111 protein-coding genes and 1 pseudogene are annotated in these 115,343 nt (G+C 39.5%); 64 read left to right on the forward strand and 48 right to left on the reverse strand.

Features of this window, described 5'->3' with window-relative positions:
- Positions 1–166: 166 nt before the first annotated feature.
- From ACJJVZ_RS04335 to ACJJVZ_RS04360, 6 genes are all read right to left on the reverse strand, one after another.
- Positions 167–1,081 (reverse strand): hypothetical protein, encoded by a 915-nt coding sequence (locus ACJJVZ_RS04335; protein ID WP_405598475.1) that lies wholly within the window; start codon positions 1,079–1,081, stop codon positions 167–169.
- Between the two features lie 344 nt (positions 1,082–1,425).
- Positions 1,426–2,622, reverse strand: coding sequence for a dipeptidase (locus tag ACJJVZ_RS04340; protein WP_405598478.1), 1,197 nt, complete (start codon positions 2,620–2,622; stop codon positions 1,426–1,428).
- Positions 2,623–2,679: 57 nt separating this feature from the next.
- Positions 2,680–2,934 (reverse strand): YheU family protein, encoded by a 255-nt coding sequence (locus ACJJVZ_RS04345; RefSeq protein WP_007378894.1) that lies wholly within the window; start codon positions 2,932–2,934, stop codon positions 2,680–2,682.
- Positions 2,931–3,923 (reverse strand): hydrolase, encoded by a 993-nt coding sequence (locus tag ACJJVZ_RS04350; protein ID WP_138585319.1) that lies wholly within the window; start codon positions 3,921–3,923, stop codon positions 2,931–2,933. The genes ACJJVZ_RS04345 and ACJJVZ_RS04350 overlap by 4 nt, the downstream gene beginning before the upstream one ends.
- A gap of 477 nt (positions 3,924–4,400) precedes the next feature.
- Positions 4,401–4,823, reverse strand: coding sequence for a TIGR02444 family protein (locus ACJJVZ_RS04355; RefSeq protein ID WP_405598480.1), 423 nt, complete (start codon positions 4,821–4,823; stop codon positions 4,401–4,403).
- Positions 4,807–6,729: an ATP-binding cassette domain-containing protein gene (locus ACJJVZ_RS04360; RefSeq protein WP_405598482.1), complete on the reverse strand. Its 1,923-nt coding sequence runs from the start codon at positions 6,727–6,729 to the stop codon at positions 4,807–4,809. Before ACJJVZ_RS04360 ends, ACJJVZ_RS04355 begins: the two co-directional genes overlap by 17 nt.
- A gap of 132 nt (positions 6,730–6,861) precedes the next feature.
- On the opposite strand from ACJJVZ_RS04360, the gene ACJJVZ_RS04365 reads away from it, so the two are divergent.
- The gene (locus ACJJVZ_RS04365) at positions 6,862–7,065 is read left to right on the forward strand and encodes a YheV family putative zinc ribbon protein (RefSeq protein ID WP_405598484.1); all 204 of its coding nucleotides are present in this window, start codon (positions 6,862–6,864) and stop codon (positions 7,063–7,065) included.
- A 30-nt stretch (positions 7,066–7,095) separates the two neighbouring features.
- Here the strand turns inward: ACJJVZ_RS04365 and ACJJVZ_RS04370 are convergent, their stop codons facing one another.
- Entirely contained in the window at positions 7,096–7,311 is a 216-nt protein-coding gene (locus tag ACJJVZ_RS04370; RefSeq protein WP_004335946.1) for a SlyX family protein, read from the reverse strand.
- Positions 7,298–8,296, reverse strand: coding sequence for a WD40 repeat domain-containing protein (locus tag ACJJVZ_RS04375; protein WP_077536404.1), 999 nt, complete (start codon positions 8,294–8,296; stop codon positions 7,298–7,300). The genes ACJJVZ_RS04370 and ACJJVZ_RS04375 overlap by 14 nt, the downstream gene beginning before the upstream one ends.
- A 210-nt stretch (positions 8,297–8,506) precedes the next feature.
- Between ACJJVZ_RS04375 and fkpA the strand changes: the two genes are divergently transcribed.
- Positions 8,507–9,259 (forward strand): FKBP-type peptidyl-prolyl cis-trans isomerase, encoded by a 753-nt coding sequence (gene fkpA, locus ACJJVZ_RS04380; RefSeq protein ID WP_193156451.1) that lies wholly within the window; start codon positions 8,507–8,509, stop codon positions 9,257–9,259.
- Positions 9,260–9,331: 72 nt separating this feature from the next.
- On the opposite strand, the gene ACJJVZ_RS04385 is transcribed toward fkpA, so the two are convergent.
- Positions 9,332–9,802 carry an Rsd/AlgQ family anti-sigma factor gene (locus tag ACJJVZ_RS04385; protein WP_077536402.1) on the reverse strand — a complete coding sequence of 157 codons (471 nt, stop codon included), beginning with the start codon at positions 9,800–9,802 and terminating at the stop codon, positions 9,332–9,334.
- Between the two features lie 516 nt (positions 9,803–10,318).
- On the opposite strand from ACJJVZ_RS04385, the gene hemE reads away from it, so the two are divergent.
- Positions 10,319–11,383, forward strand: a complete 1,065-nt coding sequence (gene hemE / locus ACJJVZ_RS04390) for a uroporphyrinogen decarboxylase (RefSeq protein ID WP_002961084.1) — start codon at positions 10,319–10,321, stop codon at positions 11,381–11,383.
- Positions 11,384–11,488: 105 nt separating this feature from the next.
- On the opposite strand, the gene sthA is transcribed toward hemE, so the two are convergent.
- Both sthA and ACJJVZ_RS04400 read right to left on the reverse strand, forming a co-directional pair.
- Positions 11,489–12,919: a Si-specific NAD(P)(+) transhydrogenase gene (gene sthA, locus ACJJVZ_RS04395; RefSeq protein ID WP_171037490.1), complete on the reverse strand. Its 1,431-nt coding sequence runs from the start codon at positions 12,917–12,919 to the stop codon at positions 11,489–11,491.
- A gap of 13 nt (positions 12,920–12,932) precedes the next feature.
- Positions 12,933–14,066 carry an acyl-CoA desaturase gene (locus tag ACJJVZ_RS04400; RefSeq protein ID WP_405598489.1) on the reverse strand — a complete coding sequence of 378 codons (1,134 nt, stop codon included), beginning with the start codon at positions 14,064–14,066 and terminating at the stop codon, positions 12,933–12,935.
- A 126-nt stretch (positions 14,067–14,192) separates the two neighbouring features.
- On the opposite strand from ACJJVZ_RS04400, the gene fabR reads away from it, so the two are divergent.
- The 7 genes from fabR to ACJJVZ_RS04435 all read left to right on the forward strand — a co-directional run bounded on the left by fabR (position 14,193) and on the right by ACJJVZ_RS04435 (position 21,936).
- Positions 14,193–14,804, forward strand: coding sequence for an HTH-type transcriptional repressor FabR (gene fabR / locus ACJJVZ_RS04405; protein ID WP_193156454.1), 612 nt, complete (start codon positions 14,193–14,195; stop codon positions 14,802–14,804).
- A gap of 679 nt (positions 14,805–15,483) precedes the next feature.
- A complete protein-coding gene (leuA, locus tag ACJJVZ_RS04410; protein ID WP_273046746.1) occupies positions 15,484–17,037 on the forward strand; it encodes a 2-isopropylmalate synthase in 1,554 nt (517 codons plus the stop codon).
- Positions 17,034–18,110, forward strand: a complete 1,077-nt coding sequence (gene leuB, locus ACJJVZ_RS04415) for a 3-isopropylmalate dehydrogenase (protein ID WP_193156456.1) — start codon at positions 17,034–17,036, stop codon at positions 18,108–18,110. The genes leuA and leuB overlap by 4 nt, the downstream gene beginning before the upstream one ends.
- Before the next feature lie 60 nt (positions 18,111–18,170).
- A complete protein-coding gene (gene leuC, locus ACJJVZ_RS04420) occupies positions 18,171–19,571 on the forward strand; it encodes a 3-isopropylmalate dehydratase large subunit (RefSeq protein WP_273046750.1) in 1,401 nt (466 codons plus the stop codon).
- Positions 19,571–20,170: a 3-isopropylmalate dehydratase small subunit gene (leuD, locus tag ACJJVZ_RS04425; protein WP_405598493.1), complete on the forward strand. Its 600-nt coding sequence runs from the start codon at positions 19,571–19,573 to the stop codon at positions 20,168–20,170. The genes leuC and leuD overlap by 1 nt, the downstream gene beginning before the upstream one ends.
- Positions 20,171–20,312: 142 nt before the next feature.
- Complete coding sequence (locus tag ACJJVZ_RS04430; protein WP_405598496.1) at positions 20,313–21,299, forward strand: hypothetical protein; 987 nt, start codon at positions 20,313–20,315, stop codon at positions 21,297–21,299.
- A 43-nt stretch (positions 21,300–21,342) separates the two neighbouring features.
- A complete protein-coding gene (locus ACJJVZ_RS04435; protein WP_193156459.1) occupies positions 21,343–21,936 on the forward strand; it encodes a hypothetical protein in 594 nt (197 codons plus the stop codon).
- 1 nt (position 21,937) lies between these two features.
- Here the strand turns inward: ACJJVZ_RS04435 and ACJJVZ_RS04440 are convergent, their stop codons facing one another.
- A complete protein-coding gene (locus tag ACJJVZ_RS04440) occupies positions 21,938–22,312 on the reverse strand; it encodes a hypothetical protein (protein ID WP_193156460.1) in 375 nt (124 codons plus the stop codon).
- 151 nt (positions 22,313–22,463) lie between these two features.
- On the opposite strand from ACJJVZ_RS04440, the gene ACJJVZ_RS04445 reads away from it, so the two are divergent.
- Entirely contained in the window at positions 22,464–22,907 is a 444-nt protein-coding gene (locus ACJJVZ_RS04445; RefSeq protein WP_193156461.1) for a TerB family tellurite resistance protein, read from the forward strand.
- Positions 22,908–23,176: 269 nt separating this feature from the next.
- Here ACJJVZ_RS04445 and ACJJVZ_RS04450 read toward each other — a convergent pair whose 3' ends face one another.
- Positions 23,177–24,349 carry an MFS transporter gene (locus ACJJVZ_RS04450; protein ID WP_405598499.1) on the reverse strand — a complete coding sequence of 391 codons (1,173 nt, stop codon included), beginning with the start codon at positions 24,347–24,349 and terminating at the stop codon, positions 23,177–23,179.
- 340 nt (positions 24,350–24,689) lie between these two features.
- On the opposite strand from ACJJVZ_RS04450, the gene ACJJVZ_RS04455 reads away from it, so the two are divergent.
- A complete protein-coding gene (locus tag ACJJVZ_RS04455; protein WP_193156463.1) occupies positions 24,690–25,496 on the forward strand; it encodes a helix-turn-helix domain-containing protein in 807 nt (268 codons plus the stop codon).
- Positions 25,497–25,526: 30 nt separating this feature from the next.
- Here ACJJVZ_RS04455 and ACJJVZ_RS04460 read toward each other — a convergent pair whose 3' ends face one another.
- Entirely contained in the window at positions 25,527–26,096 is a 570-nt protein-coding gene (locus ACJJVZ_RS04460) for an NADPH-dependent FMN reductase (protein WP_405598503.1), read from the reverse strand.
- Between the two features lie 126 nt (positions 26,097–26,222).
- Here ACJJVZ_RS04460 and ACJJVZ_RS04465 point away from each other — a divergent pair, with 126 nt between their 5' ends.
- Positions 26,223–27,122: a LysR family transcriptional regulator gene (locus ACJJVZ_RS04465; protein ID WP_182701683.1), complete on the forward strand. Its 900-nt coding sequence runs from the start codon at positions 26,223–26,225 to the stop codon at positions 27,120–27,122.
- Positions 27,123–27,154: 32 nt separating this feature from the next.
- Here the strand turns inward: ACJJVZ_RS04465 and norR are convergent, their stop codons facing one another.
- Positions 27,155–28,705 carry a nitric oxide reductase transcriptional regulator NorR gene (gene norR / locus ACJJVZ_RS04470; RefSeq protein ID WP_405598507.1) on the reverse strand — a complete coding sequence of 517 codons (1,551 nt, stop codon included), beginning with the start codon at positions 28,703–28,705 and terminating at the stop codon, positions 27,155–27,157.
- A gap of 159 nt (positions 28,706–28,864) precedes the next feature.
- On the opposite strand from norR, the gene ACJJVZ_RS04475 reads away from it, so the two are divergent.
- The 3 genes from ACJJVZ_RS04475 to hmpA are packed head-to-tail and all read left to right on the forward strand — an operon-like array spanning position 28,865 to position 31,573.
- Positions 28,865–29,161 (forward strand): hypothetical protein, encoded by a 297-nt coding sequence (locus ACJJVZ_RS04475; RefSeq protein ID WP_405598510.1) that lies wholly within the window; start codon positions 28,865–28,867, stop codon positions 29,159–29,161.
- Positions 29,139–30,371: an NnrS family protein gene (locus ACJJVZ_RS04480; protein ID WP_405598513.1), complete on the forward strand. Its 1,233-nt coding sequence runs from the start codon at positions 29,139–29,141 to the stop codon at positions 30,369–30,371. The genes ACJJVZ_RS04475 and ACJJVZ_RS04480 overlap by 23 nt, the downstream gene beginning before the upstream one ends.
- A 20-nt stretch (positions 30,372–30,391) precedes the next feature.
- The gene (hmpA, locus tag ACJJVZ_RS04485; RefSeq protein ID WP_405598516.1) at positions 30,392–31,573 is read left to right on the forward strand and encodes an NO-inducible flavohemoprotein; all 1,182 of its coding nucleotides are present in this window, start codon (positions 30,392–30,394) and stop codon (positions 31,571–31,573) included.
- 277 nt (positions 31,574–31,850) lie between these two features.
- Here the strand turns inward: hmpA and ACJJVZ_RS04490 are convergent, their stop codons facing one another.
- Entirely contained in the window at positions 31,851–32,504 is a 654-nt protein-coding gene (locus ACJJVZ_RS04490) for an endonuclease (RefSeq protein ID WP_193156469.1), read from the reverse strand.
- Between the two features lie 85 nt (positions 32,505–32,589).
- A complete protein-coding gene (locus tag ACJJVZ_RS04495; protein WP_405598519.1) occupies positions 32,590–33,297 on the reverse strand; it encodes a hypothetical protein in 708 nt (235 codons plus the stop codon).
- Positions 33,298–33,793: 496 nt separating this feature from the next.
- On the opposite strand from ACJJVZ_RS04495, the gene ACJJVZ_RS04500 reads away from it, so the two are divergent.
- Complete coding sequence (locus tag ACJJVZ_RS04500) at positions 33,794–34,174, forward strand: hypothetical protein (RefSeq protein WP_405598521.1); 381 nt, start codon at positions 33,794–33,796, stop codon at positions 34,172–34,174.
- Positions 34,175–34,184: 10 nt separating this feature from the next.
- Here ACJJVZ_RS04500 and ACJJVZ_RS04505 read toward each other — a convergent pair whose 3' ends face one another.
- Together ACJJVZ_RS04505 and ACJJVZ_RS04510 are read right to left on the reverse strand one after the other, a co-directional pair.
- Positions 34,185–34,625, reverse strand: coding sequence for a PaaI family thioesterase (locus ACJJVZ_RS04505; protein ID WP_273046773.1), 441 nt, complete (start codon positions 34,623–34,625; stop codon positions 34,185–34,187).
- 537 nt (positions 34,626–35,162) lie between these two features.
- Positions 35,163–36,659, reverse strand: coding sequence for a M12 family metallo-peptidase (locus ACJJVZ_RS04510; RefSeq protein ID WP_405598523.1), 1,497 nt, complete (start codon positions 36,657–36,659; stop codon positions 35,163–35,165).
- 298 nt (positions 36,660–36,957) lie between these two features.
- Here ACJJVZ_RS04510 and lexA point away from each other — a divergent pair, with 298 nt between their 5' ends.
- The 5 genes from lexA (at position 36,958) to ACJJVZ_RS04535 (ending at position 42,346) form a co-directional block, all read left to right on the forward strand.
- Positions 36,958–37,572, forward strand: coding sequence for a transcriptional repressor LexA (gene lexA / locus ACJJVZ_RS04515; protein WP_405598525.1), 615 nt, complete (start codon positions 36,958–36,960; stop codon positions 37,570–37,572).
- Between the two features lie 598 nt (positions 37,573–38,170).
- Positions 38,171–39,313, forward strand: coding sequence for a cytochrome c oxidase subunit II (coxB, locus tag ACJJVZ_RS04520; RefSeq protein WP_405598527.1), 1,143 nt, complete (start codon positions 38,171–38,173; stop codon positions 39,311–39,313).
- Complete coding sequence (gene ctaD / locus ACJJVZ_RS04525; protein ID WP_138584728.1) at positions 39,313–40,905, forward strand: cytochrome c oxidase subunit I; 1,593 nt, start codon at positions 39,313–39,315, stop codon at positions 40,903–40,905. Before coxB ends, ctaD begins: the two co-directional genes overlap by 1 nt.
- A complete protein-coding gene (locus ACJJVZ_RS04530) occupies positions 40,905–41,435 on the forward strand; it encodes a cytochrome c oxidase assembly protein (RefSeq protein WP_077536375.1) in 531 nt (176 codons plus the stop codon). Before ctaD ends, ACJJVZ_RS04530 begins: the two co-directional genes overlap by 1 nt.
- Positions 41,436–41,470: 35 nt before the next feature.
- Positions 41,471–42,346, forward strand: a complete 876-nt coding sequence (locus ACJJVZ_RS04535) for a cytochrome c oxidase subunit 3 (RefSeq protein WP_182701674.1) — start codon at positions 41,471–41,473, stop codon at positions 42,344–42,346.
- Here the strand turns inward: ACJJVZ_RS04535 and ACJJVZ_RS04540 are convergent.
- Positions 42,249–42,557, reverse strand: a complete 309-nt coding sequence (locus tag ACJJVZ_RS04540; protein WP_405598530.1) for a DUF2909 family protein — start codon at positions 42,555–42,557, stop codon at positions 42,249–42,251. The genes ACJJVZ_RS04535 and ACJJVZ_RS04540 overlap by 98 nt on opposite strands.
- A gap of 14 nt (positions 42,558–42,571) precedes the next feature.
- On the opposite strand from ACJJVZ_RS04540, the gene ACJJVZ_RS04545 reads away from it, so the two are divergent.
- The 13 genes from ACJJVZ_RS04545 (at position 42,572) to ACJJVZ_RS04605 (ending at position 55,290) form a co-directional block, all read left to right on the forward strand.
- Positions 42,572–43,312, forward strand: a complete 741-nt coding sequence (locus ACJJVZ_RS04545; RefSeq protein WP_405598532.1) for an SURF1 family protein — start codon at positions 42,572–42,574, stop codon at positions 43,310–43,312.
- Positions 43,302–43,796 (forward strand): transmembrane cytochrome oxidase associated protein, encoded by a 495-nt coding sequence (locus tag ACJJVZ_RS04550; protein WP_405598534.1) that lies wholly within the window; start codon positions 43,302–43,304, stop codon positions 43,794–43,796. Before ACJJVZ_RS04545 ends, ACJJVZ_RS04550 begins: the two co-directional genes overlap by 11 nt.
- A gap of 32 nt (positions 43,797–43,828) precedes the next feature.
- Positions 43,829–44,818, forward strand: coding sequence for a COX15/CtaA family protein (locus ACJJVZ_RS04555; RefSeq protein ID WP_405598536.1), 990 nt, complete (start codon positions 43,829–43,831; stop codon positions 44,816–44,818).
- A 12-nt stretch (positions 44,819–44,830) separates the two neighbouring features.
- Entirely contained in the window at positions 44,831–45,760 is a 930-nt protein-coding gene (cyoE, locus tag ACJJVZ_RS04560; protein ID WP_405598539.1) for a heme o synthase, read from the forward strand.
- Positions 45,757–46,374 (forward strand): SCO family protein, encoded by a 618-nt coding sequence (locus tag ACJJVZ_RS04565; RefSeq protein WP_405598541.1) that lies wholly within the window; start codon positions 45,757–45,759, stop codon positions 46,372–46,374. The genes cyoE and ACJJVZ_RS04565 overlap by 4 nt, the downstream gene beginning before the upstream one ends.
- Positions 46,375–46,526: 152 nt before the next feature.
- The gene (locus tag ACJJVZ_RS04570; protein ID WP_138584720.1) at positions 46,527–46,799 is read left to right on the forward strand and encodes an STAS domain-containing protein; all 273 of its coding nucleotides are present in this window, start codon (positions 46,527–46,529) and stop codon (positions 46,797–46,799) included.
- 8 nt (positions 46,800–46,807) lie between these two features.
- The gene (locus tag ACJJVZ_RS04575; RefSeq protein WP_405598545.1) at positions 46,808–47,170 is read left to right on the forward strand and encodes a response regulator; all 363 of its coding nucleotides are present in this window, start codon (positions 46,808–46,810) and stop codon (positions 47,168–47,170) included.
- A gap of 280 nt (positions 47,171–47,450) precedes the next feature.
- Positions 47,451–49,562, forward strand: a complete 2,112-nt coding sequence (locus ACJJVZ_RS04580; RefSeq protein ID WP_405598547.1) for a chemotaxis protein CheA — start codon at positions 47,451–47,453, stop codon at positions 49,560–49,562.
- On the forward strand, positions 49,559–50,044 hold the full coding sequence (locus ACJJVZ_RS04585) for a chemotaxis protein CheW (RefSeq protein WP_138584717.1): 486 nt from the start codon (positions 49,559–49,561) through the stop codon (positions 50,042–50,044). Before ACJJVZ_RS04580 ends, ACJJVZ_RS04585 begins: the two co-directional genes overlap by 4 nt.
- A 53-nt stretch (positions 50,045–50,097) precedes the next feature.
- Positions 50,098–52,797 carry a methyl-accepting chemotaxis protein gene (locus tag ACJJVZ_RS04590; RefSeq protein ID WP_405598549.1) on the forward strand — a complete coding sequence of 900 codons (2,700 nt, stop codon included), beginning with the start codon at positions 50,098–50,100 and terminating at the stop codon, positions 52,795–52,797.
- A 21-nt stretch (positions 52,798–52,818) separates the two neighbouring features.
- On the forward strand, positions 52,819–53,643 hold the full coding sequence (locus ACJJVZ_RS04595) for a protein-glutamate O-methyltransferase CheR (protein WP_273046977.1): 825 nt from the start codon (positions 52,819–52,821) through the stop codon (positions 53,641–53,643).
- A complete protein-coding gene (cheD, locus tag ACJJVZ_RS04600; protein WP_138584714.1) occupies positions 53,633–54,250 on the forward strand; it encodes a chemoreceptor glutamine deamidase CheD in 618 nt (205 codons plus the stop codon). The genes ACJJVZ_RS04595 and cheD overlap by 11 nt, the downstream gene beginning before the upstream one ends.
- A gap of 8 nt (positions 54,251–54,258) precedes the next feature.
- Positions 54,259–55,290: a chemotaxis response regulator protein-glutamate methylesterase gene (locus ACJJVZ_RS04605; RefSeq protein WP_405598552.1), complete on the forward strand. Its 1,032-nt coding sequence runs from the start codon at positions 54,259–54,261 to the stop codon at positions 55,288–55,290.
- A gap of 225 nt (positions 55,291–55,515) precedes the next feature.
- Here the strand turns inward: ACJJVZ_RS04605 and ACJJVZ_RS04610 are convergent, their stop codons facing one another.
- On the reverse strand, positions 55,516–56,541 hold the full coding sequence (locus ACJJVZ_RS04610; RefSeq protein ID WP_405598554.1) for a polysaccharide deacetylase family protein: 1,026 nt from the start codon (positions 56,539–56,541) through the stop codon (positions 55,516–55,518).
- Between ACJJVZ_RS04610 and dinF the strand changes: the two genes are divergently transcribed.
- A complete protein-coding gene (dinF, locus tag ACJJVZ_RS04615) occupies positions 56,521–57,855 on the forward strand; it encodes an MATE family efflux transporter DinF (protein WP_405598556.1) in 1,335 nt (444 codons plus the stop codon). The two genes, ACJJVZ_RS04610 and dinF, sit on opposite strands and share 21 nt — an antisense overlap.
- Positions 57,856–57,868: 13 nt before the next feature.
- Here the strand turns inward: dinF and ACJJVZ_RS04620 are convergent, their stop codons facing one another.
- Positions 57,869–58,138, reverse strand: coding sequence for a hypothetical protein (locus tag ACJJVZ_RS04620; RefSeq protein WP_138584711.1), 270 nt, complete (start codon positions 58,136–58,138; stop codon positions 57,869–57,871).
- 9 nt (positions 58,139–58,147) lie between these two features.
- Positions 58,148–58,723: a Fe-S biogenesis protein NfuA gene (nfuA, locus tag ACJJVZ_RS04625; protein ID WP_077536357.1), complete on the reverse strand. Its 576-nt coding sequence runs from the start codon at positions 58,721–58,723 to the stop codon at positions 58,148–58,150.
- A gap of 170 nt (positions 58,724–58,893) precedes the next feature.
- On the opposite strand from nfuA, the gene ACJJVZ_RS04630 reads away from it, so the two are divergent.
- A complete protein-coding gene (locus tag ACJJVZ_RS04630) occupies positions 58,894–61,422 on the forward strand; it encodes a M14 metallopeptidase family protein (protein ID WP_405599082.1) in 2,529 nt (842 codons plus the stop codon).
- 13 nt (positions 61,423–61,435) lie between these two features.
- Here the strand turns inward: ACJJVZ_RS04630 and ACJJVZ_RS04635 are convergent, their stop codons facing one another.
- Positions 61,436–62,113, reverse strand: coding sequence for a ComF family protein (locus tag ACJJVZ_RS04635; protein WP_405599084.1), 678 nt, complete (start codon positions 62,111–62,113; stop codon positions 61,436–61,438).
- Positions 62,114–62,187: 74 nt separating this feature from the next.
- Here ACJJVZ_RS04635 and bioH point away from each other — a divergent pair, with 74 nt between their 5' ends.
- From bioH to ACJJVZ_RS04650, 3 genes are all read left to right on the forward strand, one after another.
- Positions 62,188–62,925, forward strand: a complete 738-nt coding sequence (gene bioH / locus ACJJVZ_RS04640; protein WP_138584709.1) for a pimeloyl-ACP methyl ester esterase BioH — start codon at positions 62,188–62,190, stop codon at positions 62,923–62,925.
- A gap of 90 nt (positions 62,926–63,015) precedes the next feature.
- Positions 63,016–63,324 (forward strand): hypothetical protein, encoded by a 309-nt coding sequence (locus ACJJVZ_RS04645; protein WP_077536355.1) that lies wholly within the window; start codon positions 63,016–63,018, stop codon positions 63,322–63,324.
- Positions 63,325–63,327: 3 nt separating this feature from the next.
- The gene (locus ACJJVZ_RS04650) at positions 63,328–64,182 is read left to right on the forward strand and encodes a putative metalloprotease CJM1_0395 family protein (RefSeq protein WP_405598560.1); all 855 of its coding nucleotides are present in this window, start codon (positions 63,328–63,330) and stop codon (positions 64,180–64,182) included.
- An 80-nt stretch (positions 64,183–64,262) separates the two neighbouring features.
- On the opposite strand, the gene ACJJVZ_RS04655 is transcribed toward ACJJVZ_RS04650, so the two are convergent.
- From ACJJVZ_RS04655 to greB, 4 genes are all read right to left on the reverse strand, one after another.
- Positions 64,263–66,587, reverse strand: a complete 2,325-nt coding sequence (locus ACJJVZ_RS04655; protein WP_405598562.1) for a Tex family protein — start codon at positions 66,585–66,587, stop codon at positions 64,263–64,265.
- 168 nt (positions 66,588–66,755) lie between these two features.
- A complete protein-coding gene (locus tag ACJJVZ_RS04660; protein ID WP_405598564.1) occupies positions 66,756–67,337 on the reverse strand; it encodes a CBS domain-containing protein in 582 nt (193 codons plus the stop codon).
- Positions 67,338–67,387: 50 nt separating this feature from the next.
- On the reverse strand, positions 67,388–67,699 hold the full coding sequence (locus ACJJVZ_RS04665; RefSeq protein ID WP_077536351.1) for a hypothetical protein: 312 nt from the start codon (positions 67,697–67,699) through the stop codon (positions 67,388–67,390).
- A 98-nt stretch (positions 67,700–67,797) separates the two neighbouring features.
- A complete protein-coding gene (greB, locus tag ACJJVZ_RS04670) occupies positions 67,798–68,280 on the reverse strand; it encodes a transcription elongation factor GreB (protein WP_405598567.1) in 483 nt (160 codons plus the stop codon).
- Positions 68,281–68,451: 171 nt separating this feature from the next.
- Between greB and ompR the strand changes: the two genes are divergently transcribed.
- Both ompR and envZ read left to right on the forward strand, forming a co-directional pair.
- Positions 68,452–69,171: a two-component system response regulator OmpR gene (ompR, locus tag ACJJVZ_RS04675; protein ID WP_077536349.1), complete on the forward strand. Its 720-nt coding sequence runs from the start codon at positions 68,452–68,454 to the stop codon at positions 69,169–69,171.
- A 5-nt stretch (positions 69,172–69,176) separates the two neighbouring features.
- Positions 69,177–70,493, forward strand: coding sequence for a two-component system sensor histidine kinase EnvZ (gene envZ, locus ACJJVZ_RS04680; RefSeq protein WP_182701656.1), 1,317 nt, complete (start codon positions 69,177–69,179; stop codon positions 70,491–70,493).
- Positions 70,494–70,656: 163 nt separating this feature from the next.
- Here envZ and ACJJVZ_RS04685 read toward each other — a convergent pair whose 3' ends face one another.
- The 3 genes from ACJJVZ_RS04685 to ACJJVZ_RS04695 all read right to left on the reverse strand — a co-directional run bounded on the left by ACJJVZ_RS04685 (position 70,657) and on the right by ACJJVZ_RS04695 (position 74,409).
- The gene (locus ACJJVZ_RS04685) at positions 70,657–71,817 is read right to left on the reverse strand and encodes a tryptophan 7-halogenase (protein ID WP_405598570.1); all 1,161 of its coding nucleotides are present in this window, start codon (positions 71,815–71,817) and stop codon (positions 70,657–70,659) included.
- A complete protein-coding gene (locus tag ACJJVZ_RS04690; RefSeq protein ID WP_405598572.1) occupies positions 71,814–71,963 on the reverse strand; it encodes a hypothetical protein in 150 nt (49 codons plus the stop codon). The genes ACJJVZ_RS04685 and ACJJVZ_RS04690 overlap by 4 nt, the downstream gene beginning before the upstream one ends.
- A gap of 403 nt (positions 71,964–72,366) precedes the next feature.
- Positions 72,367–74,409 (reverse strand): glycoside hydrolase family 97 protein, encoded by a 2,043-nt coding sequence (locus tag ACJJVZ_RS04695; protein ID WP_405598575.1) that lies wholly within the window; start codon positions 74,407–74,409, stop codon positions 72,367–72,369.
- A 162-nt stretch (positions 74,410–74,571) separates the two neighbouring features.
- On the opposite strand from ACJJVZ_RS04695, the gene ACJJVZ_RS04700 reads away from it, so the two are divergent.
- Positions 74,572–75,201 carry a methylamine utilization protein gene (locus ACJJVZ_RS04700; RefSeq protein WP_193156488.1) on the forward strand — a complete coding sequence of 210 codons (630 nt, stop codon included), beginning with the start codon at positions 74,572–74,574 and terminating at the stop codon, positions 75,199–75,201.
- Positions 75,188–76,420, forward strand: a complete 1,233-nt coding sequence (locus ACJJVZ_RS04705) for a hypothetical protein (protein ID WP_405598577.1) — start codon at positions 75,188–75,190, stop codon at positions 76,418–76,420. Before ACJJVZ_RS04700 ends, ACJJVZ_RS04705 begins: the two co-directional genes overlap by 14 nt.
- A gap of 59 nt (positions 76,421–76,479) precedes the next feature.
- On the opposite strand, the gene speE is transcribed toward ACJJVZ_RS04705, so the two are convergent.
- Positions 76,480–77,343 (reverse strand): polyamine aminopropyltransferase, encoded by an 864-nt coding sequence (gene speE / locus ACJJVZ_RS04710; protein WP_182701651.1) that lies wholly within the window; start codon positions 77,341–77,343, stop codon positions 76,480–76,482.
- A 198-nt stretch (positions 77,344–77,541) separates the two neighbouring features.
- Here speE and speA point away from each other — a divergent pair, with 198 nt between their 5' ends.
- The 4 genes from speA to ACJJVZ_RS04730 all read left to right on the forward strand — a co-directional run bounded on the left by speA (position 77,542) and on the right by ACJJVZ_RS04730 (position 82,566).
- Positions 77,542–79,422 (forward strand): biosynthetic arginine decarboxylase, encoded by a 1,881-nt coding sequence (speA, locus tag ACJJVZ_RS04715; protein ID WP_077536343.1) that lies wholly within the window; start codon positions 77,542–77,544, stop codon positions 79,420–79,422.
- A gap of 63 nt (positions 79,423–79,485) precedes the next feature.
- Positions 79,486–80,364: an acyltransferase gene (locus ACJJVZ_RS04720; RefSeq protein WP_182701649.1), complete on the forward strand. Its 879-nt coding sequence runs from the start codon at positions 79,486–79,488 to the stop codon at positions 80,362–80,364.
- 25 nt (positions 80,365–80,389) lie between these two features.
- On the forward strand, positions 80,390–81,310 hold the full coding sequence (locus ACJJVZ_RS04725) for an acetyltransferase (RefSeq protein ID WP_182701648.1): 921 nt from the start codon (positions 80,390–80,392) through the stop codon (positions 81,308–81,310).
- The gene (locus ACJJVZ_RS04730; protein WP_077536340.1) at positions 81,307–82,566 is read left to right on the forward strand and encodes a mechanosensitive ion channel family protein; all 1,260 of its coding nucleotides are present in this window, start codon (positions 81,307–81,309) and stop codon (positions 82,564–82,566) included. The genes ACJJVZ_RS04725 and ACJJVZ_RS04730 overlap by 4 nt, the downstream gene beginning before the upstream one ends.
- Here the strand turns inward: ACJJVZ_RS04730 and chrA are convergent.
- Positions 82,526–83,683, reverse strand: coding sequence for a chromate efflux transporter (gene chrA, locus ACJJVZ_RS04735; RefSeq protein ID WP_405599087.1), 1,158 nt, complete (start codon positions 83,681–83,683; stop codon positions 82,526–82,528). The two genes, ACJJVZ_RS04730 and chrA, sit on opposite strands and share 41 nt — an antisense overlap.
- Before the next feature lie 385 nt (positions 83,684–84,068).
- Between chrA and ACJJVZ_RS04740 the strand changes: the two genes are divergently transcribed.
- Both ACJJVZ_RS04740 and ACJJVZ_RS04745 read left to right on the forward strand, forming a co-directional pair.
- On the forward strand, positions 84,069–84,536 hold the full coding sequence (locus ACJJVZ_RS04740; protein ID WP_405598582.1) for a hypothetical protein: 468 nt from the start codon (positions 84,069–84,071) through the stop codon (positions 84,534–84,536).
- Positions 84,537–84,549: 13 nt separating this feature from the next.
- Entirely contained in the window at positions 84,550–84,777 is a 228-nt protein-coding gene (locus ACJJVZ_RS04745; protein WP_405598585.1) for a hypothetical protein, read from the forward strand.
- 525 nt (positions 84,778–85,302) lie between these two features.
- Here ACJJVZ_RS04745 and ACJJVZ_RS04750 read toward each other — a convergent pair.
- The 7 genes from ACJJVZ_RS04750 to ACJJVZ_RS04780 all read right to left on the reverse strand — a co-directional run bounded on the left by ACJJVZ_RS04750 (position 85,303) and on the right by ACJJVZ_RS04780 (position 88,157).
- Positions 85,303–85,557: a hypothetical protein gene (locus tag ACJJVZ_RS04750; RefSeq protein ID WP_405621605.1), complete on the reverse strand. Its 255-nt coding sequence runs from the start codon at positions 85,555–85,557 to the stop codon at positions 85,303–85,305.
- Positions 85,542–85,718, reverse strand: coding sequence for a hypothetical protein (locus tag ACJJVZ_RS04755; RefSeq protein ID WP_405598590.1), 177 nt, complete (start codon positions 85,716–85,718; stop codon positions 85,542–85,544). The genes ACJJVZ_RS04750 and ACJJVZ_RS04755 overlap by 16 nt, the downstream gene beginning before the upstream one ends.
- Positions 85,719–85,922: 204 nt before the next feature.
- Positions 85,923–86,093, reverse strand: a complete 171-nt coding sequence (locus ACJJVZ_RS04760) for a hypothetical protein (RefSeq protein ID WP_405598592.1) — start codon at positions 86,091–86,093, stop codon at positions 85,923–85,925.
- Between the two features lie 195 nt (positions 86,094–86,288).
- Complete coding sequence (locus ACJJVZ_RS04765) at positions 86,289–86,483, reverse strand: hypothetical protein (RefSeq protein WP_405598594.1); 195 nt, start codon at positions 86,481–86,483, stop codon at positions 86,289–86,291.
- Between the two features lie 269 nt (positions 86,484–86,752).
- Positions 86,753–87,382 carry a DUF6058 family natural product biosynthesis protein gene (locus ACJJVZ_RS04770; protein ID WP_138586210.1) on the reverse strand — a complete coding sequence of 210 codons (630 nt, stop codon included), beginning with the start codon at positions 87,380–87,382 and terminating at the stop codon, positions 86,753–86,755.
- 197 nt (positions 87,383–87,579) lie between these two features.
- Complete coding sequence (locus ACJJVZ_RS04775; RefSeq protein WP_138586211.1) at positions 87,580–87,867, reverse strand: DUF2442 domain-containing protein; 288 nt, start codon at positions 87,865–87,867, stop codon at positions 87,580–87,582.
- An 11-nt stretch (positions 87,868–87,878) separates the two neighbouring features.
- Positions 87,879–88,157: a DUF4160 domain-containing protein gene (locus tag ACJJVZ_RS04780; protein ID WP_405598596.1), complete on the reverse strand. Its 279-nt coding sequence runs from the start codon at positions 88,155–88,157 to the stop codon at positions 87,879–87,881.
- Positions 88,158–88,574: 417 nt separating this feature from the next.
- On the opposite strand from ACJJVZ_RS04780, the gene ACJJVZ_RS04785 reads away from it, so the two are divergent.
- Positions 88,575–89,207, forward strand: a complete 633-nt coding sequence (locus ACJJVZ_RS04785) for an OmpA family protein (RefSeq protein WP_405598598.1) — start codon at positions 88,575–88,577, stop codon at positions 89,205–89,207.
- A 94-nt stretch (positions 89,208–89,301) separates the two neighbouring features.
- Complete coding sequence (locus ACJJVZ_RS04790; protein ID WP_405598600.1) at positions 89,302–90,009, forward strand: hypothetical protein; 708 nt, start codon at positions 89,302–89,304, stop codon at positions 90,007–90,009.
- Between the two features lie 134 nt (positions 90,010–90,143).
- Here ACJJVZ_RS04790 and ACJJVZ_RS04795 read toward each other — a convergent pair whose 3' ends face one another.
- Positions 90,144–91,922, reverse strand: coding sequence for an ABC transporter transmembrane domain-containing protein (locus ACJJVZ_RS04795; protein ID WP_405598602.1), 1,779 nt, complete (start codon positions 91,920–91,922; stop codon positions 90,144–90,146).
- An 88-nt stretch (positions 91,923–92,010) separates the two neighbouring features.
- On the opposite strand from ACJJVZ_RS04795, the gene ACJJVZ_RS04800 reads away from it, so the two are divergent.
- From ACJJVZ_RS04800 to ACJJVZ_RS04815, 4 genes and pseudogenes are all read left to right on the forward strand, one after another.
- The gene (locus tag ACJJVZ_RS04800) at positions 92,011–92,418 is read left to right on the forward strand and encodes a DUF3224 domain-containing protein (protein WP_138584522.1); all 408 of its coding nucleotides are present in this window, start codon (positions 92,011–92,013) and stop codon (positions 92,416–92,418) included.
- An 83-nt stretch (positions 92,419–92,501) separates the two neighbouring features.
- Complete coding sequence (locus tag ACJJVZ_RS04805) at positions 92,502–93,119, forward strand: LysE family translocator (protein ID WP_138584523.1); 618 nt, start codon at positions 92,502–92,504, stop codon at positions 93,117–93,119.
- A gap of 298 nt (positions 93,120–93,417) precedes the next feature.
- Positions 93,418–93,606: pseudogene (locus tag ACJJVZ_RS04810) on the forward strand (hypothetical protein); the annotation flags it as partial.
- 24 nt (positions 93,607–93,630) lie between these two features.
- Entirely contained in the window at positions 93,631–97,935 is a 4,305-nt protein-coding gene (locus ACJJVZ_RS04815) for an alpha-1,6-glucosidase domain-containing protein (RefSeq protein ID WP_405598605.1), read from the forward strand.
- A gap of 67 nt (positions 97,936–98,002) precedes the next feature.
- On the opposite strand, the gene ACJJVZ_RS04820 is transcribed toward ACJJVZ_RS04815, so the two are convergent.
- A complete protein-coding gene (locus ACJJVZ_RS04820) occupies positions 98,003–98,758 on the reverse strand; it encodes a MipA/OmpV family protein (protein ID WP_405598607.1) in 756 nt (251 codons plus the stop codon).
- Between the two features lie 252 nt (positions 98,759–99,010).
- Between ACJJVZ_RS04820 and ACJJVZ_RS04825 the strand changes: the two genes are divergently transcribed.
- Positions 99,011–99,556: a PH domain-containing protein gene (locus ACJJVZ_RS04825; protein ID WP_405599089.1), complete on the forward strand. Its 546-nt coding sequence runs from the start codon at positions 99,011–99,013 to the stop codon at positions 99,554–99,556.
- 86 nt (positions 99,557–99,642) lie between these two features.
- Here the strand turns inward: ACJJVZ_RS04825 and ACJJVZ_RS04830 are convergent, their stop codons facing one another.
- The 3 genes from ACJJVZ_RS04830 to ACJJVZ_RS04840 form a co-directional block, all read right to left on the reverse strand.
- Positions 99,643–101,427 carry an alkaline phosphatase gene (locus ACJJVZ_RS04830; RefSeq protein WP_193156498.1) on the reverse strand — a complete coding sequence of 595 codons (1,785 nt, stop codon included), beginning with the start codon at positions 101,425–101,427 and terminating at the stop codon, positions 99,643–99,645.
- Between the two features lie 63 nt (positions 101,428–101,490).
- Positions 101,491–101,835 (reverse strand): rhodanese-like domain-containing protein, encoded by a 345-nt coding sequence (locus tag ACJJVZ_RS04835; protein WP_077536325.1) that lies wholly within the window; start codon positions 101,833–101,835, stop codon positions 101,491–101,493.
- A 5-nt stretch (positions 101,836–101,840) separates the two neighbouring features.
- Positions 101,841–102,029, reverse strand: a complete 189-nt coding sequence (locus ACJJVZ_RS04840; RefSeq protein ID WP_193156499.1) for a DUF2892 domain-containing protein — start codon at positions 102,027–102,029, stop codon at positions 101,841–101,843.
- A 124-nt stretch (positions 102,030–102,153) separates the two neighbouring features.
- Here ACJJVZ_RS04840 and ACJJVZ_RS04845 point away from each other — a divergent pair, with 124 nt between their 5' ends.
- From ACJJVZ_RS04845 to ACJJVZ_RS04855, 3 genes are read left to right on the forward strand one after another with little or no spacing between them, the layout of a single operon-like run.
- The gene (locus tag ACJJVZ_RS04845; protein ID WP_077536321.1) at positions 102,154–102,456 is read left to right on the forward strand and encodes a metalloregulator ArsR/SmtB family transcription factor; all 303 of its coding nucleotides are present in this window, start codon (positions 102,154–102,156) and stop codon (positions 102,454–102,456) included.
- A 5-nt stretch (positions 102,457–102,461) separates the two neighbouring features.
- A complete protein-coding gene (locus ACJJVZ_RS04850; protein WP_405598611.1) occupies positions 102,462–105,734 on the forward strand; it encodes an efflux RND transporter permease subunit in 3,273 nt (1,090 codons plus the stop codon).
- Positions 105,724–106,794, forward strand: coding sequence for an efflux RND transporter periplasmic adaptor subunit (locus ACJJVZ_RS04855; protein WP_405598613.1), 1,071 nt, complete (start codon positions 105,724–105,726; stop codon positions 106,792–106,794). The genes ACJJVZ_RS04850 and ACJJVZ_RS04855 overlap by 11 nt, the downstream gene beginning before the upstream one ends.
- Positions 106,795–106,930: 136 nt before the next feature.
- Here ACJJVZ_RS04855 and ACJJVZ_RS04860 read toward each other — a convergent pair whose 3' ends face one another.
- On the reverse strand, positions 106,931–107,608 hold the full coding sequence (locus ACJJVZ_RS04860) for a nitroreductase family protein (RefSeq protein ID WP_405598615.1): 678 nt from the start codon (positions 107,606–107,608) through the stop codon (positions 106,931–106,933).
- A 177-nt stretch (positions 107,609–107,785) separates the two neighbouring features.
- On the opposite strand from ACJJVZ_RS04860, the gene ACJJVZ_RS04865 reads away from it, so the two are divergent.
- The 4 genes from ACJJVZ_RS04865 (at position 107,786) to ACJJVZ_RS04880 (ending at position 113,144) form a co-directional block, all read left to right on the forward strand.
- Positions 107,786–108,664, forward strand: coding sequence for an ABC transporter ATP-binding protein (locus ACJJVZ_RS04865; protein ID WP_405598617.1), 879 nt, complete (start codon positions 107,786–107,788; stop codon positions 108,662–108,664).
- Between the two features lie 11 nt (positions 108,665–108,675).
- Complete coding sequence (locus ACJJVZ_RS04870; RefSeq protein ID WP_405598619.1) at positions 108,676–112,251, forward strand: ABC transporter permease/M1 family aminopeptidase; 3,576 nt, start codon at positions 108,676–108,678, stop codon at positions 112,249–112,251.
- 261 nt (positions 112,252–112,512) lie between these two features.
- The gene (locus ACJJVZ_RS04875) at positions 112,513–112,824 is read left to right on the forward strand and encodes a Bor family protein (RefSeq protein ID WP_342863270.1); all 312 of its coding nucleotides are present in this window, start codon (positions 112,513–112,515) and stop codon (positions 112,822–112,824) included.
- The gene (locus ACJJVZ_RS04880) at positions 112,821–113,144 is read left to right on the forward strand and encodes a Bor/Iss family lipoprotein (protein ID WP_405598621.1); all 324 of its coding nucleotides are present in this window, start codon (positions 112,821–112,823) and stop codon (positions 113,142–113,144) included. The genes ACJJVZ_RS04875 and ACJJVZ_RS04880 overlap by 4 nt, the downstream gene beginning before the upstream one ends.
- Before the next feature lie 60 nt (positions 113,145–113,204).
- On the opposite strand, the gene ACJJVZ_RS04885 is transcribed toward ACJJVZ_RS04880, so the two are convergent.
- Positions 113,205–113,882, reverse strand: a complete 678-nt coding sequence (locus ACJJVZ_RS04885; RefSeq protein ID WP_405598623.1) for a TorF family putative porin — start codon at positions 113,880–113,882, stop codon at positions 113,205–113,207.
- 276 nt (positions 113,883–114,158) lie between these two features.
- Entirely contained in the window at positions 114,159–115,322 is a 1,164-nt protein-coding gene (locus tag ACJJVZ_RS04890; RefSeq protein WP_193156508.1) for a hypothetical protein, read from the reverse strand.
- Positions 115,323–115,343 lie beyond the last annotated feature (21 nt).

Raw genomic sequence — 115,343 nt, forward strand, 5'->3', positions numbered from 1 at the left:
CAATAGGCCCGCTATTGACGCGTAAGTTCGCCTTGTTTTCACTGAAAATCTCTGGCTAGAGAAAAATAAATTTAAATATCATTATGATTCAATATATTAGTAAATATCTTAACCAGAGTTCAGGTTACTTAGCTTGAGCTTAGGTTGCTTATTAACTCTTTTAGGCTCAGCCCTGCGAATGTTTACGTAATTCTTCTAGCATTACTTCGTCACCCACCATTTCATGTAAAAGTGATTTTACTTTTTCGTCAGAGGTATTTTGATATAGGGATAAAATTTGCTCCGCTACTTGCTGAATATCCCCATTTTTTGTGCCTTTTGCTTGGTAGTATTGATTTATCAAGCCTTGGCTAGCAAGAGTACGAACATAATCGTTATTATCTTGCTTGAGTATTGTTGAAAAGCGCTCTACTAAACGGTAATCACTTACAGGGGCCTGTGTTGTGATTTCTATCGCTTGTATCTTAAACTTCTCATCGTTGCTTACAGTGGCTAAATCTAAAATGCTGCCTACGGCCTCATAGTCGTATTCGGGCATTTGCGATTTATTCAAAATGAACATATTCATCTGTAACTGGCTCAATGCTCCCAAGCGTTCTAAATCAGTATAATGTGTACTTAATATTTTGCTTCGCAATTCTTCATTTACGCTTTTTGTGAATGCAGGATCTGATTTAATACGTAAGTCATAATCTTCAGGTAAATCAGCATAAAAGCCATATAATGGATTTTTATTTCGTAGTTCTTCAATTTCTTTTTGTTCTTTTTCTTCAATAACGGCGAGAACTAGCTCTTTAATGTCAGGAGATGATACATTCTCATTAGGACCGATATTACTTAGCTTCAAATTTTTCAGCTCTAGTTTTAAAGCAGTAACCTGTGTTTGTAAGTCTTTTAATAAAGGGTTATTGCTGACTGGTGCATCAGAACGATCAATTTCATTACTAGAGCGTGAGTCATGCATATTTTGCGATTGAAGATGAGATGTTGAAGGCGCTGTTGTAAAAAATGCACCATAGCTGGCAATAGTAACAGCTGCAATAGACAAGGTTATAGCGATAGATTCTTTATTAATTGGCATTTAAGGTACTCTTTATCAATGAGGGTCTAAATTTATCGTTTTTAAAGGTTAATGTCTGTTAAAAGATGTAAGCAATACTCATGCTCAACAAAGTGATTTTTCAAATGTAGTTCAGGCTAACGAATACTAATCCACAAGAATACGTAATCAATTTGAGGAGCTAAGCTGGGTAAAAGTCTCTGATAAACGACTGCATGGATGTAGAAACATGCAGTGGCAATTGCCGAGAGCAACTAAATAACGAAACCCTTACCTCAAAATAAACCGCTTAATTAGTAAATTGGTATAACAGTAAAAAAGACTCTATTTTTTAGAGTCTAATATCAGATTTACTTTAGGCAGTTTTAATTATTTTTTGCATACTCTTCTGCTTTTTTCCATACTCTTAACGTATTTCCGCTCAATATCTTTTTAATGTCTTTATCGCTGTACCCTCTGTCTATTAACCCTTGAACTAGGTTTGGATAGCTAGAGACATCTTTTAAGCCAATAGGTAATGAGTCGCCAACACCGTCATAATCAGAACCAATACCTACATAATCAATACCAATTAGCTTAACTACGTGATCAATATGGTCAAGTACTTGCGCAAGGCTAGCAAAAGGGTATGGGTTTTTAGCACGATACGCAGCATCAAAATCTTGACTTAATTTAGTGCCTTCTTTTTTTACCAGCTCTTTTTTACTTTTTAACTGTTTGCCCCAACTACCTGCTTTAGCAGTGACAAAACTTGAACCAAAGTTGATTTGAATAACACCGCCATTTTCTTTCAGCGCTAATAACATATCGTCATTCATATTACGTTCAAAACCTGGAGTATACTTGCGTAGTGATGAATGCGATGCAATAACTGGAGTTTTAGAGAGCTTCATAACTTGATAAAACGCATCATCCGAAATATGCGAGACATCGATTAACATACCAATATTATTCATTTCAGTGACCAGCTCTTTACCAAATGGGCTTAGGCCTTTCCACTTTCGGCGTATATCGTAGGATGAGTCAGAAATATGATTGCTTTGTGAATGAGCAAGAGTAATGTAGCGGACACCACGGTCAAAAAAGTGTTGTAGATTTTTTAAATCACCTTCAATAGGCGAGCCATTTTCCATTCCCATCGCAATAGATAGCTTACCTTGTTTAAATTGCGCTTCAATATCCGTAGTCGAACTAGCAATTGCAAACTTATCGGGTGCACGTTGAGCAATAGCTTCCATGCCATCAATGAGTTGATTGGCCAACTGATAGCTTTTACCTTTACCTTCAAATTCTAAATGTGCAGGAATATAAATCGACATAAACGGTGCATTTAAACCGCCTTTTACTGCGCGAGGGTAATCAAAATCGCCGCCGTCAGTTGCTTTAGTCACATCATCCCATTTATTGTATATTCGATAAGGGACGTCAATATGGGTGTCAATTAATATAGTTTCTTTGGTAAGTTTGATTGCTTTGTCTGATGCGCTAGTAGCTTGCTCTGCAAAGGCTTGGGGTGTTAAAACTAGTGATACGGCTACCACTAGAGTGCTGAGTTTTATCATGTTTTGGCTCTTAGGGTAAAAGGCCATTGTGTACGTTCAGTTCAAAAGTTACAAGTGCTAATCAAATGACTGTGCTTGGTGCTCTTCACTTTGCAGCGCTTTAAATTCGCCCTTCGAAATAATAGTTACAGACTCATGTAGCTCTGAAAAAAACACCATGGCTTCACCATTTTTAAGCTGTAGCTTAACTTGGTTTACTTTAGATTCAATACTTGCTTCTACTTCGCCATAATCAGTGCCTTCGCGCAGTACATAGCTTTCTATTAAGTTGTAAAGAGTATCTTTATCGAGTTGCTCAAAAGGGATGATCATAATTGCTCATTATTTACTTTATTTAGAACATGTTGCCCAAAATAGTTGGGTACGGCTTTCTCTAACCAAAATATTGGCTTAAATGGGTTTTTACCACTAATAAAACCAACGTGTCCGCCTTTTTCAGAGATGCGCAGCGTAACATGCCCACTCACATCCTGCCTACTTGGCACGGCTTTAATTGACAGCATAGGATCGTCTTTGGCATGAATAATTAATGTTGGAACTGCAATATGCTTTAAATATGGCATTGCACTGGCTTGACGGTAATAATCGTGTGCGTTTTCAAAACCGTGTAAAGGAGCTGTTAGTTGATTGTCAAATTCTAATAAGTCATCGATTTTCATTAACTGTTTAGGGGTTAACGAAATCTGCTGCTTAATTTGTGGCAGTTTACGCTGCATCGATTTTTTCATACGATCGAGCAGATATTTTTGATAAATTTTACCTAAGCTTTTGCGAATTACATCACTCGATGAAGATAAATCATAAGGAGCCGATATTACTGCAGCAGCATTGAGTGGGCATGCCAATGCTTGTTCACCCAAATACTTAGCAAGTACATTACCACCAAGTGAAAACCCCACAGCAACCATTAGTCTATTTGGGTATTGCTGTTTTAGGTGATTAATGAAAAAAGCTAAATCGGCGGTGTCGCCACTGTGATATGCGCGAGGCAAGCGATTAACTTCGGTTGAGCAATTTCTAAAGTGCATCAGCACTACTGCATAACCTTGTTTTTTTAACGCTTTCATCATGCCCTTGGCATAAAAGCTATTTATATTGCCTTCAAGGCCATGAAGTACAATGGCAAGTGGCGCTGTCTCGTTGTGTGGAAGTGACCAAGCGAGTTCAATAAAATCACCATCGGGTGTATCAAGTTGTTCAAGTTCGTAGCGTGTATGTTGAAAAGGGCGGAAAAAACGCGGCATTATGGTTTGAACGTGACGATTAGTCATCCACCATGCTGGTTTGAACTTATGGATCATATTGGTACTACACACTTAACAATAAACGAAGCACTAGTGTATCAAATTTTTAGCGGTTAAAAATAAAAAGCGCCTAATCAGTAATAGATTAGGCGCTTTGTGCGTCGTGCTTAATTTTGGTCAGGAATTTCTGCGTCATTTATCTTTTTAAGAAAGAAAAAAGCGAAAAAGATACAAAGAGAAACAACAATAGCTAAAAATCCAAAAGACAAAAATAAAACTGGATCTGTAAAAAAGTCTCTAAAGAATACGTTCATGAGTTGTTCCCCTCGTTGTTGATGGGTTAATCATAAGCGCTGTTTGTATGGTGTAACGTGATCGAGATCAAGTTATTTTATTAAGCGGATGTGGGAGCGAAGTAAAGTTGATTTAGATCATGCTTTGAGGGCTAATAAGTTTATTATTACTGAGAGCAAAGAGAGTTTTTGCACAAAGAAAAGAGAATGAGCAGTGAAAGAGCGTATAAAAACGAGCAGCCTAAGTGGCTTTCACATACAGCTCAATATTATTCGGCTCTGGATCTGCTACGAATTCAAACCCATTCACCGCTTCAATCAACATATGCTGCTGTTGTTTTTCAAGCTTCAGCTCAGCGCTTAGTAACTCGGCGCGTATTGTGGCGTAATCACTTAACGTATTCTGATTAATTTTTAAATAGCTACGTGCAGTGCGCAGAGGTTGTAATACGTGAGTATCAAACTCACTCACTACTTGTGTTAACTCGTTTAACTGTTGGGCATTAATACTTAACTTTAATGAATCTAAATAAAGCAGTAATAAGCATAAATTGACGTTTTTTCCTTGCTGGTTTTGTAGTGCCAGCAAGGTTGTTTGTTGCCCCGGCTTTGCGTACAAGGTGCACGCAAATTGCCAAAAATGGTCGCTATTGAGCAAGTTCATCGGCGAAGGCCTGTTCTTTTTCTTCCATTTCTTCAAGTGCCATCAGTAGCTCTTCTTCAACGTCGTTAAGCTTAGGTGTAAGCGTTGCTTGCTTGGCCAATAATTCTTTTAGCTTGGCTTTGTTATCGTCGTTGTAGAGTTCGTTATCACCTAGTGCGGCTTCTACTTCGTTAAGCTCTGCTGAGTATTTATCTAACTGCTTTTCAAGCTTTTCAATTTGCTTTTTAAGTGGTTGAATTGCTTTTCTAAACTCGGCTTCTAGGCGCTTTTGTTCTTTACGATTAATGCCAGAATTAGCTTTTACTTCATCAGATTGCTCAGTCTTGGTTGCCTCTTTATTGGCATTAAGCAGCCATTGATAATACGCATCTAAGTCATAACCAAATTGGGTTACCTTACCGTCATCTACTAGGTAAAATTCATCGGCGGTGTTTTTAAGCATATGGCGATCGTGCGATACGGTAACCATTGCGCCTTCAAACCCTTGCAGAGCCATAACAAGTGCATGGCGCATTTCTAAATCAAGGTGGTTAGTTGGCTCATCGAGTAGTAGTAAATTTGGTTTTTGATATACCAGCATAGCAAGTACTAAGCGTGCTTTTTCGCCGCCCGAAAAAGGCGCTACAGGTTCTAAGGCTTTATCGCCAATAAAGGCAAAACCACCTAAAAAGTCACGTAGTGATTGCTCGGTCGCTTTTGGGTTTAGTCGTTGTATATGTGTTATTGCGCTGGCTTTTAAATCAAGAGATTCAAGCTGATGCTGCGCAAAGTAACCAATATTTAATCCGTGATGCTGAATGACTTCGCCAGCTTGCGGCGCTAAATCACCAGACAGCAGTTTAATCAGTGTTGATTTACCCGCGCCATTTCTACCAAGTAATGCAATTCGGCTACCTGGCACTAGGTTTAGTTCTATATTATTTAAAATGGTAACATCACCATAACCCGCTTTGGCTTTATCTATCGTCATTAGTGGGTTTGGTAATGCGGTTGGGTCTGCAAACTCAAAATTAAACGGTGAGTCGGCATGTGCCGGTGCTAATTTTTCCATGCGCTCAAGCGCTTTCACACGGCTTTGTGCTTGTTTAGCTTTACTGGCTTTTGCTTTAAAGCGAGTTATAAATTGCTCTAAGTGAGCAATTTGCTCTTGTTGCTTATCAAACATGGCCTGTTGTTGCAGTAAACGCTCTGCTTTTTGGCGCTCAAACTGCGAGTAATTACCCTTGTACACATTGATAAGTTGCTTATCTACATGCCAAATTTGATCAACGACGGCATCTAAAAACTCACGGTCATGTGATATAAGTACCAACGTACCCGTGTAAGCACGTAAAAAGCGTTCAAGCCAGTATACAGCATCTAAATCAAGGTGGTTTGTTGGCTCATCGAGCAATAGTAAATCGGCATCGCGTATTAATGCTTGGGCAAGATTTAAGCGCATACGCCAACCACCTGAAAACGAGCTTACAGAGTTTTCTATTTGGTTATTCGCAAAGCCTAAGCCATGTAATAGTTCACCAGCTGTTGATTCAATGCTATAGCCTTTAATGTTCTCGAGTTGAATATGTACTTTGGCTTGTGTATCGCCATCGTTGTTTTGCTCGGCCTCACGCAGTGCTATACGCATTGCATAGTATTCTGGATGGCCTTGCAGTACATAATCAATTGCGCTTATTTCAAGGGCTGGAGTTTCTTGCTTTACTGAGGCAATAGACCAATCTTTTGGAATGCTGCAATTACCAGCATCGAGTTGTAATTCTGATTTTAATAGGCCAAATAAGGTTGATTTTCCGCAGCCGTTAGCGCCTACTAACCCAACTTTATGCTCCGGGAATAACGTAGCTGATGCGTTTTTTAATAAGGCTTTTCCGCCACGAAGTAGTTCTATTTCTGATATTTGGATCATGAATGCGTTACTTTACTGTGCCCTTGTTAAGTTGGCGTTATCATACCATAGAACTTAATGCGCTTATCAAGCGTATCAACAAGTGAAGTTATACGATAAAATAGCGGCAGTTCTAACCACAGGAAAAATGTTGTGAGACAAAAAAAGCGATTTATTGCTGGTGCATCGTGCTCTGAGTGTAAAGCTATGGATACTATGATGCTTTACAGAGAACATGATGTTGAAAAAGTAGAGTGTGTTGAGTGTGGTCATAAAATGGCGCAGCCAGATAACGCTGTTCAGGCATCTACCCGCCAATTTGAACAAGTCATTGGTGTGTTTAAACCGGGTGATTAACCCGGTTTTTATCGCCTATTTTTACTAGCTTTAGTAATGCGGTGGCGGTGGCTCAGGTACTTCCGACATCATAGATGACGATGACTGCGACTCTTTAATTTTTTCTGCTAGCAGCTCTGTTTGGCGTTTCATTTTTGCTAAAAGTTGCTGGTGCACTTTTATTTCATCATTTAAGACTTCAATCGTTTCGTCTTGAAAAGCCACTTTGGCTTCAAGTTCCATTAAGCGATGTTCAATTGTGTTCATTATTCTCTCGTATAATAAATCGCTCTGCGATACCGCTGGAGCTTTCGGTTAACAACGACTTACCGTTATCTGTAAATGTCACATCTAGCACCACTGCCGATTTCGGCTTACTGCCTTCGCGCGGGGTGACCTGCCAAGTTTGAATTTTTTCACCGCTTGGTATTTGCCACAAATCAACTCGCTTATTAGGAGAGCCGGTTGCCAGCAAAGTGCCTTGTTCGTTAAAACGCACCGCAGTAAAAATTTTCTGACGCGCAATATACTTCAGTTTACTCACAAGATCACCTGTAGTCAGCTTCCATACATTTGCTTGTGCCATACTATCGGCCGTAAACGCATAGCGACCTTGTGGATCGAGCGTTACTTGGGTGACACGCGTTGGGTGATTAAAGCGGTGAATTACTTGGCCAGTAAGCGTATCCCAAAAGTAAGCAACATAATCGTTAGACCCACTTAAAGCAAAGCGCCCATTCGGCGATAAATCGACAGTGTTAACTTTATCTTGGTGGCCTAAAAACTCGATGCGTCTGCCGGTTTCAAGATTTATAAATACCACTACGCCGTCGCTTCGGCCATACAATACGCTTCGGCCTTGATTGCTAATAGCAATATCGCGAATGCTGGCCTTTTGGATTTTGTAATAGCCTTTATTTTTGCCTGTGGTTATATCCCAAACGGCAAACGTGGTTTTTTCTGCGGTAACAGCAACGCTGTTATCAAAGGCAATTGCAACAGCATACACTAAGCTATCTTCAGCTTGCTGCTGAAACCATTGGTATTTGAGAGCGTTTTGTTGATTATCCCACAGGGCGACCCCATGATTGATTGAGGAGATTAAGCTGTATTTACCATCGTTTGATAATGTTGACGAAAATGCACCTTTTGCTGCATGTTCGTAGCTTGCAATAGCGTGTTGTTTTTTATCACTACAGGCAATGACTAAAAAACAGCTAAATATGATTAAAAAAGTACGAAATATCGACATGTTACAGGTATTTCCTCTTAACTCTTGTTGACTGAGAGGTTAGACTAGGATGCGTTGAATGCCTAGGTTGTTTGTCTAAGCACTGAATATGCGTTTAGTTTAGCTAACAAAAATTTAGTCATTACACAAACAGCCTACCATGTAGGCCGTTAATCTTTAACTAGTAATAATACAATAAATGACAACTGCAAAGTGTGTCGGAGATTTAAAATGAAAAAGACGATTAGATTGTCATTGATTGCAGCGTCAGTTTTAGCGCTTACAGCTTGTAATCAAGAAGCAAAAAAAGAGCAAGCAGAAGTTAAACTAGACACTGTAGAGCAGCAACAAGCATACGGTATTGGTGCATCTGTAGGTAACTTTTTAAATAAAGACCTAGCAGACAAAACTGAAATTGGTATTAAACTAGACCAAGCACTGTTAATTCGTGGTTTTGAAGATGCACTTGCTGGTAATGCAAAAATTGACGAAGAGAAAATTCGTGAAGTGTTAACTGCATTAGATGAATCAGTGCGTACTAAGCAAGAAGAAAAAGCAAAAGTTGAGTCTGAAAAAAGTAAAGAAGCCGGTGTGAAATACCTAGCTGATAATGCTAAAAAAGAAGGTGTTTCAGTTACTGAATCTGGCTTACAGTACGAAGTAATTACACAGGGCGATGGCGAAAAGCCAGTAGCGACTGATGTAGTTAAAGTACATTATAAAGGTACTTTGCTAGATGGCACTGAGTTTGATAGCTCATATTCACGCAACGAGCCTACGACTTTCCCTCTTAACCGTGTAATTCCAGGTTGGACTGAAGGTTTACAACTTATGTCTGTTGGCTCTAAGTACAAGTTCACTATTCCTTCTGAACTTGCTTACGGCGACCGTGATTTAGGTAAAATCCCTGCTAACTCAACGCTTGTATTTGAAGTTGAATTACTAGAGATTCAAAACGATGCGGATGCTAGCGCAGCACAATAATAAACTAACGCTTATAGTTTAAATATAAAAAGGGACCTTAGGTCCCTTTTTTAATATACTTAATGTAAGTAATTAATCTGTGTGATTGGAAAATAAATTATCAATCAGTTCATCTTCTAGTGCAAAGCGTGCTTCTAGTGTTTCACCAATTACAGATAAGTCATTATCAAAATCTTTCAGTAAATCGTCTTTGTTCACTTCGGCATATTTATCGTTAAAATCAAGTGCCACATCAGTAGTGCTTGAAATGCGTGGATAGATATCGTTAGCCAAGGCTTGGCTTTGTACGCCTTTTTTCTCACATGCCTTAGCAATATCATCATAAATCTCAAAATGACCTGCAGATAAATAATCCATCAAAATTTGGCAAAATGATTCAATCTGCGCAGGTTCAGGCAAAGCATGATCTTTTTTATCGTACGGTGAAAAACCAGCCATTTTACAAAAAAGCACAATGAGCTCTTGGCGTTCGTTTAACCACTTGTCGATTACAGTGTGGCTGCCACCCCATTTTTGTTGAGCTTTTTCTACACGCGTCAGCATAACTATTCTCCTAGCTGGGTTGGTCTTTCAATTGGAATATAATAAGTTTATATACATCAAGATATATTTAATTTGCGTGTATATCAACAAGTAAAATAGATGTTCTAAAAGCGGTGTTGTTTATTTGAGATGTAAGACTAAAAATTTATTGCGGGCAAGAAAAAACCACCGGTTAGGGTGGTCTAATTTCTTTCAATGACTTGTTGTAACAAGCTTTCTTATTTTTATTGTTATTATTTTAATGACTTTTATTTTTATTATTTTAAGATTTTTATTGTTGTTTTTGTTAACGCGGGACAAACAATAACAAGGTTTTTACTATGTTGCAAACATATTAATTAAAAGTTTTAAATGTTATTTTGAGGTTGTGTGTTTTATGGTCAAAATAAAATGAAAGCTTAAATAATCTTGATCTACCTTAAGGTAAGGTTGTTTTCGTCTCTAAGCAATAGAGGGGCGGTGAATATGGTGGTACAATCTCGCATAATTTATACAAGCCTTAGGATTATTTACGCCATGAGCGAATTAAAAAACGACCGTTATTTACGTGCACTAGCTAAACAGCCAGTAGATGTAACTCCGGTATGGATGATGCGCCAAGCAGGACGCTATTTACCTGAATACCGTGCTACACGTGCACAAGCGGGCGATTTTATGAGCCTGTGTCGAAATGCTGAGCTTGCGTGTGAAGTAACATTACAGCCACTGCGTCGTTATCCGTTAGATGCTGCTATTTTATTTAGTGACATTTTAACGATTCCAGACGCTATGGGTTTAGGTCTGTACTTTGAAACGGGTGAAGGACCTAAATTTGAGCGTCCTATTTCATCACTTGCGGATGTTAAAAAAATTCCAAAGTTAGACCCTACAGACGAGCTTGGCTACGTAATGAACGCAGTAAGTACTATTCGCCGTGAACTTAAAGGCGAAGTACCACTGATTGGTTTTTCTGGCTCTCCTTGGACGCTAGCAACTTACATGGTTGAAGGTGGGAGTAGTAAAGTATTTGGTAAAATTAAGAAAATGGCGTTTGCAGAGCCGCAAACACTTCATTTATTACTAGATAAATTAGCTGATTCAGTCATTGATTACTTAAATGCGCAGATCAAAGCTGGCGCGCAATCACTCATGGTATTTGACTCGTGGGGCGGGGTATTAAGCCCACGTGATTACAACGAATTTTCACTGCAATACATGCATAAAATCGTTGATGGCTTAATTCGTGAATACGATGGTCGTAAAGTACCGGTTACTTTGTTCACTAAAAATGGTGGTCAATGGATTGAAGCAATTGCAGCAACAGGTTGTGATGCAATTGGTCTTGATTGGACTATTAATATTAGCGACGCTAAGCGCCGCGTTGGCGATAAAGTAGCTCTACAAGGTAATATGGATCCGTCTATGTTACACGGTACACCAGAGCGTATTCGCCAAGAAGTAGGCACTATTTTAGAAGACTTTGGTACAGGCAACGGTCATGTGTTTAACTTAGGCCACGGTATTACACCAGATGTAGACCCTGAAAATGCCGGTGTATTCATCAATGCAGTACATGAGCTAAGTGCTAAATACCATAAGTAATGATCGCTTAATAAAGTTTAAAACAGTTTAAAAGTAAAAAGCCCGCTAATTAGCGGGCTTTTTGTTATCTATTTATAAAGGCTTTTAAATCAATTGCTTAAGCGGTTATTTAAATAAGCGATTTAAACCATTTAATGCGGCAACACGGTAGGCTTCAGCCATGGTTGGGTAATTAAATGTGGTATTTACAAAGTAGTCGATATTATTGCCACCATTTTTTTGTTCCATAATAGCTTGGCCAATGTGCACAATTTCAGACGCGCGTTCGCCAAAGCAGTGAACGCCAAGCACTTCTTTGGTTTCAGTGTGGAATAATATTTTTAAGCTACCTACTTCAGTACCCGCAATTTGCGCACGTGCCAAATGCTTAAACTGAGCACGGCCAACTTCATACGGTACTTTAGCGGCTGTAAGTTCTTGCTCTGTTTTACCTACTGAACTCATTTCTGGAATGGTATAAATACCGGCTGGAATATCAACAATCAGCCTGTCTTCGCAGTTACCACAGGCAATTGCATCAGCAGCTATACGGCCTTGATCAAACGCAGCACTTGCAAGGCTTGGGTAACCAATTACATCACCTACAGCGTATACGTTTTCAATATCCGTTTGATATGTTTCGTTAACTTTTAATTGGCCACGACTGTCGGCTTTTAAGCCAATGGCTTCAAGATTTAATGTATCGGTATTACCTGTGCGGCCATTTGCAAATAAAATACAGTCAGCTTTTACGCGTTTGCCTGATTTTAAATGCATAATAACGCAGTCGTCACGCGTCTCAATTCGGTCAAACTCTTCGTTGTGACGAATAACAATACCGCTATTCCAAAAGTGATAGCTAAGTGCGTCAGAGATTTCAGCATCCATAAAAGCAAGTAGTCGATCGCGGGTATTAACTAAATCAACTTTTGCGCCTAATCCTTTAAATATAGAAGCATACTCACAGCCAATAACACCTGCGCCGTAGATAAGTACGCGATGGGGGTCGTGCTCAAGGCCAAGTATTGTATCGCTTTCATAAATACGAGAATGCGTAAAATCGACTTCAGGTGGGCGATAAGGGCGAGAACCCGTTGCTATAACAATCGTTTTAGCGGTCAGTCGCTCGGTTGAGCCGTCATTTCTTTTTATTTCAATGGTGTGCTTATCTACAAAGCTCGCATCGCCTTGAAACATATGAATGCGGTTGCGATCATAAAAGCTACTACGTAAATTGGATTGCTTAGAAATAACCGAACTTGCGTGACGTAAAATGTCAGGGAATGTTAGACGACTAGGGCGTTCGCCAACATTAAACAATGGGTTAGCTTTGTATTCAATATAACGACTAACAGAGTGGCGAAGCGCTTTTGAAGGAATGGTTCCCCAATGCACACAACCACCACCAACTGACTCTTGGCGTTCAATAACCGCTACTTTTTTGTCGTTTTTTGAAAGGTTCATGGCGGTACCTTCACCGCCAGGACCCGTGCCAATAATGATTGCGTCATATTGGTATGTCACGGGTACTTTTTTTTGTTCTGATTGTTTGGCCACTGCCACTCCTAAATTAATTAAAAGAGGCTTTTAATAACCTCGCATTAAGTGCTAGCCATGCCTGTTTTTGATTTTCCCAGGCGGTTTCTAGCTCATGATATTGTGCCATTAATGCTGAGCGTTCACACTGCTTTGCCATGTTATTTTTTTTAACTTCTAACACTTGTTTTTGTAGTGAACAATAATTTTGCAGTTTTTTCAGCAGTAAGTCGTACTCTTGTTGTAATAATGTAAGCTTATCTTGCGCTAAAGGCAATTTTGCAAGACGCGTTTGCGTTCTACTCATTAGCGTTTCGGCTTTGGCTTTTTCGATACGTTCAACTGGTGTGCGTTTTAATTTATTGGCTAAACCAACAGCAGCTAAAGCGCGGATCATCCATTTTGTTGGGTCGTAATGAAACCATTTAATACCATTACGGTAATCGCTTGCAAAAATATGGTGGAAATTATGATAACCCTCACCGTAAGTAAATAGCGCTAAAAAGCCATTATCACGTGCTGTGTTTTTTTCCGTATATGGGCGAGAGCCCCAAATATGTGCAACCGAATTAATAAAAAAGGTAAAGTGCTGGCTCAATACTAAACGAAGTAAACCGGCAAGAATTAACATACCCCATACATCACCCACTAATAAGCCAAGAATAAGTGGCAGACCTACATTCATGGCAATCACCAGTTTTAAGTAATGCTTATGCTGCCACATAACGATTTTATTACGTTGTAGATCACGACAATTACTGTAATCACCGTAGCTATCGCCTTGGTAGTCACGTAACATCCAACCGATGTGACTATACCAAAAACCATTGGTCGCTGCGTAAGGGTCTTTTATTGGGTCATCAACTTGACCGTGGTGTATACGGTGATCGCTACTCCAGTGCAGTGCACTGTTTTGTAGTGCAAAAGCACCGCCAAGTGCAAAAATAAATTCAATGGCTGGATGCGCATTGTAGGCTTTGTGTGCCCACAATCGATGGTAGCCAGCAGTTATAGATAGGCCTGCATAAAACATGCAGCCTACAAAGGCAATCCAATGCGCGCTGGTAAACCCGTAGCTAATGGCGTACCAAGGTACAAGTGCGGCAGCCGCCAAAAAGGTCAGGCTAAAAAACAGGACGTTTGTCCAAATAATCGGTGGTTTATTCATAATTCTCAATCTCAGCGTACAACTGTAAGCTAAAATAGTATTTCAAACTCTTGTCGTCAAGTATTAGACTGTACAATTGAGCTAATATCACTAAATATTCATATAAAATAATTCAGGGAGCTGTTGATGTCGGGTGTTAGAGCGCAGCAGAAACAAAAAACACGACAAGCGTTAATTCAAGCGGCATTTAATCAGCTAAGTGCTGATCATAGTTTTTCGAATTTAAGTTTGCGTGAAGTAGCGCGAGAAGCTGGTATTGCCCCAACCTCATTTTATCGTCATTTTAAAGACATGAATGAACTGGGCTTAACTATGGTTGACGAAGCTGGTTTAACGTTGCGCCAACTAATGCGTCAAGCACGTAGACGTATCGCAAATGACGGTGGTAGTGTGATAAACACCTCAGTGGTTACTTTTATGGAGTTTATTGATAACTCAAGTAACCAATTTAGATTACTCCTGCGAGAGCGTTCAGGCACCTCTAAAGCATTTAGAGCCGCTGTAGCCCGTGAAATTAAACACTTCATTTTAGAGCTTGCTCATTACTTAGAAAGTGAAACTAAATGCAATGCTATGCATGCATATATTCAGTCTGAAGCTATGGTAACGCTGGTATTTAATGCCGGTGCAGAGGCGCTTGATATCGAAGGGCAACAACGAGATGAGCTTATTGAGCGGGTTATTTGGCAGTTGCGTTACATTACACGCGGTGCATCGCATTACGCCAGGGCGTGTTGACCTTTCGTGATTGATTTTGCAGCAGACTGTTTGGTATTTAGGCAAGGCAGAGCCTATGGTGTGTGGTTATTCCCCATAAATAGGCGATAACGCAGCATAAATGCCAAACATGCGCTGCCCTTGGGTTCTGCCTAGGGACGATTGACTCTTTGTTGTTCGGTTTTTACTTAGCCCACTAGGTTGCAAACCTCACGCCGCGATTAAATCGCCCCTAGATTGAACAAATTTCAATCTACAAAGGTTAACACACCCTAGAGAAGGTACTAAAGAAATATAGTTCAAAAAAATAACAAAAAACTAATCTAAGCACTGAGCCCTTCAGTGCTTAGTAAATTAAGCGAAAGTCATTGTTGTTTTGATTGGTTAATCTAGGTAAGTGTGATTTTTTACATAATTAATTCTTTTAATGTCCTCTTAAAAGCTGTTTTGTGGTTTTTTTATGCTTGCGCCCAATGCTCTGCAATGTTAAAAATAAACCTCATTGAACACACACAAGAAAATAAGATGCAAAATATTCGTTTAATTACACTAAAACTTAACCTCTTACTGCTATGGCAAGTAAGCGGGGATTAGTGTGTTTGCATCGAGTTGAACATTAAAACCCCGCAATTGCGGGGTTTTTTTTATCTCGCGGCAGGGATCAATTAAAAATTGAGTAACATAGGAATAAGGGGCAGTTATGCAAGAGCAAGATAAAGTGTGGATTTTTGATACCACCTTACGTGATGGCGAACAGGCGCTTAAAGCAAGCCTTACAGAAGACGATAAAATTCAGCTAGCACATACTATTAGTCGCTTGAATGTAGATGTGATGGAAGTGGGTTTTCCGGTTTCGAGCCCTGCTGACTTTCGCTCGGTGCAACGTATTGCAACTGAAGTAAAAGGTCCTATTATTTGTGGTTTAGCGCGCTCAGTTGCTAAAGATATTGAAGCCTGTGGCGAAGCTCTTCGCACAGCACAGCAAAGCCGTATTCATACTTTTATTGCTACAAGCCCTTTGCACCTTGAACATAAATTACGTATGAGCCTAGATGATGCAACGGCAATGGCCGTTAAATCAATTAAATTGGCACGTAACTATACTGATGATGTTGAATTTTCGTGTGAAGATGCCGGTCGTACGCCGCATTGGGATTTATGTAAAATTGTTGAGCAGGCAATTAACGCCGGAGCTTCAACTATTAACTTGCCAGACACCGTTGGTTTTGTAACGCCAGACGAATACGCTGCAATGATCCGCCACTTAATCAATAACGTGCCAAATATTGATAAAGCGCGCTTAAGTGTGCATTGCCACAACGATTTAGGTTTAGCAGTAGCAAACTCAGTAGCCGCAGTGCAAGCCGGTGCTCGCCAAATTGAGTGTACTATTAATGGCATTGGTGAGCGTGCAGGTAACTGCTCACTTGAAGAAGTGGCGATGATCATGAAAATGCGCCATGACCACTTAAAAGTATACACCGATATTAAAAGTGAAGAAATTTACCGCGCCTCTCGTCAAGTGGCTAAAATTTGTAATATGCCAGTACAGCCAAATAAAGCGATTGTGGGTGAAAACGCCTTTGCACACAGCTCAGGCATTCACCAAGACGGTGTATTAAAAGCGCAAAATACTTATGAGATTATGTCGCCAGAAAGCGTTGGTGTGCCAAGCAACCAATTAAATATGACTTCACGTTCGGGTCGTCATGTTATTGAGCATCGCTTAGAAGAGTTAGGCTATCAAAAATCTGACTACGATATGGATGGCTTATACAAAAGCTTTATTGAGTTGGCTGACCAAAAAGGCACCGTATACGATTACGACCTTGAGGCGATGATTTACTTTAATCAAATTAACGACAAAGACGAAAAATACCAATTAGAATTTGTTAACTCAGCCTCTAACTCACAATCGGTAGCAAGCTCGACCATTGGAATGCGAATTGATGGCGAAGCAAAACAAGAAGCAGCAACGGGCAATGGGCCAGTTGAAGCCTCGTTTGCAGCTATTGAGCGCTTAACTGGTATGAGCGTTGAAATGATTGAGTACAACTTAGAAGCAACAGGCCAAGGCGCAAGCTCACTAGGCCAAGTAAATATTATAGCTAAATACGATGGCCGACCTTACCACGGTGCGGGCATTGCAGCGGATGTGGTTGAAGCGTCGGTACGCGCCATGATCCGTGTTTATAACTTAATTTATCGTGCACAAAAAGTGTCTGATTTAAAACAACAAAGGAAAGCAGGATGAGTAAAACAAACTACAGCGTTGCCGTATTAGCAGGCGACGGTATTGGTCCAGAAGTAATGGCAGCAGCAGAGCAAGTATTGGATGCTGTGAGCAATAAGTTTGGTTTTACCCTGAACCGTGAGCATCACGCTATTGGTGGCGCAGCCATTGACGAATTTGGCGAAGCATTACCTTCAAAAACACTGAACGCCTGTGAAAACGCCGATGCTATTTTATTCGGCTCTGTAGGTGGTCCTAAATGGGAAAACTTACCACCAAACGAGCAGCCTGAGCGCGCATCGTTATTGCCGCTTCGTAAGCACTTTGGTTTGTTTTGTAATTTACGCCCTGCACAGTTATTACCTGCATTAAGTGCAGCGTCACCACTTCGCGCTGATATTAGCGAAAAAGGGTTTGATATTTTATGTGTGCGCGAACTAACCGGCGGCATTTATTTTGGTGAAAAAGGCCGTAGCGGTGAAGGCGCTGAAGAGTTTGCATTTGATACGCAAACATACTCGCGCAAAGAAATAGAACGTATTGCACGCTTTGCTTTTGAAGCTGCAAAGCTACGTAGTAACCACGTAACGTCGGTTGATAAAGCAAACGTACTTGCATCAAGCGTACTATGGCGCGAAGTAGTAACCGAAGTTAGTAAAGATTACCCAGAAGTAAGTCTAGATTACATTTACGTAGATAACGCCGCTATGCAGTTAGTTAAACAGCCTAGCCAGTTTGACGTACTACTTTGCGATAACTTATTTGGCGATATTTTGTCAGATGAGTGCGCCATGATCACAGGTTCTATGGGCTTATTACCATCGGCAAGCTTGAATCAATCAGGTTTTGGATTGTATGAGCCAGCAGGCGGTTCAGCGCCAGATATTGCAGGCAAAGGGATTGCAAACCCAATAGCACAAATTTTAAGTGCTGCATTAATGCTACGTTACTCGCTAGGGCAAGACGAAGCTGCGCGGACCATTGAAAAAGCTGTAGCAGAAGCTGTAGAAGCCGGTGTAGGCACGCCCGATATCTACCCGAACGCAGGTTACAGCACAAGCGATGTAGCAGCAGCCATCGTTTCACGCATTTAATAACATATTAAAGCTGCAGCACCGTTATGCTGCAACTCAAACAGATTAGGGAATTAGCAAGTGGCCCAAACGTTATACGAAAAAATTTGGCAAGCACACACCGTTGCCAGCATAAACGAGCAAACCGACTTACTTTATATTGACCGCCATTTAGTGCACGAGGTGACTTCTCCGCAGGCTTTTGCAGGTCTACGTGAAAAAAACCGTACTGTACGTTGCCCAGAAAAAACCTTTGCAACGATGGATCATAACGTATCGACTAAAAGCCGATCACTTGATGCCGCAAGCGAAGTATCTAAAAACCAATTAATGGCGCTTGATAAAAACTGTAAAGAGTTTGGTATTGTACTTTACGATTTAAACTCAATTAACCAAGGGATAGTGCACGTAATGGGCCCAGAGCAAGGTATTACTTTGCCAGGCACAACCATTGTATGTGGCGATAGCCATACCTCTACGCATGGTGCGTTTGGCGCATTAGCGCATGGTATTGGTACGTCTGAGGTTGAGCACGTATTAGCAACGCAAACGCTACAGCAAAAAAAGGCGAAATCGTTAAAAATTCAAATTAATGGTGTATTACGTCCAACGGTTACTGCTAAAGATTTAATTATGGCGGTAATTGGCAAGTTAGGTACCGCTGGTGGTACAGGTTATGTAGCAGAGTTTTGTGGTGCAGGCATTGAAGCGCTTTCGATGGAAGCCCGTATGACGCTATGCAATATGAGCATAGAAATGGGTGCAAAAGCGGGTTTAATTGCATCTGACCAAGTTACGTATGATTACTTAAAAGGTCGTCCGTTTGCACCAAAAGGCGCAGATTTTGATGCAGCCGTTGAATATTGGGAAACATTAAAAACAGATGAAGGTGCACACTTTGATTTAGTTGTTGGGCTAAATGCCGACGACATTCAACCGCAAATTACATGGGGCACAAGCCCAGAGCAAGTAATTGGCGTTGATGAGTGCATACCTGATCCAGACCAAGAGCCTGATTTAATTAAAGCTGATGCTATTCGCAGCGCGCTCAAATACATGGATTTAAAAGCAGGTGATAAATTATCAAGCGCAAAAGTAGACACGGTATTCATTGGCTCATGTACAAATAGCCGTATTGAAGATTTACGCGCTGCTGCAAAAATTGTTGAAGGCAAACAGGTTGTTGCAGGCATAGAGGCGTTAATTGTGCCGGGCTCTGGCCTTGTTAAAAAGCAAGCTGAAGATGAAGGCCTAGCTGATATTTTTAAAGCAGCGGGTTTTGAGTGGCGCGAGCCAGGTTGTTCTATGTGTTTAGCGATGAACGATGACCGTTTAGGTGCAGGAAAACGCTGTGCATCTACTTCTAACCGTAACTTTGAAGGTCGCCAAGGTCGTGGCGGGCGTACCCATTTAGTTAGTCCTGCAATGGCGGCAGCCGCTGCAATACATGGTCACTTTGTTGATATTAGAGGAGAAGCATAATGAGCGTATTTTTTAGTGGCTTAATGGTTCCACTTGATAAAAACAATGTAGATACTGACCAAATTATTCCTAAGCAGTTTCTAACATCAACTAGCCGCGAAGGTTTTGATGCTGCCTTGTTTTATGATTGGCGTTACCTAGATAACGACGAGCCAAACCCTGACTTTATTTTAAACCGCCCGTGTTACCAAGGCGCACAAATATTATTAACGCGCGATAACTTTGGTTGCGGCTCATCTCGTGAGCACGCGCCGTGGGCGCTTAAGCAATATGGTTTTGAAGTTATTTTGGCTGAAAGCTTTGCAGATATTTTCTTTAATAACTGTGGTAACAACCAAATGTTAGCCATTGCGTTACCAGCCGACACGCTTGAGCAACTGTTTGTGCTTAGCGAGCAGCACGACGATATTAACATTGAAATCGACCTTAAAAATCAAACACTAACAAGCAGTAAGTTTGCATCAATTAGTTTTGATATTCGTAAAGATGTAAAAGAGCGCTTATTAAGTGGCTTAGATTTTATTGGTGTAACCGAAACGCTAAATCCACAAATTGATGCCTTTGAAAAGCAACTAGCAGCTGAGCGTTCTTGGCAGTAACTTATTGAAAGTCAAACTCTCCCTCTGAGCGCGATCATATTGGTCGCGCTTTTTATTTAAGTGCTAAAAGATACAATTTTAATTGTGCTGCAATTATAGAGCTGCTATTTTCAAAATATTGAGCAAAAGTAAGTAACTAAACATGCAGTTAACGTCACCAAAGGCAGTCGGTATTTTTTTAGGTGTGCTTTATGGTATATCAATGCGAATTGTTATTGAATTTAGTACCGCGTTAAACTTTGGTAGTCTAGTAACAATTTCATTTATGTTTTTAGTACCAGTTGCTATTGGTTATATTCGCGTTCATTTTGAATATAACGAGAACCCCAACTTAACTTATCGCCAAATGATAGTAAAAGCTTGGCAGCCCATTTTTATATTTTTGTTAGTTAGTATTGTCACTCTACTCGAGGGCAGCATTTGTGTTGCAATGGCCTTACCTGCATTTATGTTTTTTGCGAGCTTAGGTGGCGTGCTTGCCGGTTTTACCCGCAGAAAAATTTCACAAAAATCAAATGCCACATTGTTGTCGATAACGCTACTGCCGTTGGCTTTATCGCCGATTGAGCTTAATTTTTTACATTTATCAAAAACGTACGAAGTAACAAATTCAATTACTATTAATGCACCAATTAATATTGTATGGCAGCAACTTACGAATGTGAGTCATATAGAGCCACAAGAAATTCCCTTCTCGTTAACTCGATTTATAGGCGTTCCTAGACCATTAGAAGCAAATATGAATGCAAGCGGTGTTGGTGCAATTCGTACAAGCACATGGCAAAAAGGTGTTGTGTTTAAAGAGATAATTACTGATTGGCAGCCAAACAAGCAAATGCTTTATAAGTTTGAAATAAACCCTGATTTAATTCCTGATAACGCATTAGATAAACACGTTAAACTGGGGGGCGAATATTTTTCACCACTTAATGGCGGTTATCGGTTAAGTGAAGACAAGAGCGGCAATACAATTTTAGCGTTAACAACTAAAGTGCAAGATAACACTAATTTTGGTGTTTATTCACGAATATGGGGAGAAGTGATATTTCAAGATTTTCATCATTCACTATTAACTTTGATGAAAAACAGGGCTGAAAAACCACTTGCCGCAGTTATTTCCCATAGCTAATTTAAATCGCTATGGTATTAAAAAACTATTATAAGAGTACTTTATGAAATTATTAACGGCAGCAACTTTGTTATTTTCCTCATCAGCAGCTATTGCACGCCCTGCGCCTTTGGTGTCTGTTCCTACTCACGATGCATTTTTTAATAGCATTGCAGCGCACTGCGGAAAGGCGTTTGAGGGTAAGGTTACAGTAGATAATGCAAAAGGGCCAAGCTCATTTGAGAATAAAAAACTAGTTATGCATGTACGTAAATGCACTGATAGCGAGCTACAAGTTCCGTTTCATGTAGGTGATGATGCGTCACGTACGTGGATCATTACAAAAACAGGTAGTGGCTTGAGCTTGAAGCATGATCATCGTCACAAAGATGGTACCGACGACGCGTCTACTATGTATGGCGGTCATACACTTGATGCAGGCTTTGCACGAATGCAGTCGTTTCCTGCTGATCAATATTCAAAAGAGTTATTTGTAGCACAAGGTATTGCACAGTCGACAGGTAATACATGGCAAATGTATATTTATCCTGAGGTATTTACGTATCGATTGATTCGTCAAGGGCGTGAGTTTAAGGTGGATTTTGATTTAACTACACCAATTACTCCACCAGTAGCGCCATGGGGCTACGAAAAATAAACTATTTTTCTTTTTTCTCGGGTGTTTCACATTGCAGTAAAACATTTAGATCGGGTTGATAGGCGCGTGGTTTAGTCGGAAAACGTTCGTATTCTTGCACGCCTTCAAGCACTTTTAACATAAATGTATTGCCTCGGCATAATCGGTCAGCATGGCGTAATAAAAATACACTTTGATTGGTAAAATGCTCATAGTCGTCGGATTTAATTTCTATTTTATAGTTTTCTTCGCCAATTTTTGTCTGATAGTAATGTACTTTATTATCAAAGTCGTAGAGCTTCTCCGTTTTGGCTTTTTCAGCAAATGCAGTGCCTACACTCGAAAGGGTTATTAGTGCGCTAGCAATTACTAAATACGGTGTATTTAATCCTTTCATATAATAACTCCTTTAATTTACGAACTTAATACCCATTAATTACTCATATAAGTTCAGTGTATTTATATTAATACCTATTATCTTATCGCTATAATAGATCACTAATTTCATGCAACTGGTATAAGTTTAACACTCAAAAATGGATAATGTGATGTTTAAACAAATCAAACAGCTATTTGCCTCATTCGATGAGCCGCAGCTCAGCATGCAAGAACATGACTTAAAAACTGCTGTTGCTGCATTATTAATTGAAGTTATGCGAGCAGACACCAAGCTTGATCATAACGAACAGCAAACTTTGACTATCACCTTAAAAAAGTATTTTAATTTAACCGATATACAGGTTGATGAGCTTACTACTAATGCGGCGAGTAGTTTAGATGAGTCTATTGATTACTTTCAATTTTCGAAACAAATTAACGAACATTGCAGCGCGGCACAGCGTATAGAAATTATAGAATTATTGTGGCGTTTAGCGTATGCAGATGGTGAAATTGATCCACAAGAAGATTATGTTATACGTAAAGTTGCAGGGCTTTTATATGTTACTCATGTTGATTTTATTGCCGCTAAAATAGCGGCGACAAATCACTAGGGCGTGTTGACCTTTCGTGATTAATTTTGCAGCAGACTGTTTGGTATTTAGGCAAGGCAGAGCCTATGATGTGTGGTTGCTCCCCATAAATAGGCGATAACGCAGCATAAATGCCAAACATGCGCTGCCCTTTGAGCTCGATCTAGGGACGGTTGACTCTTTGTTGCTCGGTTTTTACTTAGCCCACTAGGTTATAAACCTCGCGCCGCGATTCAATCGCCCCTAGATTGAACGAATTTCAATCTACAAAGGTCAACACGCCCTAGATGTTAAGCAAGACTATTTGTACGCTGTAGATGAGCGGTAATAAACTGGCTTAACACGAGTGAGCATGCGGCTAATGCTGCACCAAAGTAAAAAACGAGTGCTTGGTCGTATAACCAAATTAGACCAAAAGCGGCGGGAATGATCACTGCGGCAATATGGTTAATAGTAAAGCTAACAGAGGCTGTGGCGGCAATGTCTTCAGGTTGTGCTATTTTTTGAAAATACGTTTTTAAAGCGATCGCCATGGCAAAAAATAGATGATCAATCACATAAAGGCCAGCTGCGAATAACGGTGATTCAACCAGTGCATAGCCAATAAAGACTAAAATTAAACCGCTGTACTCAATAGTTAAGGTTTTCTGCTCGCCTATTTTACTGATCATTTGCCCTATTTTTGGGGCAATAAAAATATTAATAACGTGATTTAGCATATATAAAGCGGTGATTTGGGCAACATCGAAACCAAACTTTTCGACCATTAAAAAGCCTGCAAATACCATAAATATTTGCCTGCGTGCACCAGAGAAAAACAGCAATAAATAGTACAGGCTGTACTTCTTTCGCAAAATGATTTTTTTATGTTGTACGGAATGTATTTTAAAGCTCGGGAACGCTAAAACTAATACCACTGTTAGCACAAAGCCTACACCACCGAGTACAAAATAAAGCCATTTATAGTCGGCTGCAAAATAAGTAACACTCAAGCAGATTGTGCCATAAGTCAGCAGTGACGCCATTGACTTGATTGACAGTAACTTGCCTAATTGTAGTGGTGCTTCTTGTTTATTAAACCATTGCAAGCTTAAAGATTGATTAATGGTTTCAAAGTAGTGAAAGCCTATCGACATCAACACTGTAGTGGCATACAAGCCATAAATAGTAGGGAAGAACCCTGTGATAGCGACCCCAATTGAGAGTAAGTATAGGCTTATAAGTGCAAATGTTTGTTCTTTGAGCACAAGCAATACAAACACTGCTGTAAACGCTAAAAATCCGGGTATTTCACGCAAAGATTGCAGCATCCCCATATTAGCGCCAGTAAAATTAGCCGCCTCGATAGCAAAGTTATTAAGTAGTGCCATCCAGCCAGCAAAAGTCACTGCCATTATTACGGTCGCTAATGCTAAAAAGTTAAACGGCGATTGCCAGGTCTTATCTCCAGTGTGGTCTTTCATTTTTTTCCTTAAGCACATTTGTTGATATTGTAGCGCTAGGGCGTGTTAACCTTTTGCGATTAATTTTGCAGCAGACTGTTTGGTATTTAGGCAAGGCAGCGCCGATGTAGTGTGGTGTTCCCCATAAATAGGCGATAACGCAGTATAAATGCCAAACATGCGCTGCCCAAAGGGTTCTTCCTAGGGGCGATTAACTCTTTGTTGCTCGGTTTTTACTTAGCCCGCTAGGTTACAAATCTCGCGCCGCGATTAAATCGCCCCTAGATTGAACAAATTTCAATCCACAAAGGTCAACATGCCCTAGTGTAAGGTGTTTTTAAGATGACCAAAATTGCATAATATGACACAAAGTTTATCTGATCAGACAAATTGCTGGGTGAGTATTAAATCACGCTTTAAACGTACTAAGCTTGACAGGCCTATTTTCCCAAGGCCAGGCCCAATGCCACCTTGGCAGCATGTTCAAACTCATCAGCATACGTGGGGACAGCTAGCGTATGCCAGTAGAGGTGTAATGACGGTGGCAACATCGCAAGGGCGCTTTGTGGTGCCGCCTAATCAGGCTGTGTGGTTACCACCGCATTTACCTCACGAGACTTTTTGCCGTTACGGCGGTCAGTTTAGTAGTGTTTATATTGATGTACCTTACGTCGCACGTTTAGGTTTAAACGCTAAAGTGTTACATATTGACGACTTGTTAAAAGCGATGATTTTAATGATTTGTAGCTGGCCAGAAGATTATAATCTAGACGTGCAGACTAAGCGGTTTATTGATGTATTTATTGATCGTTTGGAGTGCGCGCCAACCAGTCAATTTTTTATACCAACAGCGCAAGATAATCGTTTGACGCCAATTTTAAGTGAACTACATGCAAATCCTGGATGCCATAAAACGCTTGAGCAATGGGGTCTTGAAGTCGGCGCATCGAGTCGTACATTAAATCGCTTATTTAATAAAAGTTTTTCTATGAATTTTAGCCAGTGGAAGCAAAAACTTAGAGCGTTGCGTGCGGTCGAAATGCTAGAAAGTGGTCACTCTCAACAATATATTGCGCAGCAGCTAGGGTTTGAATCTAGCTCGGCATTTAATACTGCTTTTAAAAAAATATTAGCAACAACGCCGGGCCAGTATTTTAAAAATAGATAGTCCGCTATTTATTTAACCTCGAGAACGAAGTTATTTATTAAGTTTGCTCGCTACACTAACAAGTTGTTGTGCAAGGCTGGCCACTTTATCGGCTGTAACGGGGTCACTGATTTTTCCGCTTTCATCAAGCACAGTATGTATAGCGGGTACTGCAAGCTGGTCAGCTAATACTAAGCTGCCAATGCCTGATAAAATATCACGTACATGATTTAAGCCACGTAATCCACCCAAACCACCTGGCGACGCTGCATATAAAGCCGTTACTTTATTGCGAAAAGCAGGAACCGCACCTTGCTCTGTTCGCGACGCCCAATCAATCGCATTTTTAAGCACCGCAGTAATTGAGCCATTGTATTCTGGGCTAGCGAGTAAAATACCATCGGCTGCGCGTAACTTGTCTTTTAATAACTGTGCGCCAACGGGTGTACCTTGTGCTTCAATGTCTTCATCAAACATGGGTAAATCTAAATCGGCAAGTTTAATAACTTCAACTTCTGCACCGCTTTCTAATGCAAAATGTGCCGCTTCATTAATTAATTTTTGGTTAAAGCTGTTTTTACGTAAGCTGCCTGCAAGGGCAATAATTTTTGGTACAGTCATGGTAGTCGCCTTTAATAGAGTGATTGGGTTTGTCTGTGAACTACTTTAGCAAATTTTTACTTGTAGAAAACCCGAATAAACGCAACACTTGTGTGCGTATACGCACATAAGTAAAAGGCAAGCAATATGGCGATAAAATTTGATGACTGGCAAGATGTTAAAGTCGCATTTGAAGTGGCTCGCTTAGGCACGTTAACAGCGGCAGCTGAAGCGCTCAATGTACACCATAGCACAGTGCTTAGGCGAATTAATAATCTAGAAAAAAACTTAAACGCAAGGCTGTTTCATCGCCATGCCCGTGGTTATAAAGTAACTGAAATTGGCACTAAGTTATTTGCGACAGCGCAAACCATTCATGGCTCATTAGAGCAGTTGCATAACGATATTGCTGCCGCCGACAGTACTCTCAGAGGTAGTTTACTGCTTACTACAGTGAGTGGTTTTATGGATTTACTTGGTGATGTATGCGAGCAGTTTCAAGCGTTACACCCGCAGGTGCAGTTAGAAGTTATTTTAGAGCAAAAAAGGCTAAGGCTCGATCATGGGCAAGCGCATATTGCAGTACGAGCAGGACCCAAACCTGATGAGGGTGATTATATTGCGCAGCACTTAGCACTGTTGTCGTCAGGTTTGTATGCTAATAAACGTTATATTAATAAGTACGGAATGCCTAAATCGTTAAGTGATTTACAGCAACATAATTTTGTATCAGGTGTGGCGGGTTTTAATGCTCGAGTACCTTATTTTGCATGGGCTGATGAACATATTCCTGCATCGCAAATAAAGCTACGCGTGTCTGAAACTGCAGAGGCAACTCGTGCAATAATTAAAGGCTTAGGTATTGGTGGGTTACAGCACAATGTAGCGGGGCAATATCCTGATTTAGTGCCTATATTACACAGTGAGTTAAGCTGGCCTACCGATGTATGGTTAGTCACGCATCACTTAGTGCATCGCACTGCTAAAGTACAAGCTTTTGCAGGGTTGCTAAAAACACATTTTAGTAAGTTAGCTGCTAATCAATAGCTTTAGCAGCATTTTAGCTATGTTTTAAATGATTATAATGTTTTTTTCACTTCTATCCCTAGGCGTTTAGCCAAGCGCACTAAGTTAGCTCTATCTAATTCAAGTACTCTTGCTGCTGCGGCCCAATTGTAGTTATGCTGCTTTAATTGCTCTGTAATTATTTGAAATTGCAAAGACTCAATAGCTTGCTTCAAAGGCTGGTTAATTGGGGCATTATTTAGAATTGTTGAAACAGGGCTTGGTCGTACATTCGATGTTAAGTCACAGTGTTCGCTGGTAATGGTTATTATTGGGCTTTGCCACTGACTTTGTTTTGCTTTAAGTGCGCTACGGCTAATTACATGTTCAAGCTCGCGTACATTACCGGGCCAATTATATTGATTTAGCAGCATCTGCGCGTCGGTACTTAGTTTTAATTGTTTTATTCCTAACTTACGAGCTGTTTGTTCAATAAAATAACCAGCTAGGAGTGTGATGTCTTGCTCGCGTTTACTAAGCGGTGGCACGGTAATGGGATAAACACTTAGGCGATGGTATAAATCGGCTCGAAAGCGCCCTTGTGCGACTTCTTCCTTTAAATTTCTGTTAGTGGCAGCAACGACGCGTACATCTACGTATTTTGGCGTGTCTTCACCTACCGTTTGTATTTCGCCACTTTGTAGTACACGCAATAGCTTACTTTGCATGGCAAGAGGCAGTTCGCCTATTTCATCTAAAAATAACGTGCCGCCATCAGCTAACTGAAATTTACCTTGGCGTGCATTTTGTGCGCCAGTAAACGCTCCCTTCGCATGACCAAAAAATTCACTTTCGGCAAGATTTTCAGGAAGCGATGCACAGTTTAGGTGAATAAGTGGTTGATCTTCTCTAGCTGAGTTTAAGTGAATATTACGTGCTACTAACTCTTTCCCTACACCGGTTTCCCCCAAAATTAGTACGCTAAAGTTAGACGCGGCGACGAGTTTAATTTCATTTTTAAGCGTTTGCATGAGCGGGCTTTGACCAATAATTTCGCCGCCGTCCCTTGTTAATGCTTCTCGATTTAACTCTTGCACTAGCGCATTTGAATGCTGTGCATGCTGTTTGTAGTGGGCAAGTTCTAAGGCTGTTTTAAAGTGCGCACTGCATAGAGTTTGTAAGGTATTGAGAGTATCTGCACTGATGTTATTAAATGCGTTGGCGTTGAGGCTATCCAATGTGAGTACACCCAATAGCGCATTTTTATCATAAAGAGGTAAACCTAAACACGCGTGCACAGGAATATCACCCGTTTTAGCTAATAACAGGCCATCGTACGGATCGGGTAATGGGCAGTCGTGAGCAAACTGCAGTGCGAGCGTGCTTTTGCAGATAGCTTCAAGGCGAGGGTGCTCTATTACTTTAAATCGTCTACCAAGGCTATCGGGCATCAACCCTTTAATTGCTAACGGTTTCAATTGTTCGCCCTGCAGTACCAATAACGCACTTGCATCACTTGGAATAACCCGCTCAACCGTTGCCAATAGCTGCTCAAAGCTATGCTCGTGCAGTGTGCTTTGCGCTAGCTCTAAAGCAACTTGTGTAAGGTTTAACTGCTGGCTCATGTCAAAATGACCTTTATGTGTTTTTATGATTTCATTTATAGTAGGTCATAAAGACTTGTTTTGTAAAGGGTTTTTATTTAACTAACTGAATTTTAAAGTTTAAATTGTTGGCACGATACGTGTAATAGCTAATTGATGTAGTTAATTATCGAGGTTGTTATGAATACAATGATGCTGAATAATTTAAATCCCCAAACACAGTCTATCTCGCTATACAAAACGCTATTGTTTGCTGCTAATACAGCCTTAGGCGTTAGTATGGTGTGTATTGCTGTAAGTATTTTAATTAGCTATCCATATGCTGAGCACTTTTCAATTCCGGTTCAAGTATCTGCTCATATTAGTACTATTGTTATCGCCGCTATTTTAAAAGTAAGTTATGTGCTGCGATGTGTTGCACAGCACAGCACGGCTTGGGGCAGGAAGTACGCTAATGCGCCCTATAAATTTAACTGAACCAATGCCCGAGCATGTCGCTATTTATCAAATATCGCAATGGCCGTTATGGATGTTGGCTTTTAGGCCTTTCTTTTTAGCTGGTGGCTTATTGGCATTTTTATCGGTGGCTTATTGGCTACTTATTTTAACAGGTAGTGTAAATTGGCACTTATCAATGCCTGCTACATTATGGCATGCACACGAGATGCTGTTTGGTTTTGCAGGCGTTGTAGCTGTTGGCTTTTTACTTACTGCGGCACAAACGTGGACAGGCGTACCCAGTATAAGTGGCAAAGCGCTCATGTGGCTTACGTTTATATGGCTGTTAGCTCGTTTAGCATTTTTTGTGGTATTGCCAGATATTGCTTATTTTAATTTATATGCAGCACTTATATTGCAAGTTGTGTGGTGGCTGGGTGCCATAATCGCGTTGGCGAATATGTTATTAAAAGCAAATAGCAAAAGTAACTATCCATTTTTAGCCATTTTAGCGGTGCTATGTGCGCTCAATACGTTGTATTTAATACTAGTGCTAGAGCAAAAAATGCAGCTTGCAATGGCTGTGGTTGATACCGCAGTACTGGTAATGACTTTACTTGTTGGCATTGTGGCAGGCCGCGTTTTGCCCTTTTTTACAGCCAAGGGATTGGGCCTTACTGAGCAAGTACGCACTCCTAAAATAGATAAAGTTGTTTTGTATTTATCTGTACTGGCTATTACTTTATTTTTTATTAGTAAATTATTTTTAAGCCCTATTAGTCCAGCTCCTGTGGTGGCGAGTGTCGCTGTATTGCACTTGGCCCGCTCTTTCTATTGGTGGAATAGTAAAGTACTTAAAATACCTTTGTTGTGGTCTTTGCATTTTTCGTATTTAGCTTTAGGTATTGGGTTAATGCTGGTGGCAATAAGCTTTATTGGCAGTACGGTTGCATTTAAAGATGCATTACACCTCATTACTATTGGCACAATAAGCATGATGATTTTAGCCATGATGACTCGTGTATCACATGGTCATACAGGGCGAACGCTCACTATTCCTCATTATATGGCCGTTGCATTTGCTCTCGTGCTAGTTGCTGCAATTACTCGTTCACTACTCCCTTTTATTATTGGGCCTCACCTAGCTTGGCAAATAAGTGCTCTGCTGTGGTTAGTGGCTTTTTTATTATTTTTAATTCACTGCACACCTATATTAACGCGGCGTCGTGTTGATGGGCGTCGTGGTTAGTTCACCTACAGGAAAACACTATGTTATCTGATAAAACCATTGAGATTGTAAAAAGCACTGTTCCGTTATTAGCGCAGGCGGGTACGGTTGTTACCGATCATTTTTATAAGCGCATGTTTAGTCATAATCCAGAGCTTAAAAATATTTTTAATATGGCGAATCAAGATACGGGTCGTCAGCAATTTGCACTTTTTAATGCACTCGCAGCGTACGCGCAAAACATTGATAATTTAGCCGTATTAAAAGAAGCACTGGCCCGTATTAACCATAAGCACACGAGCTTAAATATTTTACCTGAACATTACCCAATTGTAGGTGCGCATTTAATTGGCACACTAAAAGAGCTTATTCCCGAACAGTTTACTCCCGATGTAGAGTACGCGTGGCGTGAAGCATACGCACTACTTGCTGATATTTGTATAACTGAAGAAGCGGCTTTATATGCGCACAGTAAAAATAAGTACGGCGGCTGGGCAGGTACTCGTGAGTTTAAAATAACCAACAAGCAGGTTGAATCTGAGCTTGTTACGAGTTTTATACTTACGCCAGTTGACGGTGAGGCGGTTATCACACACAAGCCAGGGCAATATTTAGGTATTAAAGTTAAACCAGAGGGCGCCGAATATGAAGAAATACGTCAGTATTCTATTTCACAAAAAAGCAATGCTAAAAACTATCGTATTAGTGTTAAAAAAGAGCTACAACCAAAGCTTGGCATGGTGTCTAATCATTTACACGCACTAGAGCTGGGCGCTATTGTTGAGTTATATCCACCTGCGGGTGACTTCTTTTTGCGTAACAATACAAACCCTGCGGTACTTATTTCAGCAGGTGTTGGGCAAACGCCTATGCTTGCCATGCTTGAAACGTTATTAAGTGATAACTCTAATCAAGATATTATGTATTTACATGCATGTGAAAATACTCAGCAGCATTCGTTTGCAAAATATTTGAATGGACTAAATGCAGTATATAACCGTCTACAAACAATGACGTGGTTTAATCAAGCCATTGAGGGCGCTGACTTTATAGGGCTGATGAATTTAAACGCAGTACAAACACAATTACCATTAACGAATGGCGACTTTTACTTGTGTGGCCCTGCGGGGTTCATGGCATTTATAAAAAATCAATTGCTTGAGTTAGGTGTTAAAAACGAGCATATCCATTATGAAGTATTTGGTCCGCATCAAGACTTATAATACCGTTTAAAAGTGGGCATATTTTATACCAAACTGCATAAACCTTTAATCAATTTAACGAATTGAATTGCACTATAACGTCGTTAAAAATTTTTTATTTAGAACAACTAGATACAAAAATTTTTGCCTAGTTCTAGCGTAATTTTCTTAACGTTAAATAGACCGCATGTATAAGCAGATTGGTATTAGATAATTATTTAACTCACTAACTTAATTGCGCACTATAAAACTTTTTGAGTAGTGCGCAATTAAACTAACTAACCAGAGTTCAGGTTAACTATAATTTTTTAGTATCGCCTTGCGCCGCAAAAGCCTGTTGTTGCCAAGCATTAAATAGCTTTTTTTGCTTATCTGATATTTTTAAACCGTATGTTTTTTGCATATAGGCGTAGGTATCGGCTATGCGTTTACGTGCATCAACAGGTGGCTCGATCACACGCTGTTTAAAGTTTACTTTTACTTCGCAACGGCCATATTGCGTTGCTTTTTCATTAAGCATACCAAAACGATAATTAGAGCGATCTGCATTAATCTCGCCAATAGCGGGTGCTAAGTTGTTTATATCGGCTTCCATTTGTCTAAACTTAGCACTTACTTTTCGGCAGTTTTTACGCCCGCCATCTTGCCAGCATTGTAGCTGATGGCCAAACTCCCACGCTGGCACAATATGCTCCCATTCAATACGTAACGCTCGCACGTTTACTTTACCTGAGCGGGTAAGTGTATTTCGAGGAACATAGCCACAATTAGTGGGATCGGGAACAAGTTTTTTGCCTTGCTTTTTAATATCACAACCGCAATAAATACTTTTAGCGTCTTTAGGTAGGGTTTTAATTAAGTGTTTTTTAGCCGTTGAAAAGCGAGTAAATTGTTCGCCTGATACCGAAGCGCACAGAAAACAAGCCAATAAGGCCAGAATAAATCGGGTCATATCCATCACATACGTGAACTACAGGAGCTGATAGTCTAAAGCTTTGAAGGTAAAACTTAAAGACTATAAAAATTAAGGTGTTATTTTAGTTTCTAATACGTGTTAATCGCTTAACCCTGAAGCTTTGTATCAATAACATAACCCCACTTAGGCAAAAAAGTACGCTGGTTGCCGAAAAGCTAATAAGCAGTGGGTTATTAAAGTCTTCTCGCTGATCGTAATCCATAATGTGTAACATCCAAAAAAAGTCAAATATTCGCCATATTGTGCTGCGAATGGTAACAACTTTACCGTTACTGGCTGATAAATACAGTGTTGTGTTAAAGGTATCGTTAAATTGTACTTGCCAGATATCTTTTTTATAGCCTACTTCTCTTGAGCCTTGTTTTAAAAAGGTTGTGCTCATTGGTTCGGCATTAATGAGTAGGTGAGCCTTGGCATTTTCGGTAATTTGTATTTTAGTTGGCGCTTCAAAAGGGCGACCTGTTATACCGTTAAAGCTGTGTGGTTCACTTTTGCTGATGACGGTAATAAGAGGGGTTGTTAAAAAATTTTCAAAGATAATTTGTGTTGGATTTTTTACCTGAGATGTAATGTTGTCAAGTGATGCAACATAATCAGTTTGCGTAAATGGATTATTTAGAGTGCGTGTTGCTAGATGTTTACCATGAACTTTTTCAAGAGAGGTGGCACTCATGACTAAGCCGCCTAATAGCCAAGCTAAAATTTGTAATGCGAGTAAATACCCGAGCCATTTATGTAGTTTTCGAGCGGGCTTAAATGTTTTTTTCATGTGCTTCTATCTTATTATTGTTGTTGGCTAGTTTAATATACTGCAATGGTAAATAACTGCGACATAATGTCGCAGTTTATGTTTATAAAACAATCTAAAATATAGCTATAGTAACCGTTAAAAAATAGAGTTCTTCTTAGGGCGTATTGACCTGTCGTGATTGATTTTACAGCAGTGTGCTTGGTATTTAAGTAAGGCAGAGCCTATGATGTGTGGTTATTTCCCATAAATAGGCGATAACGTAGCATAAATACCAAACATGCGCTGATTGATGGTTATTTTCAATTATTGTTGTAAGCACATATTTGATATTTTTAGATGTTGAGTTGAGGTTAAAAATAAAAAGGTATGTACTAAGAGGAAGAATAAACTGCTAATAAACATTTAAAGTAGCTACTCACTATATAAAATAGCGAATACTGCATAGTTGATTTGGTATAAAAGGGAAACTGCGTTAAAGTTTGCAATGTAATCATTAGAGGATAAATACGAAACGATGTCGGAAATTCAATTTTTAAATGTAGATCTAGAGCTTGAGTCAAAGCAAGATATTAGTGTGCTTGTGGCAGATCTAAAAAAGGTCGCTACGATTTTACATCATGACAAAGACGAATACCGTCATTTAGCACGTATCGAAGCGACAGGTGAAGTAAGTACTCCAGATAAAGCAATAAATCACTTATGTGAGCTTATTGAATCGTGTTCGCGTAATGCGTTAAAGCAGTGGTTAAGCTGCTCGCGTAGAACGTTTGATATTGGTTTTGAATCAGGCCGCTCGCCTAAATGTTTTAATCAAGCTTTAGACGCAGATACATTATTGCGTATATCTGCGATTGGTGCAGGTATGGAAATTACAATTTATCCTATTGAAAAATAATACCAACTAATTATCTTCGCTCCACCACTGCTGCGGTCATTTTTGATACGCAGCACAGCTCATTGCGGCTGTTGGTAATTTTTATCTCCCAAACCGAGCTACGCTTACCTATATGAAATGCTTTTGCTGTGGCTGTTAAAGTACCGTTGCGAGATGCTTTTAAATGACTGGCGCTAATTTCTTGCCCAACACAATAAAACTTAGTGAAGTCGACTACAAAGTTAGCTGCATAACTTGCTACCGTTTCGGCAAGCACTACATTGGCGCCGCCATGTACCATACCCATTGGGTTGTGGTGCTCAGGTATGGCTGGCATGGTTGCTACTAAATAGTCTTCACCAATTTCAGATATTTCAATGCCCATGGTTTTCATGAGTGTGCCTTGGCCACTAATGCCTTCGTCTAGTTGTTTGCAAAACTCTAAAGTAATAGGTTGATACCAAATACTCATAACCGCTCCTTCTAATTGGTATTTAACCAGAGTTCAGGTTACTTAACCTGAGATCTGGATAATAAATCTATCTCAAGCTGCTATTTTCAGCGCTAACTACGTTGAACTTACTTGCAATAGGCCAGCTATTGACGCGCAAGTTTGCCTTGTTTTCACTGAAAATCTCTGGCTAGAGAAAAATAAATTTAAATATCACTATGATTCAATATATTAGTAAATATCTTAACCAGAGTTCAGGCTACTTAAAATATCGTTTAAATTTTCATAAATTTAAGATTATCATAAGGCTAAATTGAATGTTTGTCGTGCGAAACAGCCATTAACAACTTTAGATAATGTTGTTATTCGTAAAAAGGGTGATTATAAAGCTGAGTAATGGCGATTTATAATTAAGCGAAGTGAGTAATATTTGTAAAATGTGAATTTGCTTTAAACTAAGTTTAATACCAATTGCATTAAATTAATGATCATGTTTTTAATAAAATTGGTATAAGCAAGTCGCCATACCTTGACGCTTGCTTACATTAGCTATATTTTTTATTGGTAACTAGCGACTAGTTCTACATTATTAAAGGCATTAAAACCTTTGAGCATAATAGAGTAATTACCAGTACGAGTATCGCTACAACTTTCGCTATTTCCGTTTTTATAAGGACGGCAATCAAAGTTATTACTCGATGCAATTGCGTTGTATTTTACATGTAGATCAACATCACCACTACCACCTGAGGTTGTGAATGTAACTTGCGTCGCCCCATTTGGCACTGCAAAAGTAAACAACTGTTCGCTATTTCTAGCGCCACTAACTGTAATCGGTTGATTATTTTGTAGTACATTATCATTTGTTGGCGGGGGGGTTGAAGATCTAAAGTTTGCAATAATTGGATTTGTTAAATTTAATACTCTTGCATTGTCATGTTCTGCTAAAGTTCCCATTACATCACCATTGTATGATTTGTTTGGGTTCGACCAGTAATTAATGCGGGTACAATTATTGGTGCAATTATACGCCATTACTGAACGCCATTGCGATTGAGGTTGCTGATAGCCATGTCCAAATGAATATGGAGATGTTGATGGATCGTTTTCAGGGTTATGACGAGCGCCTTGTAAATGTCCAATTTCATGACCAAAAGAGTAATAACCCGTTGCACAGTCATAATCGACCATAGCAAAAGCGCTATTCGCATTTGCACCAATGGCTTTTGCCTGACCACAGTAACCGTTTACATCATTCACTAATATGACTACATCAGCACCGTATTGATCGCGTAATGTATGGGCTTCATCCATATAGCCATCATTTTTAGCGGCTAAGCGGTTTAAATCAGTCCCTGAGTTTGTAGCTTCAGTGTAATTAATTTGGCTTACATGAGCTACGCTAACAACAGCGTTAACGCCTGAGTTTTGATAACCTTGGTTGGTCTCGACAACAGCAAGATCAATTAAGCTATTTATATCCCCCGATTTTTGCGCAGCTGCAGGCGTATATAAAACTAATAAGCTAATATCGCTTTGTGCATTGCTAGCCATTGCTGTTTGGTAATTTTGTGCCGTTAAAATTTGCTCGCTGATTGAAGCTATGTTGCTATTGCTAGATTGCTTATAATCGGGTGCATGCTCAGCAGGTTGTTTTGCTGGATCCAGTTCAATGAAGTTATGACCAGAGTGTTTATTTGGTTGTAATTTGTAAACATGTTCGCCTACTTTTACCGTACCAGAAATCCCTTTTTCCGATTTGATGAGTGTAACTTCGTCACCATCTAAGCTTTTACCAACCCAAATTAGACTACCTGTTGCTGATGAGCTTGTTGTGCTTTTAATAAACTCAATATTATTACCTTTAATAGGTAAGAAAAAAGCATCTGTGTTGCTGCTTAGTTCAAAAAGTGGTTGCCCAAATTGAGATTGAGTACTTGCTTGTGCAGTCATGCTTTGTGAAATGTTAGAGTATTGAACTTCAAAAAGTGGAACTTGAGCGTGCGTATAACCACTGAACAGTAGGCCAATAAATAATGGTGAGTATTTTTTCATTTTATAATCCTTTTGAATTTATTTTGTTCTTATAAAGTGTACATGTTAATAATCTGTTTTCAACCCATTAACATTGGGGTGTGTTTAACAAGGCTATTATTGTAAATATAAAAATACACTTGTTTAATTTATGTAACCAGACTTTGTTTTTGTAAGTGTGAAAGGGGGATTTATTAATTATGAAAAACAAACGCTATTAGCTGGTAATCGCATAGTTTGTTTAGCTTAATTTAAATTTGCGATTTTTATTTAACTGTATATACTCACAGTTAAATGTACTGTATGGAAAACCAGTTATATGCGACCATTAACGAAGCGCCAAGCTCAAATACTCGAATTAGTTAAAGTTTTTATTAAAGACACTGGTATGCCCCCTACACGTGCAGAGATTGCACAAACACTAGGTTTTAAAAGTGCCAATGCTGCAGAAGAGCATCTAAAAGCACTTGCAAAAAAAGGTGTTATTAAAATGAAGCCAGGCGCAAGCCGAGGTATTCAACTTGTTGAAGAAGAACCTGAGCAATTGGGTTTGCCTCTAATTGGCCGAGTAGCGGCCGGTGAGCCTATTTTGGCGCAAGAGCATGTTGAAAGTCATTGTAAAATTGATCCATTAATGTTTAAACCTGCTGCCGATTTTTTACTGCGCGTTAACGGTATGAGCATGAAAGATATAGGTATTATGGATGGCGACTTATTGGCGGTGTATAAAACTCAAGTTGCTGAAAATGGGCAAGTTGTAGTTGCACGTGTTGATGATGATGTAACTGTAAAGCGCTTTGAAAAAGCAGGTCGAAAAGTACTGCTGCATGCTGAAAATGATGATTTTTCAGCAATTGAAGTCGATTTAGAAAACGAATCTTTTAATATTGAAGGTTTGGCTGTTGGGGTTATTCGTAACGCTGATTGGATGTAATACCAATTTTAGTAAAAACATGATCATTTTAGCGCATTAAATAACTCACTAACTACGTTAAAAATTATTTATATAGAACAACTATGTATCATAATTTTAGCCTTGTTATTGAGCTACTTTCTTATCACTATAATAAATCACTAATTAATGCAGTGTTAAATTAGTGATTTTATAAATGCGTGCTTTTTAGTACGCATTTTTAGTTACAAGGCTCCTTACTAAACAATTTTTATTGCACTCCTCTTTTATCCCCTTATGTTATTTGTAACCCCTATCAAAACTCAGTTCGCATCATTTTAAAATTTTAAAAGTGACATGTTTTTTTGCTAATCCGTTAATATCATTTGTTTAATTTTCATACTAAAACTTGCTTGTTGGTTAATCTTTAGCTAATTATTAATGGGCTGGGCTAACAGTAACTCATTGTTTTTAGTTTTGAGAATACACATATTTACAATAAAACCTTGGTTAGCGCAGTGTAATACCTAATTGTTTAATAAGGACGAGGGTATTAATACAAAAATAAAAATAACGAATTGGCGTTTAAGCCGTATGCCTCTTCGCTTTGCACTCGCAACAGCATCAAAGGAGTCGTCACATGGGTAAATTGAGCTCTACCTTGTGGCTTATACTGTTTGTTTTTCCGCAGCAAGTATTGGCAAATAGCCAATTTAATATGCGTAAAGGCGTAACTGATATAAGTAATAATGTTTATCAGCTGCACATGACTATATTTTTCATATGTTGTGTGATTGGGGTAATCGTGTTTGCCATTATGTTTTGGGCACTCATTCATCACCGCAAATCTAAAGGAGCAGTGCCTGCTCAATTTCACGAAAGCACGAAAGTAGAAATACTTTGGACTGCTATTCCGTTTGTTATTTTAATTGCTATGGCTATACCGGCCACTAAAACTCTAATTGCAATGGAAGATGCCAGTAAGGCTGATCTCACTATTAAAATTACAGGATCGCAATGGAAATGGCATTACGAATACATGGGTGAAGACGTTGAGTTTTACTCAATGCTTTCTACTCCTCAAGACGAAATTGCTAATCTTGCACAGAAAAACCCTAACTATTTACTTGAGGTAGATAAACCACTGGTACTGCCTATAAACCAAAAAGTACGTTTTTTAATGACCTCAGACGATGTTATTCACTCGTGGTGGGTGCCCGATTTTGCCGTCAAAAAAGACGCAAATCCTGGGTTTATAAACGAAACATGGACCAATATAAACGAAGAAGGGATTTACCGGGGTCAATGCGCTGAGCTGTGCGGTAAAGATCATGGTTTTATGCCTGTGGTTGTAGTTGCAAAATCAGAATCCGATTTTAAAACCTGGTTGGTAGATGCAAAGCAGGCTAAGCAGAAAGCTGCGCTGGCAGATGCCGCACTGCTTGATCAAACGTTACCTAAAGATGAGTTAATGACTTTGGGTGAACAAGTATATATGGCTAATTGTGCAGCGTGCCATCAGCCTACGGGCATGGGATTACCAGGTGTATTTCCTGCACTTAAAGGGAGTCCAATTGTATTAGGGGATATTGAAGATCACATTGATATAATTATTCATGGCCGCCCAGGCACTGCAATGCAAGCCTTTGCAAAACAGTTATCTATAAAGCAATTAGCAGCAGTTATTACTTATAAGCGTAATGCATGGGGTAACGATACGGGTGATGTTATTCAGCCGAGTCAAATACAGACAGCACTTGATGCCAAAGTGGAGGCGAACTAATGAGTAGCATAGTAGAACAACCTAACGCCGATGAAGCGCATCATGCACATCACCCTGCAAAAGGATTTAAACGCTGGCTTTATACAACCAATCATAAAGATATAGGTAGTTTATATTTAATATTTTCGCTGACCATGTTTTTAATTGGTGGCGCAATGGCCATGGTGATTAGGGCTGAATTATTTCAACCAGGTTTACAGTTGGTTGATCCCCACTTTTTTAATCAAATGACCACCGTACACGGTTTAATTATGGTATTTGGTGCAGTAATGCCAGCCTTTACTGGTCTTGCCAATTGGATGGTGCCGCTGATGATTGGTGCACCTGATATGGCACTACCAAGAATGAATAACTGGAGTTTTTGGATTTTACCGTTTGCGTTTTTAATTTTATTAGCATCGTTATTTATGCCCGGTGGTGGTCCTGCATTTGGCTGGACTTTTTATGCTCCGCTCTCTACAACTTACAGTAATGACAATACGGCGTTGTTTGTATTTGCCGTACATATAATGGGAATAAGTTCAATTATGGGGGCTATTAATGTAATTGTCACCATAGTTAACTTACGTGCTCCAGGCATGACATGGATGAAGCTCCCCCTATTTGTATGGACATGGTTAATTACTGCCTTTTTATTAATTGCGGTAATGCCCGTACTTGCAGGGGCTGTCACTATGGTGCTTACCGATAAGTACTTTGCGACCAGCTTTTTTGATGCCGCAGGTGGCGGTGATCCGGTGATGTTTCAGCATATTTTCTGGTTTTTTGGTCACCCAGAAGTGTACATCATGATTTTGCCAGCGTTCGGTATTATATCGACCATAGTGCCTACTTTCTCGCGTAAAAAACTCTTTGGTTATGCCTCTATGGTGTATGCCACATCCTCGATTGCGCTGCTGAGCTTTATTGTTTGGGCGCATCATATGTTTACCACGGGGATGCCTGTAGCAGGTGAATTGTTTTTTATGTACGCCACAATGCTTATATCTGTGCCCACTGGGGTCAAAGTATTTAACTGGGTTGCCACTATGTGGAAGGGTTCAATAAGTTTTGAGGTACCCATGCTATTTAGTATTGCCTTTATTGTATTGTTTACCCTAGGTGGCTTTTCTGGGTTGATGTTAGCCATTACACCTGCTGATTTTCAATATCACGATACTTACTTTGTTGTAGCGCATTTTCACTATGTATTAGTAACCGGTGCGATATTCTCGATTATGGCGGGCGCTTATTATTGGCTGCCTAAGTGGACGGGCAATATGTTTAATATCACCTTAGCTAAATGGCATTTTTGGTTATCACTGGTGAGCGTCAATGTACTGTTTTTTCCTATGCACTTTGTAGGACTTGCTGGTATGCCGCGTCGTATTCCTGATTATGCACTGCAATTTGCCGATTTTAACGCAATCATAAGTATTGGTGGTTTTGCCTTTGGCTTATCGCAATTGCTGTTTGTGGCTGTTGTAATTAAATGTGCTCGTGGTGGCGATAAAGTACCTGCAAAAGTATGGGATGGGGCAGAAGGGCTTGAGTGGGAAGTTGACTCACCAGCTCCGTATCATACTTTTTCTACACCTCCGGAAATAAAGTAATGACACACGCACCGCTACTTAAGCGCTTGATATTAATTTGCGTGGGTATGTTTGCATTTGCATTTGCCTTAGTGCCCTTATACGACGTGTTTTGCGACGTAACAGGGCTCAATGGCAAGCCTTCGCTAGAGCAAGCAAAGCAAAGTACACAAATAATACAAAATCGTGAAGTTGGCGTTAGCTTTACTACGCATGCTCAAAGCGGTGCGCCATTCGAAGTTAAATCAAAAGAATACAGCGTTGTGGTAAAGCCCGGTGCAATGCGTGAAGTGTTTTTTAGCGCTAAAAATAACAGCGAGCTAGATAAGGTAATGCAGGCTGTACCTTCTGTTTCACCAGGTAAAGCGGCAAAGTATTTACATAAAATTGCTTGTTTTTGTTTCGATCAACAACCGTTAAAAGCAGGTGAAGAACTTGAATTCAAATTACTTTTTTATGTTGATACTGCACTACCAAGTGACATAGAAGAATTAACTTTATCGTATACCGTATTTGATATTAGTGAACAGCTAGTGGCAAGTAATAACTAGCTTTTTAAACTAGTGTAAAACTAGGAGTAAATAAAATGAATCAAAAATATGAGCATTATTATGTACCAGATCAAAGCCCATGGCCCATTGTGGGTGCTATTGCATTGTTTTTTATAGCAGTGGGCGCAGGCTTAACGGTTATGGATGTTGGAAAAGAATCTGGCGGTGGTATTTATCTACTTTATGCCGGAATTGCTGTGCTTTTATATATGTTGTTTAGTTGGTTTAAAAATGTAATTAGTGAGTCGGACCAAGGTTTGTATTCAGCGCAAATGGATCGCTCTTTTAGGCAAGGTATGAGCTGGTTTATTTTTTCTGAAGTTATGTTTTTTATGGCTTTTTTTGGTGCGCTGTTTTATGCGCGGGTTCTGTCGGTTCCATGGCTTGGGGGGGCTGGTAATAATGCAATGACTAACGAAGTGCTTTGGCCTACCTTTGAAGCTGTTTGGCCCTTACTTTCAACACCTGCTGGAGAAACAACTCAGGCTATGGGTTGGCAAGGTTTGCCACTTATAAATACCTTAATACTACTTACCTCGTCGGTTACTTTGCATTTTGCCCATGTTGCGATGGAAAACAATAAACGCACCCCACTTAAAGTATTTTTAGGGGCTACTGTTTTATTGGGGGTTTGCTTTTTAGGACTGCAAGTTGAGGAGTATATACATGCATATAATGATCTTAATTTAACCTTAGATGCCGGTGTTTACGGTAATACGTTCTTTTTATTGACGGGTTTTCATGGCATGCATGTAACGCTCGGCACCGTACTTTTATTGGTTATACTTTTACGCATTCTAAAAGGACATTTTACTAAAGATAAGCACTTTGCTTTTCAGGCTGCTGCTTGGTATTGGCACTTTGTAGATGTGGTGTGGTTGTGTTTATTTGTATTTGTATATGTGCTGTAGTGGCCATAGGCGAGTCATTCGCTTTAATAAACCCAAGCTTAAGTGCTGCAATCACAACAACTAAAACGACCACAGAAAACACTACGCGACGACCTAAAAAGTGGGACATGGGTCGTCCACCTGTTTTCCCAGAGACCATAATAAATAATGCTCTAAATAAGTTAAAAAGTATAAATATTAACAACAGTACGATAATAATTTTAATAATCACTGAGTTGACCCTTTATGCAGTTAGTTTTATTTCACAAACAAAAGCTTAGTTCAATAATCACACTTTGTATGGTCGTGGTTGTTGTGTTGGTCTGCGTGCGCTTAGGTTTTTGGCAATTACAGCGCGGCGAGCAAAAGCAACAGCAGCTAATTGCCATTGCTGAGTTGCAAACTCGTGGCGTTATGAACTGGCCTCAATTACTTAACTTGCCTGATAGTTGGAACAAAACGGGCGTATTAGTGGAGCTAAAAGGGCAGTTTGTACAAAACCACTATTGGCTTTTAGATAACCAAGTTTACAACGGGCAAGTAGGATACGATTTACTCGCTTTGTTAAAGCCCGATAATGATCCTAAAGTGATTTTAGTTAATTTGGGGTGGATAAAAGCGCCTATATCGAGAGATATTTTGCCACAAGTTACTCTCCCAAATGGCGATTTTATTCTAAAAGCACAAATAAAAGAAAATAACCTCAGTGGTTTTACACTTGAAAATAAAGCTACAAATAATGACTTACCTACACGAATCCAATCTATTGATTTGAATATGCTAAGTGCTCAAAGCCAGCAATCATTAATTAATTTTATGGCTTATCGACAAGGTAGTGGTGATGAAATTGCTATACCTCATTACGAGGCTGTAGTGATGAGTCCTCAAAAACATAATGCTTACGCCGTGCAGTGGTTTCTAATTGCTGTTGCATGTGTTGTTGTCGCTATTTTTGCAAGTAAGAAAAGGACACATAATGAAAAGTAACCCTCTTTTATTGTTTGTAGGTTGCTGTGCTATACCGCTAATTTTGGCATATGGCGCACTGAAATTTGATTGGTTGCCAACTGCAATTACTAATCACGGTGAGTTTTTAAGTGGAAACGTTAAATTTGAAAACTGGCCGCAAAGCAATCCAAAGCAGTGGACTATTGCACTTAACTATTCAAGTCAATGTAATACACCTTGTAGCGAGCAACTTGAAGCGCTAAATAACTTATATGTAGCGCTTGGTAAAAATCAAGGCAAGGTTGATATGGCAACAATGGGGCGACCTGATGATAAAAACTCACCTTGGAAAATTATTGCTGAGCAACAAAGCTTACAACCTGCAAGTTTGTATTTAATCGATCATATGGGGTTAGTCGTGCTGGAATATCCTTTTAAGGCGCAACCACAAGAAAATCGTTTGGTGCAAAAGGGACTATTAAAAGATTTAAAAAAACTACTTAATTATTCACGTTCAAGCTAGCTAGTTCCATTTGGTTTAAGTTGGAGTATTCGATGTATAAAAATTATAAAAACTTAGTGTTAGTAACTGGACTGCTGGCTTTGATTGTTGTGGCGCTAGGTGCTTACACTCGCTTAAGCGATGCGGGGTTGGGTTGCCCTGACTGGCCTGGCTGTTATGGTTTTTTAACAGTTCCTAAGCATGAGGCCGATATTGCGCTTGCTACACAGAGCTATCCAGACATGATGTTCGAAACAGCTAAAGCGTGGAAAGAAATGATTCATCGTTATTTTGCCGGCACGCTTGGGTTACTCATTTTAGCTTTATTTATACTCGCTTTTTTAAAGCGTCAATACCCAACAACGCCAGTGAAGTTACCATTGTTATTGTTATTGTTGGTTGTATTTCAAGCTGCACTAGGTATGTGGACTGTGACTATGAATTTACAACCGTTAATAGTAATGGGCCATTTACTTGGAGGTTTTAGTATTTTATCGCTTATTACTTTGTTGTATTTAAGGTTAACAGCAAAGCTGATTATGGGCGGTGATGAGGGAGCTAAGCACTACTTTGGATTAAGTCTAATTGCGCTTGGTGTGCTTGTTATACAAATAGCGTTAGGTGGCTGGCTTGCTGCAAATTATGCCGCTCCCCATTGTAGTGGTTTGCCATTTTGTAATTATGCACAGCCGTTTTCATTAAGTAGCGTGTTTCAATTACCGTTAGAGCACAGTAGTTATGAGTTTGGCGTGCTATCGCAGCAAGCGCGAATGTCTATTCATTTATTGCACCGTATTTGGGCATTAGTTACTTGTGTCGTTTTGGCACTCGTTATGTGGAAAATATACAGCGAGGCTTACTCTCAAAAGATTAAAAATTGTGTCGTAAGTGTATTATTTTTTCTGTTTTGCCAAATTAGCTTAGGACTTATTTTAGTACATTGGCACTTTCCGTTAGGTGTTGCGCTAGCGCATAACTTAATGGCTGCCATACTGTTATTAAGTATGGTTAGGCTGTGTTATTACTTAAAATCACGCACATAAAGGGGAAATGTTATGGCACTTACAATTGATAAAAAAGCAATACTACCCGCTAATACTCAGCCGTTGGCTTTACGCAGTTATAATTTGCTACAAGATTATTTGGCAATTAGTAAATTTAAAGTGGTAGCAATGCTTGTATTAACTGCTTGGGTTGGGTTAGCACTGGCTCCCGATGTTGGGCGTGGTATAGCGGTACAATTTATTAGTTTGTTAGGCATAGGGCTACTTTCTGCAGCAGCAGCTGTTATTAATCATGTAGTTGATAGCGAGATAGATTCTAAAATGGCACGAACCCGTCACCGCCCAGTGGCTAAGGGGCGTTTAAGTAAAATGCACGCTCTTAGTTTTGCGGCTGTTATTGGGGTGGCAGGCTTTATTATGTTGATGATTTGGGCCAATACTTTAACAGCTGTCTTAACGCTGTTTGCCTTGGTAGGGTATGCTTTTGTTTATACGTCATTTTTAAAGCGTGCAACACCACAGAATATTGTTATTGGAGGGTTAGCTGGTGCAATGCCACCATTGTTAGGTTGGGTATCAGAAACAAACCAAATGGCAGCCGCACCTTGGCTATTGGTGATGATTATATTTACGTGGACCCCACCACACTTTTGGGCACTGGCTATAGCGCGAAAACGCGATTATGAACGCGCTAAAATCCCTATGTTGCCGGTAACACACGGAATTGATTTTTGTAAAACGTGTGTAGTTGCTTACTCTGTTTTACTCGCTGTTGTTTGTGTACTGCCTTATTTAATTGGTATGTCGGGATTAATATATTTGATAGGCGCATGTGTATTAAATGCAGTATTTATTTATAAAGCAGTTAAGTTAAAAATTGCCGGAAATGATGAGATTGCAATGGATTTATTTCGTTTTTCGATTGTCCATTTAATGGTACTCTTTGTGGTCTTATTTATAGATAAATGGCTCCCTTTATGAAGCAGTTATGGCTTGGATTAATTGTTGTTTTAGCTTTGTTTTTATCAGCATGTTCTAATGAGAATAGCCCTCCAGATGTTAATGCGTTGGTTTACGAAAAGGCAAAACCATTATCTGATTTTACGCTAAATGATCAGCATGGCGAATTGGTCACTAAACAGCAGTTTGTAGGTCAATGGAATTTAGTGTTTTTAGGTTATACAAGTTGCCCAGATATTTGCCCTTTAACACTGGCTAAGCTAAATGTGGTGTATAAAAATCTAAAAGCGGATTATCCATTGCAAATTTGGTTCCTATCGGTTGATCCTAATCGAGATACATCTGTAAAGAGAAAGCAATATATAGATTATTTTAACCCTGATTTTTTAGCCGTATCTGGTGAGCATAAACATCTTTTTCCGGTAGTCAGAGAGCTTGGTTTAATTTATGCGATTAGCGATAGTAGCGAGTCAGAATATGCAGTAGATCATAGTGCCTCAGTCGCGATGGTTGACCAAAGTGGTGCACTAAGAGCTATATTCAAACCTGAATTTAAGCAAGGTAGTGTACCGCTCATTAACGCGACTCAGCTTACCGAAGAATTTACAACAATAGCGAACTACTATAGAAACTAGTTTTTTACTTTTTACCAATTTTAAAGGGGCTTTATGCTCCTTTTTACGTTTTTTCACTTCAATTCAAAATTAATCATGCATTTTATGGCAATTTCATTAACTAGGTCTAAGCTTTTATTATGATCTGAATTAACAGGGAATGTGCTCATTAAATGTTAAAGCTTCCTAGCGAACTTGCCATCACACAAGTTGAAATACTGCATCAAGATTTACTACAAGAGCTTCATAGCAACGACGACATTTGCCTTGATATTAGCGATGTGATTTCTGCTGATACCGCTTCAATTCAACTTTTATGCGCTTTACAAAAACATCTACTCACCATACAGCATAAAATAATATGGGTAGGCAGTAGTGAGGCTTTAACACATACAATTAATCAGCTGGGATTAAGCCAGTACTTAATAATTGACAGTAAAGGTTAGGGGTGTATATGAAAAAAATTTTAGCGGTGGATGATTCTGCATCAATGCGTCAGATGGTGAGCTTTACTTTAAAAACCGCAGGGTTTGATGTAACTGAAGCGAAAGATGGTAGCGAGGCACTTGCTATAGCTAAGCAGCAAGATTTTGATGCCGTCATTTCTGATGTGAATATGCCAATAATGGATGGGATTACATTAATCCGAGAGCTGCGTACATTACCCAGTTATAAATTTACGCCGCTACTAATGCTAACTACAGAGTCTGGATTAGAAAAAAAAGTAGAAGGTAAAGCAGCTGGCGCGACTGGTTGGGTTGTTAAGCCATTTAATCCTGAGCAGCTGCTCGCGGTAATTAAAAAGATTATTCGATAGGGCCTGCTTATCTTTCGAGGTTAAATTTGCAGCAGTGTGTTTGGTATTTAGGCAAGGCAGAGCCTATGGTGTGTGGTTATTCCCCATAAATAGGCGATAACGCAGCACAAATACCAAACATGCGCTGCCCGGAGAGTTCTGCCTAGGGGCAATTTACTCTTTGTTGCTCGGTTTTTACTTAGCCCACTGGGTTACAAGCCTCGCGCCGCGATTAAATAGCCCCTAGATTGAACAAATTTTAATCCTAAAAGATAGACAGGCCCTAATAAAGGAGCGCAGTGTGAGTATAGATTTAAGTCAATTTTTTGAAGTTTTCTTTGAAGAGAGTTTTGAAGGCCTAGATACCATGGAGGCTGAGCTCTTAAACTTGGTGCCTGGAGAGGAAGACTTAGAAACTATAAACACTATATTTAGAGCTGCTCACTCAATTAAAGGAGGAAGCGGGACCTTTGGCTTTAGCTCTGTTGCTGATTTCACTCATGTACTTGAAACACTATTAGATCAAATCCGCCAAGGAGAGCGAGAGCTTGGCACTGAACATGTTAATTTGTTACTCAAAGCAGTTGATTGTTTACGTGGATTGCTTGCTGCACTTCAAGCAGAGCAAGACCCTGATCTAACTGAGGCAGATTCCTTACGCATGCAATTTGAAAGCGTACTAGGAATGAAAAGCGATAGCCAAGAAAGCATATCTCAAAGCGAAAATAAAAAACCAGACAGTAATACTTACCAAATTGATTTTAAGCCTCATCATCATTTATTTAAAACAGGCAATGAACCTCTATATATGATTGGTGAGCTTCAAGAGCTTGGCGACTTAGAAACGACCGTATTTTATGACGAAGTTCCTGATATTACAGATTTAAGCAGCGATGAATGTTTTTTACACTGGCGCTTTTTCTTAAATACAAGCCGTGATGAAAGCGTGATAAAAGAAGTTTTTGAATGGGTTGAAGATGACTCCGACATCACTATTGAACTATGTGGTGGCGTATTTACTGACGATGATCAAATATCAATAAGTAAAAATGCGAACGATAATACACCTCAAGCTATTGAAACTGAAACATCAAAACCAGTAGTCGTAGCACCACCAAGCGTTAAATCGCCTAGCAATCCAATATCTCCAGCAGCAAGTGCAAATAAAAAAACAGCAACAACCCCTGAATCTACTTCTATTCGTGTCGGTATTGATAAGGTTGATTCATTGATAAACATGGTTGGTGAACTCGTTATTACACAAGCCATGCTCAATCAACTGAGCGAGCAAGAAATTACGCCCGCGACTATCACGTCTTTGCAAGAAGGTTTAGCGCAACTAGCGCATAACACACGTGATTTACAAGAAAATGTAATGCGCATACGCATGCTCCCCATTAACTTTGTATTTAGTCGTTTTCCGCGTTTGGTCCGTGATATAGCGCAAAAGCTAAATAAACAGGTAGAGCTGAAGTTGATTGGAGAGCAAACTGAGCTTGATAAAACCGTGATGGAAAAAATATCAGATCCTATGGTGCATTTGGTTAGAAACTCGCTCGATCATGGTTTAGAGACGGTTGAGCAAAGAGTGCTTGATGGAAAAGATCCTGTAGGCACGGTTACTTTAAATGCATTTCATCAAGGCGGTAATATTGTGATTGAGATAATGGATGATGGACAAGGACTCAACACACAAAAAATTAGATCAAAAGCAATAAGTAACGGGTTAATTTCAGCAGATAACAGTCTTAGTGATGATGAAATTAATGAGCTTATTTTTATGCCAGGCTTTTCGACTATGGACAAAGTAAGTGATTTATCGGGCCGTGGTGTGGGCATGGATGTCGTAAAGCGAAATATTCAATCATTAAACGGCTCAGTAGAAGTAACATCTGCTCCAGGGGTTGGCTCTACATTTACGATTAGGTTACCCCTTACATTAGCTATTTTAGATGGTCAACTCGTTAAAGTGAGTCAGCATACTTATATTATTCCACTTATTTCGATTGTGGAGTCACTGCAAATAGATATAGCAAAGGTGAGCCGAGTAGGCAAAAACCTCGATGTACTTAGACTTCGAGATGAATATATTCCGATTTTAAGACTCTACGATATTTTTAATCATAACAATGCGATTGAATCATTAGATAAAACTCTACTTGTGGTTGTTGAAACCGACAATCAAAAGGTAGGGTTACTTGTTGATGATTTACTGTCTCAACAGCAGGTGGTTATTAAAAGTTTAGAGGCTAATTACCACAAGGTTGATGGTGTATCAGGGGCAACAATTTTAGGCGATGGGCGCGTGTCACTCATTGTTGATATTAGTGGTTTGATAAAACTTTCAGGTTTGAAAAAACCAGGTAGTCAAGAGCTAAGCCTTGAACCAAGCGTCGCCCTGGAGGCGTTATGATTTCCGATCAAAACCAGCTAAGTAACCAATTAAACCTTCAGCAGCAACAAGGTATAAAGCAGTTTTTAACTTTTATGATGGCCGATGAAGAGTACGGTGTGGATATTTTAACAGTGCAAGAAATTCGGAGCTGGGAAGAAATTACAGTGCTACCTAATGCACCTGAGTTCGTAAAAGGCGTTATTAATTTACGTGGAACGATAGTTCCAATAATTGATTTACGATTACGCTTTGGATTACCAAGTACTGATTATGGCCCTCTAACCGTTGTTATTGTTGTCAAAATAAAATTTGAACAAGGTAGCAAAATTATAGGCATAACAGTAGATGCTGTTTCAGATGTTTACAGCATTGCAGAGCAAGATGCTAAAGCAGTACCAAATATATCTGACTCAAATAATTGTGAGTATGTAGCTGGTTTAGTCAATGTTGGTGAAAAAATGGTGGCATTAATTGACCTGCAAAAAACAATGAACATTTAGCCAAAGAATAGCTAAATAAAGTACTCAAAATAAACTTAAAGGTGGTGATGGGCATGGGATGGTTTAGTAATCCAAAGCAGTCAAAATCGAGTAATGATTTAATTGTAGATGCATTAAATAAGTCATTAGCTGTGATTGAGTTTGAACCTAGTGGTGCAATAATTACTGCTAATACTAACTTTCTAAACGTAATGGGGTATCGGTTAGAAGAGGTTCAAGGGCGGCACCACTCTTTATTTTTGAATGATGATGATTCGCAAAGTGATAGTTATAAAAGCTTTTGGCAACGCTTACGCAATGGTGAGTTTATTTCAGATGAGTTTAAGCGTTTTGCTAAAAGCGGTAAAGAAGTGTGGATTCAGGCTACTTACAATCCAATTCTTGATTCGGAAGGTCAAGTACGTAAAGTCATTAAATTTGCTACAGATATCACTGAGCAAAAGCTTATATCGGCAAATGCTTCGGGACAGATTAATGCGATCAGCAAATCTCAAGCGGTCATTGAGTTCAGCTTAGATGGCACTATTATTAACGCTAATGAAAACTTTTTAAATGCGCTTGACTATAAGCTCAGTGAGATTGAAGGACAGCACCATAGATTATTTGTTGAACCTGAATATGCAGATAGTGATGAATATAAAGAATTTTGGGCAAAACTAGGCCGTGGAGAATTTGATTCTGGTGAATACTTAAGAATTGGTAAACACGGTAAAGAGGTATGGATACAAGCTTCTTACAACCCAATTTATGATATGAATGGTAAACCATATAAAGTTATTAAATACGCATCTGACATTAGCGTACAAAAAGAATTAGAAAAGTTATCTCGAAAGGCCGCAGATTTAGCAAGCGCTCTCAAAGTATGCCAAGCAAGCGTAATGATTGCTGATAAAGATCTTAATATTGTATTTGTGAACGATCGAGTTCAAGAAATGCTTAAGGTCCGAGAAAAGGAACTGCAATCGGTATTACCGAGTTTCTCTGTTGATAATTTGGTCGGAACTTGTGTTGATGATTTTCATAAAAAAGCATCGCACCAGCGCGAGTTATTAAAAAATTTAGAGAAACCACACAAAGCTGAATTACGCTTAGCAGGGCTTATTTTCACCTTGGTTGCATCGCCTTGGATAAGCCACGAAGGAAAAAGGCTAGGCACTATAGTTGAGTGGGAAGATATTACAAACGATGTTGCAAAGGCGGAAGAAGAACGTAGAGCAGCACAAGAAAATCTACGTGTACGTCAAGCATTAGATACAGTAGCGACGAATACAATGATTGCAGATGTATCAAACGTTATTGTTTATATGAATGCTGCTGTTAGAAACATGATGAGTATTGCTGAAAAAGATTTACAAAAAGATTTACCTAATTTTGACAGTACGAATCTAATAAATCAGAACATTGACATATTCCACAAAAATCCAGCGCATCAGCAAAATCTACTTGCCAAATTAACAAATACTTATAGCACCGAAATTAAAATGGGCGGACGCACATTTGGTTTAGTCGCTAACCCTATAATAACATCAGAGCAAGAAAAAATAGGCACAGTGGTTGAGTGGGAAGATAGAACCGCACAGGTTGCAATTGAAAAAGAAATTGCCCAGCTTATTGGTGCTGCTGGGAGTGGAGAATTAGATACAAGAGTTATGGAGGAGGGGAAACAAGGGTTTTTCCTGCGCTTGGCACAAGGGTTAAATAGCTTAATAAAAATAGTCGACGATACAGTTGCTGACACTGGCAATATGCTCAGTGCAATGGCGAGTGGTGACTTATCAAAACGAATTGAAAAAGATTATAAAGGCTCATTTGATAAATTAAAACGTGATGCTAATGCAACGGCAGATAAGTTAACTGAAGTAATTAATCGTATAAATTCATCAGCAACGTTGGTAGCCAGTGGCGCAGAGGAAATATCACAGGGTAATACAGATTTAAGTCAGCGGACAGAAGAGCAAGCTTCCTCGTTAGAGGAAACAGCATCAAGCATGGAGGAAATGACCAGTACAGTTCGTCAAAATGCAGATAACGCCAAAGTTGCAAACGATCTAGCTGAAGAAACATGTGAAAAGGCGATTCAAGGCGGTGAAGTTGTTAATAAAGCAGTAATAAGTATGTCGGCTATTAATGAGTCGAGCAAAAAGATTGCAGATATTATTGGTGTAATTGATGAAATAGCATTTCAAACTAACTTATTAGCGCTTAATGCTGCAGTTGAAGCGGCAAGAGCAGGTGAGCAAGGGCGTGGTTTTGCAGTGGTTGCTGGTGAGGTACGAAACTTAGCGCAACGCTCTGCAGGTGCAGCGAAAGAAATTAAAGAGTTAATAAGAGATAGTGTAGGTAAAGTGGCCGATGGTTCTCAATTAGTGAATGAGTCAGGCGCGACGCTAAAAGAAATTGTTGTATCGGTACAACGAGTCACGCAAATGATTTCTGATATTACAGAAGCATCCGAAGAGCAAAGTGCCGGTATTGAACAGGTTAATAAAGCTATTTCTCAAATGGATGAAATGACGCAACAAAATGCAGCTCTAGTAGAGCAAGCTTCTGCAGCTGGTGAGTCGATGGCTGAACAAGCTAATGAGATGCGCCGCTTACTTAATTTTTTCTCATTAGGTCAGCAAGATATGGCAATCATTTCGCCGACTGTGCGAACACCTGAATTATCCCATAAACCACAAAGTAGCTTTATTCGAAGTACACCCAGAGGCGATAACTTTGTTGATTCAGCTGATGAGTGGGAAGAGTTTTAACAGCTTTACTGAGAGCGAATAATGAAAGAGTTTTTATGTACGGATCGCGACTTTAAAGAGATTGCTAGTTTAGTTTATGACGCATGCGGTATTGTTTTAGGTGATCATAAACGTGAAATGGTTTACTCACGTTTAGCTAGGCGTATTAGAGAGCGAAAGCTAAATAATTTTGAAGCTTATTTAGAATACTTAAAGAGTAATAAAGATCAGGAGTTTGATGCATTTATTAATGCAATAACAACTAACTTAACGTCTTTTTTTCGTGAGATACATCACTTTGAATTTATTAGAACCCAGCTTATACCTGATCTTCTAAAAGCAAATAAGCAAAGTAAGCGAGTAAGAATTTGGTCTGCTGGTTGTTCAACAGGTGAAGAGCCTTACAGCTTGGCGATGACAATATATAACGCATTTCCAAGTACTTGGGACGTAAAAATATTAGCCACAGATTTGGATTCTAACGTACTGGAGAAAGCACAAAAGGGTATTTATACAGCTGCTAATGTGAATGGATTAGAACCGGCGCAACTTAAGCGTTGGTTTTTAACGAGTAAAGACGGTGAAAGCTATAAAGTTAAAGATAAACTACAAGAATCTATTTCATTTAAGCGCTTAAATTTGTTGCAAGACTGGCCTATGAAAGGGTCGTTCGATCTTATTTTATGTCGAAATGTTGTTATTTATTTTGATAAAGAAACAAAAGATCAGCTTTTTCAGCGCTACGCTAACATACTAAATTCGCAAGGTCATTTGTTTTTGGGTCACTCAGAGAGTATGGGTAAAGAGCATTCGCAATTTAAAAATTTAGGAAAAACTATGTACCGAAAGAGCGCTGATGCACGCTGAACTTAGGCCCGTATTACCTAGCTTTGAGCACATAAAGCGATATTGGGATTCAGGTAGAGACAGTGTTGTTGCTAAGGTGCTTCCAGGTGAATTTTATGTTTCTAAAAATAACGAGCTTATTTCTACCGTGCTGGGGTCGTGTATTGCTGCCTGTGTTTATGATGAGAGCTTGGGAATTGGAGGGATGAACCATTTTATGCTTCCTATTCAGAAAGACACAGATCTGAAAAACGCGCATAGTTTGAGTTGCCGATACGGTAACTGGGCCATGGAGTACCTTATAAATGAGGTATTAAAAAATGGAGCGTCTCGCCATAACTTAAAAATAAAATTGTTTGGGGGCGGTAAAATTATTAGTGCGATGACCGATATTGGACTGGGAAATATTAGTTTTGCAATGGCTTATATTGAAGAGGAGGCGTTAAATTTAGTTGCTCATGATATGGGCGGGCCATGGCCTCGAAAAATATTTTTTCATCCGCATACCGGTAAAGTTTATATGAAAAAATTAAGAAATTTACATAACAACACGATTGAAAAACGCGAAGTACGTTATTTGCAAAACCTTAAAAAGCAAGAAGTAACAACAGATATAGAGCTGTTTTAGGAGTATGCATGATTAAAGTATTGATAATAGATGATTCTCCTCTAATTAGGCGTTTACTCACAGAGATATTACAGCAGGCTAAAGATATCACGGTAGTTGGTAGTGCTGAGGACCCTTACGAAGCACGCGAAATGATAAAAAAACTCAACCCCGATGTGCTAACGCTTGACGTAGAAATGCCAAAAATGGATGGTATTAGTTTTTTAAAAAACCTAATGCGATTAAGGCCTATGCCTGTAGTGATGATCTCTACGCTAACCCAAAAAGGCTCTCCCATCACATTAGAAGCATTAGAATTAGGGGCTATTGATTTTATAGCTAAACCTACCAACAATATAAAAGAGCAAATGAGCCAATACGCATCATTGGTTCAGCAAAAGGTGCGAGTAGCAGCCGGTGCAAGAGTAAGAAGCGCTAAAAAAGGAGTCATTATAAATGAGCCTATTCATGTTAATGCTCAATTCTCACTAAATAAAATAATAGCGATAGGTGCTTCAACCGGCGGTACAGAAGCGATAAAAGAAGTGCTGACTAAAATGCCCAAAAATTGCCCTCCGATTGTTATTACACAGCATATTCCGCCGGTGTTTAGTACTTCGTTTGCTGAGCGAATGAATCGTACGTGCATAATAAATGTAAAAGAGGCTGAACATGGCGACAAGCTGAATGCTGGTTGGGCGTATATAGCACCTGGAGGCTTTCATTTAAGTATTAAAAAGCAAGGCATAGGATTGTATTGCCAGCTTGATGATAACGACCCTGTTAACAGGCACAAGCCTGCTGTAGATGTATTATTTAATTCATTAATCGAAATAGGAGCTAAAAATATAGTTGCCGCAATTCTTACCGGTATGGGGTGTGATGGCGCAAAAGGATTGCTTGCATTAAAACAAAATGGCGCTTACACCATAGCTCAGGATGAGTATTCATCTGTTGTGTGGGGGATGCCAAAAGCAGCTGTAGAATTAGATGCAGTTAATGAAGTAGTTGCTCTTGATAAAGTGGCTCAGAGTCTTTTAAAGCAGATTATTAAAAATTAACTTAGGCTAAAAAGCCTAAGTTATAATTTGCGCCAAATACCATCAAAATGCAAAGTACGATGTTTTACGAGAGCTTAGGGCGTGTAACTTTGTAATAATACCGTTCGGCATAAGTGTTTGAGCAACTTAATGAATTAAATCACCCCATAATGTCGTTAAAATTTTTTATTTAGAACACTATTGCAAATAAACTCAACGCAGTTAGCGCCGAAAATAGCTGCTTTGTTATTGAATAACCCAAGGCTGAGAAAACCAGTAATAGCTGCTAGGGTTTTCAATGGAAGGCGCAGTGCAGTTAAAGCGAGAGCGGCCCTTTTTAAGTGCTTGGGGTGACGTCACTTCAACCGTATTTTTATTTATCCAGTTTAAGTTTGCTTGGCCAATGCTTGATACATAGCAGGCAAATTGTGTTTTGTGAAAACTGCCCATTTTAAACTCAATAGTTAACTTGGGTGGATTGTTTTGCGTCACACTATCTTGGTAAGTTAAATTAGTAATGCTGAACGCTCGAGAATTAATTTTAGTTGTTAACGTCTCTAAATTGCTATAAAAACCAGAGGCAGGAAAACGTGGTAAACGACTGAAATTTGAGTCTTTACTTACCGCTCCAGAATGCTGTCCAATTCCAATAAAGCCAAGCTCAGTTATAAGGGTTTGCAGTTGATTACTAAATTCCCCATATGGGTAAGCTAAGTATTTGTAGTCTTGGCCAATTTCTTCTTTTATACGCTGTTGTGAGTGTAAAATATCTTGCTTAATACGTACTTTCCATTGCGCGGTGGTTTCATTTTCAAGCTTAATATGCAAATAATTGTGTTGAGCACTGTGGTTACTTATAAGCGCCCCTTTTTTACTTAATTCTTTAAGTTTATCCCAGCCCATCACATAGCTTTGACCTTCATCTATTAATTTGGGGTTTACAAAAATAGTATACGGGTAGCCAAATTGTTCTAAAATAGGTGCTGCTTCATCATAATTATTGTTGTAGCCATCATCAAAAGTGATCGCGATGGTTTTCTCAGGTAAGGTTTGCCCTTGTTGTAAAGCACTGAGTAATTTGTTTAGAGGAATAACGTTAAAGTTATTGTCTTTTAAATAATTTAAATGCTTTGTAAAAGTATCAGCGCTAACGCTAGTGACGGCTGGAAGGGTTTCACTAACATGATGGTATTGTAAAATAACGGCTGCTTGAGCGCGTAGAGATAAACTAATGAGAGTAAATAATACTAAATGAAACAATTTCTTATACATAATAAAGCACACCATAAAAGCTTGTTGTTGTTAGCCGGTCCGATGATACTATCAAACATCACAGTACCACTGTTAGGAATTGTTGATACTGCTGTTATTGGTCACTTAGGTAGCGCTCACTATTTAGCCGGTATTGCACTAGGCTCTGCTGTTATTTCTATTTTATTTTGGCTAGCAGGGTTTTTAAGAATGAGTACAACCGGCATGGTTGCTCAGGCCTACGGGCAAAATGATTTAACTCAATTAGCCGCCTTACTTAAGCGAAGCTTATTACTTGCAATTATTGTTGCTGTATTACTTATTGCTCTATCCCCATTAATAAAACACGCTATTGCATTTTTGTCTGCAGCTAATAGCGATGTACTCATTCAAGCGTACCAGTATTTCAGTATCCGTATTTTTAGTGCGCCTGCGGCTTTATGTAATTTAGTGCTGTTAGGCTGGATGCTAGGAGTGCATTACGGCCGAGGACCCTTTTATTTATTATTAGTAACAAATATTGTAAATATAGTGCTCGATATTTACTTTGTAGTTTACCTAGATTGGGCGGTTGCTGGTGCTGCATGGGCATCACTTATTGCTGATTACACAGCACTCGTCTTTGCACTTTTTTTGGTTGTTAAGTTAGCTAAAAAACAAGCAATAGAATTAAGCGTACCGAATTGGTTTAGCTTTAAAAAAATGGCGGGTTTACTTAGTTTAAACCGTGATATTTTTATTCGCTCTTTAGTACTGCAATTGTGTTTTAGCTTTATGACTTTTTACGGCGCCAGAATTGGCGAAACGACGCTTGCGGCTAATGCCGTGCTGCTTAATTTTTTAATGTTAGTCAGTTTCGCTCTAGATGGTATTGCATATGCCAGTGAGGCAAAAGTAGGGCAAGCAAAAGGTCAAAAAAGCGTATATAACATAGAGCTCTGGGTTAAAATTAGTGTATTTTGGGGGATGTTATTTGGTTTATTATATAGCTTATTTTTTGCAGTTTTTGGCGCTCAAATTATTACGCTTTTAACCAATGTACCAGAGGTTATTAATGAGGCTACACGTTATCTACCATGGGTAATTGGATTGCCCTTACTTGCTATGAGCTGTTTTTTGTTTGATGGTATTTTTGTCGGCTTAACACGTGCAAAAGATATGCGAAATAGTATGCTACTTTCAGCTACGGTAGGGTTTTTTGGAGTGTTTTGGGTATTTAGTGAGTTACAAAATAATGGGTTATGGCTAGCTATGAGCATTTTTATGTTAATGCGAGGCATAACTTTAATTATTAAATATCAAAGACTCAAAGCAAATAACCAGTTGCTAGATTAAGTGCGATGGTGGGCTATTTCCATAAATCGGGATCGTTACTCTGAGGGCCTATATTTTTAATGACCTGAGAAAATCGATTAGCAAAAATACCGCAGTAGCCCCAACCGGCAAAAAATAATGCGGGGACTAAAATTACCACGCCAATTATTTGTAAACTGTAATGGGTATAATACCCAATGCATATTAATATTACGGCTAGCACAAACAGTGCTAGGCCGCGAAAAAAGCGCGCTAAACTAAGCTTAGGATTGCTTCCTAAGCGGTAGATGAGTGGCTTTAGCATTTATAGGGCTTAATAGTAAGAATGATCGCCTGCTTCGTGATCAGTGATATCGGCAACACCGGTTATCTCTTCAAACTTAGCTATCATTTCTTTTTCAATGCCCTCTTTTAGCGTTACGTCGATCATAGAACAACCGTTACAACCACCACCAAACTGAAGGACAGCAATACCAGCTGCTGTAATCTCTACTAGGCTTACTTGGCCACCGTGGTTAGCCAGTTGCGGGTTTACTTCAGTTTCTAGCATATGTTGTACGCGTTCATTTAATGATGCGTCATCACCAATTTTACGAGCTTTAGCATTAGGTGCTTTTAGAGTCAGCTGGGTGCCCATTTTGTCAGTAACAAAATCAATTTCAGCTTCTTCTAAAAATGGAGCACTTTCTGCATCTACAACGGCATCAAAACCATTAAAATTTAGACGAATATCGCTGGCTTCAACAGCGTCTTCTGGACAATAAGACACACCACATTCCGCTTGTGATGAACCAGGGTTTACAACAAAAACACGAATATTGGTTTGTTGTGATTGATCTGCTAATAGTTTAGCAAAATGCGCTTGCGCTGTTTCGGAAATAGAAATCATAAAAAACGGCTTTATACCTGACTAAATTACTCGGATACTGCATATCATACTCCGCTCATCGTGTTGCGGCTAGTGTTGAGCGTAAAAAGTTGGCATCTATTTTAAGCAGTGGTAGCGTGCGATTAACAAACATTTTTAGAGTGATTTATATGCGGTTCATGTTAGCAGTAATGATGGTACTAGTTAGTTTTTCAAGTGTAGCTAAGCCACTTTCTTATTATTTTGAGCAAGATACACAATTTGATCCTACAATCCCAACGCCCGAAGAAGTACTTGGTTATCAAGTGGGGGAGTGGCATGTGAGGCACGATCAGTTAGTGCGCTATATGGAAGTACTTGCTGATAAAAGTGATCGTATAAATTTTGAAATCATTGGCCGTACGCATGAGCAGCGTCCATTGGTTATGTTAACGATTACCGCAGCTAATCAGTTACCAAACATTGAACAAACTCGTCAAGCGCATCTGGCACGCTTGAGTAATAAAAGTAGTAAAACCAAAGATCAACCTGCTGTAGTGTGGATGGGTTATAGCGTACATGGCAATGAATCATCAGGGAGTAACGCTTCATTGCTGGTGGCTTATTATTTAGCGGCAGCTCAAGGTGCTGAAATAGATCAGCTATTAAATAATACCGTTATTTTACTCGACCCTTCGCTTAACCCGGATGGCTTAGCGCGCTTTGCTAATTGGGCAAACAGTAATCGCGGGATGAACTTATCAAGTGACCCTAAAACTCGCGAACATGTTGAAAATTGGCCAAGTAGCCGGACCAATCATTATTGGTTTGATTTAAATCGTGACTGGTTATTGCTGCAACATCCGGAGTCGCGAGCGCGTATTGCCAAGTTCCATCAGTGGAAGCCAAATATTTTAACTGATTTTCATGAGATGGGCCCAAATAGTAGTTATTTTTTTCAGCCAGGTATTCCAAGTCGTAAACACCCAATAACACCGGATGAAAATGTGACTTTAACGAAAGCAATTGCTAACTATCATGCAAAAACATTAGATGAAAACAACGCGCTTTATTTTACAGAAGAAAGTTTTGATGATTTTTATTACGGGAAAGGCTCAACCTATCCTGATGTAAATGGTGGAGTAGGCATTTTATTTGAACAAGCGAGTTCTCGTGGGCATATTCAAGAAACTATAAATGGACCTTTAAGCTTTCCTTTCACTATTAAAAATCAACTGTTAACTAGTTTATCTACCTTTAAGGCAGCAGTTGATAACCGCCAAGCATTACTTAATTACCAGGCTAAGTTTTACAATCAAGCTACTGATTTAGCCAGCGATGAAAACTATGAAGGCTATGTTGTTGAAGGTGCAAGCGACAACACCCGCATTAAGCACTTTTTAGAGCTCTTAAAGCAACATCAAATTAATGCTTACCCGCTTACTAAATCATTACAAGCAGATGGTAAGAATTTCAGTACACATAGCTATTTTGTACCATTAGCACAACCACAATATCGTTTAGTAAAAGCGATTTTTAGTGAGCAAAAAAACTTTGCCGATAATACTTTTTACGATGTATCTGGCTGGACATTAGCGCATGCGTTTAATTTGCCATTCTCTAAAGTTAAAAGTAGTTGGGGATTAAAGGTTGCTGATAAAGCATGGGAAAAAGTAGCAACCCCATCATTTTCTTCACTCACCGAAGGTTACGCATTTGGTTTTTCGTGGGATGATTATTTAGCCCCTAAAATGCTAAATAGTTTACTTCAGCAAGGTATTAAAGCTCGTGTAGCTCTTAGTTCGTTAACTGCTAAATCAACATCGGGAGGGGTAAGCTTTGAACCTGGCAGTATTATTATACCTACAGGGTTACAAACAAATATCAACTGGGTTGCTCAGCTTAATAAAGCGCAAAATGAGTTTGGTATTGCAATTAAGCCAATTACTTCAGGTTTAACAAGTAAGGGGGCCGATTTAGGTTCACGCTCAATGGCTGTTGTTAGTGCTCCAAAAGTACTGCTTATTGGCGGGCAAGGCGCGAGCCAGTACGAAGTAGGAGAAGTGTGGTATTACCTAGATCGCTTTGTTGGCGTAGCGCCTACAATTGTTGAAATGAATCGCTTAGGCTCTCTTGAATTAAGTAACTATAGTCATGTTGTGCTTGCTCATGGCAATTACGGCAGTTTATCTGACGCTGACAAAGTGGCAATTAAAAGCTGGGTAAGAAAAGGTGGCGTTATTTGGGGTCATAAAGGTGGCGCTAAATTTTTAGCCGATCAGCAGTTGCTTAAAGCGAGCTATTTATCACGACAAGATGTAGCCAGCGCATTTAAGACGACAGGTTTAAGTTATGGCGATAAAGATCATTTAGCTGGGCGTCAGCGCATTGCAGGTGCTATTTTTAATACTAATATAGATTTAACTCATCCGCTTACATTTTCACTTAAGCGCAATACATTGCCCGTATTCAAAAACAGTACCTGGTTGCTAGAAGCTTCCGATGCGCCGTTCGTAAATGTACTTACCTATACTAAAACCCCATTGTTAGCGGGTTTTGCCGATGCTGTTAATGTTGAGCAAGTTGCTGGCGGAGCTGGTTTAATTGCTCATTCATACGGGCGAGGCACAGTGATAGGTATGACCGACGACCCTGTATTTAGAGGTTACTGGTATGGAACTAGTCGACTACTAAGCAACGCTTTATTTTTTGGTCATACGTTTCGTGCAAATGGCGAATAATACTTTTTAATAATTAAATAGGCGTTAAGCAAGTTGTAAAAGCCCACACTTGTTTAGCGCCTGCTTGTTTTAGTGTATTAGTTGCTGCGTTTAATGTTGCACCTGTTGTCATCACATCATCAATAATAGCGACTGTTTTACCACTGATATCCGCTGTACAAATAAACGCATCTTTTGAGTTTTTAATGCGTTTTGCTTTTGATAGCTCTGATTGCGCTTGGGTTTTTTTACTGCGAATAAGTACGTTACTCAATGGCGCGTAATTAGCTAAGCATGGATGCCATACTTGGCTTACTTGATTAAATCCACGATTTAAAAAGCGGCTTGTGTGTAGCGGTAAAATTATAAACATATCGGGTAATAAAGGATGATGATCAAAAAAATGTATCAGTTGCCTTTTAATAACTTGTCGCAGTGCCTTTTTATAATAAATTTGATTATTAAATTTAAGTTGTTTAAGCCATAGCTCAAACGGAGATTGATAAAATGCACATGCGAATAATTTATCGAATTCGCAATTAGGAAACATCTGTGCAATATCAGGGCGATTGAGTAAATTAGCGTGAATACTTAGATCAAACAATGGTAAGTCTGCTAAGCAGTAATCGCACAACCCTAAATGTGCATTAATGATGTTTTCACACTGCACACAAGAAGAGGGAAACAGCCAGTCAAAAATAGTATTCGTCATTGCTTTAAACCACACATTGCAATCACCTTCCTAATCGTTATTATGAGCTTAAGTTTGGTTAAGATTATGCGAATATGCAAAACGAGTTAGTATTATTACATGGTTGGGGAATGAACCAAGGGGTGTGGCAGTTGATCCAGCCAGAACTTGAGTTTTTATATTCAGGGGGGGTACGCAGCCTTGATTTACCCGGATTTGGCAACAGCGCTACTTGCCCAAGCCCCTATACATTGCACGATGCTGCAGCACTTTTAAGTGAAGAACTAAAGCCACAATCAATTTTAATGGGCTGGTCATTAGGTGGCTTATTTGCTTTATACATTGCTAAGCATTGGCCTGACAAAGTATCGAAAATAATATTAGTGGCATCAACACCATTTTTTGCAGAACAAGCACATTGGCCTGGTATTAAAGCTAATGTGCTGGATCAATTTAAAGAGCAGTTAGTTAATCACCGAGAAAAAACCATAGAGCGCTTTTTAGCTATTCAAGCTATGGGAAGTGAGTCAGCACGGGAAGATATAAAGCAACTTAAGCAATTACTAAATAAGTACAGCGCTCCTAATACTGAAGCGCTTATTGCTGGTTTAGATATTTTGCAAAACGAAGACTTACGTGACTTATTCACTCGTTGTCCGGTTTCTATTAAAGCAATATTTGGACGTTTAGATGCACTAGTGCCGTATCGAGCGATCGCAGAAATGTTAGTACTAAATCCTGAGTTTGAATACGAAGTACTCGATAAAGCATCACATGCCCCATTTATTTCTCATAAAAAAGAATTTTTATCTATTGCTAAATCAATGCTTTAAAATTGAACTAAAAATAGCACCGTTTAAAGCTTTATTTTGTGCATAACCTGAGCGATAATTAGACAATGTTTATTTGGTGGAGGTTTTAATATGCCAATCGGATCTGTATTTAATAACGGTGTTGAAGGGTTTAATCGTGCTAGCCAAGGTGTTGAAAAAGCCAGTGCTGAGATTAATCGAGCCACTATTGAACAGCAAGACGATGCGCAACTAGCGCAGCAGCGTCAGCTTACTGCAGCACGTCCTGAAGAAGCCATAACAGCTCCAGTAGCACAGCCAGCTCGTATTGATGAAGCACTCGTTAACTTAAAAGTTGAGGAGTTTAACGCTAAAGCGAATACGCAATCAATTCAAACGGCTGATGATGTACTGGGTACATTAATTGACATTAAAGTTTAGTTTATGAATATTGTCACGCCATTTCCGTCTATCAATATAAACACTGCAAATGTTTATACGGAAACCGCACGGCGTGACAACCAACTGCGAGAAGTTATACCTGCCCCTGCATCAAATAGTGCGAGTAATACAGAAACCAAAGCGCAAAGTGACGCTGAAAAAGCAAAGCTACCTGGCGGAAGTGATGGTGCAACGTATGACGCAACCGGAAAAGTTATAGACGAAAAATCAGTTCAGCAACGTGATGGAAACTCTGAGAACCCTGATGGCTCCGAGCAAGAAAGCGATTCAAGTGAGCAAAAAGAATCTGAGCAAGAAGAGCAGCAGTTAGAGCAAGAACAATTACAAATTAAAGAACTTAAGGCTCGAGATACAGAGGTAAGAATACACGAGCAAGCACATGCGTCTGTTGGCGGCCAGTATGCTGGCTCACCAAGTTATGAATATCAACGTGGTCCCGATGGCTCTAACTACGCCGTTGGCGGGGAAGTGCAAATAGATGTATCAGAAATACCCGGCGATCCACAGGCGACTATTGATAAAATGCAGACGGTGCGCGCAGCAGCGCTTGCGCCTGCAGAGCCTTCAGGAGCTGATCGTTCAATTGCCGCAGACGCTACGCAAAAGTTAGCAGCAGCCCAAGCAGAACTTGCACAACCAAAAAGTGAAAATGACGAAAAAACAAAAAATACAGCAAAGGCTTCATTTTCTAGTAATGAGAATAACGACGCTGAAATAACCAAAAGTGATGAGCCTACTCGCAATGTAGATGTTGAAGCACGTGCAGGGCGTATTGCAAACTTTTATCAAATGGCCACTTCTCCCGCGAGTCAAAGTAGTTTTTCAGCGTTAAGTTAATAATTTAGCAAAAGTAACCACAAAAAAACCGCTTACGCGGTTTTTTTCGTTTTAGTAATAATTCATCAGTAGTACGAGTATTATTTTTTCACTTTAGCGTTAGCAAATGCATCAGCAAACGCATTTCCCATTAAGGCGTTACCGTTATCACGTTTTGTCTTGGCAGCTCGAGGTTGTGAATTATTAGTGCGTGTTTGTGGCTTTTGCGAAGCTGTTGGTTTATTGCTGCTAGTATCAATGTCGTCATCTAAGCGCATAGTAAAGCTTATACGCTTACGAGAAGCATCAACTTCGACTACTTTAACTTTTACAATATCGCCAGCTTTAACTACTTCACGCGGATCGGATATAAATTTATTAGTAATTGCTGAAATATGCACTAAACCATCTTGATGAACACCTACATCAACAAATGCACCAAAATTGGCAACGTTAGAAACGACACCTTCCAAAATCATACCTGGCTTTAGATCGCTAATTTTTTCAACGCCAGCTTTAAACTCAGCTGTTTTGAATTCAGGGCGAGGATCTCGACCTGGCTTATCAAGTTCAGTAATAATATCGGTAACCGTTGGTAGACCAAATTTTTCGTCAGTGTAATCGTTGGCTGCAAGTTTTGTTAAAAAATCACTATTGCCGATTAAGCTATTTACATCAACACTATTATGCTCACAAATACGCTTAACAATTGGGTAAGCTTCAGGGTGTACTGATGAGTTATCTAGCGGATCGCTACCATTATTAATACGTAAAAAACCTGCGGCTTGTTCAAATGCTTTTGGCCCTAAACGCTCTACTTTTTTAAGCTCACTACGTTTAGTAAATGAACCGTTAGTATCACGATAATTTACAATATTCTGCGCTAAGGTTTTGTTTAAACCAGAAACGCGTGTAAGCAATGGTACAGACGCCATATTTAAATCTACGCCAACTGAGTTTACACAATCTTCTACAACAGAAATAAGGCTTTGCCCTAATTGGCTTTGCGATACATCGTGCTGGTACTGACCCACACCAATTGATTTAGGCTCAATTTTAACAAGCTCTGCAAGTGGATCTTGTAGACGACGCGCAATAGAGACAGCCCCTCGTAAAGAAACGTCTAAATCAGGAAATTCATTAGCGGCAAATTCAGAGGCTGAATATACCGATGCACCGGCTTCGCTCACCATAATTTTATTAAGTTTAAGTTCTGTGTTTGCTTTCATCAGCTCAGCAACTAGCTTATCGGACTCGCGTGATGCAGTGCCGTTACCAATTGCAATTAACTCGACCTTATGTTGGCGACAAAGTTGCTCTAACGTACGCAACGATTTATCCCAGTGGTTTTGCGGTGCATGCGGGAAAATAGTTTGTGTGGTGAGTAGCTTACCTGTGCTATCTACAATCGCAATTTTACAACCAGTACGCAGGCCTGGATCAAGTCCAAGCGTAGTGCGTGGACCTGCAGGGGCTGCCATGAGTAAATCTTTTAAGTTTTTAGCAAATACATCAATTGCGCCAGTTTCGGCTTTTTCACGCATAGCTGCAAAAAATTCATTTTCTAGGTGCAACCCTAACTTAACTTTCCATGCCCATTGGACAACGCTTAAAAGCCAAGGACTTGCCGCTTTATATTTAATATCTAAACGGTAATGCTCTGCAATCATGTTAGCGCATAATTGAGCTGGGTTTTCAGCACTCGGCTCAGGGTTAACATTTAGCTGTAGTATGCCTTCATTGCGAGCTCTGAGCATTGCAAGCGCACGGTGTGAAGGAACTTTTTTTAGAAGTTCTTGGTGCTCAAAGTAGTCGCGATATTTTGCACCAGCTTGTTCTTGGCCTTTGACGAGCGTGCTCTCAATCGCCCCATTTTGGCTAATATGGCTTCTAAATTTAGCGAGTAGCTTAGCGTCTTCCGCAAAGCGTTCCATTAAAATAAATTTAGCACCATCGAGGACTGCTTTTATATCAGCAAAGCTTTTCTCTGCATTGATAAATTGCTCAGCTTGTTGCTCAGGATCTAGATTAGGGTTTTTAAAAAGCGCATCGGCAAGTGGCTCTAAACCAGCTTCAATTGCTATTTGGCCTTTAGTGCGTCGCTTTGCTTTATATGGGAGATATAAATCTTCAAGCTCAGTTTTACTTTGGGCAGTAGTAATATCAGCCTTTAGCTCAGCGGTTAATTTATTTTGAGATTCGATAGTTGATAAAATAAAGCTACGGCGTTCTTCAAGTTCACGTAGATAGGATAAACGCTGCTCTAAAAGGCGTAATTGGGTGTCATCTAAACCACCGGTTACTTCTTTTCGGTAACGGGCAATAAAAGGAACTGTCGCGCCTTCATCAAGTAACTTTGTTGCAGCAACAACTTGGTGTTGCTGTGCATTTAGCTCACCGGCTAAACGTGCAGAGATATCGCTCATGCAAAAACCTTTTTAAACAAAAATAAGACCAGCTAACGTAGTTAACTGATACGGCTAATTGCTTGAATAATATCACAGGAGGTTGTAATAAAAAGCTCTTAAAGCAAGCTATTTCACTTGCTTTAAGATGGTTGGCTCGGGGGGAGTATTATGCTGTCAAAAGGACCCTTAATGAGGGTGCTCTATGTTTTCTAATACTTCACTGAATGAGTGAGCAATAGGGCTAATATGCAGTGGAATATGCAATGTTTTAGCAATTTGACGAGCCGAGATTAAGCCGCAAATTTCGTTATTAGATGTAGTAACTAATAAGAACATAACACCTTGATGTTCCATAGTTTGCAGCGCATCACCAATACATGAGTAGCTTAAGCTTTGCATGCTTACCCCCATCAACTGGCTGATTGGTGTCATTATATGGCGTAGACTAACTTCGCTACGGGGGGTATTTAAACGTTGGGCAATAATCGTAATTTTTGAGCTTTGCAAATCAGCGCTAGAAACAATGCCAACCAATTTATGAGTATCATCAGTGACCAAAATAAAATCAGACTGTTGGGCATTAATTTGCTTAAGTGCCGACTCAATTGTTGTTTCGTGTTGTGCACGGACAGGTATTTTTTGAGTAAAGCTGTTTACTACTTTTAGTGCTGGAGAGGTTAAATCAATTAATGGTTGCTCATCTACAAATGTGCTAGCAATAACGCCGTGAGAAATATTTTGAGTACGCAATTCTTTAAAGTTAGACATAATAGTCACCTTATTAGTTATAAAATTTAATCAACATTTAAAACAATGAGTTAAATTGAATAGCTAGGTGGTCCACGCTGATAAGCCGTGCTAAAAGGTCTGTCTAAAATTGAACTCTCGTAAAACGAGTGCGTGTCTTTAGGGAGTGGTTGAGGCGCCTTAAAGGAAGTAACATTAACGAAAGAATCTGCGTCAAGGTCTAGGTTTACTTGGTCAGGAACATCACAAGCAATAAAATGATTAGAGGTTGTTACATGATCTAAATTAGCTTCGGTAGCGTTGGCGTGCAGCGTTAAGCTTACACCCATTAAAAGTGCAAACAATACGGCATTACTTAATATGCGCTGTACTACGTTTGACATAACGACGACCTTAACTAATCTCAAATTTTGAGTAAATTCATTTATAGCTTATTGGTATAATTTAAACAATCAAAAGTTAACATGATCTGAATCAAAACCTACGATATATTTTTTTGATAGTCAATAGAATTTATATACCACTCTTTTTTACCTTGTGGCGTCATTACTGCAAAATCGTCATCAACCTGTTTTTTAATTAATGCACGTGCCATCGGTGAGTCAATAGAAATATAGTCCTTACGGTCGTAAATTTCGTCAGGCCCTACAATTCTGAATTTTTTAATGTCGCCTTGCTCGTTTTCAATTTCGACCCATGCGCCAAAAAAGACTTTTCCATCTTGAACGGAGGAATAATCAATAATATTCAGATCGGGAATGCGTTTGCGCAAATAACGCACGCGGCGATCTATTTGGCGCAGTAATCTTTTGTTGTACTGATAATCTGCATTTTCAGAACGATCACCTAAGCTTGCTGCCCAGCTCACTATTTTTGTAACTTCAGGGCGCTTTACATTCCATAAATGATCGTGTTCTTGTTGCAGCTGTAAGTAGCCTTCGCGGGTAACTAAATTTGTTTTCACGGTATATTCTTTTTAAATGCTCATGTTGGGCAAGGTAATAAAATTAGTAAAATTTGTCGAGTTTAAAATTTTTGAAATGTTCAGTAACAATCTAAGCGGGTAATTAGTTTTGATTATTAGGTTTTTCATTTATATTAACCAGTAATTGGATATAAAAATAAGAAAGAGACAATGGGACACGAAACCACAAAAGTATTGGTTGTTGATGACGACATGCGTTTACGTAGTTTGCTTGAACGTTATTTAGTAGAGCAAGGCTTTATCGTTAGAACCGCAGGTAATTCAGAGCAAATGGATAGGCTCCTCGAACGTGAAAATTTTCATTTAATGGTTCTCGATTTAATGCTCCCTGGTGAAGACGGTTTGTCGATTTGTCGCCGTTTACGTCAAAAAGAAAATGAAATCCCTATTGTTATGCTCACCGCTAAAGGTGACGAAGTAGATCGTATTATCGGCCTTGAATTAGGGGCTGATGATTACATTCCTAAGCCGTTTAATCCTCGCGAGTTGCTTGCGCGTATTAAAGCTATTTTACGCCGTCGCGCAAAAGAAGTGCCGGGCGCTCCCGCCGCAGAAGAAAATCTAATCGCATTTGGTAAATTTACGCTTAACTTAGCAACGCGCGAAATGAGTGAAGGCGATAAAACAGTTTCTTTAACGAGTGGTGAGTTTGCTGTGCTTAAGGCGCTGGTATCTCATCCGCGAGAGCCGCTTAGTCGAGATAAACTAATGAATCTAGCGCGAGGTAGAGATTACAGTGCGCTTGAGAGAAGTATTGATGTGCAAGTATCTCGACTTCGTCGGATGATCGAAATTGATGCCGCTAACCCGCGTTATATCCAAACTGTATGGGGTTTGGGCTATGTGTTTGTGCCGGATGGTGAAAAGTAATTTATATGGGGATGTTTCCACGCAGTGCATTTGGGCAAACGGTTTTTTTAGTAGCAGCATTGCTGCTAATAAACCAAATCGTGTCTTACGTAACAGTGAGTTTATATGTTGTAAAGCCGACTATTGAGCAAGTTAATTTAATGCTCGCCAAACAAATTAAAACAGTATTTATTGATTGGGAAGATGGCGTAGAGATCAATGATGAGGTTTCAGAAAAGTTTTTTGAGATCACAGGCATAGAAGTCATGACTCAACGAGAAGCTATGCGTAATGGACTTGGTCAAAGTCGCGAGTACTCAGGGTTATCACGGAGTATGTCTGAGCAGCTGGACGGTTTTTCGCGAGTAAGAATTAGCCAAACTGGCCCGCTGATATATTGGGTGGAGGCTCCACAGGCCCCTGGTTACTGGGTAAAAGTGCCATTAATTGGATTTAAAGAAAATAATCTAGAGTTTTTAACTTTTTACTTATCAAGTATCGGATTTTTAAGTGTGCTAGGTGGTTGGCTGTTTGCTAGGCACTTGAATCGCCCTTTAAAAGCATTACAACAAGCGGCGATTAAAGTGAGTGTAGGGGACTTTTCAACTAAAGTAGGAGAGCAAGGTTCCACAGAAGTAATTGAGGTAACGCGAGCATTTAATCAAATGTCGCGCGGTATTGCTGAGCTTGAAAATGACCGTCGATTATTAATGGCGGGTGTGTCTCACGATTTACGTACGCCGCTCACTCGTATTCGTTTAGCGACTGAAATGATGGCAGATACGGATGAATTTTTGCGTGACGGAATTATTTACGATATTGAAGATATGAACGGCATTATTGATCAATTTATAGAGTACTTACGTCACCATAAGCGTGAAGAGCTTATTTGCGAAGATATTAATGCTTTAGTGGCGGAGGTTGTGCACTCTGAGCTGCAGCATCAACGTTTAATTACATTTAAGAGTAATCCTAATATTGGTAAAATCCCGCTCAGTATAGTGGCAATTAAACGCGTTATAACGAATATGATAGGAAATGCTCGACGCTACTCCGAAGGGGATATTGAAGTACTTAGTTACTTTAATTCAAATAAAAAATATGCAGTTATTGAAGTGAAAGATAATGGGCCAGGGATCCCTGAAAGTGAACTTGAATCAGTGTTTGAGCCATTTAAGCAAGGTGATGCCGCGCGTGGCAGTGAAGGCAGTGGTTTAGGTCTTGCTATTATTAAGCGAATTATTGATATGCACGATGGAAAGGTCAAACTTTCTAATCGGCCTGAGGGCGGATTAAGTGCGAAAGTTTATTTGCCTTTAAAGCATATTAGTCCAAAAGAATAACTAACCTGAGCTCTGGTTAAGAGATTTTCAGTGAAAGCAAGGCGAATTTACGCGTCAATAGCTGGCCTATTGCAAATAAATTCAACGCGGTTAGCGCTGAAAATAGTTGCTCAAGATCGATTTATTATCCAGAGTTCAGGTTAACTATGATGTGGTTCATTCGTTATGCTCTATATTGATGCCTACGCTGCCAAAAAGGCATGCTCGACCAACGTTGTTCTTGATGATAAAAATAGTGCTGGTGATGTAAATAATGACGCCATATTTGCTCTATTTGTTGCTGATAGGTTTTATTAAAGTGCTGTTGTATATCGTTATCGATAACTTTTAGTATATTTGATTTTTGAAGCAGTAATGCCAATTGCATCGCGCTTGCCATTGCGTTAAAAATCCCCTGCGATGATAAGGGATCAAAGCTCATAGCTGCATCACCTAATGCGGCCCATTGTTGACCAGAGAAAGTATTTAAACGTGTTGAGTTAGCGCTTACAATGCCTTGTAGATCTAATGTTTCTTGATTGTTATCTAATAACTTTGCTAGTGCTGGTTGCTGTTGAGCATGTTGAATAAAAAACAATGGATCGCGATGCAGTTCTTTAGGAATGAGATCTGAATCGGTTTGAAAGGCTAAAACACGACGTTGGTTTGGAAGTGGCGCACTATACCACCAGCCACTCTCAGTTGAGACAATATCACCCAATTTATTTTCACTGTTATCAGCTAGCGTTGCCCAGCATGATATTAGGCGATCATTTTGCTGACGATTAGTGTATTTTTTGGCGAAATGAGCTTGACGACCTGTCGCATCAATAACGAATGGACATGCTATATTTGTTTCTTGCGCTGTGCTTGAGTCTGGATCGGAATTAACAAGGGTGATATGCCACGAATTTCCTTGGTATTGACTGTTGCTAAGTTTGACAGGCCAAATGCACTCTACACCACGCTGCTGAGCTTTTTCACGTAAAAAAAGTTCGAACTTTTTACGATCGAGCCTCCAGCCGAATCCATCGGTATTACTAAGATTATCTGCAATGTGACGTGCCTCTTGACCCCAATTTATCTTTATTCCGGCATTATGCAAATGATGGGGAAGTGCGATATCTGTTTCTAATAGGCCTTCAAACTCGTCTAACAAATTGAGCTGTTGTAAAATCCGTTTTGCTGCGGGTGCCAAACACTCTCCAATACGTTCCTCAGGAAATGCAGATTGATCGATGAGTGTTACTTTATAAGAGTCACATAAAGCAAGCGCAGCAATACAGCCAGCCACACCTGCACCAATTATTACAACACTGCTATTTAATTCATCGCTTTTAATCATGAATGTTTCATCGCTAGGTTGAGCGTGCTAGGTACATCGAGAGATAAAATAATTATAATATTCGATAAGCGCATGGCGTTTTCATTGCTTGATTTATCTAGCTTGTGATGAATGAATGAGAACGTTGATTTTTCTTTGTTAGCCACGGCGAATATTCCTTTCTCAGCGATTGAGATGTTTATATTGAATAAATATGGTATTTAGCTACCAATTTTTTAAGAATATTGACAAAGGGTAGGTGATGCACTCAGAGAAATCTATTACAGAGTATTACAGCGGCTAACATGATGTTTAGAATGGATGAGTTTTTATGCCCAAAATTCATTTAAGCAGATGAGCGTTTAAGTTTATTTTTCTCTAGCCAGAAATTTCAGTAAATTTAGCGCTGAAAATAGCTGTTTGAGATAGATTTATTATCCACAGTTCAGGTTAATTATAGAGCAAGGTTTATTGGCAAGATATCAGGCAGAAATAAATCACTACTTAAACCAGCTGCAGTAAATTTACTGCAGCTGATTCAATATCCACGATGCTTATTACATCGGCGCTTTAAAGTGCTTTAAAGCGAATCGCGACACCGCCACTGGTAGCAAGTTCAAGCGTTAGTTTATCGCTTGCAGTAACGATACGTTTTTCGATAGTTAAGTCGTATGGTTTATTTTTCCACTCTGAATTTTGACCATCTTTATAAATTTGCGCTTCAAACTTTTTACCTTGCTCTAAAAAGTCTAATGGCACTGTCATAGTACGAGCTTTTTCGTCGGTAACAGCGCCTAAATACCAGTCATTTCCTGAGTACTTATCACTTTTTCGCTCTTTGCGTGCAAACACAATAAAGTCGCCAACTTCACCATCAAGCGCAATGCTTTGTTGCCAATCTGTGGGTACATCTTGAATAAATTGAAATGCATCAGGTTTAGCTAAATAGTTTTTAGGTAAGTCGGCCGCCATTTGAATTGGGCTATATAACACCACATAAAGTGCCAGTTGCTTAGCAAGCGTAGTTTGCGGACGATTAGTATCGGCACCTAGGCCATTAAAGCTCATATCAAAAATACCAGGGGTAAAGTCCATTGGACCTGCCAGCATACGGGTAAAAGCAAGCATTGGTACGTGTTCTGGTGGGTTTGGAGGCGTGCCCCATGCATTAAACTCCTGTCCGCGTGCACCTTCGCGGGCAATCCAGTTTGGATAAGTACGACGAAGACCCGTATCTTTAATTGGTTCGTGGGTGTTAATACTAATTTTATGTTTAGCAGCCAGCTTTACGTTATAAAGATATTCGTTAACCATAAACTGGCCATCGTGCCATTCATGGCGAGCTATCCCGTTTTCGTCGATACGTTTAATATTTCCACCATCGGCTACGTAGCCTGTTTTTACTTGGCTTACATTTGATTTTTCGTAAAGAGTAAACGCATCCTCCATTTGGTTACGATAGTTACTTACACTGCCGGATGTTTCGTGATGACCAATGAGCTGCACGCCTTTTTCTTTACCGTATTGAGTAAGCGCGGCTATATCGAAGTCGTCATAAGGTTGGGTAAAGCTAAATACATCGCCATTAGAAAACCAATCGCCATCCCAGCCAATGTTCCAACCCTCAACTAACACACCATCAAAACCATATTGTGCTGCAAAGTCCATATAGTATTTAGTTGTTTGAGTGGTCGCGCCATGTTTTTCGCCGCTCCCCCATGTTTGGGTATTTATATGCATCCCCCACCAAATACCAACATATTTACCAGGCTTAACCCAAGATACATCGCCTAATTTATTCGGCTCATTTAGGTTTAAAATAATGTCAGAGTTAATTAAATCTACGGCACTTTCACCCATTTGAATCGTGCGCCATGGCGTAGTAAATGCCCCTTGCTTTTTAACTGCAATCCCATCTGACCAAGGTGTTAAATCGGCCTGAAATGTACCTGGGCGGCGCTGATTAAGTACCATTGCTGCGTAATCAACAAGGGCAGCTTCGTGGATACTAAAATGTATGCCGTCTTTATTTTTAAAAGTAAATGGCGTGTGTACTAAAGCCGCATCATTTAGCGGGGTGGTGTTATAAACATACTCATAACGGTTCCAACCACGAGCAGGGATCCACCATGCCGTGGCATCGTTACTATTGGTTATAGCAAATTCGGTCAGTTCTTTTGTTATTTCTATGTTGTCAAAACCAGCCTGTTTTGGTACTTCGTATCTAAAGCCAACACCATTGTTAAATGCTCTAAACCTAACGGTAAAAGTGCCGCCTTGAGGCTGCGTCTTGTTAAATGTTACAGCAATCTCATTATGATTATCGGTAACAGTTTGGCGTTCACCCCAAGGTAATTGCCATTGTGTATCTATAGTGCGATCTTGAGTTTTGGTGATTTTAAAGCCTTCACTAAAAGGGGCTTGTTGTTTAAATTCAAATCCAAGAGCTGAGTTGTTTATTACGGGCTTATTCTTAAAATCAATAGAGTAAGTAGGCGTACTTTGTTCATCTGATATTATAATTTTTATATTGCCGTTAGGAGATTGCAGCGTAGCTGTCTGAGCAAAGCAACCACTCGAAAAAGCTAAAAGTAAGAGTGCTGATGTTCTCATTGTTGATCCTTGGGTGTGTCAGTGTGAATTAATCAGCATAAAGGCAGTTGTTAAGGAATACGACTTTCTACATACGTATTCAATGTTATAAAAAAGAGAAAGAAATTATCAAGCTACTCGGTCTATAATGTAAATAAATTGAAAATAAGAATTAGGAAGCTAATGATCAAATTTTTCGTCTTTACCATATTAATGGTCTCAAGCTGGCAAGCCGCAGCAGTTAGCATAATAATTAAAAATACAAAAAATGAGCCCATAGCTAATGCTGTTGTGTGGTTAACTGCAAAAAATACCTCAGAGAAAATTACTTTACCCAGTACACCTTATTCAATGAGTCAAAAAAATAGAGAATTTACACCGCGTATTTTAGTCGTTCCGCAAAATGCCAAAGTGGAGTTCCCTAATGCTGATTCTATTATGCATCATGTTTACTCATTTTCTGAGGCTAAAACATTTGAATTAAAGCTTTATAAAGAGCAACCTAAAGCACCTTTAGTGTTTGAACAAACAGGCGTTGTCGAGCTTGGTTGTAATATTCACGATTGGATGCTGGGCTATATAGTTGTGGTTGATAGCACCATTTTTGCGATTACTGATGACACTGGCAAGGTTGAATTAACAGCGGTAGCAGGCGAGTACAAATTAAGTGTATGGCACTCTGGGTTTGGCGATATCAGTAATGTTGAATCAGAACCTGTAACTATAAGCTCAACACCACTTACCTATAAAGTGAAGCAGGCAATAATTGAGCAAATTGACTTCGTCACGGATGAATTTGATGATTACGAATAATTTTTTTAAGGCAACATTGTTAAGCTGTGCCGTCTTGTTTTGCTGCGCATCGAATGCACAGGTAAAAGGCCTATTACAAATTAGAGCTGTACAAGGTGATAACGTGCTTAGTTGGCAAGAAGGAGGCATTGGTTTGTATCGCCACGATACTCAAAGTGATGAGCTTACTTTGTCCCAAGGTATTTTAGATTTTAGTGTTGATTTAGCATCTAGCTGGTCGGCCCATGGTGTGTTAAACGCTAATCAAGATCCTGACGTTGGCTTGGGGTTTACGCAAGCTTATGTAAAGTATCAGCCACTCTCTAACAGTGATTATAAATGGCACGTGCGCGTAGGTGGCTTTTACCCGCTGATGTCGTTAGAAAATCCTGATATAGGCTGGACTTCTCCTTATAACTACACAAACTCAGCTATTAACAGTTGGATTGGTGAAGAAGTACGTGCTGTTGGTGCAGAAGTAACTATTAAGCGCCCAGCTAAACGCTTTAATAGCGCACATAGCTTTAGTGTTGTAGGCGCTACATTTAAAGGCAACGACCCTGCTGGCACGTTGTTATCTTGGCGAGGTTTCGCACTACATGACAGGCAAACAACGTTGAACGAAAATGTAAAATTTGCGTCTATAGCCGCCTTAAATGAATATGAGTTACGCTGGCAGGCTAACCAAGTTCTCCCATTTGAAGAAGTAGACGGACGCTTTGGCTATTACGTGGGTATGCATTGGGATTACTTAAAACAGTCACAATTTCGAGTGTATTACTACGATAATAATGGCGATCCCACTAAGGTGAATATTAGTTCTGGGCAGTATGCATGGGATACCCGCTTTGTGAGTACTGCGTGGTTATATAAATTTAGTAAAAAAACACGTTTAATTGCACAAATACTTAATGGCAAAACGGCAATGGGGGGTAACTTACTAATAAATAATGCCTTTTATAGTCATTATGTAATGCTCAGTCATAAAGAAAATAAACACAGGGTGTCGTTACGTTACGATTATTTTAAAGTAACTGACAACGACACCACTGCGTTTGACCCCAATGCAAGTTATGGCGAAGGGTTAACAGCAACATGGCGTTATGACCTTAGTAAAAAAATACAACTAGGGATAGAGGCGTCAGCACTTAAAAGCTTTGCTGCAAATAGGGCGGCAATAAACTTTAATGAACGAATCTCGCAGCAACAAGTAATGTTAAACGCGCAATGGCGATTTTAAAGCATAAAAAAGGGGAGCTTATAAAAGCTCCCCTTTTAGTTTAATAAAATGGGTATAGATTATTTTTTATCAAACGCGCGTTTCATGTAGTTAGGTGTCGCGAGTGCACCATGGTGAATACCACTGTTGTAGTATTCACTTTGCTCGGCTATTTGTGCTGCGCCGTCTTCTCTAAAACCGTCAAATGCTTGTGATTTACGTGCAAGTGTTACCGACCATAAACCACTTGGGTAAATTGGTTGCGGGAATGGCAGTGTTTGTAAATCGTTAAAGCCTACGCTTAACATTGCTTCGCGCATTTCAACTAATAATGGCATATGCATAAGTGGTGATTCACTTTGTTGCACTAAAATACCACCTGGGCGCAGTGCATTTAAACAGCTTGTATAAAATGCATGATTAAATAAACCTTCGCCTGGGCCTACTGGATCTGTGCCATCAACAATAACCACGTCAATGGATTCGCCAGCCGCTTCGCGCATATATTTAATACCGTCGTCAAACATCACTGTTGCACGGGCGTCGTTGTTAGACTCGCAAAGCTCTGGGAAGTACTTTAACGACATTTGCGTAACTACTTCATCTATGTCTATTTGCGTTACAGTTTCTACGCCTGGGTGTTTTAATACCTCGCGTAAAGTACCGCAGTCGCCACCACCAATAATAACCACGTTTTTAGGGTTTGGGTGTGCTAAAAGTGCAGGGTGGCTGATCATCTCATGATAAAAGAAGTTTTCGCGGGTTGTTACCATAGTACACCCGTCGATGATCATTAAATTACCAAAGTCTGTGGTTTCAAACATTTCTACCTTCTGAAAAGGAGACTGTTTTTCATCTAACTTTTTGTTAATACGTAATGAAAATGCGCTGCCATCGCGGTCGCTAATTTCAGTAAACCACTTACTTTGATCTAAATTTGCCATAGTTGCTATTACACTTTTTAGGTTGAGTATGAAAAAGGGGCAATTCTGCCAGTGCTTGGCGTTTTGCTCAACGACATTTTAACTGATTTAACGAATAAAGTTAGTTAGGAGTGAGTGAAAGTTCAATTTTTGTTAGCCTAGGAGATCATGACGTATTAAAATGCGCCTTTATACCTAATTGATTAAAGAAGAGTTGCCATGACCTGGGGTTTAGAAACAGCACGCGCTACTTATAACGTTGCTCATTGGAGCGATGGTTATTTTGATATTAACGCACAAGGCGAACTGGTGGCTTACCCTGATGGCGACCAAACAAAACCGGCCATTTCTTTAACGCAATTAACTGAGCAGTTTAAACAACAAGGTTTAACGTTGCCGGTTTTAGTGCGCTTTACCGATATTTTACAAAACCGTGTAGACACGCTCACAAATGCATTTACGCAAGCACGAGCAAATCGTGAGTACAATGGTAAATACACCTGCGTTTACCCAATTAAAGTAAATCAGCAGCGCTCCGTAGTCAGTAAACTATTAGCGCACCCAAGCGGGCTTGTTGGCCTAGAAGCAGGCTCAAAGCCAGAGCTGATGGCCATTTTGGGTGTAGCAAAAGAGCCAATTACTATTGTGTGTAACGGCTATAAAGACAGTGAGTTTTTACGCTTAGCGTGTATTGGTCAAGCAATGGGGCACAGCGTAAAAATTGTGGTAGAAAAGTTGTCAGAATTGACCACACTACTTGAAGAAATAGACAACCTAGGCATTGAGCCTGCTATTGGTATTCGCATTCGCCTAAATTCAGTCGGCAAAGGCAAATGGCAAAATACCGGTGGCGAAAAAGGCAAATTTGGTTTAACAGCGGGTCAAGTGCTAAGCGCCGTTGAAGTGCTTAAAAAGCATAACAAATTGCACTTAATGCAAATGGTGCATTTTCATATTGGTTCCCAAATTGCCAATATTCGCGATATTCACCGCGCTTTACGTGAATGTGCACGCCACTTTGCTGAACTTACGCAATTAAATGTACCGCTAAATACGGTTGATGTGGGTGGCGGTTTAGGTGTTGATTACGAAGGCTCTGGCTCACGCAGTGCGTGTTCGATGAACTACACGGTTGAAGAATATGCGCGTAATGTAGTGAATGCATTTGCCGAAGTGTGCGACCAGCATAACCTTACGCATCCGGCTATTATCACCGAGTCAGGTCGCGCATTAACCGCCCATCATGCCGTGTTAATTACCGATGTTATTGATGTAGAAAAAGCGCCAAATTATTTAAATCCAGAAGCACCGCTTGAAAACAGCGCATTAGTACTCGATGAAATGTGGCAGTGTTTACAGCGTTTAAATCCGCGTATGGCGCTAGAAATTTATCACGATGCTATGCACCTATTTAGCGAGGCGCACGATCAATACGTGCATGGTTTAGTGAGCATGGTAGAGTGGGCGAAAATAGAGCAGCTTTACTTTACTATTTTACACCGTGTACGTGCATCGCTTAGTAATAATGCGCGTGCTCATCGAGAAGTACTCGATGATTTAAACGAAAAGTTGGCTGATAAGTTGTTTGTTAATTTTTCATTGTTTCAGTCATTGCCAGATGTGTGGGGTATTCAGCAGTTATTTCCGGTTATGCCAATCGAAAATTTAACTCAACCATTGACGCAACGTGCGATTATTCAAGATATTACCTGTGATTCTGACGGGCAAATCCGTGAATACGTTGAAGGAGCGGGTATTGAAACCAGCTTACCAATTCCAGAATACAAGCACGGTGAGCAATATCATATTGCCATGTTTATGGTCGGGGCGTATCAAGAAATTTTAGGTGATTTACATAACTTGTTTGGCGATACTGATTCTGTGCATGTGGAGCTTAACGACGATGGTTATGTATTAACCAATGCCATAAAAGGTGATAGCGTTAAGGATGTATTAAAGTTTGTTGACTATGATAGCGCCATTTTAGCCGATAACTTTGCGTATCAAGTTAATAAACTTGATGTATCGACGCAGTGTAAAGAAGGTTACTTAGCTGAGCTTAATGCAGGCCTTGAAGGCTATACTTATTTTGAAGATTAATTTGTAAGCAACTTAAAGCGCAGCAATAAAGTTGCTGCGCCATGTTTAAAGGAAGTAGAAGTAATGTCAGTTATTCGCGGTGTACTTAGTATTATTTTGTACGCAATAAACACACTCTTTTGGTTTGTACCTATCTTTATTTGTGGGCTTATAAAGCTTATTCCAATCAAGCCATTACAAAAAATAATGAGCTGGGCTGCTAAGCAATTCGCAACTGTTTGGGTTACCTTTAATAGCTTAAATCAAAAGTTGTTTACGCCAACAAAACTTAACGTAAGTGGCCTTGAAGATCTTAAGCTAAAAGATTGGTATTTGGTTATTGCAAACCACCAAAGCTGGGTCGATATTTTAGTATTGCAGCGCGTATTTAATCGTAAAATTCCATTTTTAAACTTCTTTTTGAAAAAAGAGCTTATTTACGTGCCTATTTTAGGATTATGTTGGTGGGCGCTTGATTTCCCATTTATGACGCGTACCAGTAAAAGCCAATTAAAAAAGAATCCTAAGCTACGTGGCAAAGATTTAGAAACAACGCGTAAAGCTTGCGAAAAATTCAAAGAAATGCCGGTAAGTGTGGTTAACTTCGTGGAAGGTACGCGTTTTACAGCGTCCAAACACAAGCGTCAAGATAGTCCATTTCCACACTTACTCAAGCCAAAAGCGGGCGGTATCGCGTTTGTAATGCAAGCAATGGGTGAGCAAATAACTAAAGTAGTTAATGTCACCATTCATTACCCTGATGGTATTCCTACTTTTATGGATTTTGCTGGTGGCAGAGTAAAAAATATTAACATACACGTGGAAGTAAGGCCGGTAAGCGAAGAGTTAATTGGTGACTACACCGGTGACTCTGAATTTAGAGTGCGCTTTCAAAGTGAACTAAATCGTTTATGGGAAGACAAAGAGCAAACATTACAATCGCTTGAAAACATCCCTAAATAAAAGGTAAAAATATGAGCTTACGGTTATGCTAAAAAAATGGTTACCAAACTGGCTTAACGGCTTAATTGTAGGCTGTGTATTGTTTTCTAATGTCATACTTTTTGGCTCGCTGGTATTAATGCTGGGCCTTATTAAGTTATTGCTTCCTTTATCTATTGTTAATTCTATATTGCATAGCGCTTATCGTGGTTGGTGTAACGGCAATCGTTTAGGGCTTTGGTTAGGTTGTCCGAATATTGTGGTTGATATTAGTGGCGATTTAAACTCAAAAAGCTGGTATTTACTGATTTGTAATCACGCAAGCTGGTTAGATATAACCGTACTTAGCTCATTACATGCATTGCCAGCTCCTAAGTTTTTTTTAAAAGATGAACTCAAATACGTGCCCTTTATAGGCACTGGTGCGTGGGCTATGGGTATGCCGTTTATGAAACGGGTAAGCAAAGCACAACTTGCTAAAAATCCTAAGCTCAAAGGGCTGGATGTAGAGCGTACCAAACATAGCTGTCGTAACTTTCGTCATCACCCAACAACTATCATTAATTTTGTAGAGGGTACACGCTACACGCCAGCTAAGCATAGCTTGCAACAAAGTCCCTTTAAACATTTACTAAAGCCTAAAGCTGGCGGTATTGCTTTTGCACTTGAAGTGTTAGCCGATCAATTTGATGCCATGCTCAATACAAGTTTAGTTTACAGCGGTAAAACCGATCATGTTTGCCGTAACTTGTTAAAAGGTGAATTGGATTCTATTTATGTGTCGATTGAGGTTATCCCTATTGATGAGAAAATGCAGGGCAGTTATCAAAGTGATGACGTATTTAAAGCCAATTTTCAACATTATGTGAATGAACTATGGGTTACTAAAGATCAGCAACTTGCCGATATCTATGCGCAACAAGACTTACCAGAGCCAAAAATCAGTAAGGAAATTGAAACACTATGACCAACACACACCTGCAGGAGTTAATTGCTCCTTGGTTTGAAAAAGTACCCGATGCAAATTTTCTTAGCTCAATTACCGCCACAGCAATCGGGGTATGCTCTTTACTCATTTTATATTTGTTTACACGTCGTTTAATGCTGCCAGGCATTCAAAAGGTCGTCACCAAATTGTCTCCTGAGCGTATTGGCGCACTTTCTCCAATGTTAACCAAGCTCAACAAACGCATTGCAGGGTTGCTTTGTTGTGTTTTGTTTTTAGCGACTTTCGACAGTGTTTATCCGGTTAACGAATTGGCCGCCGAAATATTAAAAACGGTAGGGCAGGCTTTATTAATTATCTACGTTGGCTTTATTATAAGCAGCATAGTGAGTATTGCTGGCGCTATTTATAACCAGCTTGAATTTGCCCGTGAAGTGCCTATCCAGGGTTTAATTCAGGTTGTTAAGCTCATTACCTTTATTGTATGTGGCATTTTAATTGTGAGCATAGTGCTGGAAAAATCGCCTACCTATATTCTCTCTGGTTTTGGCGCAATTGCGGCGGTTACATTATTGGTATTTAAAGACACTATATTAGGCTTTGTAGCGAGCATTCAAATTGCTGCAAATCGTTTGGTAACGTATGGTGATTGGATCCAAGTAGAAAATTATGGCGCTGATGGCGAGGTGATTGATTTAGGGTTAAATACCGTAAAAGTGCGTAACTGGGATAATACCATCACAACCATTCCTACTTATATGTTGGTGGCGGGCTCGTTTAAAAATTGGCGAGGCATGCAAGAATCCGGTGGGCGACGTATTAAGCGTTCACTTAATATTGATATGAATAGCATTTGCTTGGTGGGTGACGAGTTTAGAAAGCAAATTAACGCTGCAATCCCGCTACACGAATATATTCGCATCACCACATTGCCCGATCCTGTCTCTAACTTGGGGCTATTTCGCCGCTATGCCGAAGGTTATTTAAAGCAACACAGCAAAATTAATACCTCACTGACCTTAATGGTACGAGAGCTACAACCACTTAATCATGGTTTACCGATTGAGTTTTATTGCTTTAGTGAAGATAAACGCTGGATTTCGTACGAACACTTGCAAGCCGAAATAATGGATCATTTATTGGCTGTATTGCCTATTTTTGGGTTACGAGCTTATCAAAGTGTTAGCGGGCAATTAAGCCCACCAACAAACACACCGCAAATAGATAAGCCTAGTATTAAAGTGCCCAATAATGCTGGCCAAGACCCACAGCAATAAATACGATTAATAGCCACCAAATAGGTGGCTTTTTAAATCGCAGCCATGCAAACGCGAGTATCACTAAAGCTACTTGCCAAAGGTTATGCACAGCCGAAGTCCAAATTGGCGAATACAGTGCCGCCGCTAAAAAACCGACTACTGCCGCATTAAGCGCCGCTATTGAGCTTGCAAAACGTGGCTTACTTGCCAAATTAATCCAACTCTTCTGAAACGCCAGCATAAGTAAAAAACCAGGCATAAATATAAGAAGTGTAGCTATAAGAGCACCCACTAAAGGTTGCTCTGTAGTAAGTTGTGCGCCTAAGTAAGTAGCAATAGTAAACATAGGCCCTGGCACCGCTTGTGCACTCGCGTAAGCACTTAAAAATTGATCATCAGTTAACGCAGGGACACCTGCTTGTAATACTGGTAACACTACATGCCCGCCGCCAAATACCATTGCACCTGCTTGATAAAAAGGCGCAAACAAAGCAAATTCTTGACCTAGAGGAAAAAAGCTAACGGCTAGTAGTAGTGCAAAGAGCCCCAGTGCAATCCAATTGATGTTATTTTTTTTGCTACTCGTATTTTCTGTTTCAGTTGGTGAGCCGAGTTTTAATAAAGGCCATATTGCACCCGTAATTGCAGCGGTTATTAAAATAGCGATTTGTGTACCAAGCATCGGAAACAACACCAAAGCAAGTGTACTCATTACCGCAAGTAGCTTAAGTGTAATACTAGTACAAAAGCTTTTAGCCATACTAAGTGTTGCATCAGCGACTATAACAACGGCAAATAACTTTAAGCCTGCAATAATAGCAAAGTAAACAGCATCAAACTGATGGGCACTAACCGCAAGCAGCACCATTATTAAAAACGAAGGCAGAGTAAAGCCTAAAAACGCAGCTATACCACCAAGTACCCCAGCCCGCTCAACACCAATCGCAAAACTAACTTGGCTAGAGCCAGGCCCTGGCAGTGCTTGGCTTAAACTAATAAGTTGTGCGTAACGCGTGTTAGTTAACCAATTTAACGAGTCTACAAAGTGGCGTTTAAAATAACCTAAATGCGCAGCAGGGCCGCCAAAGCTCATGCACCCTAGTAAAAAAAACTGTCTAAAAATAGCAAACAACATTGCGCTAATATCCTTTGTGAAATTCATTAAATTGTCACAAGGGAGTATGACATTTTTATTAAAATGGCACATTAGTTAGCGTATATAACTTAAAGCGCGCTGTTTTAAATTAAATAAGTCTATTTTTATTTGTCAGGCGTGGCTAATAGGGCTCCAATCCGTGTGTTGCATAGAGTGTTGAGCTTATAACAAATTGCGATAAGTCAAGCAGAAAACAGAAAAGGGCAGAATGTGCCCATTGCCCAAGAATAATGACTGACGCGCGAGTGAAGGTATAAAAAGGGATGAGCTCACAGCTTAAAAAGTAAATTTAGTGACACAATATTTATATTAGCCGTTCAGCTTAACTAAGCTCAGTACACCGTTTAATTGAATAGCAAAGGGCTTGATTGAAGGTAAATCATTTTATATACCCATTGAACCCAATTCTATTGGTGTACTTAATAGCATTAATTTTAGCTCTTTCACGAAGCTTAATCGACTCGTTTCTGAGAAAGCGATAAGTTTATATAATCGAATGATTAGTAATGACAGGCTTTGTGTTATATCTATAACAATTTTTTCACCCTTGTCTGAAGTTCAAGTTGATGCATTAAATGCTCAACGAGTTGCTATTGGGTATTCTGTGGGGGCTGCTATTGGCGGTGCCGTAGGAAAGATCCCACTTCCTTTAGGGCTTAATTTTGCTGCCGGTTCAGCTGCCGGTATGGGAGCTCGAAAGTTGACACTTAATAATTTACCTCAGCGTCATATTGATGATATTTTAATATCATTAGAAGCTTATGTGAATGGCGGGATTGGACCTCAAAAGTCATATCAATCACATACTATTTCTCGAAATCAATATAAGTAGAAGGTAAATTTCTATGGATGAGTTTACTTGGTGGGTAATCGTTTTTTCTCTTCTTTTAGGTGGGGGAGCTGCATGGTTGCTTCCCAAAACATGGTTTAAGTTAGTCGGTCGAATTATGATTGTCGTTGGTATATTTGGAGTCTTTTTTACAGACTTTGAAATATTAAGCGCTTTTTGTTTTTCCTGTATACCAATTGGCTTTGGGTTATTAACTTATAATAAAAAGTATTCAGAGTCTTAGGCAAATACTCTTTATTTTGCGCTATTACAATTACGCAGACATTCATCCAAAATTTTGTTTGATGAGTCAGGTTCCAGTAACTATATAAAAAAGGGTTAACTATTAGCCCAAAAACGTAAATTTAGTGACGCAATATTATTTGTGCAATTAGAGTGGCTGTCTAGTTTAATTTCTTTATTTGTCAGGCGTGGCTAATAGAGCTTAATCAAATCTGACAGTCTAATATATGCGGTCAGTCAAACAGAAAGTGGGAAAAGGTCGGATGCGGCCATTGCTTTTGTGGTATCGGTTACCAAAAGTGCCTTTATGCATACACCGCTAATTCAGAGAGCAAATAACGAATGCTAATACATTAAACCGCATTTACCTCAGTAAACTTTAAGCCTTTCAGGTTATGCTGTTTCACCAAGTCATGTAGGCCGTCCTTTTGATCTGTACAAAAGGTGAAAATACCGGCTCCCTTAACTTTGAATAATCCACCCTGTTGTATAGCACCTTTACTGAGGACTAACTTTTTAAAGCGCCTTACCTGTTAACACGGCCATTTTTAAAATTTAACTCTGTATGCTCTTCATTAATAGCTACTTGCTGACCTAAGATATTTAATGCAAACCAACTCTCACCATTCAAGCTTAATGGTAAAAATTCACAACAATCCTTTAACGTAAGCTCAAATACTTTTTGTAAAGCAATAGGTATAGCGAGCGACATAGTCCCCCATGCAGCTATATCTGGTTTGTTAGTCGGGGTTTCACCTTCAACTATCAACCAATCAACCAATCAACATCTACAGGATGCCAATTATCATTTTTTGGCGTACCGTCGAAAGTAAAAATATCGTTGTTTGTTAACTGCATAGATTGCTCAAACATCGTTTCTTGTAAAAGTAGATATTCACCTGCATTAACGCTAACAGCGTAGATTTTATCAAAATTTTCCATTAAATTACCTTAGGGTCTGTTGAACTTTGCGGATTAAAATTTGTTCAAACTAGGGGCTATTTAATCGCGGCGCGAGGTTTGTAACCTAGTGGGCTAAGTAAAAACCGAGCAACAAAGAGTAAATAGCCCCTAGGAAGAACCCTTTGGGCAGCGCATGTTTGGCATTTATGCTGCGTTATAGCCCATTTATGGGGAATAACCACACTACATAGGCTCTGCCTTGCCTAAATACCAAACAGACTGCTGCAAATTTAACCTTGAAAGATCAGCAGACCCTAGTACCATGTTTGAAATTTCGTCATGTATTGGGAAGTCACCACTTTGTAGTTCGCCACCAATACCTTTAAGCAGCTCAATTGTAGTGGTCAAAAACAAAAGGGATTAACATATTGCGCTAGGCAATGCCTACTTAGCTTTATAAGGTTTGTGTCATTAAGAGGTATTTGGAGCAATACTCATTACGGGAGATGAACCGCCCATTGCAGTTCTCGCTAATAAAAACGCATGATGAGTGGTGTGGAGGTTAGAGACCTTCGGCTACCCGATTAGTTGTTTGACCGAACCACACAGCTATTTATCTTCACCAGACTCCTTAATATCATTTAACATATCTTGATAATCATCTTCTGTTTTAGGGCCAATCACACATGAATCTTTTGGATGCTCTTTATCTAAAGCTTTCTCGGATTTTTTATGTATTTCGCTTTGCTCGCGCATAGATTCAATATTATCTTCTAGTATTTTCATTGCTTCTTTTCTATTCATTTAGTTAACCTCAGTTGTAATATTCAATTTTTTCCTAGCTTTATAGTCTGAACGCTCATAAACTTCAACAAGCTTACTGATTCACCGGATTACTAATTAAACAGGACATATCAATTAAACAGAAAACACAATTACACGGGCATCTATACTAAATTTTGTTTAATGAGTGATGCTTGGGTAAAGATGTAAAAGGAGATGAACTTTTAGCTTAAAAAGCAAATTAACAGCACAATATTATTTGTACAATTAAAGTGGCTGTCTAGTTAAATTCATTTCAGTTTATATTCACGTCGAACTTCATCGATTAAACGATGCCTAGAGCTCTTAAGTCGCTCATGTGGTGCAAACATAGAGCTAGATTTATCTAATAAATTAACCGCTTTAGTTAATTGTTCAAGATCTATTTTTTCTTTATTTAGTTCTAAAGTTTCACTAATCTGCAATACAGCTAACTCTTTACCTGCTATATCTTCAGGAAGTCCAGACTTTGTACATAAGCCATAAATGCCGTTTAAAAAATGGCCCCATTCTTCTTCAATATGTAATTCAAGCTTTGAATTAACTTTTGCATTATTAGAAGTAAACCCAGCTTCTTTTAACTCTGATACTGACTTGGAATACCTTTGGGTAAAAATAGGGAAAACATCTTGAAGATTAGCGGTTACCTTAAGCATATCAATCCATGATAAATATCCTTTAGCATAATATTCAATTTCGTTTTGGTTATTAAATTCACCAAAGAATGAATCGCTAGAATAATTTAACGATAATTTATATGAACAGGTTGGCATCACTTTTTTTTCTTGAAAATAAGAAAGCTCAGCTTCACTAATTTTGGTTAAATTAAGTAATTGTTGTTTAGTATAATAGTTTTCATTTAGGTAATTGATAAGATCCATTTACGTGGATACTCCTTGAAAGCTCTAACAAGCTTGTGAATTAACGCGTTTTTATTTATAAACGAACCAATTAGAGTGGCTGTCTAGTTTATTTTCTATTCATTAGGGGAGATGAACCGCCCATTGTATTTTCTGTTAATAAAAAGCACATGATAGGTGGTGTAGGGGCTGGAGGTTAGAGCTCTCCAGCTACCCGATTAGCCTTTTTGATTATTGATATCATCAATATAAATTTGTTGGAATTTTTCCCAATCATATAACGCTTCAGGGTTGAAGTCTTGCCCTTCAGGCCACTCTAGATTCCCGCCATCATTCAAAGACACCAGCTTAAAGTAATCAATGTTTTTTAAATTTTCCATCCAGCCAAAGCCTATGACTGGTTCGAAATCTATAGTTTGAACCTTGTTATCGGCAAAAGTAATTTTAATAGTGTAGTCACTAACAATTTCAAAACTTGTAATTGTCATTGAATCTAGAGAAGTCATATTATACAGCCCTATTTAAGTGGATCTATTTTAAAGAAGCTTGGTGTACCTGATGTAGTATTCAGTCTCGACCAATTTTGATTTAGCTTATCTTTTCTTATAACAAGCCATGCTTCAACTAATTTTCTTTCTTTTTTCGAAAAAGATCCCTCCATCAACTCTGCAGTCTCAATGTTAAAAACTGCTTTTCGACCCGCGTGAGAGGCATGTATATGAGGATAATGATGCTTGCCACCAATTTCACGATACATATATATTACAATTCCAAAAAACCTACATAACTCAGGCATTCAATTTTCCTTAATATTAATTATGATTAAAAGGCTAACAATTTATAGTGCGCTCATTGCGCATATTTGTGCCGATGAAACGCTCACTTTCTACTTTATATAGTTTTAACAAATTACCTAAGATATTACTATCACCAAGTTTTCTATTATCTTTGGGCAAAACTAAATGAAGCAATATGCGCGCCTCATTCATTTTTGTGAATATGCAAGCGACAGTTTGACTATTCAATTAGTTATTATATTTTGACAATACCAATGTTTGCTTATAGCTCATAGTCGCCTATCAGATGAACTTTAAACCAAGTCCTAATGACTGTAAGCGTTGGTACGAGCTGCTACATTTTAACACTCTCTTCATAGTTTGTTCATACGTGTATTTGCATACTCCGGCTAAATTCTTATTGAATAGGTAACATCATGACTTTAACTAAATCACTTTTAAGCGTAACCGTAGTAGCTGTATTGCTTTCTGGTTGTGAAATGAATAACACAGGTAAAGGCGCAGCAATTGGCGCTGCTGCAGGTGGCGTATTAGGTAAAGCTACGAGTAACCATAAAGATAAACGCTTTTTTATTGGTGCAGCAATTGGGGCACTTGCGGGCGCTGCTGTTGGCGACTACATGGATAAACAAGAAGAAGCATTTCGTGATGAGCTAGCGGGTTCTGGGGTTGAAGTTGTGCGTGAGGGCGACAACTTACGTTTGGTTATGCCATCAAATATTACCTTTGCGACGGATCAATCGTATATTTCATCAGGTTTTAACGACACGTTAAACGCGATTGCTAACGTTATGAATAAGTATGAAAAAACTTACCTTAGTGTAGAAGGGCATACTGATAGCACAGGTAAAGATAGCTACAACATGAACTTGTCGCGCGAGCGTGCACAAAGTGTAAAAGACTACTTAGTGAATCAACAAATTATGGCTGCACGAGTTAGCACTAAAGGCTATGGCGAAACTCGTCCAATTGCGACTAATGAAAGTGCAAATGGTCGTGCTCAAAATCGTCGTGTAGAAATTCAAATAGTGCCTAATACACAAGGTTAATAGCAAAAACCGCGCAAATGCGCGGTTTTGTTTATTTAATGGCACTTTTAAATCGATTAGCTGTCATAACTAGTTCTTTCACAGGGACATGTTTATGGCAAAGTGGCGTTCGACAATTATTTTATCGATACTTTTACATGGATTATTGTTGTTTTTTTTAGCAACTTTAAAGGTACCTGAAATAAAACAGCCGCAATCACCGCCAATTAAAGCCTATATGGTGAGTGTGCCAGCCAAAATTAAAGCAACACAGCAAACGCCTCAACAGAGTGTTAATAAAAGTGTGCGCATAGAAAAAAAGCCAAATGAGCCGGTAAATAAAGTAGTATTAAAATCAGTAAGCTCTTCCAGTAAAAAAACAGAAAAAGCGGCTGAACCGGTAAACTCCACTATAACAAGCTCCACCACAATAAATGCCCACTCTGCAGCATTAACGCCATATAAAAAAATCGACTTACAAAAAGGTCTTAATCGTATTTTACAGCAACAAATGGGATCTTTACCTGCTGGTACAACCTCAGCTGGTAAAACAGCTGATGAATACGCCACGGTAAACAGGATCACAGTTCCAAAAGTACACTCTGCAACGGTAAAGCCACTATTACAAATAGAGCAGCAAAGTATGCAATTTACTACCTATCGCAAAGGTGATACTTGTTTTAAAAAGGTGTTTATTGGCGCAGGGGTGATGCCAAAAAATGACTTACCAGATAGTTATTTAACCGCAGGGCAATTGTGCGGTAAAACTAAGTTAACAGAGGCTTATGATGCTGCAATGAACAAATGGCTTAGCAAAAAGTAGCAGCAAAGCCGCTGCTACTTTAATTTATTTAACCTAGCCTATTGCAAGTAAATTCAACGCAGTTAGCGCTGATAATAGCTGCTCGAGATAGATTTATTATCCAGAGTTCAGGTTATTTAATTACGTGTACCAGCTCAATCTTTATTAAACTGTAATTCACACAGTTTTTGATACAGCGGATTGCTGGCTAATAACACTTGGTGAGAACCCGTTGCTATTATTTCCCCATTTTCCATTACCACAATCACATCAGCATGTTTTACCGTGGCCAGCCTATGGGCAATTATTAACGTTGTTCTGTTTTGCATTAGGTGCTCAAGCGCCGCTTGCACGTGGTGCTCACTTTGTGCATCTAGCGCGCTGGTGGCTTCATCAAGAAGGAGTATTTCTGGGTCTTTTAATATAGCGCGGGCAAGCACAATACGTTGCTTTTGCCCACCAGATAACCTAACGCCTTGCTCACCTAAAAAGCTGTGATAGCCTTGTGGCAACTGGTTTATAAATTCATCGGCATGGGCATGTTTTGCAGCGGCATAGACTTGCTCATCGGTTGCATTTGGGTTGCCGTAGCGGATGTTATGCATAACATCGGAGCTAAATAAAATAGGGTTTTGCGCTACCATGCCCATTTTATTACGCAGAGTATTAAGTGATAGGTCTTTAATATTTATATCTTTAAACTTAATAGCTCCGCTGGCCGGATCGTAAAAACGTTGTAGCAATTCAAATAATGTAGTTTTACCAGCGCCAGAAGGGCCAACAATAGCCACAGTTTGGCCTTGCTCAATATTTAGGCTTATTTTATTAAGAGCACTTACATCTGGGCGAGAAGGATAGTTAAAGCTAATATTTTCAAGCGCAATTGCAGGGCTGCTACTTTTTTGCAGTAAATTACTATCTTGTGGGTTTAGCGGGTTTTCTATTTCACTTTTAACAGCAAGTAGCTCAAGTAATCTTGCAGCCGCGCCTGCTGCTCGTTGTAGTTCGCCATACACTTCAGCAACGGTTGCCACCGACATTGCCACCATAATAGCGTAAAACACAAATGCACCTAACTCGCCGCCAGTCATAGTACCCGCAAGTACATCGTTACCACCCACCCAAAGCATTGCGCTAATGGCACTAAAGGTTAAAAAAATCACTACGGCTATTAAAAACGAACGTTGTTTGATACGTTTTTTAGCCACGTTAAAGGCTTTTTCGGTCTCGAGTGCAAAGGCATGCTGTTCTTGTTCTTCATGGCTATAGCTTTGTACTACTTTAATATTTTGTATGATTTCGCCTGCATAGGTACTTATGTCGGCAATGGCATCTTGGCTTGAGTTTGCTAGCTTACGTACCTTGCGGCCAAATATCATCATAGGAACAAGTACTAGCGGCACACAGGCCACAACCACTAAGGTGAGCTTTAAATTGGTGAACAGTAACATGGCTAAACCGCCCACCAACATAAGTACGCTGCGCAGCGCCATAGAAAACGATGAGCCGATAATAGATTGTAATAAGGTGGTATCAGTGGTTAAACGCGACATAAGCTCGCCACTGCGGTTTTCTTCAAAGTAGCTAGGGTGTAGCGTTACAATACGATTAAACACGGCTTTTCGAATATCGTTACTGACTCGTTCGCCAATCCACGACATTAAATAAAAACGGCTAAAAGTGCCTACTGCTAATAAGCTGATTAAACCAATAAGTACTAATACGGCCTGCTGTAATTGCACCTTTGATCCTGCAATAAAGCCATGATCAATAACAAATTTAACACCTTGCCCCAATGACAAGTTAACGCCTGCCGTTACGAGTAATGCGGCTAGGGCGGCGACTACCATCCACTTATACGGTTTAATAAACGCAAAAACAGGTAACAAACTGCTAAAAGCAGCCTTTTCGGCTATAGGTGTTTCTTTTGACATAGTGGATTCTTTTTGAAGGTTAAGGTATAGATATGGCATCAAGGTAATAAAAATCAATAGTATTGAATATCATCAATAAGGATTCGTTATGACTACAAATATAATAAACGGTGAATTTACAGTCGCTTTAGCGCCAATTGAAGGTTACGCCAAAGGGCAGCAAGGCATTAATTTAGGGCGTATGTCGATTGATAAAACATTTAAAGGTAGCTTAAATGCGACCAGCCAAGGCGAAATGCTCAGTGCTATGACGCCAACGCAAGGGAGTGCAGGTTATGTTGCTATTGAGCAAGTAGTTGGGGAGCTTGAAGGCAAAAAAGGCAGCTTTGTACTGCAACACTTTGGCACTATGAATAAAGGTCAAGATAGCCTTATTTTAAACGTCATTCCCGATTCAGGTACTGATGAGCTTGAAGGCTTAAGCGGCAGTATGAAAATTCGCATAGAGCAAGGTATTCATTACTATGACTTTGAATACACTGTAGATAGTAAATAACCAGAATTCAGGTTAAATAAAAAAGCATAGGTAAATACTTATGCGGATTAATTATTGAAGACCATGAATTATAAGGAGCATAAATGGCTTTATCTGTTTGGTTGAGTTTGGCATTGGTATGCATGATGGGCGCGATGTCGCCAGGGCCAAGCCTTGCGGTGGTATTAAAGCACACGCTTAGTGGTGGCATGAAAAACGGCATGCTTGCTGCGCTCAGTCACGGTATTGGCGTTGGGCTTTATGCTGCAGCCTCATTACTTGGCTTAGGAGCATTAATGGCTCAATTTCCAACACTATACCAAATATTGGTGTATTTAGGCGCTGCGTATTTAGCCTATTTAGGTTTAAAAATACTGCTAGCAAAACCAAGTAATAACGAGCTGCAAGTACAAAAGAGTGAAGTAAGTGCGAGTAAAGCGTTACAAGATGGATTTGCGATTGCTTTTTTAAATCCTAAACTCGCGATTTTCTTTTTAGCGTTGTTCTCACAATTTATAGATCCGCAAAACCTCACTTTAAGCATTGGCATTATTATGTGCTTAACCGTGTTTGTAATTGATACTGGTTGGTATTTATTAGTTGCAGTGCTAACTGAGGTGTCTAAAAATCGTTTTGGTTTTACTAAGCAAAACCCATGGTTAGACAAAATACTGGGTGTTGTGTTTATTGCCCTAGCCATAAGGGTGGTCATTAGTTTGTAGTTTTATAATTGGTTGTTGCTGAATTATTTGTACAAAATAGCTACAGCCAAAGTTCTCTGTGGTGCATACGTATTCATCACAATTTGATTACCTTTTAGTTACACTTTGTTGGTTGTGTTTCAACGGCACTGATATACCACATAACAATAACTAAAGGATACACACATGAAAAATTCAAACTAAGTGCGCTAATGCTGGCATTATTTGCTGCAAATAGCGCGATTGCAGCCAAGTGTAGCAGCTCAGTTTATTGCTCTTGCTTACAATGACACTAAATAACGCCACTTTGCTTTACTCAAATGACAATTCTGAAACGTTTATAGATTTTCAAGCGTCATACAAATTTACCGATCCCCTAACAATGCTTTTGCAAGTTAATAACCTGACAGACAAACCGACCCAAAACTACTTTGGCACAAGCAACGAACGGGTACGACTGAGTACTTTGGTCGTCAGTTTTATTTTTGGTTTTACTTACAGTCATTAATTTAGCAAGTTGGAGCGTTTAAAAATGAAAATAATTAAAATATATAGCTACTTGCTAGCTGCGTTATACCTATTGGTTTTAACGGGCTGTGGTGGTAGCAAGGATGCAAAATCTGAGCAAGTGTTACTCACTTGTAATGCACCTCAAGTCCCAAATGAAGCTGGTACACAATGTGTCGAACCTGAACCAATAAAGTGTGCTGCCCCGACAGTTCCTGATGAAAAAAATGAAAGCTGCATTTTAGGTGCTGATCCTGCGTTACCAGAGCCCGTAGTTTTTCCTGGCGATAATGAGGCAATTTTGTTTTATAACCGCGTAACAGACGCTAACTATGAAGGTTACCGATTACATTCGTGGAATGACGATGTATGCGATGCTTTTGCACCACCTTTTGATACGAGCGATTGGGCAGATGGTCATGTTCATGATGGGATAGATCCGAATTATGGTGCATATTGGATTATAAAACTCAAAGCTGGTTACAGCGAGTGTGCTAATTTTATTATTCATATAGGTACAGAGAGCACCGGTAAGGCATTTGGTGATGTTGATTTAACAATGCCATTAATGCAAGACGACGAAAAGTTTCAACGTATGAACTTTACTTTGCATGGTGAGCCGTCTGTTTTTGAGTTTCCTATTCTAAATTTAGGTGAGCGTCCGGTCGCTATTACAGGGGCTTCTGCACATTGGATAGATTTAAATACGGTACTGTACAAACCGAGTAATGAACTGAGTCAAATCATTAAATTATATAGCTCTGCAAGCGCGGATTTAAAGGTTGATGAAGAGACTGGATTAAATGGTCAAAGCATTGAGTTGATACAAACTAATTTAACCGATGAGCAAGCATTAAAAGTACCGCACTTGAGTAATTGGACCGCGTATCAAGGTAACTGGGATACAGAGGCCGCTAAGCAATTAATTAAACAACAATTGCTAGTGGCGGGTTTTGATGCTGATGGCAAGCTTCTTGAAGCAAGTTACGTTCAAACAGCAAAGGCATTAGATGCGCTTTATACGCAAAATGAAAATGATGCTAACGAGGCGCAACTAGGCGTTAATTACAATAACAATGCAATTGATGTATCAGTGTGGGCACCTACTGCCAATAATATGATGCTTAATGTGTTTGATGCCGATAAAGCACAAGTGCATAGCAGTGCAATGTTATTTGATGGTAACACCGGCATTTGGTCTATCAGCTTAGATAGCAAATACGATCGCCATTACTACCGTTTTGCGTTTGATGTATATCACCCAACCACCAAAGCGATTGAAAGTTTATGGAGTACAGACCCCTATTCACTCAATGTATCAAGCAATGGTTTGTATTCGCAGCTAATTAATCTAAATGACGATGACACCAAACCACAGGGCTGGGATAAACGCAGTGTACCGACCATTACCAATCCAGAAGATGCGATTATTTATGAAGGGCATGTACGTGACTTTAGTGTGCGCGATACCAGTGTTAGTGCACCAAATCGCGGTAAATACCTTGCATTTACAGAGCATGAAAGCGTGCCAATGCAGCATCTTAAACAATTGGCTGATAGAGGTTTAACTCACTTTCATTTGTTACCAGTGACAGACATTGGCACCATTGAAGAAAATGCCGCAGAGCGAGTAGAAATAACCGATACGTTAGGTAAGTTATGTGAGCGTATTAACGATGAAGCCGATGCTTGTAAAACAGAAGACAAGAACAGCACCATTGTAAAATTGCTGCAAAGTTACTTACCAAATTCTGACGATGCCCAAGCACTTACCAGTGCTATGCGTGATCTAGATGGTTTTAACTGGGGTTACGATCCGCATCACTTTATTGCCCCTGAAGGGTCTTATGCCTCAACGGCTGAGGGTATTGCTCGCGTAGTTGAGACGCGCGCTATGGTGCAGTCGCTACAAGAAATTGGCTTAAGAGTCGTGCTAGATGTTGTTTATAACCATACAACAGCATCAGGTATTTGGAATAAATCGGTATTTGATAAATTAGTACCCGGTTATTACCACAGATACAGCGAAACGAGCGGCGATATTGAGCAATCAACATGTTGTGAAAACACCGCCACTGAGCATGTCATGATGGATAAGTTTGTCACTGATTCATTAGTGATTTTAGCCCGTGATTTTGGGTATGATAGTTTTCGTTTTGATGTGATGGGGCATATGCCTAAATCGTCAATTTTAGCAGCCCGTGAAGCGGTTCAAGCAATCGATGCAGATAACTATTTTTATGGCGAAGGGTGGGACTTTGGTGAAGTAGCTAATAACCGTTTATTTATACAAGCAAAACAAGCTGATATGGCGGGTTCAGAGGTGGGTACTTTTAACGACCGTATCCGCGAAGCTATTCGGGGGGGAGCACTGTTTAGCAATAACCCAACCGATGGTAATTTAGCTGAGCAAGATACATTGCGGTTATCGCTTGCTGGCAATTTACAAAACTATATTCTAAAAGACTTTAAAGGCAATTCAGCGAAGGGCAACAGCTTTACGTGGAATACTCAGCCAACAGCGTATGCACTTGATCCTGCCGATAGCATTAACTACGTTTCTAAACATGACAACGAAACCTTGTGGGATCAACTGCAATACAAGCATATTGCAAACATGAGTATTGAACAGCGTGTACGCGCCCATAATATAGCGCTCGCAGTGCCACTTGTGAGCCAAGGTATCCCATTTATGCAACTGGGCGCTGATTTACTGCGTTCAAAATCAATGGATCGTGATAGCTACAATGCCGGAGATTGGTTTAATGCAGTTGATTTAACTAAGCAAAATAATAATTGGAATATTGGTTTACCTAACGCTGAAAAAAATCAAGAAAAATGGTCTGAAATAATGCCTATTTCGGGTAATCCTCAAGCTGCTGCACAACCGCAAAATATTGCTTATGCTGGTGGGGTTTTTCAAGAGTTTTTAGCTATTCGCAGTGCTAGCCCACTATTTAGATTAACCACAGAGCAAGATGTAATAGCACGTGTTGGTTTTCATAATGTGGGCAAAAACCAGCAATATGGCTTAATTGTTATGAGTATTGATGATGGAGAAGGATTAACCGATATTGATGCAAACAACGATGCGCTTGTTGTGGTTATAAATTCCACTGGGCAATTGCTTACTCATAGCATACCAACGGCGAGTGGCTTTGAGCTACACACTGTACTTAAAAATAGTGTTGACCCAGCAATGGCTGCGGCCTCTTTTACCCAAGGCAATGGCAGCGGCAGTTTTAACCTACCAGCATACACTATGGCTGTATTTGTAAAACCGCAAGGTAGCACGCAAGGCGTAGGTTTAAGTGCAAATGCAACCGTTGGCGAACCTGATGTGCTCCCTTTTGGTAGCACAAGTGTGTATGTTCGCGGTAGCTTAAATGACTGGGGCACAGCAAATCGCTTTGAATATGTTGGGGATGACGAATATCGACTTACAGCCACGTTAGCCGCAGGTAGTTATGAGTTTAAAATTGCCTCTGAAGATTGGGCTACGGTTGATTTTGGCGCGCTTTCAGATGCTGATAAAGAGGTTGTGGAAAAACAAAGCGAGCCTTTAAAACGTTCAGGCGCAAACATGACCTTTACAGCTGCCATTGATGCGACGTATGTATTTTCATTTAATGCCAATGATAAAGAAAATCCAACCTTAAAAATTTATAATGAAGAGCCATTTGCTAGCACGCCGGTATTCGTTCGTGGCAGCTTAAACGATTGGGGCACCAGTGATGAACTAATATATCAAGGGAAAGGTATTTACACGTTTACTAAAATGCTCAGCGCAGCCAGTTATGAATTTAAAATAGCCTCTGAGGATTGGAGTCGCGTTGATTATGGCTCTGCTGATACAGATATAAGCACTACCTTAGGCAAAGCGAAACGACTAGCAATAGGCGGCGCTAATTTGATGATAGATATTGCAAATGATGGTGAATACCAGTTTATAGTGGATACGAGCGATTTAAGCGCTGTTACATTAAGCATTTTAAATGTAGAAATGTTTGCAGATACGCAAGTATTTATCCGTGGCAGTTTAAATGGATGGGGAACAGATAACCCACTTAATTACCAAGGCAATGCAACTTACACAACGTCGTTAACCCTCGAAGCGGGTAATTATGAGTTTAAAGTGGCTTCTGAGGATTGGAGTACCGTTGATTACGGCGGTATTGGTGAATCCCCAATTGTAAATATAGGTGAACAGACTTTACTGGAAGCGGTGGGTGCGAATATAACGTTGAGAATTACTGAGCAGGGAAATTATACATTTAATGTTATTGGCCCTGATAAAAAAAACATCAAGGTATTAATCAATAAAAAATAACGCTATAAGCCGGTCAACTATATTGATCGGCTTATTATGTTTTAAATTAACCAGAGTTCAGGTTAAATTAGAACTGATAGCTAACCGACATCATGGCAGTTGAAATGTTCGCCGTATCTATAATTGGTGAGTTTTCAATATCAGAGTCTAATCGTGTGTAGCTGACCATAGCGCTTATATTCCATCTTTTATCCAGCTGATAACTTAGCAACATACCAGCGTTATAATTAACGGTAGAACCGAGTTTGTAAGGGGCATACGTGTTTGATTCGTCTTTTTTAATGCCGTAATAGTAGTTTGATACCTTGCTACTATTGAGTTCAACACCAAATGAGGGTATTAACATAATTTGTTTTGATAGCTTAAATGGGTAGCTATAATTGGTATCAAACATGGCACCATCGCCGTGACCTAATACATCGTGTGATGCACTGGCACTAAAATGACCATACTTTGTGGCGTAGCTTACTTTAGTTCCTGCATAAAGAGATATCTCACGATCGTTAAGGGCCTTAATTGCAGTGATATCAGAGTCGGATGAATCAAAATTTTGCCCCGGTTCAAGTATAGCTGACCAAGTAAAGCCTTCATCTTCAACTAGCTTGTAATCCAGAGCAAAGCCTCTAAACGTTAGTTTTTCACCTTCATAGTTGATCATGGGTAAAAGCAGTATTTTGTTATCAGTCCCTGCATAAGGCGATCCTGTTGAAATAACGGCAGCACCAATCGACCACGGAGATTCATCCTGAGCTTGAGCCGTTATACTTGATAAAGCGAATGCGCCAAGCAACAGTTGCACACTATTTTTCATATAAGTATTCATGATTACCTTCACTATTTATGTAATACCAATTGTATTAATAAAATTGGTAATAAGTTTATAAAATTTACGTTATTGATTGAACGCGTTGAGTGTAGCGACTAAAGCTAAACAGAGTTGTAAGTTAGTGTGTTAAATTTTAAGTATGTGTAAGCAGTTGAACTAAAGTGTTGGATTGTACAAATTTTGACTGTAATTGCATTCAACTTTGCAATGAAGTACTTTGAGCTAATCGTTATTAAAAATCATAAAATTATGCAAGAAACTATTTTAGAAAGCGCATCGTTCGATTCTAAGGTAAAGCAGTACTGGATGGTTACAGCAGTGCTATTTAGTTGCCTAGTACTGGTTACTATTCCGTTGATACCATTAATTTTACTTATTGTATGGCTGGTGGCAGGGCGAATTTTAGCGGCTATGTCGGCTGAGTTACTGCCACAAAAGCTAGTAGTTAAACGTGGGGTATTATTTAAAGAGGAAAAGTCGATACCGCTTGAGAAAACCACTGATGTTGGATTAAGCCAAGGCCCGCTTATGCGCTTTTTTGGGTTATATCGGTTAAGTTTTGAAACAGCAGGGCAATCAGGGCACGGTGCTTTAGTCTCTTTATTGGGGGTTGTAAATGCGGGTGAATTTAGAGAAGCCATATTGACTCAAAAAGATAACCTAAACGAACAATATCCTGTTGCAGATGAGCTTGCAGATGAGCTTGCAGAAGATCACCTTAACCAAGCGCTATTAGCGCGCTTAGTTGAGGTGGTTGAACGTATTGATACACGTTTAGCAGCGCTTGAGAAATAGCGTTAACTAAGAAACTCTCTGGCTAGAGAAGAAATAAACATCATAATGATTCAACGTGTTAGTAAGCTCTTTAGCCAGAGTACAGATTATACGGTTAGTAGCTGAGGTTGGCCTGCTAGCATAATGAACCCTTTTTTACGCTCTTCAAGCATTTGGTAATCAGCCGCTTTAATAGTGCTTACATAGTTCCACTGAGCGTTTGCCTGCTCTTTAGTAAATGTTACGGTGAGGTAACCACGATTAACTAAGTTGTTGTAAGCGAGATCGTTCACTAACAGTGCAATAACTTGCTCAATTTGTGCAACTGTTTGCGCATCTTGAGTTGTCAGCGCTAAGTACTCTTCTAGGCCAGGTGAAGATACTGACGCTGTTGCAAATTCAACACCTGCGTTTTTTGATGCCGCAATAGGGTTATTTGTATCTGTTTTTAGCTGTCCAGCCCAAGCATTATGGGTATCGCCCGCTAAGACAACGAGATTTTTTTGTGCAGCAACCGCTGTACCTAGTAGCACTTCTCGCTCATAAGCATAACCATCCCAAGCGTCTAAATTGTATGGCACAGTTGTTTCTACACGAGCAAGCTCAGCTGGAGTAACGGTTGGATCACCTTTAAGTACTCGGATTTTGATTTGCGCTAACTCAGCAAAGAGTATATTTGCTTGAGCAAGCATTGCACGTGGATCACCACCGCTGGCTTGTGTAGTTTGTAAGCTTGATAAAAGCAGCATAACCTCAATAGGTAAATGCATTTTAGTCATAAGCACTTGTTGGCCAAGTACTTGCCAGCGATTATCTGAAGTTTTAATGCCATCGGTTAGCCAAGTTAGCTGCTCACTACCAAGTAAAGCACGATCGTCTGCACCAAGCGCATTAACGAACTCACCTTGTCCTGTTGCAGTGCTTAACTCAAAGTCAGCATAATCGAGTGGTTTATCGCGGGCTAGCATGCGCGTATCTAACATGTATAGAGAAACTAAATTACCAAACTCAAAACGTCTATAAATACGCTCTTTGTCGGCTACATTACGAATAGGCATCCATTCGAAATAAGCTTGCAGTGCTTGTAATTTACGTTCGCTAAAGTCGCCTTCATCACTGTTATGATTTTGAGCTCCGTCGCGCCAAGTATCATTTGCAACTTCGTGATCGTCCCATACTGTGATAAACGCGCAGTGACTATGCGCAGCTTGCAAATTGCCGTCAAGTCGATAATTTGCATAGCGTTTACGATAATCGCTAAGGGTGATTATTTCACCTTGGTTATCTTCTGGAAGCAGTCGGCCAAGTTTTGCAGCATCTTCAGTGGCATATCCATCGTTACCATATTCATAAATGTAATCACCTAAATGTATTACTGCATCCAAATCAGGTTGTTTCGCTATTTCGCCATACACATGAAAGTAACCAGCAGGATAATTAGCACACGAAACAACAGCTAGTTTTACTTTATCTATATCACCTATAGGTAAGGTTTTACCTTGCCCGACTGGTGACGTTTTACCATGTGCATTAAAGCGATAATAGTATGCAGTGTTAGGACGCAACCCTTGCAAATCTACTTTAAGTGTAAAATCTGTGGCATTACTGATTTGCGCTTCACCATCGTGGCTAATGGTAGTGAATTGCGGATCAAGCGCTACTTGCCATTGAACTTTTAGGCTATCAGTTGTTGTATCTTTTGGTGTTACTCTAGTCCAAATGATTAAACTATCATTGAGTGGATCTCCACTCGCTACACCATGATCGAAGCTCACCGGAATATGAACATCGCCATTGTCATCAAATGCGCAGCCAGTAAGGCCAAAAGATAAAACAGCAGCGCCAAAACCCGCTGCTGACGCCTTTAAAAAAGTTCTTCGTGTAAACGACATTAGTTGTACCTGTTTAATCTAAAACTAATGAGTCTACCTTATTTTTGTTACGTTTGTGTAACATTATAGGGTGTTAAGTATCTTTTTTATTTCACATGTAATAACAGTGACATCTTTGTAACCAATGCGGGTAAGTGCTTCTGCAGCTAATGTTGCTCGTGCAGCGCTAGCGCAATGTAAGTAAATTGGACGTGTCGCGTCTTTTTCTATTTCCATTAATTTCATTTCAAGCAATCCACGTGGGATGTTTATTGCTCCAACAGCCGCTTTTATTGCATGCTCAGCGGGCTCTCGTACATCAATAAGTAAACCTTTATTTTGTTCAAGCTCTTGCTTTGCTTGCTCTGCGTCAATACGGCGTTGGTTAGGTGTGATAGTTTTTAGTAAATCAGGGATTGAAGTAAGCATGAATTTTATTCCTTAACATTAAGTTTGCGTAGTAGTGCGATAGCTGGACACCAGTCGCTAAAAGCGGACTGCACTAAATTCAGTGCAATAAAAATAGTTAACCATATCCAACGAGGATCAACAAAGGTTTGTAGTAATACAGATACAATAATCATGATGCCTGCAATTAAACGCAGTAAATTATTTAGCTTCATTTTAGTTTCTATTTTTAATATTTTATTTACTATATTCGATCTTTCTATATTAGTAAATTCTAATATTAGACATTTATAATGTATCTATTTATACTTCACTTACTTTTTATAATAAGAGCGCGCTATGAATATAGATTTTACCGCAATGGCAGGCAACGTAGCCGAAGCTGAACAGCTATTAAAGATTTTGGCTAATAAAAATCGTTTAATGATTTTATGTTCACTCCAAGATACAGAAATGAGTGTTTCGCAACTAAACGAAGCAGTTCCGTTGGCACAATCTGCACTTTCTCAGCATTTAGCTGCACTGCGAAAAGCGAATGTTGTGGCTACACGTCGCGAAAGCCAAACTATTTACTACCGTGTGATTGACGATAATGCCGTGCAATTACTGAGCACGCTATACAGTTTATTCTGTAAAGGTTAATGTTTATGAGTACGATTGATAACGCAGTAAAAAGTAGCCTTAATGGCCGCATTCCTATCATTATTTTTGTGTTATCTATCTTGCTTGGTCTATTTTCGCTAAAACAAACTCCGCGAGAAGAAGAACCGCAAATTGTAGTGCCTATGCTCGATATCTACGTATCGACTCCAAATATAGAGGCTCCAGAAGTTGCTCGGCTGGTCACGCAACCACTTGAAAAGTTATTAGCCCAATTACGTGGCGTAAAACATATTTACTCAACCACACAAACTGATGGTGTAGTGGTGACACTGCGCTTTGAAGTGGGCCACAATCGTGAACAAGCCATACTTGATACTTATGCAAAGCTTTACAGTTACGAGCACACGATGGCGTCGGTTATTAGTCATTGGCAAGTACGGCCAATTGAGGTAAACGATGTTCCTATTGTTATGTTGGGGCTGTACAGTAAAGATCCAAAGCTTTATAGCGATTACGAATTAACTCGTTTTGCGAATGAGATTGCCAATAATCTACAGCGCATCGAACACACCAGTGAAGTAAAGGTCATTGCAGGGCGGGAGCGCGTTTTAACTATTAACCTAAATGCCAGTGCATTGGCCGCTCATCAAACAACATTGAGCGATGTATATTATGCTCTGAGTGTATCTAATCAGCTTGTTCGAGTTGGAAGTATTGTTAATTCACAGCAGCAAATAATACTTCAAGCGGGTGATGTACTTAGAAATAAATCAGCTATTGAGCAACTCATAGTTAATGTTGTGAACGCAAAGAGCGTATACATTACTGATGTGGCAACAGTAATAGATGGACCCGCAGAGCCTCATAGCTATCAATGGTTAGCGCAATCAAATTCACAGCAAAGCTTGCCAATGGTGACATTAAGCATTGCCAAACAAGGTGGCGCTAATGCCGTCACACTTGCTAATGATGTTCACACTGTAATGAGTGCACTTAAAAATTCATTATTGCCCAAGGAGATTGATTACACCGTACTACGAGATTACGGACAAACGGCTGACGAAAAAGTAAATAATTTAACTTCTAGCTTAGTGTTTGCTGTATTTACGGTGGTGATATTTGTTGGTGTATTTTTAGGTTGGCGAGCTGCAATTGTGGTTGGGTTGGCAGTGCCAATTTGCTACGGGATAACACTTACACTAGATTTTGCATTTGGCTACAGCATTAATCGCGTTACGTTATTTGCACTGATACTCTCGCTTGGCTTACTGGTGGATGACCCTATTACCGGTATTGACAATGTTAGCCGCTTTTTAAACAAAAAAGGAGATAAAAAGCAGCAAGTTGTAAGTGCAATGAGTGAGATCCGTACTGCATTAATAATGTCGACTTTGACAATTATGGTTGCGTTTATTCCGCTAGCATTTATTACCGGCATGATGGGGCCATACATGGCGCCTATGGCATTTAATGTGCCCGTAAGCGTTATGGTTTCTACCTTAGTTGCTTTTTTTGTAACGCCATGGCTTGCTATGAAGTTGTTAAAACCGAGTTACAACGCGCCTCAAGCAACAAATAAAATAGGTATGTATGAGCGCATACTTACCCCATTATTACTCTCTAAAGCACGTGCAAAATGGATACTTTGGATAACTCTAATTTTATTTGTGTTTAGTGCTATGTTACCCGTTTTACGATTAGTACCTCTGAAGCTCTTGCCATTTGATAATAAAAACGAGATACAAATACTAATAGATATGCCAGAAGGCACAAATTTAGAACAAACCGCAGCATTAACTCGCAAAGTACAGGCACTTACATGGCAACTTAATGAAGTAAGCGAAGTTGCAGCTTATGTTGGTCAGCCTTCCAGTATGGATTTTAATGCCATGGTACGAGGTTATTACCGCCGAGAGGCCAGTAACTTAGCTGAGCTAAGAGTGTTGCTGCTTGATAAAGGTGAGCGTGAACAGCAATCTCATGGGGTAGTAATGCGTTTGCGTGAACAGCTCGCACCTCTTTCTACACAAGGTATAAACATAAAAGTAGTTGAAGTGCCGCCAGGGCCGCCCGTTTTAAGTACGTTAGTCGCTGAGGTTTATAGCGATCCCTTTGTGGATGATCAAACTCATTACTTAGCAGCTCAACACGTGGCTCAGCGTTTAAAACAAGAGCCGCATGTTGTCGAAGTTGATACATCATTAGCCGAATCGTCGCCCCTTCAGCGTTTTATTACTGATAAGGGTAAGGCGGCCTTATCGGCAATATCCACACAAGACATAACTCAAGCTTTGCAAATTGCAGCTCAAGGTATGGACGTTGGTACGATGTATTTAGAGGGGGAAACACAGCCTGTGGCAATTCATTTACAGCTTCCCTTTGATGAACGCAATCAGTTGTCTCAATTACTCGCACTGCAAATAAGAGGTGATAGAGAGCTTGCCAAAAGCAGTAGCGAATTTGGTTTAATAAGCTCACCGCGTCCATTAGTCGCGCTTTCAGAGGTAGGTGAGTTTGTTGATTTAAACGTCGCTAAGCCTATAACCCGAAAAGATCAGCGTAATGTGATTTATGTAACGGCTGAGCTAAATGGTCGTACGCCCGCTGCGGTTATTGCCGATATAAATAGTGATTTAAAGGTAAATAATAACGACTTTGTTCAAACAAGTTGGCTGAATAGACATTTTTTTAATAACGGCGGCACCGCCGCTTGGCAATTACCGCAAGATACACATGTGACGTTTAGCGGAGAGGGCGAGTGGCGTATTACTATTGACGTATTTAGAGATATGGGGATTGCCTTTGCTTTTGCATTGAGTGCTATTTTTATAATTTTACGAATACAAACCCAATCGGTAAGTTTGTCGCTCATTATTATGTCGGCTATTCCTTTAACAGTAATAGGTATAATGCCTGGGTTTTGGCTATTAAACCAGTTTGGTGAGCGCACTATTGCAGGGGCGCCAGAGCCGGTGCTATTTACCGCTACCGCAATGATAGGAATGATTGCATTAGCGGGTATAGTAGTGCGTAACTCGCTTATTTTAGTTGAGTTTATAAATCAAGCTCGCGCACAGGGGATGGTAATCAAGGATGCATTAATTGCCGCTGGTACACATCGTATGCGGCCAGTTTTATTAACGGCAGGCACTACCCTATTAGGTAATTTGGTGATTACACTCGACCCTGTTTTTAGTGGGTTAGCAATAGCGATTATTTTTGGCATTGTGGCTTCTACATTATTTTCGCTTTTTGTAGTACCGCTTGTTTATTATTTAGTGTTTGCACACACAGAGGAAAATGCACATGCAAGGTAAATCAAAACTTTTAGGCACATTAGCTGCTTTACTAGTGGTAATTATTGCTGTGTTATATATGGCGGGTAGCTTTTCACAAAAGCAAAGTACAGGTTTAAAGCAAAATAATATAGCGGATTACAGTGGTAGTGTACTCACTATTTCATTGCAACCAATAGCAAAAGTAGAAAAAGTACCTGGAAGCGTTATCGCCAAACAAAACACACAAATATCATCACGTATCATGGCGCAAATAGAGACGTTAAAGGTACGTGCGGGCGATAAAGTAATAAAAGGAGATGTGCTTATCACTTTGCAAAAAGACGATATAACAGCTCAAGTAGCGCAAAGTACTGCACAAATAAATGCAATTAAGGCATCACTCAATCAAGCCAATAAACAGCTAATACGTATAAAAGAGCTAAGTAATAAGCATTTAGTGTCAGTAAGTGAGTTGGACGATGCACAAGCTAAGTTTGATAATTTAACGGCAAGTTTTGCGGTGGCTGAGCAGCAGCAAGCTCAAGCAAAAATAGCCCTTAGTTTTACCTCTATTACTGCGCCCATTTCAGGTGTCGTTGTTGAGCGTTTAGTGGAACCAGGTGACACCGTAATACCTGGTAATACTTTATTGGCACTTTATAACCCAAAGCAGTTACAAGTAGAGTTTAATATACGGGAGCGCCAAGCAATAAAACTAAAAATTGGTGAGCGTTTAAAGGTTATATTCCCTTCATTAAATACACAAAGCGATGCAACGGTGAGTGAAATAGTACCTGTAGCAGATAAAGCCGCACGTAGTTTATTAATTAAACTCGACTTTGATTCGCAACTAGGCTTGATGCCAGGCTTATATGCGCAGCTCATATTGCCTCTAAATAAAGCGCAAGGTGTATTAGTACCAATAAGTGCGGTACATAACGTTGGTGAACTTAATATGGTATATATTATTGAGGATGGACAAATACAAAGGCGATTTGTTCGTTTAGGCGAGGTTGTGAATGCACAGCAGCATGTTGTTGCAGGGTTAAACCCTGGCGACATAATTGCTATTGATTATAACGTTAGCCAGACTAAATAATCTGAACTCTGGATAATAAATCTATCTCGAGCAGCTATTTTCAGCGCTAGCTACGTTGAATTTACTTGCAATAGGCCAGCTATTGACGTGTAAATTCGCCTTGTTTTCACTGGAAATCTCTTAACCAGAGCTCAGGTTAAATAAAGGTTGCGATCTCATCGATAGATTTTTTATCGAGCGCGTGAGCAGGTATGGTTGCATTCTCACTTGGGTAACCTGCAATAAGCAGCATATACGGGCGTTCGTTATCTTTATCTCGGCCACAAATATCGGTTAAAAAGCTCATTGGCTTTGGCGTATGAGTCAATGTAGCAAGGCCAGCTCTGTGCAGAGCTTGAATTAAAAAGCCGGTAGCAAGGCCAACTGATTCATGCACGTAGTAATTAGTGTTTTTATCATCACTGCTTACGCCGCCCTTTTTTTGACTAAATACCGCAATAAGCCAAGGCGCATGCTCTAAATAAGGTTTATTGGCATCGGTTCCCAGTGGCTTTAATGCCTCTAACCATTCTTCACCTGCCCGTCCTTCATAAAAAGAGCGCTCTAGTTTTTCGGCCGCTTCTCTTATTTGTTTTTTAATATCACTGCTGTTTATTGCCACAAAATGCCACGGTTGATGATTTGCACCACTTGGTGCCGTGCCCGCAGCTTTAATGCAGGTTTCAATAATATCTTTGGGGACAGGGCGATCGCTAAAACTACGAATACTATGGCGGCGTTGGCTGGTTTGTAAAAACTCGTTAGCACGTTTTAGCATTTCACCGTGAGGGTATTCTATAAAATCGTTCAGTGGTTGGCTTTGATGTTTTTGCATGGCTTTTCGCTTCTTATAAATAGTGTGTAGTTTTTATACCGAGTGAATATAGCTCATGCAAGTCTTATTAGTGTTTATCTTTTGTTACAAACTTTACTGATAAGTAACTAATGTTCCTATTTTTCTTGTGATATAACAGACTAGAAAAAATAATTATTAAAATTAAAGGAAGTAAAAATGCTATCAATAAAAGGGTTATCAAAAACCTACGATAATGGCGTTCATGCATTACAAGGTGTTAATTTAACTATTCCTAAAGGGATGTTTGGTTTACTGGGCCCTAATGGTGCGGGGAAATCTTCATTAATGCGAACGATCGCTACACTGCAATCAGCCGATAGTGGCAGCGTTGTATTTGATGGTATTGATGTGCTAACACAACCTAAAAGCTTACGTGAGCGTTTAGGTTATTTACCACAAGACTTTGGTGTTTATCAGCGTGTTAGTGCTTATGATTTACTTGATCATATGGCGATTTTGAAAGGTTTAAGTAATAAGGCTGAACGTAAAGAGGCCGTTGAAGGGTTGTTAGCACAAACCAATTTATATGATCATCGAAAAAATGCGGTGAGTGGTTTCTCGGGCGGTATGCGCCAACGTTTTGGTATTGCACAAGCTTTATTAGGCGATCCTGATTTACTAATTGTAGATGAGCCAACAGCAGGTCTAGATCCTGAAGAGCGCAATCGCTTTCATAACTTATTGGTTGGTTTAGGCGAAAGTAAAGTGGTGATTTTATCAACGCATATAGTTGAAGATGTGTCTGAGCTTTGCCCAAATATGGCCGTGTTAGCAAGTGGCCAAATTTTACTTGAAGGCAACCCAATTGAGTTGACTAACACGCTGCAGGGAAAAATATGGCACAAAGCGATGAGCCAAGCAGAAGCTGCAGAGCTGGAACAATCATTACCGGTAATAGCGAAGCGTTTGTTTGCAGGCAAAACATTACTCAGTGTGTTTGCTGACGATGCGCCAGAAGGGTTTGAGTCTAAGCCTGCTGATTTAGAAGACGTCTATTTTTCAACATTGCACCAACACCGCAATAAAGCAGCATAAGGATACTGATTATGTTGTTTAAAATGATGCAATTTGAGCTGCGCTATTTTATGCGTCAGCCCTCTTTCTATATCACGTCACTTATTTTGTTTTTTCTTACTTTTATGGCATCGGTTTCTGACTCGGTGCAAATAGGGGGAAGCAGCAATGTAAATATAAATTCTCCTTACGCAATTTTGCAAGTTATTGCGATTATGTCGGTGTTTGCTATTTTTTTAGTGGTCAACTTTGTTGGAAGCTCAGCTATTCGTGATGACGTGAGTAAGCTCAATGAATTGGTACTGAGTAAGCCACTAAACATCGCTCAGTATAGAGCTGGTCGATTCATTGGGGCTTATTTAGTCACGCTATTAGTGTTTTCAAGCACTATGTTGGGTGTGTGGGTTGGCAGTGGTTTTGGTAGCTTAATGGGTTGGTTAGACAGTGAAATGATAGGTGAAAACCAACTAAGTTATTATTTAGTGCCTTTCTTTTATATTGCAGTTCCTTCTTTGTTTGTTGTCTCATCGCTCATTAATGCTGTGGCAATGCGCTTTCGTAGCATGGTAACGCTCTATCTAGTTGCTGTTGCCCTACTTATTAGCTATCTGGTTGGATCTAATATTTTCTCTGATATCCAATATCGTGAAATCTCAGCTTACCTAGATATGTTTGGTATGTCGGCAATGAGAATGCAGATGGAATACTGGACAATAGCAGAGCGTAATGTAATGGAAATTACGTTAACTGATCAGTTATTACATAATAGGTTAATTTGGGTCGGTGTTGCCTTACTAGCATTGGCAATTACAGCACTCAATACATCTCATCACTTGGCTCAAAAGCAAAAAGTGAAAGGCAAGGCGAGTAAAAATAATAATACTAATTTTGCAGCTGCACTTAAGTTTAATATAACGGCAAAAGCGACGGGAAATAATGCGTGGTGGCAATTTTTAACGCGTACTGTTTTTGAAGTCAAACAAGTTATAAAAAGCTATTCGTTTGGTATTTTACTTATTTTATCTTTAGCGACATTAATTCCAGCGTTGGTAGGCTCAATGGGTCCATACGGAACTAATGTTTGGCCAGTCACATTTAGAATGGTTGAGCTTATTCAAGGTAGCTTTGGTATATTGATGATGATAGTACTTGTTTACTATTGTGGTGAACTTGTATGGCATGATCGTGAATCACGAATGGCCGATATTATTGATGCGTACCCTGTTGCGAATTGGGTGTTCTGGGGCTCTAAATATGTAGCGCTGAGTGCTGTTTTATTATTGTTATGCGCATTTGGCTCCGTGGTGACATTGTTTTATCAAATGATGATGGGCATGGCGAACTTTGATATTGCACAATATGTAATTAGACTCGGTTATTTATTTGTACTCGGGCTGATCTTCCAAGGTGGTTTTGCCTTTTTACTACAAGTAATTAGCCCAAATAAATACGTAGGTATGGGATTATATGTACTGTACTTTATCGCTACTTTGGTGATGAGTAACTATGGTTTTGAGCATAATATGTTTGTAATAGGTGGCACGCCAGAGGCGCCTTATTCAGATATTAATGGTTATGGCCACTTTTTAACTGCGGTGCATTGGTATAATTTATACTGGTTAGGTTTTAGTATGATTATTGCTGCACTTAGCTATGCGCTTTGGCCTCGTGGTGCTGGGCAAAATTTAAAAGCACGCGTTCAGTTGTTAGGCTATCAGCTAGGCAATTCAGGTAAAGCGGTTATTGTATGTGGTACCCTTATTTTTGGTGGTGTAGGAAGTTTTATTTACTACAACACAACGGTTCTCAATCAATTTATAACCAGTGAACAGTATGAAGACTTACAAGAGCAGTATGAGCGTGAGTTTGGTCAGTTTGTAGATGCGGCTTTACCTATTCCAACAGATGTTGTTGTTACTGCTGATATCTACCCTAAAGAACGTCGTATTACAGCTACTGTGGTAATGCAGATAGAGAATAAATCGCAACAACCGATTACACGAATATTAGTAAATAAGCCTGATCATACTCATAAATGGAGTGTTGAGGTGAATGGCGCGCAACTTGGGGAGTTAAACGAGCAGTATCGTCATGCTTGGTTAGAGTTTACTAAACCCATGCAACCAAACGAAAGCCGTGAAATTACAATGAGCGTAGAGCGTTATACCGAAGGGTTTGAAGATAGAGGAAGCGATGAGCGACTTGTGTATAACGGTACTTTTATTGACAACACGGCACTGTTCCCTAGTTTTGGTTATTCCTTTGGTAAGCAAATACAAGATAAAAATGAGCGTCGTCAAAGAGGTTTACCAGAGTTAAAACGCGGTAATAAAATTGAAGAAACGCAATATTATAACCAACCTTTGTTTGCGGATAATTATGTCAGTTTTGCTGCCACTATTACCACCGATGAGTCGCAAATTGCGATGGTTCCAGGTTACTTGCAATCACAAAGTACTATAGATGGCCGTACTACTTTTGTATACGAAATGGATGCGCCTATGTTGCATTTTTACACTTTGCTCTCAATGGAGCTTGAGGTGAAAAAAGAGCTGCACAATGGTGTAAATATTGAGGTTTACCATCACAAAGATCATGCTTGGAATGTAGATGCAATGATTCAATCGACTAAAGATTCTTTAGATTACTTCTCTAAAGAGTTTGGTCCTTATCAGCATAAGCAAATGCGTATTATTGAGTTCCCTCGTTATCGTAGCTTTGCGCAGAGTTTTGCTAATACAGTACCGTTCTCTGAAAATATGGGCTTCATTACCGATACGCGTGACTCTGATAACATTAACTTTCCTTACTATGTTACCTCGCATGAGTTAGCACACCAATGGTGGGCGCACCAAGTGATTGGCGCAAACGTCGAAGGCTCTAATATTTTGTCTGAAATGTTATCGCAATATTCAGCAATTATGGTGATGAAAGAAAAGTATGGTGAAAATAACCTGCGTAAGTTTTTAAAGTATGAACTTGATCGCTACTTGTTTGGGCGCACAACTGAGTCTTATGATGAGCGTACTCTTGCACGTACAGTAGGGCAGCAATACATCCACTATAACAAAGGGTCTGTAGTTATGATGGCCATCCATGATTTACTGGGTGAACAACGTTTAAATACAGTTTTACGAGCGTTTTTACAAGATTACCAATATGCGCAAGAACGTTATCCAACCACGTTAGACTTTATTACTTATTTAAAACGAGAGGCGAGTGAGCAAGAGCAAATATTTATTGAAGATCAGTTTAATGCTATTACATTATATGAGCTAAAACTCAGTGATATTAATGTGCAAGAGGCTGAATCTGTTGATGGCGAACATATTATTACGCTAACAATTTCTGCAGCAAAAAAACATGCAGATGGTGAAGGAAATGAAGAAGATGTACCGCTAGCGCAAATGATAGATATTGCTTTATTTAGTGCAGATCCGAATGAGATACATAGTGAAAATACGGTGATCTACATGCAAAAACACGAGATAAAAACAGGTGAAAATACTATTATATTAAAGGTAACAGAGTTACCTAAATTTGCTGGTGTTGACCCTTTTATTAAATTAATTGATAAGAAAAGTGGCGATAATATTAAAGCACTTTAGTTTTTAAGTGCAGTATAAAAAATGCCAGTCGTTTTACTGACTGGCATTTTTATAGCTATTAAAAGAGGTTATTGATAGCTAACAGTAAAGTTATTTCTACTATATATAAACTCATTTAGTAAGCAGCCCTCATCCTAAACTTTGTAGAAAATTGTATAAATTTTTGTATGAACCGCTACATTTTCCCCACACCTTCTTACGAACTTAACTCTAGTTATTTTGTACACTGTTGTCATTGAGAGTAAACAACAAGAGATAAGCATGAAACAGCTAATGATAAGCGTTTTAATACTAAGTTTAACTGCTTGCTCGGCGGTGACGATTCAGCCACAGCAAGCAGCTAAAATAACAAGCAAAGCGAGTTATGAAGATAGCCGACCGTTCTTTTTATGGGGGTTGGTTGGAGAAGAACGCGTTGATGTGAAAAAAGTATGTGTAGATAAATCAGTGACGCAAATGCAGTCGCAACAGACCTTTAGCGACGGAGCACTTAGCCTAATTACGCTCGGTATATATGCACCTCACACTATTAAAGTATGGTGCCAAGATGAAATAGTGGGAGAGGCATTATGAGTATTAAGCTACTTATAACAAGTTGTACGTTAATTATATTAACGGGATGTACGAACATTTACTTTGATAATGGCGTACAAGACAACGTGAGCAATAAGGCTCAAGAGAGTTCACAATGGCATCATAACTTTGCTCTTGCATTATATGAAGGATCTAAGCCGTTAGATTTAAGTACTCATTGCCCACAAGGTGAATGGCAAAGTGTTCATACGTATAAATCCTTTACCAATGGTTTAGCTGAATTAGCTGTTAATCAAGTGGGTCCTGCTTGGTATCCTAAAACAGTTGAAGTGAGCTGTACTAAAGTGCCATTTAAATAACGTAATAAACGAGAAAAGGGCCTTGCGGCCCTTTGTGTTGCAGCAAGTAACACATTCTTTTTATAGGCTAAAGTCTACAGAGTAGGCAACGTAAGCTTTTAAATCTGAGCTATCGATATCATTATCAGATAGGCCAAAAGTGAAGCCATCCTTAGAGATTGAAACGCCGTAATCGATGATGTTGTCATCACCAATAAAGTCGCCTGAGTAATGCCCCAAATGCAGCGCTACTTCAGTTCCATTACTACCAATAGCGAATCCATAGTCTGCTGTTAAATAAAGTGAATCACCAAAGTCGGAGCCATCACCACTAGCAGCTGAAGTTGCTAATACCGAAGCACCAAAAGTGAAACCTTCTACACTGATACTCCCGTAAATCTCAGAGAAATTTGCGTCAGCTTCTGAAGCAGCATCAGGGTAGGCATAGTAAATATAACCAATATCATAGCTAACGCTTTCATTGATTGCGCCACCAAAGCCTGCATATAAGTCGAGCTCGTAGGTCATTTCATCAGCCCAAGAGGCATTTGATGCCCATGTACCGGCATAAAAGCCAGATTCGTTAGCGCAATCAATTCCGCCAGAAATAGCAGCGTCGCCTCCTGTTTGCTCTTGACCACGCCATAAGTAGTTAGAGGTTGCTGCTGCATTTGCAGTGACCTCTGCAAATGTCGTTGTTGATGCTATGCCTGTAAACGCCAGTGCACTGAAGAGTATTGTTTTGTGTAGTTTTAGCATGTTTCATTCCCGCTATATGATTTTTGCATACCAAGGTTTTATTATGTGTTGCTTTGACCTTTTAACTGGATGCATTTTTATTATTTAACTGGGAAGGTAATAGCACTGTATGTGCCAGTCTCGTTTTAATTATTTTTAAATAAAATTAATACTATTAAAACAATTGCTTATGATGGAATGATGTTTTTACAAGGAAGTATTTTGATTTTCTGTCGCACGCTGCTGGTGCATAAACTAACCTAGCTGCACTATTAAAGTACAGCTAGAAAAGGTTTTTTAGCCAAAAATAGTGCGCATTAGACTAATAGTTTCGTTAACGCCGCGACCTTTTTGTACTTCATTTATTATAGAGTCACGTTTACTGCGAATATGCTCAGGGATATCATCAGCAGCAAGTGCACGGTCTACTAATATTTCAGCCGATTCTTTACCTCTACGTTGAGTCTTACCTGTCGTAGTTGTGCTGCGCTTAGGCTTACTCAATAGTTTTATGTAATTAGAACTATCTGGTGTTTTATCATCAGCGTAGTAAAAGAAACATGGTATTAGTGCTTTAATAGCAACCAGTTGTTCTTCTAATTCGTTGCTTGCGCTAGCCATTTTGTACCATGACATAGCTTGAATACCTTTAACAATATCTTGCCAGTAGCGCTCAAAATCACTATTTTTAAGTTTAGGAACACCAAGAGCACCACATAATGCATCTAATCGATTATTAGTGATTGGAGTAAATAAATCTGGACGACGCATTGCTAGCAAACGAGTTGCAGGTGCAAGCGTTGGTTTTTCACCATTATCTGTGAATACTTTTGAATAAGCAGCAACAAATTGTTGATACTCATATTGAGTGATGTCACCTTCAAGTGGGATATTTGCAAGTGCGTCATCAAAAGCACCCGGTAGATCGGCAAGCATCTGATGAAAACTTTTTGCACTTTTCGTTGATGCAAACCATTCAACGTCAAAGTTATAAGTACTTGGATCAAGTGATGCCATATGCTTACCGCTAAACGCAAGTAAGTCTTCAGGGATCATATCTTTAAGTGATTGTTCGCGAATACTCTTAATATAGCTAACTAAACGAAGTTGTTCATCAAGTGCAATAACGTCTTTGTGTTGTTCAACAAATACACTAACTACAGGCCACGGTGCAATACGCAACGTTTTAACTTGTAAAAAGCTGATCGCTGAAATGAGCTGATCATGAAGCTTTTTAAGTACAGGCAACTGTTGTGGCTCTAGTAAATCGTAGTTCATACGATCTCTGCTTGCGCTTAATAGTTCGTAACACCAAGGTAAAAAATCATCAGGGTGGTTTTCTACTTTCACGGCCATAAGGTTAAGGCTTAACTCTGAAGATTGCTTCAGAATGTTCTGATAGATGTTATTTTCTTGTTCGCCTAGTGTCATTTTTGACGGTGAAATTAGCAGTTTTTTCATGCCTTGTAGAATCTCCGGATT

This window comes from Pseudoalteromonas sp. Ld19 (genome assembly GCF_045064135.1).
Classification (GTDB): domain Bacteria; phylum Pseudomonadota; class Gammaproteobacteria; order Enterobacterales; family Alteromonadaceae; genus Pseudoalteromonas; species Pseudoalteromonas aliena.

Coding starts and splice junctions, on each gene's coding strand:
- ACJJVZ_RS04335 (WP_405598475.1), bottom strand. CDS start 1,081: ATGCCAATTAATAAAGAATCTATCGCTATAACCTTGTCTATTGCAGCT.
- ACJJVZ_RS04340 (WP_405598478.1), bottom strand. CDS start 2,622: ATGATAAAACTCAGCACTCTAGTGGTAGCCGTATCACTAGTTTTAACA.
- ACJJVZ_RS04345 (WP_007378894.1), bottom strand. CDS start 2,934: ATGATCATCCCTTTTGAGCAACTCGATAAAGATACTCTTTACAACTTA.
- ACJJVZ_RS04350 (WP_138585319.1), bottom strand. CDS start 3,923: ATGATCCATAAGTTCAAACCAGCATGGTGGATGACTAATCGTCACGTT.
- ACJJVZ_RS04355 (WP_405598480.1), bottom strand. CDS start 4,823: ATGAACTTGCTCAATAGCGACCATTTTTGGCAATTTGCGTGCACCTTG.
- ACJJVZ_RS04360 (WP_405598482.1), bottom strand. CDS start 6,729: ATGATCCAAATATCAGAAATAGAACTACTTCGTGGCGGAAAAGCCTTA.
- ACJJVZ_RS04370 (WP_004335946.1), bottom strand. CDS start 7,311: ATGAACACAATTGAACATCGCTTAATGGAACTTGAAGCCAAAGTGGCT.
- ACJJVZ_RS04375 (WP_077536404.1), bottom strand. CDS start 8,296: ATGTCGATATTTCGTACTTTTTTAATCATATTTAGCTGTTTTTTAGTC.
- fkpA (WP_193156451.1), top strand. CDS start 8,507: ATGAAAAAGACGATTAGATTGTCATTGATTGCAGCGTCAGTTTTAGCG.
- ACJJVZ_RS04385 (WP_077536402.1), bottom strand. CDS start 9,802: ATGCTGACGCGTGTAGAAAAAGCTCAACAAAAATGGGGTGGCAGCCAC.
- hemE (WP_002961084.1), top strand. CDS start 10,319: ATGAGCGAATTAAAAAACGACCGTTATTTACGTGCACTAGCTAAACAG.
- ACJJVZ_RS04400 (WP_405598489.1), bottom strand. CDS start 14,066: ATGAATAAACCACCGATTATTTGGACAAACGTCCTGTTTTTTAGCCTG.
- fabR (WP_193156454.1), top strand. CDS start 14,193: ATGTCGGGTGTTAGAGCGCAGCAGAAACAAAAAACACGACAAGCGTTA.
- leuA (WP_273046746.1), top strand. CDS start 15,484: ATGCAAGAGCAAGATAAAGTGTGGATTTTTGATACCACCTTACGTGAT.
- leuB (WP_193156456.1), top strand. CDS start 17,034: ATGAGTAAAACAAACTACAGCGTTGCCGTATTAGCAGGCGACGGTATT.
- leuD (WP_405598493.1), top strand. CDS start 19,571: ATGAGCGTATTTTTTAGTGGCTTAATGGTTCCACTTGATAAAAACAAT.
- ACJJVZ_RS04430 (WP_405598496.1), top strand. CDS start 20,313: ATGCAGTTAACGTCACCAAAGGCAGTCGGTATTTTTTTAGGTGTGCTT.
- ACJJVZ_RS04435 (WP_193156459.1), top strand. CDS start 21,343: ATGAAATTATTAACGGCAGCAACTTTGTTATTTTCCTCATCAGCAGCT.
- ACJJVZ_RS04440 (WP_193156460.1), bottom strand. CDS start 22,312: ATGAAAGGATTAAATACACCGTATTTAGTAATTGCTAGCGCACTAATA.
- ACJJVZ_RS04445 (WP_193156461.1), top strand. CDS start 22,464: ATGTTTAAACAAATCAAACAGCTATTTGCCTCATTCGATGAGCCGCAG.
- ACJJVZ_RS04450 (WP_405598499.1), bottom strand. CDS start 24,349: ATGAAAGACCACACTGGAGATAAGACCTGGCAATCGCCGTTTAACTTT.
- ACJJVZ_RS04455 (WP_193156463.1), top strand. CDS start 24,690: ATGACACAAAGTTTATCTGATCAGACAAATTGCTGGGTGAGTATTAAA.
- ACJJVZ_RS04460 (WP_405598503.1), bottom strand. CDS start 26,096: ATGACTGTACCAAAAATTATTGCCCTTGCAGGCAGCTTACGTAAAAAC.
- ACJJVZ_RS04465 (WP_182701683.1), top strand. CDS start 26,223: ATGGCGATAAAATTTGATGACTGGCAAGATGTTAAAGTCGCATTTGAA.
- norR (WP_405598507.1), bottom strand. CDS start 28,705: ATGAGCCAGCAGTTAAACCTTACACAAGTTGCTTTAGAGCTAGCGCAA.
- ACJJVZ_RS04475 (WP_405598510.1), top strand. CDS start 28,865: ATGAATACAATGATGCTGAATAATTTAAATCCCCAAACACAGTCTATC.
- ACJJVZ_RS04480 (WP_405598513.1), top strand. CDS start 29,139: ATGCGCCCTATAAATTTAACTGAACCAATGCCCGAGCATGTCGCTATT.
- hmpA (WP_405598516.1), top strand. CDS start 30,392: ATGTTATCTGATAAAACCATTGAGATTGTAAAAAGCACTGTTCCGTTA.
- ACJJVZ_RS04490 (WP_193156469.1), bottom strand. CDS start 32,504: ATGACCCGATTTATTCTGGCCTTATTGGCTTGTTTTCTGTGCGCTTCG.
- ACJJVZ_RS04495 (WP_405598519.1), bottom strand. CDS start 33,297: ATGAAAAAAACATTTAAGCCCGCTCGAAAACTACATAAATGGCTCGGG.
- ACJJVZ_RS04500 (WP_405598521.1), top strand. CDS start 33,794: ATGTCGGAAATTCAATTTTTAAATGTAGATCTAGAGCTTGAGTCAAAG.
- ACJJVZ_RS04505 (WP_273046773.1), bottom strand. CDS start 34,625: ATGAGTATTTGGTATCAACCTATTACTTTAGAGTTTTGCAAACAACTA.
- ACJJVZ_RS04510 (WP_405598523.1), bottom strand. CDS start 36,659: ATGAAAAAATACTCACCATTATTTATTGGCCTACTGTTCAGTGGTTAT.
- lexA (WP_405598525.1), top strand. CDS start 36,958: ATGCGACCATTAACGAAGCGCCAAGCTCAAATACTCGAATTAGTTAAA.
- coxB (WP_405598527.1), top strand. CDS start 38,171: ATGGGTAAATTGAGCTCTACCTTGTGGCTTATACTGTTTGTTTTTCCG.
- ctaD (WP_138584728.1), top strand. CDS start 39,313: ATGAGTAGCATAGTAGAACAACCTAACGCCGATGAAGCGCATCATGCA.
- ACJJVZ_RS04530 (WP_077536375.1), top strand. CDS start 40,905: ATGACACACGCACCGCTACTTAAGCGCTTGATATTAATTTGCGTGGGT.
- ACJJVZ_RS04535 (WP_182701674.1), top strand. CDS start 41,471: ATGAATCAAAAATATGAGCATTATTATGTACCAGATCAAAGCCCATGG.
- ACJJVZ_RS04545 (WP_405598532.1), top strand. CDS start 42,572: ATGCAGTTAGTTTTATTTCACAAACAAAAGCTTAGTTCAATAATCACA.
- ACJJVZ_RS04550 (WP_405598534.1), top strand. CDS start 43,302: ATGAAAAGTAACCCTCTTTTATTGTTTGTAGGTTGCTGTGCTATACCG.
- ACJJVZ_RS04555 (WP_405598536.1), top strand. CDS start 43,829: ATGTATAAAAATTATAAAAACTTAGTGTTAGTAACTGGACTGCTGGCT.
- cyoE (WP_405598539.1), top strand. CDS start 44,831: ATGGCACTTACAATTGATAAAAAAGCAATACTACCCGCTAATACTCAG.
- ACJJVZ_RS04565 (WP_405598541.1), top strand. CDS start 45,757: ATGAAGCAGTTATGGCTTGGATTAATTGTTGTTTTAGCTTTGTTTTTA.
- ACJJVZ_RS04570 (WP_138584720.1), top strand. CDS start 46,527: ATGTTAAAGCTTCCTAGCGAACTTGCCATCACACAAGTTGAAATACTG.
- ACJJVZ_RS04575 (WP_405598545.1), top strand. CDS start 46,808: ATGAAAAAAATTTTAGCGGTGGATGATTCTGCATCAATGCGTCAGATG.
- ACJJVZ_RS04585 (WP_138584717.1), top strand. CDS start 49,559: ATGATTTCCGATCAAAACCAGCTAAGTAACCAATTAAACCTTCAGCAG.
- ACJJVZ_RS04590 (WP_405598549.1), top strand. CDS start 50,098: ATGGGATGGTTTAGTAATCCAAAGCAGTCAAAATCGAGTAATGATTTA.
- ACJJVZ_RS04595 (WP_273046977.1), top strand. CDS start 52,819: ATGAAAGAGTTTTTATGTACGGATCGCGACTTTAAAGAGATTGCTAGT.
- cheD (WP_138584714.1), top strand. CDS start 53,633: ATGCACGCTGAACTTAGGCCCGTATTACCTAGCTTTGAGCACATAAAG.
- ACJJVZ_RS04605 (WP_405598552.1), top strand. CDS start 54,259: ATGATTAAAGTATTGATAATAGATGATTCTCCTCTAATTAGGCGTTTA.
- dinF (WP_405598556.1), top strand. CDS start 56,521: ATGAAACAATTTCTTATACATAATAAAGCACACCATAAAAGCTTGTTG.
- ACJJVZ_RS04610 (WP_405598554.1), bottom strand. CDS start 56,541: ATGTATAAGAAATTGTTTCATTTAGTATTATTTACTCTCATTAGTTTA.
- ACJJVZ_RS04620 (WP_138584711.1), bottom strand. CDS start 58,138: ATGCTAAAGCCACTCATCTACCGCTTAGGAAGCAATCCTAAGCTTAGT.
- nfuA (WP_077536357.1), bottom strand. CDS start 58,723: ATGATTTCTATTTCCGAAACAGCGCAAGCGCATTTTGCTAAACTATTA.
- ACJJVZ_RS04630 (WP_405599082.1), top strand. CDS start 58,894: ATGATGGTACTAGTTAGTTTTTCAAGTGTAGCTAAGCCACTTTCTTAT.
- ACJJVZ_RS04635 (WP_405599084.1), bottom strand. CDS start 62,113: ATGACGAATACTATTTTTGACTGGCTGTTTCCCTCTTCTTGTGTGCAG.
- bioH (WP_138584709.1), top strand. CDS start 62,188: ATGCAAAACGAGTTAGTATTATTACATGGTTGGGGAATGAACCAAGGG.
- ACJJVZ_RS04645 (WP_077536355.1), top strand. CDS start 63,016: ATGCCAATCGGATCTGTATTTAATAACGGTGTTGAAGGGTTTAATCGT.
- ACJJVZ_RS04650 (WP_405598560.1), top strand. CDS start 63,328: ATGAATATTGTCACGCCATTTCCGTCTATCAATATAAACACTGCAAAT.
- ACJJVZ_RS04655 (WP_405598562.1), bottom strand. CDS start 66,587: ATGAGCGATATCTCTGCACGTTTAGCCGGTGAGCTAAATGCACAGCAA.
- ACJJVZ_RS04660 (WP_405598564.1), bottom strand. CDS start 67,337: ATGTCTAACTTTAAAGAATTGCGTACTCAAAATATTTCTCACGGCGTT.
- ACJJVZ_RS04665 (WP_077536351.1), bottom strand. CDS start 67,699: ATGTCAAACGTAGTACAGCGCATATTAAGTAATGCCGTATTGTTTGCA.
- ompR (WP_077536349.1), top strand. CDS start 68,452: ATGGGACACGAAACCACAAAAGTATTGGTTGTTGATGACGACATGCGT.
- envZ (WP_182701656.1), top strand. CDS start 69,177: ATGGGGATGTTTCCACGCAGTGCATTTGGGCAAACGGTTTTTTTAGTA.
- ACJJVZ_RS04685 (WP_405598570.1), bottom strand. CDS start 71,817: ATGATTAAAAGCGATGAATTAAATAGCAGTGTTGTAATAATTGGTGCA.
- ACJJVZ_RS04695 (WP_405598575.1), bottom strand. CDS start 74,409: ATGAGAACATCAGCACTCTTACTTTTAGCTTTTTCGAGTGGTTGCTTT.
- ACJJVZ_RS04700 (WP_193156488.1), top strand. CDS start 74,572: ATGATCAAATTTTTCGTCTTTACCATATTAATGGTCTCAAGCTGGCAA.
- ACJJVZ_RS04705 (WP_405598577.1), top strand. CDS start 75,188: ATGATTACGAATAATTTTTTTAAGGCAACATTGTTAAGCTGTGCCGTC.
- speE (WP_182701651.1), bottom strand. CDS start 77,343: ATGGCAAATTTAGATCAAAGTAAGTGGTTTACTGAAATTAGCGACCGC.
- speA (WP_077536343.1), top strand. CDS start 77,542: ATGACCTGGGGTTTAGAAACAGCACGCGCTACTTATAACGTTGCTCAT.
- ACJJVZ_RS04720 (WP_182701649.1), top strand. CDS start 79,486: ATGTCAGTTATTCGCGGTGTACTTAGTATTATTTTGTACGCAATAAAC.
- ACJJVZ_RS04725 (WP_182701648.1), top strand. CDS start 80,390: ATGCTAAAAAAATGGTTACCAAACTGGCTTAACGGCTTAATTGTAGGC.
- ACJJVZ_RS04730 (WP_077536340.1), top strand. CDS start 81,307: ATGACCAACACACACCTGCAGGAGTTAATTGCTCCTTGGTTTGAAAAA.
- chrA (WP_405599087.1), bottom strand. CDS start 83,683: ATGTTGTTTGCTATTTTTAGACAGTTTTTTTTACTAGGGTGCATGAGC.
- ACJJVZ_RS04745 (WP_405598585.1), top strand. CDS start 84,550: ATGGATGAGTTTACTTGGTGGGTAATCGTTTTTTCTCTTCTTTTAGGT.
- ACJJVZ_RS04755 (WP_405598590.1), bottom strand. CDS start 85,718: ATGGAAAATTTTGATAAAATCTACGCTGTTAGCGTTAATGCAGGTGAA.
- ACJJVZ_RS04765 (WP_405598594.1), bottom strand. CDS start 86,483: ATGAATAGAAAAGAAGCAATGAAAATACTAGAAGATAATATTGAATCT.
- ACJJVZ_RS04770 (WP_138586210.1), bottom strand. CDS start 87,382: ATGGATCTTATCAATTACCTAAATGAAAACTATTATACTAAACAACAA.
- ACJJVZ_RS04775 (WP_138586211.1), bottom strand. CDS start 87,867: ATGACTTCTCTAGATTCAATGACAATTACAAGTTTTGAAATTGTTAGT.
- ACJJVZ_RS04780 (WP_405598596.1), bottom strand. CDS start 88,157: ATGCCTGAGTTATGTAGGTTTTTTGGAATTGTAATATATATGTATCGT.
- ACJJVZ_RS04785 (WP_405598598.1), top strand. CDS start 88,575: ATGACTTTAACTAAATCACTTTTAAGCGTAACCGTAGTAGCTGTATTG.
- ACJJVZ_RS04790 (WP_405598600.1), top strand. CDS start 89,302: ATGGCAAAGTGGCGTTCGACAATTATTTTATCGATACTTTTACATGGA.
- ACJJVZ_RS04795 (WP_405598602.1), bottom strand. CDS start 91,922: ATGTCAAAAGAAACACCTATAGCCGAAAAGGCTGCTTTTAGCAGTTTG.
- ACJJVZ_RS04800 (WP_138584522.1), top strand. CDS start 92,011: ATGACTACAAATATAATAAACGGTGAATTTACAGTCGCTTTAGCGCCA.
- ACJJVZ_RS04805 (WP_138584523.1), top strand. CDS start 92,502: ATGGCTTTATCTGTTTGGTTGAGTTTGGCATTGGTATGCATGATGGGC.
- ACJJVZ_RS04815 (WP_405598605.1), top strand. CDS start 93,631: ATGAAAATAATTAAAATATATAGCTACTTGCTAGCTGCGTTATACCTA.
- ACJJVZ_RS04820 (WP_405598607.1), bottom strand. CDS start 98,758: ATGAATACTTATATGAAAAATAGTGTGCAACTGTTGCTTGGCGCATTC.
- ACJJVZ_RS04825 (WP_405599089.1), top strand. CDS start 99,011: ATGCAAGAAACTATTTTAGAAAGCGCATCGTTCGATTCTAAGGTAAAG.
- ACJJVZ_RS04830 (WP_193156498.1), bottom strand. CDS start 101,427: ATGTCGTTTACACGAAGAACTTTTTTAAAGGCGTCAGCAGCGGGTTTT.
- ACJJVZ_RS04835 (WP_077536325.1), bottom strand. CDS start 101,835: ATGCTTACTTCAATCCCTGATTTACTAAAAACTATCACACCTAACCAA.
- ACJJVZ_RS04840 (WP_193156499.1), bottom strand. CDS start 102,029: ATGAAGCTAAATAATTTACTGCGTTTAATTGCAGGCATCATGATTATT.
- ACJJVZ_RS04845 (WP_077536321.1), top strand. CDS start 102,154: ATGAATATAGATTTTACCGCAATGGCAGGCAACGTAGCCGAAGCTGAA.
- ACJJVZ_RS04850 (WP_405598611.1), top strand. CDS start 102,462: ATGAGTACGATTGATAACGCAGTAAAAAGTAGCCTTAATGGCCGCATT.
- ACJJVZ_RS04855 (WP_405598613.1), top strand. CDS start 105,724: ATGCAAGGTAAATCAAAACTTTTAGGCACATTAGCTGCTTTACTAGTG.
- ACJJVZ_RS04860 (WP_405598615.1), bottom strand. CDS start 107,608: ATGCAAAAACATCAAAGCCAACCACTGAACGATTTTATAGAATACCCT.
- ACJJVZ_RS04865 (WP_405598617.1), top strand. CDS start 107,786: ATGCTATCAATAAAAGGGTTATCAAAAACCTACGATAATGGCGTTCAT.
- ACJJVZ_RS04870 (WP_405598619.1), top strand. CDS start 108,676: ATGTTGTTTAAAATGATGCAATTTGAGCTGCGCTATTTTATGCGTCAG.
- ACJJVZ_RS04875 (WP_342863270.1), top strand. CDS start 112,513: ATGAAACAGCTAATGATAAGCGTTTTAATACTAAGTTTAACTGCTTGC.
- ACJJVZ_RS04880 (WP_405598621.1), top strand. CDS start 112,821: ATGAGTATTAAGCTACTTATAACAAGTTGTACGTTAATTATATTAACG.
- ACJJVZ_RS04885 (WP_405598623.1), bottom strand. CDS start 113,882: ATGCTAAAACTACACAAAACAATACTCTTCAGTGCACTGGCGTTTACA.
- ACJJVZ_RS04890 (WP_193156508.1), bottom strand. CDS start 115,322: ATGAAAAAACTGCTAATTTCACCGTCAAAAATGACACTAGGCGAACAA.